The 113971-nt window shown below is 64.5% G+C and carries 105 protein-coding genes and 1 tRNA gene (2 of these 106 only partly in view); 53 read left to right on the top strand and 53 right to left on the bottom strand.

Going from position 1 to position 113971, the window contains the following annotated elements; genetic code table 11:
- The 4 genes in view from ACXYN8_RS09140 to ACXYN8_RS09125 are tightly spaced (at most 44 nt apart) and all read right to left on the bottom strand, a layout consistent with a single transcriptional unit that may run on beyond the window.
- Positions 1-672, bottom strand: partial view of a cytochrome P450 gene (locus tag ACXYN8_RS09140; RefSeq protein WP_458889122.1) — the beginning only. 729 nt of this gene lie to the left of the window's left edge; the window shows 672 of its 1401 coding nt (coding positions 1-672); the start codon lies at positions 670-672; its stop codon lies beyond the left edge, outside the window.
- Positions 673-716: 44 nt separating this feature from the next.
- Positions 717-1757, bottom strand: a complete 1041-nt coding sequence (gene hemH, locus ACXYN8_RS09135) for a ferrochelatase (protein WP_458889121.1) — start codon at positions 1755-1757, stop codon at positions 717-719.
- Positions 1754-4039 carry a xanthine dehydrogenase family protein molybdopterin-binding subunit gene (locus tag ACXYN8_RS09130; RefSeq protein ID WP_458889120.1) on the bottom strand — a complete coding sequence of 762 codons (2286 nt, stop codon included), beginning with the start codon at positions 4037-4039 and terminating at the stop codon, positions 1754-1756. Before ACXYN8_RS09130 ends, hemH begins: the two co-directional genes overlap by 4 nt.
- Position 4040: 1 nt before the next feature.
- Entirely contained in the window at positions 4041-5006 is a 966-nt protein-coding gene (locus tag ACXYN8_RS09125; protein ID WP_458889119.1) for an Mrp/NBP35 family ATP-binding protein, read from the bottom strand.
- A gap of 93 nt (positions 5007-5099) precedes the next feature.
- Between ACXYN8_RS09125 and hflK the strand changes: the two genes are divergently transcribed.
- From hflK to ACXYN8_RS09110, 3 genes are all read left to right on the top strand, one after another.
- On the top strand, positions 5100-6320 hold the full coding sequence (gene hflK / locus ACXYN8_RS09120; RefSeq protein WP_458889118.1) for a protease modulator HflK: 1221 nt from the start codon (positions 5100-5102) through the stop codon (positions 6318-6320).
- A gap of 2 nt (positions 6321-6322) precedes the next feature.
- Entirely contained in the window at positions 6323-7153 is an 831-nt protein-coding gene (gene hflC, locus ACXYN8_RS09115; RefSeq protein WP_458889117.1) for a protease modulator HflC, read from the top strand.
- A 112-nt stretch (positions 7154-7265) separates the two neighbouring features.
- Positions 7266-8786: a Do family serine endopeptidase gene (locus ACXYN8_RS09110; protein WP_458889589.1), complete on the top strand. Its 1521-nt coding sequence runs from the start codon at positions 7266-7268 to the stop codon at positions 8784-8786.
- 71 nt (positions 8787-8857) lie between these two features.
- Here ACXYN8_RS09110 and ACXYN8_RS09105 read toward each other — a convergent pair whose 3' ends face one another.
- The 5 genes from ACXYN8_RS09105 to ACXYN8_RS09085 all read right to left on the bottom strand — a co-directional run bounded on the left by ACXYN8_RS09105 (position 8858) and on the right by ACXYN8_RS09085 (position 13372).
- Positions 8858-11137 (bottom strand): transglycosylase domain-containing protein, encoded by a 2280-nt coding sequence (locus ACXYN8_RS09105; RefSeq protein ID WP_458889116.1) that lies wholly within the window; start codon positions 11135-11137, stop codon positions 8858-8860.
- A gap of 117 nt (positions 11138-11254) precedes the next feature.
- Positions 11255-11671, bottom strand: a complete 417-nt coding sequence (gene msrB, locus ACXYN8_RS09100) for a peptide-methionine (R)-S-oxide reductase MsrB (RefSeq protein WP_458889115.1) — start codon at positions 11669-11671, stop codon at positions 11255-11257.
- A gap of 49 nt (positions 11672-11720) precedes the next feature.
- Complete coding sequence (locus ACXYN8_RS09095) at positions 11721-12392, bottom strand: glutathione S-transferase family protein (RefSeq protein ID WP_458889114.1); 672 nt, start codon at positions 12390-12392, stop codon at positions 11721-11723.
- A 76-nt stretch (positions 12393-12468) separates the two neighbouring features.
- The gene (locus tag ACXYN8_RS09090) at positions 12469-12927 is read right to left on the bottom strand and encodes a hypothetical protein (RefSeq protein WP_458889113.1); all 459 of its coding nucleotides are present in this window, start codon (positions 12925-12927) and stop codon (positions 12469-12471) included.
- A 70-nt stretch (positions 12928-12997) separates the two neighbouring features.
- Entirely contained in the window at positions 12998-13372 is a 375-nt protein-coding gene (locus ACXYN8_RS09085) for a hypothetical protein (RefSeq protein WP_458889112.1), read from the bottom strand.
- A 91-nt stretch (positions 13373-13463) separates the two neighbouring features.
- On the opposite strand from ACXYN8_RS09085, the gene ACXYN8_RS09080 reads away from it, so the two are divergent.
- From ACXYN8_RS09080 to ACXYN8_RS09065, 4 genes are read left to right on the top strand one after another with little or no spacing between them, the layout of a single operon-like run.
- A complete protein-coding gene (locus ACXYN8_RS09080; RefSeq protein WP_458889111.1) occupies positions 13464-14570 on the top strand; it encodes an S-(hydroxymethyl)glutathione dehydrogenase/class III alcohol dehydrogenase in 1107 nt (368 codons plus the stop codon).
- A gap of 23 nt (positions 14571-14593) precedes the next feature.
- Positions 14594-14986 (top strand): VOC family protein, encoded by a 393-nt coding sequence (locus ACXYN8_RS09075; RefSeq protein ID WP_458889110.1) that lies wholly within the window; start codon positions 14594-14596, stop codon positions 14984-14986.
- Positions 14987-14996: 10 nt separating this feature from the next.
- Entirely contained in the window at positions 14997-15833 is an 837-nt protein-coding gene (gene fghA / locus ACXYN8_RS09070; protein WP_458889109.1) for an S-formylglutathione hydrolase, read from the top strand.
- 9 nt (positions 15834-15842) lie between these two features.
- Complete coding sequence (locus tag ACXYN8_RS09065) at positions 15843-16427, top strand: protein-methionine-sulfoxide reductase heme-binding subunit MsrQ (protein WP_458889108.1); 585 nt, start codon at positions 15843-15845, stop codon at positions 16425-16427.
- Here ACXYN8_RS09065 and ACXYN8_RS09060 read toward each other — a convergent pair.
- The 3 genes from ACXYN8_RS09060 to metX form a co-directional block, all read right to left on the bottom strand.
- Positions 16424-16933, bottom strand: coding sequence for a ComEA family DNA-binding protein (locus tag ACXYN8_RS09060; RefSeq protein WP_458889107.1), 510 nt, complete (start codon positions 16931-16933; stop codon positions 16424-16426). The genes ACXYN8_RS09065 and ACXYN8_RS09060 overlap by 4 nt on opposite strands.
- Before the next feature lie 73 nt (positions 16934-17006).
- Positions 17007-17645 (bottom strand): methionine biosynthesis protein MetW, encoded by a 639-nt coding sequence (gene metW / locus ACXYN8_RS09055; RefSeq protein WP_458889106.1) that lies wholly within the window; start codon positions 17643-17645, stop codon positions 17007-17009.
- Positions 17642-18751, bottom strand: coding sequence for a homoserine O-acetyltransferase MetX (metX, locus tag ACXYN8_RS09050; RefSeq protein ID WP_458889105.1), 1110 nt, complete (start codon positions 18749-18751; stop codon positions 17642-17644). The genes metW and metX overlap by 4 nt, the downstream gene beginning before the upstream one ends.
- An 82-nt stretch (positions 18752-18833) precedes the next feature.
- Between metX and hisC the strand changes: the two genes are divergently transcribed.
- Together hisC and ACXYN8_RS09040 are read left to right on the top strand one after the other, a co-directional pair.
- Positions 18834-19937 (top strand): histidinol-phosphate transaminase, encoded by a 1104-nt coding sequence (gene hisC, locus ACXYN8_RS09045; RefSeq protein ID WP_458889104.1) that lies wholly within the window; start codon positions 18834-18836, stop codon positions 19935-19937.
- Positions 19934-20845 (top strand): prephenate/arogenate dehydrogenase family protein, encoded by a 912-nt coding sequence (locus ACXYN8_RS09040; protein WP_458889103.1) that lies wholly within the window; start codon positions 19934-19936, stop codon positions 20843-20845. Before hisC ends, ACXYN8_RS09040 begins: the two co-directional genes overlap by 4 nt.
- Here ACXYN8_RS09040 and ACXYN8_RS09035 read toward each other — a convergent pair.
- From ACXYN8_RS09035 to ACXYN8_RS09020, 4 genes are all read right to left on the bottom strand, one after another.
- Positions 20842-21501 carry a DUF4259 domain-containing protein gene (locus tag ACXYN8_RS09035; protein ID WP_458889102.1) on the bottom strand — a complete coding sequence of 220 codons (660 nt, stop codon included), beginning with the start codon at positions 21499-21501 and terminating at the stop codon, positions 20842-20844. The two genes, ACXYN8_RS09040 and ACXYN8_RS09035, sit on opposite strands and share 4 nt — an antisense overlap.
- Before the next feature lie 92 nt (positions 21502-21593).
- Positions 21594-22298: a M23 family metallopeptidase gene (locus ACXYN8_RS09030; protein ID WP_458889101.1), complete on the bottom strand. Its 705-nt coding sequence runs from the start codon at positions 22296-22298 to the stop codon at positions 21594-21596.
- A 373-nt stretch (positions 22299-22671) separates the two neighbouring features.
- The gene (locus ACXYN8_RS09025) at positions 22672-23142 is read right to left on the bottom strand and encodes a peroxiredoxin (protein WP_458889100.1); all 471 of its coding nucleotides are present in this window, start codon (positions 23140-23142) and stop codon (positions 22672-22674) included.
- Positions 23139-25820: a bifunctional [glutamine synthetase] adenylyltransferase/[glutamine synthetase]-adenylyl-L-tyrosine phosphorylase gene (locus ACXYN8_RS09020; RefSeq protein WP_458889099.1), complete on the bottom strand. Its 2682-nt coding sequence runs from the start codon at positions 25818-25820 to the stop codon at positions 23139-23141. Before ACXYN8_RS09020 ends, ACXYN8_RS09025 begins: the two co-directional genes overlap by 4 nt.
- A gap of 112 nt (positions 25821-25932) precedes the next feature.
- Here ACXYN8_RS09020 and ACXYN8_RS09015 point away from each other — a divergent pair, with 112 nt between their 5' ends.
- Positions 25933-27642, top strand: a complete 1710-nt coding sequence (locus ACXYN8_RS09015; RefSeq protein ID WP_458889098.1) for a M28 family metallopeptidase — start codon at positions 25933-25935, stop codon at positions 27640-27642.
- Positions 27643-27682: 40 nt separating this feature from the next.
- Positions 27683-28678, top strand: a complete 996-nt coding sequence (locus ACXYN8_RS09010; protein WP_458889097.1) for an agmatine deiminase family protein — start codon at positions 27683-27685, stop codon at positions 28676-28678.
- Here the strand turns inward: ACXYN8_RS09010 and ACXYN8_RS09005 are convergent.
- Positions 28655-29536: a M48 family metalloprotease gene (locus tag ACXYN8_RS09005; RefSeq protein WP_458889096.1), complete on the bottom strand. Its 882-nt coding sequence runs from the start codon at positions 29534-29536 to the stop codon at positions 28655-28657. The genes ACXYN8_RS09010 and ACXYN8_RS09005 overlap by 24 nt on opposite strands.
- Positions 29537-29670: 134 nt before the next feature.
- Between ACXYN8_RS09005 and ACXYN8_RS09000 the strand changes: the two genes are divergently transcribed.
- Positions 29671-29799, top strand: a complete 129-nt coding sequence (locus ACXYN8_RS09000; RefSeq protein WP_458889095.1) for a hypothetical protein — start codon at positions 29671-29673, stop codon at positions 29797-29799.
- Between the two features lie 43 nt (positions 29800-29842).
- Here the strand turns inward: ACXYN8_RS09000 and ACXYN8_RS08995 are convergent, their stop codons facing one another.
- Together ACXYN8_RS08995 and thrS are read right to left on the bottom strand one after the other, a co-directional pair.
- Entirely contained in the window at positions 29843-30586 is a 744-nt protein-coding gene (locus ACXYN8_RS08995) for a TSUP family transporter (RefSeq protein ID WP_458889094.1), read from the bottom strand.
- A 6-nt stretch (positions 30587-30592) separates the two neighbouring features.
- Positions 30593-32605: a threonine--tRNA ligase gene (gene thrS / locus ACXYN8_RS08990; protein ID WP_458889093.1), complete on the bottom strand. Its 2013-nt coding sequence runs from the start codon at positions 32603-32605 to the stop codon at positions 30593-30595.
- A gap of 341 nt (positions 32606-32946) precedes the next feature.
- On the opposite strand from thrS, the gene ACXYN8_RS08985 reads away from it, so the two are divergent.
- Genes ACXYN8_RS08985 through ACXYN8_RS08975 form a run of 3 tightly spaced genes read left to right on the top strand, consistent with a single transcriptional unit; the run spans position 32947 to position 33922 of the window.
- On the top strand, positions 32947-33123 hold the full coding sequence (locus tag ACXYN8_RS08985; RefSeq protein ID WP_458889092.1) for a hypothetical protein: 177 nt from the start codon (positions 32947-32949) through the stop codon (positions 33121-33123).
- Positions 33120-33734, top strand: coding sequence for a hypothetical protein (locus tag ACXYN8_RS08980; RefSeq protein ID WP_458889091.1), 615 nt, complete (start codon positions 33120-33122; stop codon positions 33732-33734). Before ACXYN8_RS08985 ends, ACXYN8_RS08980 begins: the two co-directional genes overlap by 4 nt.
- The gene (locus ACXYN8_RS08975; RefSeq protein ID WP_458889090.1) at positions 33731-33922 is read left to right on the top strand and encodes a helix-turn-helix transcriptional regulator; all 192 of its coding nucleotides are present in this window, start codon (positions 33731-33733) and stop codon (positions 33920-33922) included. The genes ACXYN8_RS08980 and ACXYN8_RS08975 overlap by 4 nt, the downstream gene beginning before the upstream one ends.
- Positions 33923-33930: 8 nt before the next feature.
- On the opposite strand, the gene ACXYN8_RS08970 is transcribed toward ACXYN8_RS08975, so the two are convergent.
- The gene (locus ACXYN8_RS08970; protein ID WP_458889089.1) at positions 33931-35592 is read right to left on the bottom strand and encodes an alkaline phosphatase D family protein; all 1662 of its coding nucleotides are present in this window, start codon (positions 35590-35592) and stop codon (positions 33931-33933) included.
- A 93-nt stretch (positions 35593-35685) separates the two neighbouring features.
- Between ACXYN8_RS08970 and ACXYN8_RS08965 the strand changes: the two genes are divergently transcribed.
- The 4 genes from ACXYN8_RS08965 to ACXYN8_RS08950 all read left to right on the top strand — a co-directional run bounded on the left by ACXYN8_RS08965 (position 35686) and on the right by ACXYN8_RS08950 (position 43547).
- Positions 35686-36420: an alpha/beta hydrolase gene (locus ACXYN8_RS08965; protein ID WP_458889088.1), complete on the top strand. Its 735-nt coding sequence runs from the start codon at positions 35686-35688 to the stop codon at positions 36418-36420.
- Between the two features lie 4 nt (positions 36421-36424).
- The gene (locus tag ACXYN8_RS08960) at positions 36425-37408 is read left to right on the top strand and encodes an LLM class flavin-dependent oxidoreductase (protein WP_458889087.1); all 984 of its coding nucleotides are present in this window, start codon (positions 36425-36427) and stop codon (positions 37406-37408) included.
- Between the two features lie 115 nt (positions 37409-37523).
- Positions 37524-42269, top strand: a complete 4746-nt coding sequence (locus ACXYN8_RS08955) for an NAD-glutamate dehydrogenase (protein ID WP_458889086.1) — start codon at positions 37524-37526, stop codon at positions 42267-42269.
- A gap of 51 nt (positions 42270-42320) precedes the next feature.
- On the top strand, positions 42321-43547 hold the full coding sequence (locus ACXYN8_RS08950) for an NAD(P)/FAD-dependent oxidoreductase (protein ID WP_458889085.1): 1227 nt from the start codon (positions 42321-42323) through the stop codon (positions 43545-43547).
- Here the strand turns inward: ACXYN8_RS08950 and queG are convergent.
- Positions 43531-44592, bottom strand: a complete 1062-nt coding sequence (gene queG / locus ACXYN8_RS08945) for a tRNA epoxyqueuosine(34) reductase QueG (RefSeq protein ID WP_458889084.1) — start codon at positions 44590-44592, stop codon at positions 43531-43533. The two genes, ACXYN8_RS08950 and queG, sit on opposite strands and share 17 nt — an antisense overlap.
- A 44-nt stretch (positions 44593-44636) precedes the next feature.
- On the opposite strand from queG, the gene ACXYN8_RS08940 reads away from it, so the two are divergent.
- The 4 genes from ACXYN8_RS08940 to msrB (ACXYN8_RS08925) all read left to right on the top strand — a co-directional run bounded on the left by ACXYN8_RS08940 (position 44637) and on the right by msrB (ACXYN8_RS08925) (position 48893).
- Positions 44637-45641, top strand: a complete 1005-nt coding sequence (locus ACXYN8_RS08940; RefSeq protein ID WP_458889083.1) for an ABC transporter ATP-binding protein — start codon at positions 44637-44639, stop codon at positions 45639-45641.
- Positions 45638-46894 (top strand): ABC transporter permease, encoded by a 1257-nt coding sequence (locus ACXYN8_RS08935; RefSeq protein WP_458889082.1) that lies wholly within the window; start codon positions 45638-45640, stop codon positions 46892-46894. The genes ACXYN8_RS08940 and ACXYN8_RS08935 overlap by 4 nt, the downstream gene beginning before the upstream one ends.
- 107 nt (positions 46895-47001) lie before the next feature.
- Entirely contained in the window at positions 47002-48336 is a 1335-nt protein-coding gene (locus ACXYN8_RS08930; RefSeq protein ID WP_458889081.1) for a cytochrome P450, read from the top strand.
- A 59-nt stretch (positions 48337-48395) separates the two neighbouring features.
- Positions 48396-48893 carry a peptide-methionine (R)-S-oxide reductase MsrB gene (msrB, locus tag ACXYN8_RS08925; RefSeq protein WP_458889080.1) on the top strand — a complete coding sequence of 166 codons (498 nt, stop codon included), beginning with the start codon at positions 48396-48398 and terminating at the stop codon, positions 48891-48893.
- 298 nt (positions 48894-49191) lie between these two features.
- Here the strand turns inward: msrB (ACXYN8_RS08925) and ACXYN8_RS08920 are convergent.
- The 3 genes from ACXYN8_RS08920 to ACXYN8_RS08910 form a co-directional block, all read right to left on the bottom strand.
- Positions 49192-49276: transfer RNA gene (locus ACXYN8_RS08920), tRNA-Leu, on the bottom strand.
- A gap of 68 nt (positions 49277-49344) precedes the next feature.
- On the bottom strand, positions 49345-49623 hold the full coding sequence (locus ACXYN8_RS08915) for an integration host factor subunit beta (RefSeq protein ID WP_458889079.1): 279 nt from the start codon (positions 49621-49623) through the stop codon (positions 49345-49347).
- 171 nt (positions 49624-49794) lie between these two features.
- Positions 49795-50136: a GntR family transcriptional regulator gene (locus ACXYN8_RS08910; protein WP_458889078.1), complete on the bottom strand. Its 342-nt coding sequence runs from the start codon at positions 50134-50136 to the stop codon at positions 49795-49797.
- A gap of 207 nt (positions 50137-50343) precedes the next feature.
- Here ACXYN8_RS08910 and ACXYN8_RS08905 point away from each other — a divergent pair, with 207 nt between their 5' ends.
- From ACXYN8_RS08905 to ACXYN8_RS08885, 5 genes are all read left to right on the top strand, one after another.
- A complete protein-coding gene (locus ACXYN8_RS08905; RefSeq protein ID WP_458889077.1) occupies positions 50344-51978 on the top strand; it encodes a peptide MFS transporter in 1635 nt (544 codons plus the stop codon).
- A gap of 64 nt (positions 51979-52042) precedes the next feature.
- Positions 52043-53416: an amidohydrolase gene (locus ACXYN8_RS08900; RefSeq protein ID WP_458889076.1), complete on the top strand. Its 1374-nt coding sequence runs from the start codon at positions 52043-52045 to the stop codon at positions 53414-53416.
- On the top strand, positions 53413-54792 hold the full coding sequence (locus ACXYN8_RS08895; protein WP_458889075.1) for an amidohydrolase family protein: 1380 nt from the start codon (positions 53413-53415) through the stop codon (positions 54790-54792). Before ACXYN8_RS08900 ends, ACXYN8_RS08895 begins: the two co-directional genes overlap by 4 nt.
- On the top strand, positions 54789-55265 hold the full coding sequence (locus tag ACXYN8_RS08890) for an FKBP-type peptidyl-prolyl cis-trans isomerase (RefSeq protein WP_458889074.1): 477 nt from the start codon (positions 54789-54791) through the stop codon (positions 55263-55265). Before ACXYN8_RS08895 ends, ACXYN8_RS08890 begins: the two co-directional genes overlap by 4 nt.
- Before the next feature lie 85 nt (positions 55266-55350).
- Positions 55351-56025, top strand: a complete 675-nt coding sequence (locus ACXYN8_RS08885) for an NnrU family protein (RefSeq protein ID WP_458889073.1) — start codon at positions 55351-55353, stop codon at positions 56023-56025.
- On the opposite strand, the gene ACXYN8_RS08880 is transcribed toward ACXYN8_RS08885, so the two are convergent.
- The 4 genes from ACXYN8_RS08880 to msrA all read right to left on the bottom strand — a co-directional run bounded on the left by ACXYN8_RS08880 (position 56026) and on the right by msrA (position 60003).
- Positions 56026-56823, bottom strand: a complete 798-nt coding sequence (locus ACXYN8_RS08880) for a crotonase/enoyl-CoA hydratase family protein (RefSeq protein WP_458889072.1) — start codon at positions 56821-56823, stop codon at positions 56026-56028.
- Positions 56824-56846: 23 nt separating this feature from the next.
- Positions 56847-58769: a 1-deoxy-D-xylulose-5-phosphate synthase gene (gene dxs, locus ACXYN8_RS08875; protein WP_458889071.1), complete on the bottom strand. Its 1923-nt coding sequence runs from the start codon at positions 58767-58769 to the stop codon at positions 56847-56849.
- Positions 58770-58848: 79 nt separating this feature from the next.
- On the bottom strand, positions 58849-59328 hold the full coding sequence (locus ACXYN8_RS08870) for a Fur family transcriptional regulator (protein WP_458889070.1): 480 nt from the start codon (positions 59326-59328) through the stop codon (positions 58849-58851).
- A gap of 36 nt (positions 59329-59364) precedes the next feature.
- Positions 59365-60003, bottom strand: a complete 639-nt coding sequence (gene msrA / locus ACXYN8_RS08865) for a peptide-methionine (S)-S-oxide reductase MsrA (RefSeq protein WP_458889069.1) — start codon at positions 60001-60003, stop codon at positions 59365-59367.
- 285 nt (positions 60004-60288) lie between these two features.
- Between msrA and ACXYN8_RS08860 the strand changes: the two genes are divergently transcribed.
- Positions 60289-61461: an META domain-containing protein gene (locus ACXYN8_RS08860; RefSeq protein WP_458889068.1), complete on the top strand. Its 1173-nt coding sequence runs from the start codon at positions 60289-60291 to the stop codon at positions 61459-61461.
- Positions 61462-61470: 9 nt separating this feature from the next.
- Here ACXYN8_RS08860 and purH read toward each other — a convergent pair whose 3' ends face one another.
- From purH to rpe, 3 genes are read right to left on the bottom strand one after another with little or no spacing between them, the layout of a single operon-like run.
- Positions 61471-63057, bottom strand: coding sequence for a bifunctional phosphoribosylaminoimidazolecarboxamide formyltransferase/IMP cyclohydrolase (purH, locus tag ACXYN8_RS08855; RefSeq protein WP_458889067.1), 1587 nt, complete (start codon positions 63055-63057; stop codon positions 61471-61473).
- 7 nt (positions 63058-63064) lie between these two features.
- Positions 63065-64975, bottom strand: coding sequence for a heparinase II/III family protein (locus ACXYN8_RS08850; protein ID WP_458889066.1), 1911 nt, complete (start codon positions 64973-64975; stop codon positions 63065-63067).
- On the bottom strand, positions 64972-65634 hold the full coding sequence (rpe, locus tag ACXYN8_RS08845; protein WP_458889064.1) for a ribulose-phosphate 3-epimerase: 663 nt from the start codon (positions 65632-65634) through the stop codon (positions 64972-64974). The genes ACXYN8_RS08850 and rpe overlap by 4 nt, the downstream gene beginning before the upstream one ends.
- A 123-nt stretch (positions 65635-65757) precedes the next feature.
- Between rpe and ACXYN8_RS08840 the strand changes: the two genes are divergently transcribed.
- The 7 genes from ACXYN8_RS08840 (at position 65758) to ACXYN8_RS08810 (ending at position 71712) form a co-directional block, all read left to right on the top strand.
- A complete protein-coding gene (locus tag ACXYN8_RS08840) occupies positions 65758-66606 on the top strand; it encodes a phosphoenolpyruvate carboxykinase (ATP) (protein WP_458889063.1) in 849 nt (282 codons plus the stop codon).
- Positions 66603-66872, top strand: coding sequence for a PqqD family protein (locus tag ACXYN8_RS08835; RefSeq protein WP_458889062.1), 270 nt, complete (start codon positions 66603-66605; stop codon positions 66870-66872). The genes ACXYN8_RS08840 and ACXYN8_RS08835 overlap by 4 nt, the downstream gene beginning before the upstream one ends.
- The gene (locus ACXYN8_RS08830) at positions 66859-67290 is read left to right on the top strand and encodes a lasso peptide biosynthesis B2 protein (RefSeq protein ID WP_458889060.1); all 432 of its coding nucleotides are present in this window, start codon (positions 66859-66861) and stop codon (positions 67288-67290) included. The genes ACXYN8_RS08835 and ACXYN8_RS08830 overlap by 14 nt, the downstream gene beginning before the upstream one ends.
- Positions 67291-67359: 69 nt before the next feature.
- On the top strand, positions 67360-67500 hold the full coding sequence (locus ACXYN8_RS08825) for a hypothetical protein (protein ID WP_458889059.1): 141 nt from the start codon (positions 67360-67362) through the stop codon (positions 67498-67500).
- A 30-nt stretch (positions 67501-67530) separates the two neighbouring features.
- A complete protein-coding gene (locus tag ACXYN8_RS08820; RefSeq protein WP_458889058.1) occupies positions 67531-69417 on the top strand; it encodes an asparagine synthase-related protein in 1887 nt (628 codons plus the stop codon).
- Positions 69414-71093, top strand: coding sequence for an ATP-binding cassette domain-containing protein (locus ACXYN8_RS08815; RefSeq protein WP_458889057.1), 1680 nt, complete (start codon positions 69414-69416; stop codon positions 71091-71093). The genes ACXYN8_RS08820 and ACXYN8_RS08815 overlap by 4 nt, the downstream gene beginning before the upstream one ends.
- A 121-nt stretch (positions 71094-71214) precedes the next feature.
- Entirely contained in the window at positions 71215-71712 is a 498-nt protein-coding gene (locus ACXYN8_RS08810; protein WP_458889056.1) for a DUF2141 domain-containing protein, read from the top strand.
- Positions 71713-71739: 27 nt separating this feature from the next.
- Here the strand turns inward: ACXYN8_RS08810 and ACXYN8_RS08805 are convergent, their stop codons facing one another.
- From ACXYN8_RS08805 to ACXYN8_RS08795, 3 genes are read right to left on the bottom strand one after another with little or no spacing between them, the layout of a single operon-like run.
- On the bottom strand, positions 71740-72498 hold the full coding sequence (locus ACXYN8_RS08805; protein ID WP_458889055.1) for a nucleotidyltransferase family protein: 759 nt from the start codon (positions 72496-72498) through the stop codon (positions 71740-71742).
- Positions 72495-73391, bottom strand: coding sequence for a hypothetical protein (locus ACXYN8_RS08800; RefSeq protein WP_458889054.1), 897 nt, complete (start codon positions 73389-73391; stop codon positions 72495-72497). The genes ACXYN8_RS08805 and ACXYN8_RS08800 overlap by 4 nt, the downstream gene beginning before the upstream one ends.
- Complete coding sequence (locus ACXYN8_RS08795) at positions 73388-74419, bottom strand: diacylglycerol/lipid kinase family protein (RefSeq protein WP_458889053.1); 1032 nt, start codon at positions 74417-74419, stop codon at positions 73388-73390. The genes ACXYN8_RS08800 and ACXYN8_RS08795 overlap by 4 nt, the downstream gene beginning before the upstream one ends.
- A gap of 119 nt (positions 74420-74538) precedes the next feature.
- Here ACXYN8_RS08795 and ACXYN8_RS08790 point away from each other — a divergent pair, with 119 nt between their 5' ends.
- Together ACXYN8_RS08790 and ACXYN8_RS08785 are read left to right on the top strand one after the other, a co-directional pair.
- Positions 74539-75699, top strand: a complete 1161-nt coding sequence (locus ACXYN8_RS08790) for a CDP-alcohol phosphatidyltransferase family protein (RefSeq protein WP_458889052.1) — start codon at positions 74539-74541, stop codon at positions 75697-75699.
- On the top strand, positions 75696-76124 hold the full coding sequence (locus ACXYN8_RS08785; protein ID WP_458889051.1) for an HIT family protein: 429 nt from the start codon (positions 75696-75698) through the stop codon (positions 76122-76124). Before ACXYN8_RS08790 ends, ACXYN8_RS08785 begins: the two co-directional genes overlap by 4 nt.
- Here the strand turns inward: ACXYN8_RS08785 and ACXYN8_RS08780 are convergent.
- A complete protein-coding gene (locus tag ACXYN8_RS08780; RefSeq protein ID WP_458889050.1) occupies positions 76121-76870 on the bottom strand; it encodes a phosphocholine cytidylyltransferase family protein in 750 nt (249 codons plus the stop codon). The two genes, ACXYN8_RS08785 and ACXYN8_RS08780, sit on opposite strands and share 4 nt — an antisense overlap.
- Positions 76871-76977: 107 nt before the next feature.
- Between ACXYN8_RS08780 and ACXYN8_RS08775 the strand changes: the two genes are divergently transcribed.
- Positions 76978-78324: a lipopolysaccharide biosynthesis protein gene (locus ACXYN8_RS08775; protein WP_458889049.1), complete on the top strand. Its 1347-nt coding sequence runs from the start codon at positions 76978-76980 to the stop codon at positions 78322-78324.
- Entirely contained in the window at positions 78321-79523 is a 1203-nt protein-coding gene (locus ACXYN8_RS08770) for a M20 metallopeptidase family protein (RefSeq protein WP_458889048.1), read from the top strand. The genes ACXYN8_RS08775 and ACXYN8_RS08770 overlap by 4 nt, the downstream gene beginning before the upstream one ends.
- 114 nt (positions 79524-79637) lie before the next feature.
- On the opposite strand, the gene ACXYN8_RS08765 is transcribed toward ACXYN8_RS08770, so the two are convergent.
- A complete protein-coding gene (locus ACXYN8_RS08765; RefSeq protein ID WP_458889047.1) occupies positions 79638-79865 on the bottom strand; it encodes a hypothetical protein in 228 nt (75 codons plus the stop codon).
- A 252-nt stretch (positions 79866-80117) separates the two neighbouring features.
- On the opposite strand from ACXYN8_RS08765, the gene ACXYN8_RS08760 reads away from it, so the two are divergent.
- On the top strand, positions 80118-81020 hold the full coding sequence (locus tag ACXYN8_RS08760) for a M48 family metalloprotease (protein ID WP_458889046.1): 903 nt from the start codon (positions 80118-80120) through the stop codon (positions 81018-81020).
- A 30-nt stretch (positions 81021-81050) separates the two neighbouring features.
- Here ACXYN8_RS08760 and ACXYN8_RS08755 read toward each other — a convergent pair whose 3' ends face one another.
- The gene (locus tag ACXYN8_RS08755) at positions 81051-81428 is read right to left on the bottom strand and encodes a hypothetical protein (protein ID WP_458889045.1); all 378 of its coding nucleotides are present in this window, start codon (positions 81426-81428) and stop codon (positions 81051-81053) included.
- A 169-nt stretch (positions 81429-81597) separates the two neighbouring features.
- On the opposite strand from ACXYN8_RS08755, the gene ACXYN8_RS08750 reads away from it, so the two are divergent.
- Genes ACXYN8_RS08750 through ACXYN8_RS08720 form a run of 7 tightly spaced genes read left to right on the top strand, consistent with a single transcriptional unit; the run spans position 81598 to position 88199 of the window.
- Positions 81598-83040, top strand: a complete 1443-nt coding sequence (locus tag ACXYN8_RS08750; protein WP_458889044.1) for an O-antigen ligase family protein — start codon at positions 81598-81600, stop codon at positions 83038-83040.
- Between the two features lie 4 nt (positions 83041-83044).
- Complete coding sequence (locus tag ACXYN8_RS08745; protein ID WP_458889043.1) at positions 83045-84220, top strand: hypothetical protein; 1176 nt, start codon at positions 83045-83047, stop codon at positions 84218-84220.
- A gap of 47 nt (positions 84221-84267) precedes the next feature.
- The gene (gene rfbC / locus ACXYN8_RS08740; protein ID WP_458889042.1) at positions 84268-84837 is read left to right on the top strand and encodes a dTDP-4-dehydrorhamnose 3,5-epimerase; all 570 of its coding nucleotides are present in this window, start codon (positions 84268-84270) and stop codon (positions 84835-84837) included.
- The gene (gene rfbB, locus ACXYN8_RS08735; RefSeq protein WP_458889041.1) at positions 84834-85874 is read left to right on the top strand and encodes a dTDP-glucose 4,6-dehydratase; all 1041 of its coding nucleotides are present in this window, start codon (positions 84834-84836) and stop codon (positions 85872-85874) included. The genes rfbC and rfbB overlap by 4 nt, the downstream gene beginning before the upstream one ends.
- A gap of 13 nt (positions 85875-85887) precedes the next feature.
- Positions 85888-86751 carry a dTDP-4-dehydrorhamnose reductase gene (rfbD, locus tag ACXYN8_RS08730; RefSeq protein WP_458889040.1) on the top strand — a complete coding sequence of 288 codons (864 nt, stop codon included), beginning with the start codon at positions 85888-85890 and terminating at the stop codon, positions 86749-86751.
- Positions 86748-87638, top strand: coding sequence for a glucose-1-phosphate thymidylyltransferase RfbA (gene rfbA / locus ACXYN8_RS08725; RefSeq protein ID WP_458889039.1), 891 nt, complete (start codon positions 86748-86750; stop codon positions 87636-87638). Before rfbD ends, rfbA begins: the two co-directional genes overlap by 4 nt.
- A gap of 6 nt (positions 87639-87644) precedes the next feature.
- Positions 87645-88199 carry a sugar transferase gene (locus ACXYN8_RS08720; protein ID WP_458889038.1) on the top strand — a complete coding sequence of 185 codons (555 nt, stop codon included), beginning with the start codon at positions 87645-87647 and terminating at the stop codon, positions 88197-88199.
- A gap of 6 nt (positions 88200-88205) precedes the next feature.
- On the opposite strand, the gene ACXYN8_RS08715 is transcribed toward ACXYN8_RS08720, so the two are convergent.
- From ACXYN8_RS08715 to ACXYN8_RS08640, 16 genes are all read right to left on the bottom strand, one after another.
- Positions 88206-88790: an acyltransferase gene (locus ACXYN8_RS08715; protein ID WP_458889037.1), complete on the bottom strand. Its 585-nt coding sequence runs from the start codon at positions 88788-88790 to the stop codon at positions 88206-88208.
- The gene (locus ACXYN8_RS08710; RefSeq protein WP_458889036.1) at positions 88787-89743 is read right to left on the bottom strand and encodes a Gfo/Idh/MocA family protein; all 957 of its coding nucleotides are present in this window, start codon (positions 89741-89743) and stop codon (positions 88787-88789) included. The genes ACXYN8_RS08715 and ACXYN8_RS08710 overlap by 4 nt, the downstream gene beginning before the upstream one ends.
- Positions 89740-91050 (bottom strand): nucleotide sugar dehydrogenase, encoded by a 1311-nt coding sequence (locus ACXYN8_RS08705; protein ID WP_458889035.1) that lies wholly within the window; start codon positions 91048-91050, stop codon positions 89740-89742. The genes ACXYN8_RS08710 and ACXYN8_RS08705 overlap by 4 nt, the downstream gene beginning before the upstream one ends.
- Before the next feature lie 78 nt (positions 91051-91128).
- A complete protein-coding gene (locus ACXYN8_RS08700) occupies positions 91129-92094 on the bottom strand; it encodes an FkbM family methyltransferase (protein WP_458889034.1) in 966 nt (321 codons plus the stop codon).
- Positions 92095-92145: 51 nt separating this feature from the next.
- Positions 92146-92736 carry an acyltransferase gene (locus ACXYN8_RS08695; RefSeq protein WP_458889033.1) on the bottom strand — a complete coding sequence of 197 codons (591 nt, stop codon included), beginning with the start codon at positions 92734-92736 and terminating at the stop codon, positions 92146-92148.
- A complete protein-coding gene (locus ACXYN8_RS08690; protein ID WP_458889032.1) occupies positions 92733-94022 on the bottom strand; it encodes a glycosyltransferase in 1290 nt (429 codons plus the stop codon). The genes ACXYN8_RS08695 and ACXYN8_RS08690 overlap by 4 nt, the downstream gene beginning before the upstream one ends.
- A complete protein-coding gene (locus tag ACXYN8_RS08685; protein ID WP_458889031.1) occupies positions 94019-94939 on the bottom strand; it encodes a glycosyltransferase in 921 nt (306 codons plus the stop codon). Before ACXYN8_RS08685 ends, ACXYN8_RS08690 begins: the two co-directional genes overlap by 4 nt.
- Positions 94936-96054, bottom strand: a complete 1119-nt coding sequence (locus ACXYN8_RS08680; protein WP_458889030.1) for a hypothetical protein — start codon at positions 96052-96054, stop codon at positions 94936-94938. The genes ACXYN8_RS08685 and ACXYN8_RS08680 overlap by 4 nt, the downstream gene beginning before the upstream one ends.
- A gap of 13 nt (positions 96055-96067) precedes the next feature.
- Positions 96068-97198, bottom strand: coding sequence for a DegT/DnrJ/EryC1/StrS family aminotransferase (locus ACXYN8_RS08675; RefSeq protein ID WP_458889029.1), 1131 nt, complete (start codon positions 97196-97198; stop codon positions 96068-96070).
- A gap of 132 nt (positions 97199-97330) precedes the next feature.
- Entirely contained in the window at positions 97331-98566 is a 1236-nt protein-coding gene (locus ACXYN8_RS08670; RefSeq protein WP_458889028.1) for a hypothetical protein, read from the bottom strand.
- A gap of 5 nt (positions 98567-98571) precedes the next feature.
- Positions 98572-99819 carry a hypothetical protein gene (locus ACXYN8_RS08665; RefSeq protein ID WP_458889027.1) on the bottom strand — a complete coding sequence of 416 codons (1248 nt, stop codon included), beginning with the start codon at positions 99817-99819 and terminating at the stop codon, positions 98572-98574.
- On the bottom strand, positions 99816-100433 hold the full coding sequence (locus ACXYN8_RS08660; protein ID WP_458889026.1) for a hypothetical protein: 618 nt from the start codon (positions 100431-100433) through the stop codon (positions 99816-99818). The genes ACXYN8_RS08665 and ACXYN8_RS08660 overlap by 4 nt, the downstream gene beginning before the upstream one ends.
- A 128-nt stretch (positions 100434-100561) precedes the next feature.
- Positions 100562-101530 carry an NAD-dependent epimerase/dehydratase family protein gene (locus ACXYN8_RS08655; protein WP_458889025.1) on the bottom strand — a complete coding sequence of 323 codons (969 nt, stop codon included), beginning with the start codon at positions 101528-101530 and terminating at the stop codon, positions 100562-100564.
- Between the two features lie 27 nt (positions 101531-101557).
- Positions 101558-103741: a GumC family protein gene (locus ACXYN8_RS08650; RefSeq protein WP_458889024.1), complete on the bottom strand. Its 2184-nt coding sequence runs from the start codon at positions 103739-103741 to the stop codon at positions 101558-101560.
- Positions 103742-103777: 36 nt separating this feature from the next.
- Complete coding sequence (locus ACXYN8_RS08645; protein WP_458889023.1) at positions 103778-104386, bottom strand: polysaccharide biosynthesis/export family protein; 609 nt, start codon at positions 104384-104386, stop codon at positions 103778-103780.
- Between the two features lie 224 nt (positions 104387-104610).
- Positions 104611-106548, bottom strand: coding sequence for a polysaccharide biosynthesis protein (locus ACXYN8_RS08640; RefSeq protein ID WP_458889022.1), 1938 nt, complete (start codon positions 106546-106548; stop codon positions 104611-104613).
- Positions 106549-106778: 230 nt separating this feature from the next.
- Here ACXYN8_RS08640 and ACXYN8_RS08635 point away from each other — a divergent pair, with 230 nt between their 5' ends.
- From ACXYN8_RS08635 to ACXYN8_RS08615, 5 genes are all read left to right on the top strand, one after another.
- A complete protein-coding gene (locus ACXYN8_RS08635; RefSeq protein WP_458889021.1) occupies positions 106779-108314 on the top strand; it encodes an acetyl-CoA acetyltransferase in 1536 nt (511 codons plus the stop codon).
- A 70-nt stretch (positions 108315-108384) separates the two neighbouring features.
- Complete coding sequence (locus ACXYN8_RS08630) at positions 108385-108558, top strand: hypothetical protein (protein ID WP_458889020.1); 174 nt, start codon at positions 108385-108387, stop codon at positions 108556-108558.
- Between the two features lie 158 nt (positions 108559-108716).
- Positions 108717-109355, top strand: coding sequence for an ImuA family protein (locus tag ACXYN8_RS08625; RefSeq protein WP_458889019.1), 639 nt, complete (start codon positions 108717-108719; stop codon positions 109353-109355).
- Complete coding sequence (locus ACXYN8_RS08620) at positions 109243-110856, top strand: Y-family DNA polymerase (protein ID WP_458889018.1); 1614 nt, start codon at positions 109243-109245, stop codon at positions 110854-110856. The genes ACXYN8_RS08625 and ACXYN8_RS08620 overlap by 113 nt, the downstream gene beginning before the upstream one ends.
- A protein-coding gene (locus tag ACXYN8_RS08615) for an error-prone DNA polymerase (protein WP_458889017.1) crosses the window boundary here: on the top strand, positions 110856-113971 show its 5' portion. Its footprint extends 214 nt past the window's final position; the window shows 3116 of its 3330 coding nt (coding positions 1-3116); its start codon is at positions 110856-110858; the stop codon falls past the right edge of the window. The genes ACXYN8_RS08620 and ACXYN8_RS08615 overlap by 1 nt, the downstream gene beginning before the upstream one ends.

Below are 113971 nucleotides of genomic sequence, written 5' to 3'. Positions count from 1 at the left end.
GGCGCGGCCCTTCACGCCCTTGCGCATCAGGGTGAAAGGCAGCGGCGAGCGCACCGGCGCGACCGAGGCCTGCACCATGTCGACGAACGCCTGATTGATCCGGTCCGCTTCCGGCCCGAAAGGAATGCCGATGAAGCTTTCAGCCGCTAAGTCGAGCGTCAGCTGCTTGATCGCGGGATAGAAGCGCATCGGCTTTCCGCCCCAATCGGCCACTTCGCGCGCGATCCCGGCATTGAGCGATCCGGCATAGTGCCGCATCGGGCCGGGCTTGAACGCTATCGAAAGCGCGCGGCGATCGACGCGGTGATGGTCGAAATCCATCAGCATCAGTCCGCGCGGAAACAGCTGGTCGAGGATCGGGCCCCAGCCCTGCTCGCTGGAAAAGATTTTCTGCCGATCGAACAGCAGCAGTTCGTTGGCGTCCGCGCCGATCAGCGCGACCTGCCAGCCGCCAAACGCCTTGTTGCGATAGACCGTGCCGTAGGTTTCGACCATGCGGCGAGTAAATCCGTGCGGATCGGCCAGCATCCGGAACGTGTTGCCGACCACCGGCAAACCGCCCTCGCCCGGAATATGCGCCAGTTCCGCCTCGCCAATGATGTCGTCCATCCAGTGCTTCGGCCGCGCCGGTGCTGGAGCGTGTGGAGAGGCGGCGGGAGCGAGCGTGGCCATCGGGGTTGCCTTTCGAGCTGCGGCGTTACTTACCCCGGTGTAAGTTATTCGGGGGCGGGAATCCAGCCCGACAGTTCGCGCCGCACCATCGCGTCCAGCATCGCCATACCCGGCGCACTGTCGTTGAGGCACGCGAGCGCGGCGAAATGCGTGCCGCCTTCCTCGATGAACTGGTCGCGGCCCTGCATCGCCAGCTCTTCAAGTGTTTCCAGGCAATCCGCGGAGAAGCCGGGTGCGGCAATGGCAATGCGCTTCACCCCCTCGCCAGCCAGCCGCGCAATGGTGTCGTCGGTGGCAGGCTCCAGCCATTTCGCCCGGCCAAAGCGGGACTGGAACGTGGTCTCCAGCCGAAGGCCGGGGAAGCGCAGGGAAAGCCGTTCGCCCAGCAGTCTCGCTGTCTTGCGGCAATGACAATGGTAGGGATCGCCCAGTTCCAGCGTGCGCTGCGGCATCCCGTGGAAGCTCAGCAGCAGCACTTCCGGCGCAAAATCGAGCGCTTCGATCTGCGCGGCCACGTCCTCCTCCAGCGCGTCGATATAAGCCGGATCGTCATGGTAGGGCGGCAGCGTGCGTATGGTCGGCTGCCAGCGCATCGCACGCAAGGCATCGCCCAGCTTGTCCATCGCGGTTGCCGTGGTGGCGCCCGAATATTGCGGGTAGAGCGGTGCGAACAGGATACGCTCGCACCCTGCGTCCATCATCGCGGTCAGGCGCTCTGAAATGGAGGGGTTGCCGTAGCGCATGGCCCAGTCGACCCGCACGCCTTCGCCCAGTTGCGCCTGCAATGCTCTCGCTTGCCGCGCAGTGATCGCCGCGAGCGGAGAGCCCTCTTCGCTCCAGACCTGGCTGTAAGCGTGCGCGCTTTTCTTGGGCCGCGTGTTGAGGATGATGCCGCGCAGGATCGGCTGCCAGGCAATTGCCGGAATCTCAACCACCCGGCGGTCGGACAGGAATTCCGCCAGATAGCGTTTCACCGACTTGGCGTCGGGCGCGTCGGGTGTGCCGAGATTGACGAGCATCACGCCTACGCGACCGCTCTTTGCGGGGGGATGGTCAACGGGGAGTTGCTGTTTTTGCCAGGTCATGTCGCGCCTGCAAGTAAGGGCAGACGGCGAAGACGCAAGCCGGTGGCCGAATGCAAAGCGTTGGCGATGGCCGGCGCGGCCACGGTCATGCCGATCTCACCCGGATCGAAAGCGGGCGCATCGCTGTCCACGAAGCTCACCTCTATGTCAGGCGCTTCGGCAAGGCTCGGCAGGTTGAGATCGCGCAGGCGGCCCTCGTTCGGTAGGCCTTGGGTGTAGGTTACCGCCGAGCCTACGGCGAGCGACAGGCCGAACAGCAGCCCACCCTCGATTTGCTGGCGTGCAATGTCGAGATTGACGATCCGGCCGATATCGACCGCCGCGGTCAGCTTCTCGACCCGCAGCCCGCCCTCTCCCGCGCGGGCGGTGGCGACCAGAGCGATGCAGCCGCCGCTTTCGACGCTGCCCATCCGGTGGCAGGCAAGGCCCTGTCCGCTGCGGTCGACGCCGCCGTCCCATTCCGCCAGCCGCGCGGCGCGGCGCAGACATTCGAACAGACGCTTGTCGTCGCCGAGCAGGCCCAGCCGGAAGGACAGCGGCTCGCGACGAGCGCGCTGGGCGAGTTCGTCGATGAAGCATTCGGTGAAGAAGGCGGTGTATCCGTCGCTCCCCCCGCGCATCCGCGACAGGGGCACGCCGACATCGACGGAAATGTGATCGACCGCGACATTGGGTATGCCATAGGGCGGCATGGCGCCTTCGCAGACGAGCGGGTCGATCTGCCCGGCGACCTCGGCCTTGGCCGACGCGATCCCCCCGCCGGAGAAAAGCCGCCGCCCCATCTCCTTCATCGCGGGCGGCGCGGCGATGCGGGCGCGCCAATGGGTCGGCACGCCGCCGGCCTCCAGCTTGGCGGTGAGCAGGGCCGAACAAGGCTGGCGATGCAGCCCGGAAAGCTGTTCCTGCCAGCGCGACAATATGAGCTGGACCGGTCGGCCCGTTTCGCGCGCGATCAGCGCGGCGTGGACGATCTGGCGATGGTCGAGCCGCCGGTCGAAGCTGCCGCCTGCGGGCATGGGATAGAGCACGATGTTGCGTTCGCTCATCCCCAGCGCGTCGGAAACGGCGTTTCGCGCCTGCTCCGGCGCCTGCGAGGCGGCCCAGAGTTCCAGCCGTCCATCGGTAAGGCGCGCCGTGACGCTGGAGGTTTCGGGCGTCGCATGGACGGCTGGCTGCACGTCGTAGCGCAGCGCGATGTCGGTTCGATCGAAGCTGTCGTCCCCGTCTCCGCGCGTGGCGATGCGCGCGCCTTCGCCGCCGCGCACCGCCTCGTCGATCCGCGCTTCCATCGCCTCGCTGTCGAGCGGTCCGTCGACCGTGAATTGCGGCGTCATCGCCGATACCGCGCGTTCCGCGGTCCACCAGTCCCGCGCCACGGCCGCCAGCCAGTTGCCGCCGCGCACTATCCCTTCGACCCCGCGCAGGCCGACAATGGAAGGCTTGTCGAAATTGGCGAGGCGCGAGAGCGCGCCGTCCTGCTGCAACGGCCCATGACGGATCGCGGCATAGAGCATTCCGGGCAGCCGCACGTCGCCTGCAAACTGAAAAGTGCCGTCCACCTTGGCCGGCAGGTCCAGCCGCGGGAAGTCGAGGCTGGCCGCAGCATCGGAGCCCATCTCAGTCGGCACCTCGCGCGGGGGCGTGGGTTCGAGCGGAGGCGGATCGGGCGGATCGTAGCTTGCCGCTTCCACCGCCAGCTCACCGAAGCGAAAACGCTTCTCGCCGTGACGCACGAAGCCGTTGGCGACCTCGCATTCCTCCCACGCCACGTTCCAGCGGTCGGCAGCAGCCATGCACAGCATTGCCCGCGCCGCCGCCGCGGCCTCGCGTGCGGGCATTTCATAAGCGTCCAGCGTCGTGCCCGCCGCCGTCGCCATGAAGCGGCGATCCTCGGCGAAGCGCCGCACCGCGAAGTCGTCCGGCTCGTCCGCGAGATCGGCGAATACCGGTTCCCACAGGCTGGCCCATCGCGCGGCGAGCGCGGTGTTGGCATAAGCTCCGCTAACAGGCGCGGGCTGCGCGGCGACCTGCCGCCAGTCAGCGCCGAGTTCCTGCGCGACAAGTTGCGGGATCAGCGTCGTCACACCCTGCCCCATTTCGAGCTGCGGCACGGAGACGGTCACCACGCCGTCGCTGGCAATCGTCAGCCACGCTCCGAACGCTGCCTCGTTATCGTCGGGGGACAAGGGGGGCGCGAAGCTGCGCGGAAGGACGGCCCACGCGACTGCCAGACCGCCGCCTGCGGCAGCGCCCAGCAGAAGGCCGCGCCGCGTCAGCCGCATCTCAGGCGGGGTCCTTCGCCAGCCAGTCGGCCAGCTGCTTCGCGATGGAGACATAATGTTCCGCCATCTCGCCGCCGTCTGCCACCGGCTGCCCGGCATCGCTCGCTTGGCGGATCGACGGGGCGAGCGGAATCTGACCGAGCAACGGCAGGCCCAGCTTCTCGGCCTCGGCCGCAACCCCGCCCTTGCCGAAGGGGTCGCTCGTCTCGCCGCAATGCGGGCAGATATAGCCCGACATGTTCTCGACCATCCCGATGATCGGCACGTCGACCTGCGCGAACAATTGCATCGCCCTGCGCGCATCGATCAGTGCGAGATCCTGCGGGGTGGAGACGACCACCGCACCGTCCGGACGGAATTTCTGCACCATGGTGATCTGCACGTCGCCCGTACCCGGCGGCAAATCCATCAGCAGCAGTTCCGCCCCGCCCCAGTCGGCTTCCATCAGCTGCGTCAGTGCGCCCGCCGCCATCGGCCCCCGCCATGCGAGCGCCTTGTCCGCATCGACGAGGTGTCCCATCGAAAGCATGGGAATGCCCCCATGGCCGCGCACCGGGATGAGCTGCTTGTCCTTCGCATGCGGCTTCGCCCCTTCGCTCGCCAGCAGGCGCGGTTGGGAGGGGCCGTAGACATCGGCATCGACCACCCCGACCTTGTGGCCCATCGCGTGGAGAGCGACCGCGAGATTGGCCGTCAGCGTCGACTTGCCGACGCCGCCCTTGCCCGACGCGATGGCGACCACCCGGCGGCGCAATTTCTCGCCCATCACGGCCACGCGTACTTCGGACACATCGGGCGCGGCCGTCAGTGCCTGCCGGCAGGCATCTTCCAGCGCCGCGCGGCCGCTCGCATCCAGCCCGCTGCCGTCGAGCACCAGCGTTGCCACGCCCTCGCTTGCGCGCAGGGTCTGGACACGGCTCTGCAATTCTATGGGAAGAAGGCTCAGAAGGTCATTATCGCTCGACATCGCCGCCCTGCTAGCGAGCCGCGCGGCGAAAGGGCAGGCAAAATCGCCAATGGTCCCCCTGTTTTTGCCGAGAATCGTTCCTATAAGTGCCCCATGCAGATTCTTGGCGGGATTTACGATCGTATCGCGCTGGCCATGGCCGGCAAAAAGAACCCCTGGGGCGGAAGCTCGAGCGGAACGTCCGGTGACGGCGGAAAAGGCGACGGCGGCTCTTCGCCCGGCGAAAAGCCTGGCAAGGCCAGCGGGCCGCGCAATCCGTGGCTTCCCGGCGGTGGCAGCGGTTCGGGCAATCCGGACGAACCGCGCCGTTCCGCCAGCATCGACGACATCTTCAAGAACCGCGGCCCCGAAGGTCCGCGCCGCCGCGCCGGCGGTCCGGGCGGTCCGAACTTCCGCATTCCCACCGGTCCCGGCGGACGCAGCTGGTTCCCCTACGCCATTGGCGCGATCGTCGTCGTCGGGCTGCTCGCAAGCAGCGCGCACCTGATCGCGCCGAACGAGGAAGCCGTGGTCAAGCGGCTGGGCAATTACCATCGCACGCTCGATCCGGGCCTGAAGCTCTCCTTCCCCTGGCCGATTGAAACCGTCGACGTGGAAGACGTGCGCGGCGTTCGCGCGGTTCGCATTCCGGAAAACCAGCAGGCGACCAAGCTGATCCTGACGGGCGACCAGAACCTCGTCGATCTGAGCTACATCGTTCGCTGGAACATCAAGGATCTGGAAAACTTCAAGTTCCGGCTCGCCGAGCCGATCGAGACGGTCAACGAAGTGGCAGAGGCTGCCATGCGCGCCACGGTCGCGGAAAAGACGCTCGACGAGACGTTCTCGGGTCAGGGCCGTGCAGAGATCGAGCTTGCGGTGCGCGAGCGGATGCAGCGCACGCTCGACGCCTATCGTTCGGGCATCGACGTGCTCGGCGTGGAAATCGACAAGGCCGACCCACCGAGCGACGTGGTCGATGCCTTCCGCGATGTCTCCGTTGCCGAACAGAATGCCGATGCGGCGCGCAACCAGGCGCGCGGCTACGCCCAGCAGGTGCTCGCCCAGGCAGAGGGTGAGGCCCAGGCCTTCGACAAGGTGTACGAGGAATATCGCCTCGCGCCCGAAGTGACCCGTCGCCGCCTCTATTACGAGACCATGGAACGGGTGCTCAGCCAGACCGACAAGACCATCATCGAGACGGACGGGGTTACGCCCTACCTGCCGCTGCCCGAGGTTCGTCGCCGCGCGCAGCAGCCCGCCACGCCGCAGGTCACCACGCCGTCGCGCCCCGCAGCGCAATCGTCCTCGCAATCGCAGCAGGGAGGCCAGTGACCATGGAAAACGTCTGGAACACCCATCGCGCTTCCCTGATCGCCGTGATCGTGGCGCTTGTCATCTTCGCTTTCAGCGCCTTCATCGTGAACGAGGAAGACCAGGCCGTCGTCATCCGCACGGGTGAGCCGATCGGCACTGTCAACACGCCGGGCGGACGCACTGGTGCGGGCCTCTATCTGCGCGTGCCCTTCATCGACACCGTGCGCACGATCGAAAAGCGCGTCCTCGATCTCGAAATGACCGACGAGGAAGTGCTGTCGAACGACCAGCAGCGCCTGCTCGTCAACGCCTATGCGCGCTTCCGCATCGTCGACCCGGTTCGCATGGTCGAACGAGCGGGCACCACCGACGGCGTGCGCGTTGCGCTGGAGCCGATTCTCAATTCCGTGCTGCGGCAGGAACTCGGGCGTCGGACCTTTCAGGCGATGCTCACGGCGGAGCGTGGCTCTGCCCTCGCCAATGTCCGCGCCAATCTTGACCGGCAGGCCCGGCAATACGGTGCCGAAGTGATCGACGTGCAGATCAAGCGCACCGACCTTCCCGACGGCGCGCCGTTGCAATCGGCCTTCGCCCGGATGGAATCAGACCGCGAACGCGAAGCGCGCACGATCCGTGCCGCCGGACAGCGCGACGCCCGTATCATCCGCGCCGAAGCGGATGCCGATGCCGCGCGCACCTACGCCGAAAGCTTCGGTAAGGACCCCGGCTTCTACGATTTCTACCGCGCAATGCAGAGCTATGATTCGACCTTCAGCCAGGGCGAAGGCGAAAGCTCGATCATCATGTCGCCGGACAATGAATATCTGCGCCGTTTCCGCCAGCCCGGCTGATTGGACTGCGCTATTCAAAGCCGGTTCATTGCAATTGGCTGAATCGGGACGGGGGATGGATTCAAGCGCCGCATGACGGCGCCGAGAAAGGATCAAGAAGGACGTGAAAAAAGTGCGCTACGCATACGGATTTAGCTCTCTCCTCCTCGCTGGCGGTGCTGCGGTATCGCTGGTCACCGGATACCCCGCAGGGGCGCAGACCGCGCAGAACGACGCCCAGCAGATGCGCAACGTCGTGCCGCGTGCAGGCGCACCTTCCAGCTTTGCCGACCTGACGGCGCAATTGCAGCCGGCGGTGGTCAACATCTCCACCCGTCAGCGCATCACCGTGAACCAGAACAACCCGTTCGCGGGCACGCCCTTCGCCGACCTGTTCGGCAATCGCCGCGGCGGTCAGCCGACCACGCGCGAGGCACAGTCGCTCGGCTCGGGCTTCATCATTTCGGCGGACGGTTATGTCGTCACGAACAATCACGTCATCACGGCGGACGGTCGCGGTACGGTGGAGGAAATCACCGTCACCATGGCCGACGGGACGGAATATCCGGCGGAACTGATCGGCAACGATGCCGCATCCGATCTCGCGGTGCTCAAGATCAGCCCGCGCGGCGACCTTCCCTTCGTGCGCTTCGGCAATTCGCGCGAAGCGCGCGTCGGTGACTGGGTCATTGCAATCGGCAATCCCTTCGGCCTCGGCGGGACGGTGACCAGCGGGATCGTTTCCAGCGTGCTGCGGAACACCGGCGCGGGCGCCTACGACCGCTACCTCCAGACCGATGCCAGCATTAACCGCGGCAATTCGGGCGGACCGCTGTTCGACATGGAAGGCAATGTGATCGGCATCAACAATGCGATCTACTCGCCGACCGGCGGCAGCGTCGGCATCGGCTTCGCCATTCCGGCAGAGACGGCAGAGCCGATCGTCCAGCAGCTGATCGCGGGCGAGGAAATTCAGCGCGGTTACCTCGGCGTGCGGATCGGCCCGGTGACGGACGATCTCGCCAGCGCGCTCGGCATCGATGAAAACCGCGGCGAATTCATCCAGTCGGTAGAGCCCGATCAGGCCGCCGACCGCGGCGGGATCGAAGCGGGCGACGTCGTGCTTGCCATCGGCGGAGAGGACGTGACGCCCGATCAGACGCTGTCGTATCTCATTGCCAACGTTGCCCCCGGCACGCGCGTGCCGGTGACAGTGCTGCGTGACGGCCAGCGCCGCACGCTGAATGTGACCGTGGGCAAGCGCCCGACCGAAGAAGAGCTTGCTCGCAGCAACATGTTCGCGCCCGATCAGCCCGAGGACGATGCCGGCCCGAGCGGCAGCAGCGATGCCGCGGTCGAGGATTCGCTCGGCCTGCAGGTGATCGAGCTGACCCCGCAGATCGCGCGTCAGCTCGGCGCGGAACGCGATGCGACCGGCGTAGTCATTACCGCGGTGGATCCCAATGCGGATGCGGCGCAGAAGGGTCTGCAGCGTGGCGACATCATCCTGTCGGCGAACAACTCGGCAGTAACCAGCCCGGCGCAGCTGTCCTCACTGGTGGCTTCGGCCAAGAGCGGCGGGCGCGAGGCGGTGCTGCTGCGCATCCAGCGACGCGGCCAGCCCGCGGCTTACGTGCCGGTGCGTATCCGCTAGGCTCTTCCGACCGACACCAAAAGCCCCCGCTGCCTCTGGCAGTCGGGGGCTTTTTCTTTGGCGGCGTCGAACTAGCGCTGTTCGTTCGGATTGCTGGCCGGCTGGCGCGGCTGCTGCGGTCCGGGCTGCTGCGGCTGGCGCTGCCCACCCCGCGTCACTTCGGGCTGCGGGAAGCGAACACCCGGCGACGGCAGGGGATTGGAAGGGCTGCCCGGCGCCGGGCCGTTGCGGATCTCGCGCCCGATCGCCTGTTCCAGGAAATCCTCATTGGCGGCGGGAGAGGTCTGGTCCGGCCGCGACTGATCCTGGTCTCCTGCGCCCGGTTCCAGCGGGAACGGCTCCCCACGCGGACCCATCGGCCCCGCAGGCTCGATCAGATTGCCGTTCTCGTCGACGAAGTAATAATCCTCCGGGTCGCCGTAGAGGAACTCGTCATCCGGCTCCAACTGCCACTCCGGCAGTTTCAGATCGGTGTCGAACTTCTCGACCGGGCGATCCTTCACCGCATAGGTCATGTAGGCGGCGAAGGCACGCGCAGGCGCTGTACCGCCCTGCAAGCTGGCGACCTGCTTGTTGTCATCGCGGCCCATCCAGACCCCGGTCGTCACTCCGCTGGAGAAGCCGACGAAATAGCCGTCCTTGTTGGAACTGGTGGTCCCGGTCTTCCCGGCGACCGGCCGCCCGATCTGCGCTGCCCGGCCCGTGCCGGTGGCAACGGCGGTCTGCAACAGATCGGTGATACCCGCCGCGACGTAATCGGGCACCAGCTGGATGTCATTCCTGCGCTGGTGACGGAAAAGCTCCTCGCCATCGCTGGTGACGACCTTGATCACGCCATACGGCTCTACCGACCGCCCGCGCGCGGCTACTCCGGCGAAGGCGCGCGTCATGTCGATCAGGCGCACTTCGGAGGTTCCCAGCACCATCGAAGGATAAGTATCGATCGGCGTGGTAATGCCGAAACGCCGCGCCATGGCCGCGACAGAGCTGAAGCCGACCTCGTTTCCGAGCTGCGCTGCGACGGTGTTCTTGGAATAGGCAAACGCGCTGCGGAGGTCGATTTCGCCCGCGTAACTGCCGCCCGAATTGCGCGGGCTCCAGCCATCGATCGTCACCGGCTCGTCCACCACGCGATCGTCGGGCGTGTAACCCGCCTCCAGCGCGGCGAGATAGACGAACAGCTTCCACGACGAACCGGGCTGGCGCACGGCGTTGGTTGCGCGGTTGTAATTGCTGGTGACATAATCGAGCCCGCCGACCATCGCCAGGATTGCGCCATCGCGATCAAGGCTGACCAGCGCACCCTGCGCGCCCGATGGGGTGTTCGACTTGATCGCGGCCGTGGCCGCATTCTGCATCCCGATGTCGATCGTGGTCCACACCTCGATCGGCTCGTATCCGGTGTTGTCGGGCAACAGGATGTCGAGCTGCGGCAACACCCAGTCGGTAAAGTAGCGGACCGAGTTCTGCCCCTTCTCCTGTGAAAGTTTCACAGCCGATACGTCGACCTGCGCCAGATCGCTTGCGTCGAGAGCACCGTATTTGCGCATTTGCGCGAGCACGACGTTCGCGCGGCTGACGGCGCGGTTGACGTCGGCGGTCGGGCTGTAGCGGCTGGGCGCCTTGACCAGCCCGGCAATGATCGCGGCCTCCGCGGTGGAGAGGTCACGCGCCGAATGGCTGAAGAACTTCCGGCTCGCGCTGTCGATGCCGTAGGCGCCGCCGCCGAAATAGACCTTGTTGAGATACAGCTCGAGGATCTGTTCCTTGGAGAACTTCCATTCGAGCGCCAGCGCGAGAATGCCTTCGCGCAGCTTGCGGTCGAGCGAGCGATTGTTGTTGAGGAAGACGTTGCGCGCCAGCTGCTGCGTGATGGTGGACGTCGCGCCGATGCGATTGTCGCCGGTCGCCCAGACATAGATTGCGCGGCCAAGCCCCAGCACGTCGACACCGAAATGGGAATGGAAACGGCGATCCTCGACCGAGATCATCGCATCCTTCATCACCTGCGGGATCTCGTCGCTGGTCAGCCACTGCCCGTAACTCGGGCCGAGGGAAACGATCTGCGACCCGTCGCGGGCGCGCACGATGATGGTCTGCCCCTGGCGGCTGCTCTTGAGCATGGAATAGCTCGGCAGGTCGCGCGCAGCGAAGGCCACCGCCGTACCCAGCGCCAGCACGCCAAGAATGGCGGCAATCAGCCCGGTGAAGAACAGTCGGCGGAACCAGCGGGCAAAGAAGCCGCGTTCCTCACGCTTGCGCGCCCGGCGGGCGGAACGGCTTTCGGTGTCGCTCGCCCGCACGCGGTCGCGCGGCCGGGCGCGTGTCCCAACGCTGCGTTTGCGTGCCATGGGCTGCGATCAACCTCCCGTGCCGTCCCTTGTCGCGTGGGGGGCCTATGCCCCGCTGCGACGGCACTGGATAGGTCAATTGTAATGCGGAGTGAACGGGCGGGCGGTCAGCGACGCCTATTCATCCCCCGCCTTCTCCGCTGGTTCGAAATCGAGCGCCGCGGAATTGATGCAGTAACGCATCCCGCCCTGGTCGCTCGGCCCGTCGGGGAAGACGTGGCCGAGATGGCCGTGACAGTTGGAACACAGCACTTCGGTGCGGATCATGCCGTGCGAAACGTCGCGCCGCTCTTCCACCGCCTCGCCCTCGGCAGGCTTGGTGAAGGCGGGCCAGCCGCAGCCGCTGTTGTACTTGGCATCGCTGGTGAACAGCTCCTGCCCGCAGCCGGCGCAGAAGTATTCGCCCTCGGAATAGTTCTTGTCGTATTTCCCGGTGAAGGCCCGCTCCGTCCCGGCTTCGCGCAGAACGTGATACTGTTCCGGCGAAAGCTTTTCGCGCCATTCGGCTTCGGTCATGGTCCTGGAATCGGTCATTTTTGTCTCCTTGACGGAGATATGGTGACGACACCGCCGCTTCGCAAACCTACGCGTTGACGTCGGCGTAATGCCTTGGCGGCTGGATCACTTCCATCCGCTCCGACAACAAGGGCCGGAAGCTGGGGCGGCTCTTCATCGCGGCATACCAGTCCGCCGCCTGGTCATGCCCCGACCAGTCGATCCCGCCGAGATAGTCCGCGACCGAGATATGCGCCGCCGCCGCCAGATCGGCCAGGCTCATCTGCGCGCCCGCCAGCCAGCGGCGGTGATCGACGAGATAGTCGATGTAGTAGAGGTGTTCGTTGGCGAGGCGCATGGCATCGCGCAACTGGCCGCTGTCGGGCGACTGGCGATAGATCAGGCGCTTCTTCATCCGTTCGTTCAGCAGCGGGCCGGAAACGTCTTCGTAGAAATTCTCGTCGAACAGCGCGACCAGCCGCCGGATTTCCGCGCGGCCTGCGGCAGTGCCGTTGATCATTGCCGCGCCGTCGACCGTTTCCTCGAAATATTCGCAGATCGCGCGGCTATCGCACAGGGTCACACCCTTTTCCGGATCGTGCAGCACGGGCGTGCGGCCTGCCGGGTTCAACGCGAAGAATTCATCGCGCCCTTCCCACGGGTTCTCACGCCAGAGTTCATAGCCCACGCCCTTTTCGCTCAGCAGCAGGCGGACCTTGCGGCTGAAGGGGCAAAGCGGAAACTGGTGGAGGCGCCACATGGAGCGTCCTCATGCATGGTTTGCAGCGGAGCGTCCAGCCGCGGGGCGGGTGCGACGCGGATTATCCGGTGGGAAATCAGCCTTCGAATTCGTCGCAACTCCGGTCCGCGCGGTCGCGGGCATGGGCGACCGATGCTGCCATCTCCTCGCTCCACGCGCGTAGCACGGGCATCATCGCTTCAAGAGAACTTGCCATGCCGCTGGCTGCGTCCATCATCTGCGGCGTGCGCGCGGCGAGTTCGGCCGGCAGGTCCTGCGCGTCCGGGCCCGCAACGTCGCGAACGCGCGCGTCAGGGCCATAGCCGGTCGGCTCGCCGCCGGCACGCTCGACCGCTTCGGCCAGCGGGCCGATGGGCATGTCGAGCAGCACTTCGCCAAGGCTGCCGATCATCACGGCCATGGTGTCCTGAAACGCCGGGTCCGACATCTGCGCGATAACCGGCGCCAGATCGCTGTCTGGCTCGGCGTCCTGCGCAGCGGCGGGCATGGCAAGCACCGCGAGCGTGGCGGCAGTGGTCAGGGCGATGGCACGCATGGCTAGACTCCGGCAGTTCGGACAGGTGACGAAAGCCTAGCTCTTTCGCCCTGAGTCTGCGGTGAACGGATCAGAGACCGGATTCGTCCAGCAATCGCAGGCAAGTCGGCATCATCGCCTCGCGCGCTTCGATTCCTTCGCTGGTGATTTCGATCAGCGTATCGAAGGACAGGCGCCGCGCCTGTTCCTGGGTAAGGGAGCGTTTTTCCATCAGCGCTGCCGTGTTCCGGACGAAAAACTCGCGCCCACGCGTTTGCATCGCAGGATACTCCGCCGCTCGCGGATCGCCGCGCGCCTGCCCTTCGGCAATCATGCCGAAGGCAACGCCGCAGCGCAAAGCCAGGCGTTCCGCCGGTTCGAGCTGCGCCAGCCCGACCGGCGCTTCCTGCGCGGCAAGCGCAGCCGGGGAAAGCAGAAGGACGGACGCGAGGAACGATCTGAACATGGCCCGCCCCTAAACCGGACCGCATGAACCGCAAGCAACTTGCAGCCGCCCGCCCCCTTCCCTACGCCGCTTGGCAAAGGAGATATCAGCCATGAAGACCCGCGCCGCCGTCGCATTCGAGGCAAAACAACCGCTCGAAATCGTCGAGCTGGATCTGGAAGGCCCCAAGGCGGGCGAAGTGCTGGTCGAAATCATGGCGACGGGAATCTGCCACACCGACGCTTACACGCTCGACGGACTGGACAGCGAAGGCCTGTTCCCCAGCGTGCTCGGCCATGAAGGTGCAGGGATCGTTCGCGAAGTCGGCGCAGGGGTGACCTCGGTCGTGCCGGGCGACCACGTCATCCCGCTCTACACGCCGGAATGCCGCCAGTGCAAAATGTGCCTCAGCGGCAAGACCAACCTGTGCAGCGCGATCCGCGAAACGCAGGGCAAGGGGCTGATGCCTGACGGGACCAGCCGCTTCTCCTACAAGGGGGAGACGATCTACCACTACATGGGCTGCTCGACCTTCTCCAACTTCACCGTCCTGCCCGAAATCGCGGTCGCAAAGATTCGCGAGGACGCGCCGTTCCAGACCAGCTGTTACATCGGCTGCGGCGTAACCACGGGTGTCGGCGCGGTGACCAACACGGCGAAGGTCCAGGTCGGCGACAATGTGGTGGTATTCGGCCTCGGCGGCATCGGCCTCAACGTCATCCAGGGTGCCAGGCTGGCAGGGGCCGATCGTATCGTCGGCGTCGACATCAACGACGACAAGGAGGAATGGGGCCGCAGGTTCGGCATGACCGACTTCGTGAACCCGAAGAAGGTCGGCAACGTCGTCGAAACGCTGGTCAACATGCTCGACGGCGGGGCGGACTATTCCTTCGACTGTACCGGCAACACCGACGTGATGCGCCAGGCGCTGGAATGCTGCCACAAGGGATGGGGCACTTCGATCATTATCGGGGTGGCCGAGGCCGGCAAGACGATCGAAACCCGCCCCTTCCAGCTCGTCACCGGGCGCAACTGGCGCGGCACGGCGTTCGGCGGGGCCAAGGGCCGCACCGACGTGCCCAAGATCGTCGACTGGTACATGGACGGCAAGATCCAGATCGATCCGATGATCACCCATGTCCTAACGCTCGACGAAATCAACAAGGGCTTCGACCTGATGCACGCGGGCGAGAGCATTCGCAGCGTCGTGGTCTACTGAGAATAACAAAGGAGAGAGTGCAAATGATCAATCACGTCATGATTGGCACCAACGACATCGACAAGTCGAAAGCGTTTTATGAGAAAGTTCTCGGCGTGCTCGGCGTGCGCGGCGGGATCGACAACACTTCGCCCAGCGGACACCGGCGCGTGATGTTCATCCACGAAGGCAACGTCTTCATGCTGAGCCAGCCGATCGACGATGGCGAAGCGACCTGCGCCAACGGCATGACCATCGGCTTCAAGTGCAACTCGCTCGAACAGGTGAAGGAACTTCACGATGTCGCCGTCGCCAATGGCGGCACCAGCATCGAAGACCCGCCGGGTCCGCGCACCGGCGCCATGGGCACGATGAACCTCAGCTATTTCCGCGATCTCGACGGTCACAAGATTTGCGGCATCCACCGCGAAGCCTGATCGGGGACTGATGGAACAGCTGTCGCAGAACATGGCACATGGGGGGCAACAATACGTCTGCTCCCACGCCTCCACCCAAACCGGGACGGAGATGACGTTCTCCGTCTTCGTGCCTCCGCATGAAGACGGCACGCGCCTACCTGTGCTGTGGTACCTGTCGGGTCTCACCTGCACTCATGCCAACGTCACCGAGAAGGGCGAATATCGTCAGGCCTGTGCCGAACATGGCGTGATCTTCGTCGCGCCCGACACCAGCCCCCGCGGAGATGGCGTACCCGATGGTGCGGACGAATACGACTTCGGCAAGGGCGCAGGCTTCTACGTCGATGCAACGCAGGAACCATGGGCGGCGAACTATCGCATGCGCAGCTATATCGAGCGCGAATTGCCGGACCTCGTCGCCGCGAACTTTCCCGTCGACATGACGCGGCAGGGCATCACGGGTCATTCCATGGGCGGGCACGGCGCGCTGACGATCGCGCTTCGCGATCCCTCCCGCTTTCGCTCGGTCAGCGCCTTCGCGCCGATCGTCGCGCCCGGCGAAGTTCCGTGGGGGCACAAGGCGCTCGGCCGTTACCTGGGAGAAAACCGCGCGACATGGCGTGAGCATGACGCTGTCGCTCTGATCGAAGACGGTGCGCGCCTCGACAATCTGCTGATCGACCAGGGAACGTCCGACAACTTCCTCGAAGAACAGCTGCAGACGCATCGTCTTACGCAAGCCTGCGAGGCTGCGGGAATGAACGCGACCATCCGGATGCAGGACGGCTATGACCATTCCTATTATTTCATCTCGACCTTCATGGCAGAGCACGTCGCCTGGCACGCGGAGCGATTGAGGGGCTGAGACGAGACGATGCCCGCATCACGATTGCTGCTGTGGGCCGCGCTCGCCGCGCCGGGCTTCTGGATCGTCGGGCGCTGGACGCTGACGCCCGATGCCTACGGCTACGGCCATGCGATCGGTGACAGCGGAGATCTTGCCGCTTGGTTGCTGATGGCGACGCTGGCGGTAACGCCTTTGCGACTGCTGTTTCGCAAGTCTCGCTGGACTGGGTGGCTGCTGAAGCGGCGACGCGATCTTGGCGTCGCCAGCTTCGCTTACGCTGCCGGGCACACGATCATCTATCTCTGGAAGAAAGCTTCGTTCGAAGCGGCGTTCGCCGAGCTATCGGAGAGTTATCTAATTGCCGGCTGGCTGGCGCTCGCCATCTTCGCGCCGTTGGCGATCACGTCCAACGACGCATCGATGCGGTGGTTGCGGCGCAGGTGGAAGACGCTTCACCGGCTGGTCTACCCGGCCGCCGTGCTGACGTTCCTGCACTGGATCTGGTCTGCGTTCGACCCGACAACGGCTTGGATACACGCCGGCATCCTGGCCGCAATCGAAGGGCTGCGCCTTGCGCTGCAATACCGGCAGCGCAAGGCGCGAACCAGTTAGAGCGTCACGTACTGCCGGAAGCGGGCAACTTCGGCTTCATCGACATACTTGCCGATCTCGCGGTCGAATTCCGCCATGTCTGCATAGGGGCGATATTCCTCGAACTCATGCACCATCTTCGGCGTCATGCCTGGGATCAGCTCGATATCTTCCTTGGTCGCGGTGTTGAGGTTGACCGGCACGAACACACCCGCGCGCACGGCAGCCGCCTCTTCCTCACCCAGCGTGTCCATCAGCGTCGCGTTGAACGCGGTTGCGCTTTCGTAAGGACGGCCGGCGATCACGGCATCGGCCAGTTCCGCCGTCATCCCAGTAGCTGCAGCAAGTTCCTCTGCGGTCGCGGTGTTGGGATCAAGCACGCTGGTTTCGGTTGCGGCAGTCGTGGTGTCCGCACCAGCATCGGCCTCGGCCACGGCGGTTTCGTCGGTGGTGGTGTCTGCACCACCACAGGCGGTCAGGGCCAGCGCGGAAGCGGAAAGCGCGGCGGAAAGAACGATTTTACGCATCGGGGGGATCCTTCTTATTGATAAGGATTTGCATTAGCGGGAGACAAGGCGCGGCGAAAGGCTCAGCGCGGAATTATGCTCCGCTCACTTCGAACAGCGCATATTCGGCGCGCCAGTTCCCGCCGCGCTCCGCAATCCGGCGATCCCCTGCGAAATACCACCGCCGTTCGACGCGCGCCCTTTTCAGCTCCACCAACGACAGGAAATCGGACACCGTGAGATGGTGGATATTCTGCGTTTCGAACCAGCTCACCGGCAGATGTCGCGTGACTGGCATCCGCCCCTTGATCAGCAAGTCGCGCCGCATCCGCCAGTGGGCGAAATTGGGAAAGCTGACATAGGCCGTGCGCCCGACGCGCAGCAATTGGTCCAGCATCAGGTCGGGCCGCGCGGCGGTTTGCAGCGTCTGGCTGAGCACCGCGACATCGAAAGCCTTGTCGGGATAGTCGGCAAGGTCGCGGTCCGCATCGCCCTGCACCACGCTCAGGCCTTGGCTGACGCAGCGCTCCACGCTGTCGCCGTCGATCTCGATCCCGCGCACGTCGCAGCCCCGCTCCCCCAGCGCGAGCATCAGCGCACCATCGCCGCACCCGATGTCGAGCACCCGGCTGCCCGGTGCGACGTTCTGCGCGATCACCGCGAGATCAGGGCGCAGGCTCACACTGGGCTGAGGGCCTCTGCGATGAGTGAGGTTGGAGGCCGGCTCGCTCATCCCAGGAACCCCCCAATCACGCGATCCAGCGCCGGGACGTCGAGCAGGAAGCTGTCGTGGCCGTAAGGCGCGGAAAGTTCCACGAAGCTGACTGGCAAGGCCGCAGCGTTCAGCGCATGGACGACGTGGCGGCTTTCCGCCGTGGGATAGAGCCAGTCGCTGTCGAAGCTGACGAGGCAGAAGCGCGCGCTCGACCCGGCGAAGGCGTCGGCCAGCTTGCCGCCGTGCTCCTCGGCAAGGTCGAAATAATCCATCGCGCGCGTGATGTAGAGATAGCTGTTGGCATCGAACCGCTGCGTGAAGCCACTCCCCTGATAGCGCAAATAGCTCTCGACCTGAAAATCGGCATCGAAGCCGAAGGTCTTTTCCTCCCGGTCCTGAAGGCGGCGGCCGAATTTGGCGGTCAGCCCTTCTTCCGACAGATAGGTGATATGCGCCGCCATGCGCGCCACGGACAGGCCGGCATCGGGCCGCCGCTCGGCCGCGTAGTAATCGCCCCCCTGCCAGTCCGGATCGGCCATGATCGCCTGCCGACCGACCTCGTGAAAGGCGATGTTCTGCGCGGAATGGCGCGCCGTCGTCGCGATGGCGAGCACTCGCTCCGCCCGGTCGGGGAAGTTGGCCGCAAGGCTCAGCGCCTGCATCCCGCCCATGGAACCGCCGACCACGGCATAGAGCCGCTCGATCGCCATCACATCCAGCATGGAGACCGCGGCGCGAACCATGTCGCGGATGGTAATGACGGGGAAATTCATCGCGTAGGGTGAGCCGTCCGGTCCATCGCTGGCCGGACCGGTCGAACCCATGCAGCTGCCGATCACATTGGCGCAGATGACGTAGAATCGGTCGGTATCGATGGGCTTGCCGGGGCCGACCATCCGTTCCCACCAGCCCGGCTTGCCGGTCACGGGATGCGTGCTGGCGACGTACTGGTCCCCGGTCAGCGCGTGGCAGATCAGTATTGCATTGTCCCTGGCCGCCGTCAGTTCGCCGTAGGTCTCGTAAGCCATGCGAACGCCGTGCAGGCTCTGCCCGCTGTCGAGCGGGAGCGGCTGCGGCAGGGTCAATGCGCGCGGGGCGGAGAGATGGGCTGCGGCGGAGTTCATCGGCGGCGGGGATTGGGCGAGCGCGGGTGCGGTGTCAATCGATTGGCAATCGGCGCGCGATGCGGTTATGCGCCCATGCGCCATGACCGAACGGCCTCAACCGAAACCCTGGATCGCCGCGATCCACGCCTACGTGCCCGGCCGCGCGCACGGGAAGGACGGGCGCGAGCTGATCAAGCTCTCCGCAAACGAGAACCCGCTCGGCACCAGCGCAGCGGCGCTGAAGGCGCGGCGCGATGCCGTTGTCGCGCCGGACCGCTATCCTGACCCGGACGCACGCGAATTGCGCGAAGCGATCGGTGCGCTGCACGCGATCGACCACGCACGGATCGTCTGCGGCACGGGGTCGGACGAACTGCTCAATTTGGCCGCACAGGCCTATGCCGGGCCGGGCGACGAAGTCCTGTTCTCGCGCTATTCCTTCTCGGTTTACGACATCGCTGCACGCCGCTGCGGAGCCACGCCTGTCGAAGCGGAGGATGACGACTTCGCCATGGATGTCGACGCGCTGCTCGGCGCGGTTACCGAACGGACGCGAGTCGTCTTCCTCGCCAATCCGAACAATCCGACCGGCAGCTATTTGCCACGCGCTGAGGTTGCGCGGCTCCATGCCGGATTGCCGGGGGACGTCCTTCTGGTGATCGACAACGCCTACATCGAATATGTCGCGCCCGGCGAAGGCGATGGCGCGTTCGACCTCGCGGCCGCGCACGACAACGTGCTGGTGACGCGGACCTTCTCCAAGATCTACGGCCTGGCCGGTGAACGGATCGGTTGGGCCACCGGCGCGCCCGATCTGGTGGCCAGCCTCAACCGCATTCGCGGACCGTTCAACGTCACGAATAGCGGGCAAAGCGCGGCACTTGCGGGCGTGAAGGATCAGGACTTCGTCGAGCAGAGCCGTTTGCACAATGCCGCCGAACTGGCGCGCTTGCGCGAGGCTATCGATGCGCTTGGCAACTACGGCTTGCGCGCCTTGCCGAGCAGCGCGAACTTCCTGCTGGTCGAGTTCACCGGAGCCTTGCGCGCGGAAGCGGCGCTGAACGGCCTTGCCGATGCAGGTTATGCGGTGCGTCACATGAAGCTCGGCAGGCTTGCCGATTGCCTGCGTATCACCATCGGCACGCGCGAGGATATGGACGCTATCTCAGCGACTCTGCGCGATCTGACAGAGACGGCGCGATGAGCTTTCAACGTGTCGCGATCATCGGGCTTGGCCTGCTGGGCGGCTCGATCGGCCTTGCCCTGCGCGAAAAGGCTCAGCAGGTCGCGACGACCGGCTTCGATCTCGACGCAAGCACCCGCGCGCGGGCGGCCGAGCGCGGGCTTGTCGGCACCGTGGCCGACACTGCCGCCGATGCCGTGCGCGACGCACAGCTGGTAATCCTGTGCGTTCCCGTCGGCGCCATGCCTGCCGCCGCCGAGGCCATTGCACCCCATTTGCCCGAGGAATGCGTCGTCAGCGACGTCGGCTCCTCCAAGCAATCGGTGGCCGAGGCATTGGCCAGGGAGCTTCCCGGCGTCACCATCATTCCCGCCCACCCCGTCGCCGGGACCGAGCAGAGCGGCCCGGACGCAGGCTTCGCCTCCTTGTTCGAGCGGCGCTGGTGCATCCTGACCCCGCCCGCAGACGCGCCTGAGCAAAACCTCGCGGCCCTGTCGGAACTATGGGAGACGCTCGGCGCCAAGGTGGAGATCATGGACGCCGCGCACCACGATCTCGTGCTCGCCATCACCAGTCACTTGCCGCACCTCATCGCCTTCACCATCGTCGGCACCGCCAGCGATCTGGAGGACGTGACTCGCAGCGAGGTCATCAAGTATTCCGCCGGTGGCTTCCGTGACTTCACCCGCATCGCGGCGAGCGACCCGACCATGTGGCGCGACGTGTTCCTGTCGAACAAGGACGCCGTGCTCGAGATGTTGCAGGTTTTCAGCGAGGATCTGACCGCCTTGCAACGCGCCATCCGCCGCGACGACGGCGATGCGCTGTTCGACCTCTTCAGCCGCACCCGCGCCATCCGTCGCTCGATCATCGAGGAAGGGCAGGACGACGCACGGCCCGATTTCGGCCGCGCGGATCACGAGGGCTAGTCCTCTTCGGCCTCGCGCCGCGCGCGCATCCGGTCGAGCATTTCGTCGTCGAAATCCCAGTGTTGGATGATGTGGCGCGGATGCAGTGCCGCATTGAGGCAGGTAAGGTGCGCCCAGCCGCCCAGCTTCATCGAGGAAATCTCGTCTTCCGACACGGTGATGTCGAATTGCGTGAACGCGCCCTCGCCCATTTCCTCGCCGCAGAAGGAGCAGGGTGAGCGATTGACTGCCGGACCGGGTTTCGTCGGCGGGTATTTGGCGAGCTGTCGCGCCGTTACCGGCGCATTGAGGCGCTGCATCAGATCGGTGACCGCGCGGTTCCAGTCGCCCGACCCTTCCTCTGCCCAGAGGTCCACCAGCTCGCTACGCGAGATGACGGCGGAGAGATGATCGCGCACTGTGTCGATCAGTTCGCCCGATGGCTCAGGAAAATCCTTAAGGGTCGCTGCCAGTTCTTCGGGCAGGTCGGCAAGGGGGTTGCCCTGCAACGCTGCCACACATTCGGCAACGACGATGATCGCGCTTGCTTGGTCGGCGTCGATCTCGTCCTCGCTCGCTATCGAGAGCGGCGCTTCGAGATCGCCGGGTACCTCTATCGAGTCGGCGAAGTCCAGCGCCGCATCATTGTCGAAAGAGCCTGCGCCCCATGCTCCCATCGCTCGGCCCCTTTGCACAAACGAGAAGGGCGACGGTTTCCCGTCGCCCCCGCTCAGACACCCTCTCCCGATGTCCGAAAGTAATGTATCTTTTATCCGCCCAGGCCGTCGTGACCGATGGCAACCGCCATGCGGCCAACCGGCGAAGCGTCGTTGATATAGTCCGCGGGGTTCATTGCCCGGCCGTCTACCCGCACTTCGTAGTGCAGGTGCGGACCGGTGGAGCGACCCGTCGAGCCCACGTAACCAATGATGTCGCCCTTCCTCACCTGCTCGCCTTCGGAGACGATGATGCGCGAAAGATGGGCGAAGCGCGTCTGGATGTCGGCGCCATGTTCGATCGAGACGAACTGACCGTAGCTGGAGAACCAGTTGGCGCGGCTCACCATGCCGTCTGCGGTAGCGTAGATCGGCGTGCCGGTCGGCGCTGCCAGATCGACGCCCTTGTGATCGCGGCGACCACCGAGAACCGGATGAGTGCGCGAGCCGTAGCTGCTCGACATGCGGGCGTTTTCCAGCGGATTGCCCGACGGGATCGAAATGGAGGTGGTCGGAACGGCGGCGATACCGCCACGCTTGCGTTCGATCTGTTCCCAGCTGGAAAAGATGCGGCGGAATTCCTCGTCGCTCTGGCCCAGCGGAGTGGCGGCGACGGCACCCGACTGCTTGATCGGGGCGGTGACTTCGGCGCTGTTGGAAGCATTTGCCATGGCCGGGTTGGCCGCGGTGAGAGTGACGGCAGCTGCGCCGATGGCGAACAGCTTGCCTGCTGATTTCTTGAAGAAATTGGCGATCACGTACCCGTCCTTATCTTCCGGCAGACCCTTGCCGGCACCAGCCCGAAAGCTGGAGTGAAATTTTTTAGAGACTGATCGGAACCCCCCGGCCGTCTCGTGCATTCGTAGCTATGACCCGAAAATCTTGAGGCGCAACCAACGGCGGCTGGCTTCACGGCCAACCGCCTGCCGAACGCGGTGAGTCGTTGAAATGACGCATTCCAACGTGTCATTGACCTCGATCAAAGGTTAATTTCATTTAAGAAATGGCGGAATTCAGCGGTTTTTTGAATGCCGGACCGAAAGGCGCAGCCTTACCGCAGCCTGTTTATCGGCCCGCTTGCCCCCGCAAACCATCTTACCGCGAACGCGGTCAAGGTTCCGAATCGCCAGATCAGAGCGATTGCGCGTGCTGGAGGACGTCGTGCGCATGGTCCTTTACCCGGACGCGGTTCCAGACCTGTGCGACCTTTCCTTCGGCATCGAGCAGCAACGTGGTGCGGACTATGCCCATGTAGGTGCGGCCGTAATTCGTCTTCTCCGTCCAAATACCGAGCGCATCGGACAAGCCCCCAGTTTCCGCATCCGTGGCGAGCGGCGTCGCCAGATCGTGCTTAGCGATGAAGTTGCGGTGCTTCTGCGGCGAGTCCTTGCTGATGCCGAGCAGCTTGACGCCCGCCTTGTCGAACTCCGGCTTCAACGCGGTGAAATCGAGCGCTTCGGTCGTGCAGCCCGGCGTGTTGTCCTTGGGGTAGAAGAACAGCACGACAGGCGCGCCAGCGAAGTCGGACGGGCGCACGGTGCCGCCATCGGGTGTTTCCATCGCGATATCGGGAATCGTGTCTCCGACCTGCACTTCGCTCATTGCGTCATCTCCAGTTGCTCGCCGAACGTTCCGGTCCAGCACTCGGCCACGGCGTGGCGCGCCTCGTCGAACCGCTTTTGCAGTTTGGAAAAGTCGCCGCAACCGCAGGCGCGCGCCAGCGCGGCCTGCGCGGCTTCGTCCGGCACCTCCCCGCGCGGAGCGAGCAGGCGGGCTGCCACCAGCAAGCGGGTCATCAGCTCATGCGCCGCGAGGACATCTGGCGACACCAGCCCCGCACGCTCGAGCCCCGCCAGGGCAACGTGAAGGTCCGGCGAAAAGGCCGTCCGCTCGCGCAATTGCAGGAAGTGGACGAGGAACTCGCAATCGACCAGCCCGCCACGCGAAAGCTTTGCGTCGAGCGGACCGGAGGCCTTTTTGTGCGCCGCCATTTCAGCCCGCATCTTCAGGACATCGCGCCGCAAGACATCAGGCTCCCGGTCCTGCTGCAGGATTTCGTCGATCAGCTGCTGCAACCGGGCGCGGCCTTCGGGCGAACCATGCAGGGGTCTCGCACGCGTCAGTGCCATATGCTCCCACGTCCATGCATCTTCGCGCTGGTAGCGTGCAAACGCATCGAGACTGCTCGCCAGCGGACCCTGATTGCCCTGCGGCCTCAGGCGCGTGTCGACTTCGTAGAGCGCACCCTCCGCCGTCGGAACGCTGAGCGCCGCTGTCACGCGCTGCGCCAGCCTGTTGTAATAGCGCGTGGCGCCCATTTCTCGCTCGCCGGTCGATTCGGCGCCCGGCGGAGCATCGAACAGGTAGATCAGGTCAAGATCGCTCGCATGGGTCAGCACCCCGCCGCCGAGCCGCCCCAGCCCCAGCACCAGCAGTTCGCCGTCAGCGATGATGCCATGCGCTTCAGCGAACTCCCGCTCCGCCGCCTCTGCCGCCACGACAATGGCAGCTTCCGCGATGCGCGAGAGACCGCGCGCGATGTCGAGAGGGTCCTGCGCGCCTTCGATCAGCTGCACCCCGGCAAGGAACCGCAGCTCACCGACGATGCGGCGGATGGCATCGAGTTGCGGTTCGTATTCCATCGTCCCGCCGCCAGCCAGCCGCTTCGCGATTGCCTCCACCGGACCGGGCAGGTCGAAGGCGCTGCGATCGATCAGCGGGTCGAGCAGAGCGGGCCGACGGGCCAGCTCCTCGGCAAGCGGCGGAGCCAGGACCAGCACCTGGACCAGTTGATCGAGCAGCGCGGGTCGGGCTTCGAGCAAGCGGAACAGGTTGACCGCGCTCGGCAGCGCGGAAAGCAGGCTCTCGAACCGCGTAAAGGCTTGCGCGGCGTCGCTCGACCGGCCGAGGGCTGCGAACAGGTCCGGTGCAACCGCATCGAAAGCGGCACGCGATGTGTCCGACCTCAGCGCACGGATCCGACCGTCGAACCACCCGTCGACGCGTTTCGCGGTTGCGGCACCATCGTCGAAGCCGGCGCAGCCGAGCCGATCCTGCCAGTCGCCGCCGCCAGACTGCGAAGGGCTGTCGTCCGCGATCAGAGCATCGAACTCGCGGCCCACACCCTCGCAGATGCAGCGGACTTCTTCGACCAGTGCCGCGCCATCCGGCCAGCCACCAAGCGCGGCCACGTTTTCAAGCGCGGCGGCATCGCGCGGCAGGCTGTGGGTCTGCTGGTCGCTGACCATCTGCAAACGGTGCTCGATCGCGCGCAGCCGGTCGTAGCTGTCGCCGAGCATGGTCGCAGTATCCGCCGGGACGATCCTGGCGTCCGCCAGCGCATCCAGTGCCGCGCGCGTCCCACGCACCCGCAGCGCCGGATTGCGCCCGCCGTGAATCAGCTGGTGGGTCTGGGCAAAGAATTCGACCTCGCGGATTCCGCCGCGGCCCTTCTTCACGTCGAAGCCCGGCCCCGGATCTCGCGGGCCGGCATAGGCGGAGCGGATGCGCGCGGTAAGCCGCCGGATGTCGTCGAGCGCGTTGAAATCCAGGCTGCGCCGCCAGACGAACGGCGTGATCGACGCGAGAAAGTCCTCCCCCGCGCCGATATCTCCGGCACAGGCGCGCGCGCGAATGAATGCAGCCCGTTCCCACGCCAGCGCGCTGCTTTCGTAGTGGCTGAGCGCCGCGTCGAAGCTGATTGCCAGCGGCGTGACCTCGCTTGCCGGGCGCAGTCGCAGGTCGACCCGGAAGACATAGCCGTCCTCCGTCACCTGGCCCAGAGTTTCGACCACGCGGCGGGCCACGCGCTGCGCCGCTTCGCCCGGCTCGTCACGCTCGCGCCGGGGCAGACGTTGCGGGTCGTAGAGAAGGATCGGATCGATGTCCGACGAGTAATTGAGTTCGCCCGCACCGTGCTTCCCCAGCGCAAGACCTGTGAAGCCGGTCGGTTCGCTGTCCGGCGCGCGGTTCAGGATAGCCTCCGCAATCGCCGCATCCAGCGCCTCGTCCGCGAAGCGAGACAGCGTGCCGATCACCATTGCGAGGTCGAACGCCCCGCCCAGATCGCCCACGCCGAGCGCCGTAGCCAGCGCCAACCGCCGACGTCGCAGCGCGACGCGCACCGACATGCCATCGCCCGCCTTTTCCGCCCAGGCCAGCGCGCCCGCGCCGTCCCCCGCCGCCAGCAATTGCGCGAGGTCCGGCTGACGCTCCAGCGCGCGCGAGAGAAAAGGCGAATGCGCGTCAGCGCGGCGCAGGGCATCGGTCCAGTCGGCCATCGCCCAACCTCCTGCCCGCACCGCCCCTGCCACGCAAGCATGGGCCTTGCGCCTGCGCGTTCTGCCTGCGACACACGCGCCCATCGAAAACCCTGAACGGGACGAGGACTTCATGAAAAAACTCATTCTGGCCGCCTGCGCGACACTGACGCTCGCCGCCTGCGACGCGGCGGGCATCTCCGCCTCAGACACCAGCGCCGACAGCGCGCTCGACATTCCCGAAGTCGCTAACGGCGTGCTCGACGAAGAGACGATGAAGCGCGTGACCGAACGGCTTTCCTCCGACGAGTTCGAAGGCCGCGCGCCGGGCACCGCGGGCGAAGAAAAGACCGTCGCCTATCTCATCGAACAGTTCGAGCAGGCGGGCCTTCAGCCCGGCAATAACGGCAGCTGGGTGCAGGACGTGCCGCTGGTGGAAATCACCGGCAAGGATTACGCCCCGCTGACGATCGCGGGCAAGAACGTCGCGCCGATGGAATTTGCCTTCGCCAAGGATTGGGTTGGCGTCAGCTATCGCGAAGAAGCCGCGACCAGCCTAGAGAACAGCGAACTGGTCTTCGTCGGCTACGGCATCAACGCGCCGGAGAAGGGCTGGAACGACTACGAAGGCCTGGACATGGCCGGGAAGACGGCGGTCATCCTCATCAACGATCCGGACTTCGGGGCGGAAACGCTCGAAGGCGACTTCGGCGGCAAGGCGATGACCTATTACGGCCGCTGGACCTACAAATACGAAGAAGCCGGGCGTCAGGGCGCGGCGGGCGCGATCATTATCCACGACACCGCCCCTGCCGCTTACGGCTGGAACGTGGTCGAAAGCAGCTGGTCCGGCCCGCAAGCCTATGCCGAGCGCGGCGCGAATGCTCCGCAGATGACGCAGATGAACGGCTGGGTTCAGAAAACGGCAGCCGAGCGGATCATGCAGGCCGCGGGCAAGGACCTTGCCACTCTCTCTGCCGATGCGAAGAAGAAGGGGTTCAAGGCGGTTCCGCTGGGGCTGACCGCCAGCACCAACTTTGCCAACGACATCCGCAAGTTCGCATCCAAGAACGTCATCGGCATGCTTCCTGGAACGGAGCGCAAGGACGAATACGTCATGCACACCGCACACTGGGACCATCTTGGTCGCTGCACCCCGGCGGCCGATGGCGATGACATCTGCAACGGTGCCGTCGACAATGCTACGGGCACGGCGGCGCTGGTCGCGCTGGCACAAGCCCATGCCAAGGCGGGAGCTGCCAAGCGCAGCCTCGTTTTCCTTGCTGTAACCGCGGAAGAATCGGGTCTGCTGGGCGCCGATTACTACGCCGCGAACCCCGTCTTCCCGCTCAACAAGACCGTCGGCGGGATCAATATGGACGCCTTCCAGGTTGCCGGTCCGGCCAAGGACGTGACCGTGGTCGGTCCGGGCAAGTCGCAGCTCGACAAATTCCTCGACGCGGCGCTGACCTCGGAAGACCGCGTGGCGACCGCCAACCCCTCGCCTGAGGCAGGCTACTACTACCGTTCCGACCACTTCGCCTTCGCGAAGCGTGGCGTGCCGATGCTGTATATCGATGGGGGCGAAGACCTGATCGAAGGCGGCACCGAAGCCGGTGCGGCCGTCGCGGCAGACTATACCGAAAACCGCTATCACGGGCCGAAGGACGAATATAATCCGGACTGGGACTGGTCCGGCGTGATGAGCGACCTGGCGCTGTTCTACCGCATCGGCCGGATGTTGGGCGACAGCACGAGCTGGCCAAACTGGAACGAAGGCGACGAGTTCAAGGCGACCCGCGACGAAGATTGCGCGGGCGAAGGCGCTGGCTGCGCCGTCTGACCGCACCTTGCCCGGTAACGAAGAAGACGAGAGCCGACCCATGCCCTTACTGATGCCCCCGGAATGGGCGCCGCAGGACTGGCTGTGGGTCGGCTTTCCGCATGACGAGCGCGAATGGCCTGGGTTCCTTGGCCTCGCGCAGGAACAGATCGCAGCCTTCGCCAATGCAGTGGCGGGGAGCGGACAGGAGGTTCGCCTGCTGGTCCGTGACGACGCCAGCGAAGCGCGGGCGCGCGAGCTGATCTCTGATGCCGTGACGTTGGAGCGGCGCGTCTATGGCGACATCTGGCTGCGCGACACCGGCCCGCTGGTCGTCGCGGACACGAAGGGCAACCGCGCCGCGCGTCGCTTCGGCTTCAACGGCTGGGGCGGCAAATTCCTGATGGAAGGCGACCAGACCGTCGGGGCGCAGCTCGCCCGCGATGCCGGCCTTACGCTGGAAACGTCGGACTGGATTCTTGAAGGCGGCGCCATCGACGGGGACGGCACCGGGCTGGTCGTGACGACCGAGCAGTGCCTGCTCAACCCCAACCGCAATCCGCAAATGAGCCGCGACGAAATCGAAGCGGGCCTGCACGACGCGCTCGGCTTCAAGAAGGTGCTGTGGCTGGGCGACGGGCTTCGCAACGACCATACCGACGGCCATGTCGACAACCTCGCGCGCTTTGTCGCACCGGGCGAACTGGCGTTGCCCGTGCCCGCCTCAGCCGACGATCCAAACGCCGCAATCTACGCTGATGCCAGGACGCGGGCGCAGCACTTCGGCCTTGTCATTCGCGACGTGCCCTCGCCCGGTCTCGTCCAGCGCGATGCGGATGCAGAACCAGCGAGCTACATGAATTTCGCCATCACCAGCCGCCTCGTCGTGGTGCCGACATACGGCACGGTCAACGACGCGGACGGGGTCGCGGCTATTGCGGATTGCTTTCCCGACCGGGACACCGTGGGCCTGCCGGCCGATGCCGTGCTCGCAGGCGGCGGCAGTTTCCACTGCGCCAGCCAGCAGATGCCTTCAGCGGCGGCGGTGCGGGTCTAGGGCGGAGGGAGCGCGCGACAGGTCGGCGCGGGGCGCATCGATCTGCTCGGTGTCCGCCATGGCCGAGAGCGCGGCAATCCGCTTTTCCGTGGCCGGGTGGGTGGAGAACAGGTCCGACATTCCGATGGGCACGATGTAAAGCTGCGCCGCTGCCGGATTGCGCTGCGCGGCAGGGTTGGGAATGCGCTGCGCCGCGCCGCTGATCTTGTGCAGAGCCGAAGCCAGCGCCGCGGGATTGCCGGAAATCTCCGCCCCCGCCCGGTCCGCGCCGTATTCCCGCGTGCGGCTGATCGCCATCTGCACGATCATCGCGGCAAACGGTGCCAGCAGGACCGCACCGATCATGGCAATCGGGTTGCCGTTCTGCCGGTCCCCGAAGAACAGCCCGAAATTGGCGATCATCGAAATCGCGCCGGCAATCGTTGCGACCATGGTCATGATCAGCGTGTCGCGATTGCGAACGTGGCCAAGTTCATGCGCCATCACGGCAGCGACCTCGTCCTCGTCCAGCATGTGCATCAATCCGGTGGTCGCAGCGACCGCGGCATTTTCCGGGTTGCGACCCGTCGCAAAGGCGTTCGGGTTGGGATTCTCGACGATGTAGACCCGCGGCATGGGCATAGCCGCGTTGCGCGCCAGCCGGGTGACGATGCGGTGCAACGGATGGCCATCGCCCACCTCGGTCGCATTGTGCATCTTCAAGACGATCTTGTCGGCGTTCCAGTAGGTGAAGATGTTCATCCCGAACGCGACGACCAGCGCCAGCATCGCGCCGCCGCGCCCGCCGATCATGAAACCCAGCCCCATGAACAAAGCGGTCATCGCCGCCAGCAGCATGGTGGTCTTGAGGCCGTTCATCGTCGAAATCTCCGTCTGATCTTGTCCCGGTAATATGGGATTTCCCCATTCTGGCTGCAAGCACCCGACCGCCCGCTGAACGAGGTCGGGCGATGTTTACGATTTGTTAAATCTCTGGGAGGAAAACGGCTGTCATGGCTCAGGCTCTCACTCTCCGCGCGAACCGCTTCGTCACTCCCGACCCGGCGGAATTTCTGCGCACGGTTATGGTCTATGCCAGCGGACTGGCGCTGATCCTCGCCGGCCCCGCGCTGGTTCTCTAGCGCTTTCGGCTAAGCGCCAGCCACGGGATCTAATCCGCACGGATCAGATCAGCCGCACCAGCGCCGCGATCGCTGCGCCTCCCAGCACCAGACCCACGATGCTGCGCCACGTCGGATCGGCCACCCGCCCCGACGCGCGATTGCCAAGGGCATTGCCGATCAGCACCGCAGGGAACAGGCAGGCCGCCAGCAGCGCAACCGACAGGTCGAGCACGCCGGTTACGGCTCCGCTCGCCAAGGGAGCGAGCGGCGCGATGGTGAAGATCAGCATCATGCTGGCCTTGGCGGTTTCGCGCGGGATGTCCCGACCGACATAGTACGGCACCACCGGTGGTCCCGGCATTCCGGCGTATCCCGTCATCAGCCCGCTCACCACGCCGACGCCACCCGTCGTGATTGCACCGGGGGTGGTTGCCGGTCGACGGGGAAGCATGACGGCCAGGAACGCGGAAAAGGCGATCAGCGCGATAACAAGCCGCGCGACCGCGGGCGATGTCTGTGCAAGCGCAAGGAACCCCAGCGGCGCGGTTGCCAGCACTACGGCGGAGATTATCCACGCCGAACGCTCCGCCCCGCGCACCAGCCTGCGGATTTCCGACAGGCCGATGAACACGGACAGGAAATTCGCCAGCAGCACGGCCTGCAAGGGCGTCAGCGCAAGGGCCAGGATCGGCACGAGCAGGATTGCCATGCCAAACCCGGTCAGTCCGCGGATGAAGGCGGAAAACAGGGCCGCCAGAAGCGCCGCTAGGATTTGCCAGGGCGCGAAGCCCGCCAGCAGGTCCAAGGCGCTTTAGCCGCGAAGGTCCGGCGGCGTGCCTTCGCGCGTCAGCATGGCGATGGCATCGTCAAGGCTCATCACCTCCTGCTGCTGTTCGCCCAGCGTACGGACGGCGACCGTACCCTCTTCGGCTTCGCGCTTGCCGACCACCAGCAGGTGCGGAACCTTGGCGAGGCTGTGCTCGCGCACCTTGTAGTTGATCTTCTCGTTCCGGAGGTCGCTTTCGACGCGGATGCCCGCAGCTTCCAGCCGGGCGACGGCTTCCTTCGCATAGTCGTCCGCATCGGAGACAATCGTCGCCACCACAGCCTGCACCGGTGCAAGCCACACCGGCAGGCGACCGGCGAAGTGTTCGATAAGGATACCGATGAAGCGTTCGTAAGAGCCGAAGATCGCGCGGTGGAGCATCACCGGGCGATGCTTCTCGCCGTCCTCGCCAACGTAGCTGGCATCCAGACGCTCCGGCAACACGCGATCGCCCTGGATCGTGCCCACCTGCCAGGTACGTCCGATCGCATCGGTCAGATGCCATTCCAGCTTGGGGGCGTAGAAAGCGCCTTCGCCTTCCAGCTCTTCCCAGCCGAACTCCTCGTTCATCATGCCCGCTTCTTTGACAGCGTCGCGCAATTCCTGCTCGGCCTTGTCCCAGTCCGCATCGGAGCCGAGGCGCTTTTCCGGGCGCAGAGCCAGCTTGATCGCGAAGCTGAAGCCGAAATCCTTGTAGACTTCCGCTGCGAGGCGACAGAAGGCCCGGACTTCCTCGACCACCTGCGCTTCCGTGCAGAAGATATGCGCATCGTCCTGCGTGAACTGGCGCACGCGCATGAGTCCGTGCAGCGCGCCATGCGGTTCATTGCGGTGGCAGCAGCCCATTTCGCCCAGCCGGATCGGCAGGTCGCGGTAGCTGGTGATGCCCTGCTTGAAGACCAGAACGTGCGCCGGGCAGTTCATCGGCTTGATCGCCATCCACTCGGCATCCCTGGCGACGCTGGGGTGCGACCCGGCACCGCTGTCGTCGACATCGGGCACCATGTCGGGGACGGCAAACATGTTTTCGGCATATTTGCCCCAGTGGCCGGACTGCTCCCACTGGCGCACGTCCATCAGCTGCGGCGTCTTGATTTCGCGATAGCCGCTACCGTCCATCTTGCGGCGCATATAGGCCTCCAGCTCGCGCCAGATGCGGTAGCCCTTGGGATGCCAGAAGACGCTGCCGTGCGCTTCTTCCTGGAGGTGGAACAGGTCCATCTCGCGGCCCAGCTTGCGGTGGTCGCGCTTGGCGGCTTCCTCAAGCCGGTGGAGGTGGGCGTTCAATTGCTTCTTGTTGAGCCAACCGGTGCCGTAGATACGCGTCAGCTGTGCATTGCGCTGGTCCCCGCGCCAGTAGGCACCCGCGACGCGCATCAGCTTGAAGGCATCAGGGTCGAGCTTGCCGGTGCTGGCGAGGTGCGGGCCGCGGCACATGTCGAGCCAGTCTTCGCCCGACCAGTAAACCGTCAGTTCCTCGCCTTCGGGCAGTTCCTGCGCCCATTCGGCCTTGAAGGTCTCGCCTTCGGCCGTCCACTTGTCGATCAGCTGCTGGCGGGTCCACACCTCGCGCCGCAGCGGCTTGTCGGCGCGGATGATCTCGCGCATCTTTTCCTCGATCGCGGGCAGATCGTCCATGCCGAATGGCTCGCGGCTGGCGGGCGCCATCACGTCGTAATAGAAGCCGTCGTCGGTCGAGGGGCCGAACGTGATCTGCGTGCCGGGCCACAAGGCCTGCACCGCTTCGGCCAGGATGTGCGCGTAATCGTGCCGCGCGAGTTCGAGCGCGTCTTCCTCGTCCCGGCTGGTTACGAGAGCGAGCTGGGCGTCCGTTTCGAACGGGCGATTGATGTCGCGCAGTTCGCCATCCACCCGCGCGGCGATGGCTGCCTTGGCAAGGCCCGGTCCGATCGCCGCGGCGACATCGGCAGGGGTGCTCCCCCGCTCCATCTCGCGCACCGATCCGTCGGGCAGGCTGATCTTGAGCAGTTCCGTCATCGTCATTCCCATTCGCGTCTGGCGCGCGCCTTAGGACATGGCATGGCGCACCGGAAGAGCGGTGTGGTGATTATTGCCGATTTCGGGAGGAACACCGCGCCGCCCGAAACCGGGTGGCGGTGGCTGCGACTAACGCGCGAACGACCGCCCCCGGATATCCGAGGTGGTAGTGATCGCCGTGGTGGTCACGAGCTTTTCCATGCGGGCATCATAGCCTTGCGGGATTGCGAAGTCACTAACGGACCAGACGGAAAGGTTACCAGACTTTGTGTAAGGCTTGGTTGACAAAAGAGCGAATCGGTGACAAGTAGTCTTTACATTATAGCAAGGGAGCTTTTCCAATGACTCGTATCCAGCAATCTCTCCTCTGGGCTGTCGCCATTCTTGTCGTCGCGCTCGTTTCCAAACTGAACGATCTGAACGGATCGGTCAGCTTCGCACTCGTGATGGGCCTGACGGCGGCGGCATGGGCGTCGATCAACCGTGGCGGTTCGGCTTGCGGAAAGCGCGTTTCGTGACCGAAGCGTCCCTCGACCGCCCCGGCCTGTTCGGCAGGCCCGCGACCTGGGGCATCTCGCTGTTCCTCAGCTTCGGCCTGATCGCCTTGCTGCGGATCTCGGGGGCAATCGAGCCGCCAGTCGGTTTTATCCTGATGGCAGTCGCCATGATGCAGATGATCCCGCTGGTGCGCACGACCATGGCGCGGCAGCGCGCCACGGGATACGCCAGCCCCGCAATCGTGCGCTACAATCGCCGCTTCCTGTTCGCGAGCTTCGGCTACATGATCGGGCTCGGCCTTGCCGTGACGATCAACGATCGCGTCGAGCTGGGCCAGGGCGAGACAATCCTGATCGCGCTCCTGCCTATTGTGCCAATCTTCGGCATGATCTGGACCATGGCGCGCTACATCATGGAAGAGCAGGACGAATACCTGCGCCACCGCGCGGTCATGGCCAGCCTGTTCGGCCTGGGCGTGGTGCTGACGTTCGGCACGTTCTGGGGCTTCCTCGAGACCTTCGGCGTGGTGCCGCATATCTGGGCCTGGTGGACCTTCCCCGCTTGGGCCATGGGCATGGGGCTGGCGCAGTGCGGAATGTCGATCCGCAACCGGCTGGGGTCGGACACATGAAGAACCGACTGAAAGTCCTGCGCGCGGAGCGGGACTGGAGCCAGCAGGATCTCGCCCAGCGGCTGGAGGTCAGCCGCCAGAGCGTGAATGCGATAGAGACTGGGAAATACGATCCATCGCTTCCCCTCGCCTTTCGCATCGCAACCCTGTTCGACGCCCGGATAGAGGAGATTTTCTCCCCCGAATGATGACGCCCTCAGGCGGGCAGCAGGCTGCGCTGCCCGACCGGGGCGCTGATGCGGTGCGTACCGGCCAGCCGCGTGCTGCGCTGGCGCACCGTATTCAGGAAGCGAAACTCGCTCACTGCCACATCCGGCGTCAGCGTCACCGCCATGTAGCCGCGGCGCGAGGTGTCGGCCCACATCAGTTGCCGGTTGCGTTCCACCGCCTTGCGTTCGAAATCGGCAGGCGCGATCCACGGCAGCGAGTTCTCGACGCCCGGCGACGTGACTGAATGCCCGGCGAATTCCACCGCCGCCAATTCACCTTCGATATCGAGCGAGCCGGCCCAGGCATTGTGGCTGTCACCTGCCAAGCTGATCATGTTCGCATCGGCATTCAAAGCGGCCCGCAGAAGGCGGTCGCGCGCGGCGGGATAGCCATCCCAGGCATCCATGTTGAAAGGCAGCCCAACCCCGCTTGCCGCAGCGGCCGCGCGAATGCGCTGGCGCACGTATTCCGGCTGCGCATCGGTCAGCCCGTCGGCAACGTCTTTCGGCAGGGCCAGCGACATCATGATCGTTTGCTGGGCGAACACCTGCCATGTCGTCCCCGACCCGCGGGAGCGCTTCAGATCGTCGAACAGCCAGCGCTCCTGCGTTTCGCCCATCATCTGCCGGGCCGGATCGCGCCATACGCCGTCCTTGAAAGCGGTGAGCGCCGCCTGGATCTGCGCTGCATCCCCGGCTCGCAGCGCGGCAGCCATATCCGGCTGCTCGTCCCGCCCTGTCAGGCGGGTCTCGACACGGTAGATCGTGGCGAGATCGCCTATTTCGTAGGATGTCCAAGGATCGTCCGACACCGGCATCCATTCGCGATAGGCCTTGCTGGCGGCGGCCTTGCGCACGTCCCAGCTTCCTTCGCTTTCCGGCTGGTGGTTCTGTGCCCCGCCCTTCCAGCTGTCGTTGGTGCTTTCGTGATCGTCCCAGCCGGAGATCATCGGATACATCTGGTGGAGGCGCTGAAGGTCGGGATCGCTGCGATAGGCGGCATAGCGCAGGCGATAATCGGTCAGCGCGACGGTTTCCCTTGCGGGATCGATGAGGCGACCCGCGACGGTCTGGTCGTCCGTGGGGTAATTGCCCGGCTGATATTCGTAGATGTAATCGCCAAGGTGCAGCACGCAGTCGAAAGCGTTGCTCTCAGCCGCGTGGGCGTAGGCATTGAACCAGCCGAACCCGAGGTTGGAGCAGCTGAAGACCGCCATTTTCCATTCCGCCACCGGCCCTTCGGGCAAGGTGCGGGTGCGGCCCACTGGCGACTGGGTGCCGTCGGGCGCGACGAAGCGGAAATAGTACCAGCTGTCCGCCTTCAGATCGGTCACGACCGCCTTGGCACAGCAATCGTTCGCCGGACTTGCGGTCACCGTCTGCCCGCGGGTGTGCGAGAAGAAGTCGAGTGTTTCGCTGACTTCCACTTCCAGCTGCGTGTCCCGATCCGCGAGATACCTCGTCCACAGCAGCACGCTGTTCGCGCGCGGTTCCCCGCTCGCAACGCCATGGGTGAAGCCGCGCTGGCCGACGACCCGCGCCGAAAGCGGTGTCGCCGCGATGGCGGAACCGAGGATCGACGCGCGCAGAAGCGAGCGGCGATCGACCTGCACATGGGAGACGGGATTCGCGGGCGGATCGTTTTTCATGGGCAAGGCCTAGGCCGCATTCGCGTCGCTTTGAAGTCACCGATTGCGCGCGCACCTTGAGACGCCGCGCCGCAATGGCCATGTTGCCCGTGAATGAGCGACACGCGATTCATCGAGTTACCCGGCGGCGCGCGCATCGCGCATCGCTTCGTCGAAGGCAGCGGCCCGGTGTTGGTGTTCCTGCCCGGCTATATGTCGGACATGCAAGGCGGCAAGGCCACCGCAGTGTTCGAGCGTGCGCGGGAGAGCGGCCGCGCCTGCTTGCTGCTCGACTATTCCGGCTGCGGTGCGAGCAGCGGCGACTTCGCCGAGGGCACGCTTTCGCTCTGGCGGGACGAAGTGCTGGCACTGATAAAAGCAACGCTGGGACGTCGCCCGGTGGTGCTGATCGGCTCTTCCATGGGCGGCTGGCTGATGCTGCTGATCGGCCTGGCGCTGGGCAAGCAGGTGGCTGGCTGCGTCGGCATCGCCGCCGCGCCGGACTTTACCGATTGGGGCTATGACGAGGGCCAGAAAACCCGGCTCGAAGCGGGCGAGACGATATTCGAGGATAGCGATTACGGCTACGACCCCATGCCGACCCATGCGAAATTCTGGGCGGACGGGCAGGCCAACCGACTGCTCGATAGCCCGATCCCGCTCACCTGCCCGGTGCGGCTCATCCACGGACAGCGCGACGCCGACGTGCCCTGGGAAACTTCGCTTCGCCTCGCCAACGCGCTCACCAGCGAGGACGTGTGCCTCACGCTGGTGAAGCAGGGCGACCACCGGCTGTCGCGCGATGAGGATATCGCGCTGCTGCTCCAGACCATTCAGGATTTAGGCTGATAAAATGACAGACCTCTCGGTACTCGATCTCGTCCCGGTGCGCGAAGGCGGCAGCGTGGGCGAGGCCATGAACGATGCGACCCAGCTTGCGAAGGCTGCCGAAGCGAACGGTTACAAACGCTTCTGGGTGGCGGAACATCACGCGATGGACGGCATTGCCGGCGGCGCGACCAGCGTCGTTCTGGCGCATATCGGCAACGCCACCAGCAGCATCCGCATCGGGTCGGGCGGCATCATGCTGCCCAACCATTCCCCGTTCCAGATCGCCGAGCAATTCGGCACGCTCGCCGCCCTGTTTCCGGGCCGCATCGACCTGGGGCTGGGCCGTGCGCCGGGGGCCGGGCCGGAACTGCAACGCGCGCTGCGCAAGAACCTGCATCAGGCGGCGGAATATTTCCCGCAGGACGTGGTGGAGCTGCGTGCCTTGCTGACCGGCGACATCGACCTGCAGGTGAAGGCGACGCCGGGCCACGGTTCCGACGTCGAGATGTGGATCCTGGGCTCCAGCCTGTTCGGCGCGCAGCTCGCTGCCAAGCTCGGCCTGCCCTATGCCTTTGCCAGCCACTTCGCGCCCGATCACCTCGACACCGCGCTCGAAATCTACCGCCGCGACTTCCAGCCGAGCGAGGCTCTCGACCGCCCGCACGCGATGGCCGCGATGACGGTGGTCTGCGCCGATACAGACGAGGAGGCGCGTTATCTCGCCTCCTCGCTCGAACAGAGCTTCGTGCGGCTCCGCAGCGGCTCGCCGGGCAAGCTTCCGCCGCCAGTGCGCGATTATCGCGACACCCTGCCCGTTCCGGCGAGGGCGATGCTCGAACACCTCGGTCAGGCCCGCGCCGTCGGCTCTCCAGAGACCGTGCGTTCCGCCATCGCAGCCTTCGCCGCGCGGACGCAGGCGGACGAGATAATCGTCGCCGGGGCCACATACGACCCGGCAGCGCGCGAACGCTCCCTCGCCCTGACGCAAGAGGCTCTCGCCGCGTAAGGCTGCGCTTGAAGCACGCGGCGCAGACCAGTATCGCGTGAAACGAATTGTCGGCCCGGCGCAACAATCAAACACCCCCGTTTGATCCCGCCGGACCCCGGATCGAGAGGATGGCATGGCGATCACGGCCAAGCGCAAGAAGGCTTCACCCAAGACCAAGTCCAACGCCGGCGGGCACAGCTGCGACCCCAAGCTGGTCAAGCCGCTGACCGCGCATCTCGACGATGCGACGCTGCCGGGCGAAGCGGATTTCGACCCCGCCACACGCAGGACGGTGGCGGAATTCATCCTCGGCACGGCGTGCGAACGCAAGGCGGACGAAGCCACGATCGCGATCGAGACATCCAGCGATGGCGACACCCATCGCTTCACCCGCATCGCCATCGTCAATGACGACATGCCCTTTTTGGTCGATTCGGTCGCGGCACTCATTTCGCAGTCGGGCCTCGTCATTGACCGCCTGCTCCACCCGGTCATTCCCGTCGTGCGGGACGAAGCCGGCAAGCTGACCGGTCTGGCCCCGCGCAAGGGCGCGGCGGCAGACACGCCGCGCGAATCGATGATCTATATCGAAACGGCGCGCGTCGATGCGAAGCAGCGGCGTAGCCTCGGCGCAAACCTTCGCAAGGTGCTGGCGGATGTGCGCGCCGCGGTGAAGGATTGGGAAAAGCTGCAGGCCGCCATGCTGGCCGACGCCGGGCGCATCGAAGACAGCGAGGGCGCAGACCTGTTGCGCTGGCTGAACGACGGAATGCTGACCCAGTTGGGCCACATCACGCATTACCGCGATGGCAGCGAATCCGACCGCCTCGGCATTTGCCGCAAGAGCACGCGCGATCCGATGTCGGACCAGTCCTACGACCGCGCGTTCGAGTGGTTCGAGGAGCGGGCCGGAGACGACACCGCGCGGTCGCTGCTAGCGATCAAGGCGAATCATATCTCGAACGTCCACCGCCGCGTTCCGCTCGACCTGTTCATCGTGCCCATCTTCGAAGGCGCAAAGGTTACCGCGCTGTCGATCCATGCAGGCGTCTGGACCAGCGCCGCGCTCAGCGCCCCGTCGGACAAGGTGCCGCGTATGCGTGCGCAGGTCGCGGGCATGATGGAGGAATTCGGCTTCGATCCGAAGGGGCACGCCGGAAAAGGCCTGACCCACGCGCTCACGAACCTGCCGCACGATCTGGTGATCGGCCTTGCCGACCACGACGTGCGCCGGATCGCGACGGCGATGATGGGCCTCGTCGACCGCCCGCGCCCGCGCCTCGCGCTGGTCGAGGCACCGCTATCGCGGCACTTGTTCGCCTTCGTCTGGCTGCCGCGCGACATCATTTCCACCCGCACCCGCCTGCGCGTCATCCAGATGCTGGAAGATGCGATCGGCGCGAAGGTGATGGACTGGAGCCTCCAGGTCGAAGGCGGTTTGCTCGCCACGCTGCGCTTCGTCATGGACATTCGCGACATCGAGACCGTCCCGGATGAACGCGCGTTGGAAGAACAGTTGCAGAAAAGCTTGCGCGGCTGGGGCGAAGCTGTCTCGCACGAGCTTGCCGAACACGAAGACCCGGCCCGCGCCGCGACGCTTGCCGCACGCTATGCCGAGGCATTCCCGCAGTCCTACCGCGACGACTACGGCGCCGCCGAAGCCGCGACCGACATTCGCCGCCTGCGCGCCTTGCCAACGCACGAATCTGGCCGTCCCAGCCGCGACGCGCGTCTCTACCGCCTGCCGAGCGACAATGGCTCGCAATTGCGGCTCAAGATCTACCAGCTGCGCGGATCGCTGCCGCTGTCGGATGCTGTGCCCGCGCTCGAAAACTTCGGCTTCCGCGTCGATGCCGAGATACCGACATTGCTGGAGGACGGCGCGCTTGGCGCGATCCACGACTTCACGCTCGGCCTGTTGCCGGGCGACGATGGCGATGCGATTCTCGAACGGGCCGACGCAATCGAACGTGCGATTGCGGAAGTGCTGAACGGTCAGTCGGAAGACGACGTTTTCAATCGCCTCGTGGTCAGCACCGCGCTCTCGGCGGACGATGCGAACCTGTTGCGCGCCTTCTACCGTTACCTGCGGCAGGCTGGCGTCAGCTTCACCATCTACACCGTCGTCGATGCGTTGCGCGGTGCACCAGCCGTCACCCGTGCGCTGGTCGCGCTGTTCGCGGCGCGCAACGACCCCGCCTTTGTGGGCGACCGCGCGGAACGCGCAGCCGAACTCGACGCCGACATCCGCAGTGGCCTTGCCAAGGTGCAGGCGATCAACGACGACCGACTGTTGCGTATCTACCAGGCGGTGATCAAGGCGGTTCTGCGGACCAATTTCTACTCCCCTGCAGGGGAAGACGCGCTGGCGTTCAAGATCGATTCCGCCCTCGTCCCCGGTCTGCCCCGTCCCGTTCCGTGGCGGGAAATCTTCGTCTATTCGCAGCGGGTCGAAGGCATCCACCTGCGCAGCGGCCCGGTCGCTCGCGGGGGTCTGCGCTGGTCGAGCCGCCGCGACGACTTCCGTACCGAAATTCTCGGCCTGATGAAGGCGCAGCGGGTCAAGAACGCGGTCATCGTGCCCACCGGCGCGAAGGGCGGCTTCTATCCCAAGCAATTGCCCGACCCGGTCACTGACCGCGATGGATGGGCGGCCGAGGGCAAGGAAAGCTACAAGCTGTTCATTCGCACCCTGCTGTCGGTCACCGACAACATCGTGAAGGACAAGGTCGTCCATCCCGACAGCGTTGTCGTGCATGACGGCGAAGATCCGTATTTCGTGGTCGCCGCGGACAAGGGCACGGCCACCTTCTCCGACACGGCCAATGCTATCGCACAGGAACGCGACTTCTGGCTGGACGATGCCTTCGCCAGCGGCGGCTCCAACGGTTACGACCACAAGGCGATGGGCATCACCGCGCGCGGCGCGTGGATATCCGTCCAGCGGCATTTCCGGGAGATGGGTGTCGACGTCCAGAAGGATCCGGTCCGCGTGGTAGGCTGCGGCGATATGTCGGGCGACGTTTTCGGCAACGGCATGTTGCTGTCGAAAGCCATCCAGCTGATCGCCGCCTTTGACCACCGTCACATCTTCATCGATCCCAATCCCGATCCGGCGAAAAGCTGGAAGGAACGCCAGCGGCTGTTCCAGCTCGATCGTTCGAGTTGGGAGGATTACGACAGCAAGCTGATCAGCCGCGGCGGCGGGGTCTTCGCCCGCTCGCTCAAGTCGATCAAGCTGACCGCCGCCATGCGCGAGGCGCTGGGCACCGATGTCGAGGAAACCGATCCCGACACGCTGATCCGGCTGATCCTCGGCGCGCCCATCGAACTGATCTGGTTCGGGGGCATCGGCACCTACATCAAGTCCTCGCGCGAAAGCCACGCAGAGGTCGGCGACCCGACCAATGACGGGCTGCGCATCGATGCGCGCGACCTCAAGGCGAAGGTGATCGGCGAAGGCGCGAACCTCGGCATAACGCAGGCGGGCCGCATCGAGTTCGCGATGGAAGGCGGGCGGATCAACACCGACTTCATCGACAATTCGGCCGGCGTCGATTGCTCGGACAACGAGGTCAACATCAAGATCGCGTTGCAGGCCGCGCGGCAGGCCAGCAAGCTGACCGAACGCGCGCGCAACACGCTGCTCGCCGACATGACCGACGAGGTGGCAGAACTGGTCCTTGACGACAATCGTCACCAGGCGCTCGCCCTTTCGGTTGCCGAAGCGGGCGGCGTGAAGTCAGCCGAGTCGCACTTGCGGCTGATCGAGCTGCTGGAGGATCGCGACGCGCTGGACCGGAAGACCGAAGGTCTGGCCGACGGCGAGACCCTGAGCCGCCGCGTCAACGAGGGTGCCGGCCTGACCCGGCCCGAACTCGCTGTGCTGCTTTCCACCGCTAAGCTGGTCATCCAGGATGCGATCGAAGCGAGCGCCCTGCCCGACGATCCGGCGACCAACGATATGCTGGTGGCGGCTTTCCCGCAGCCGATGCGCGACAAGTTTCGCAAGCAGATCGAAAATCACCGCCTGCGCCGCGAACTGGTCGCGACCAAGCTTTCCAATCGCATCATCAACCGGCTGGGCCTGATTCACCCGTTCGAGCTGGCGGAAGAAGAAGGCGCGAGCCTCGCGCAGATTGCCGCCGCCTTCGTCGCGACGAGCGAACTGCTCGGACTCGACGAGGTGTGGGACGGGCTGGAGCATACCGCCATGCCCGAAGACGCACGAATCATGCTGATCGACCGTGCGGCCGCCGCGACCAGTTCGCACATGGCCGATATGCTGCGGACCTTCGGCGGGACCGACAAGCCTTCCGTCATCGTGCGTCAGTTGCGCCGCGGCGTGACCGAGCTTGCCGGATCGACCGACGAGCTGCTCTCCGCCGAGGCGCGCAAGCAGTCGCAGGCGCTCCATGCGACCTTCACCGACGAAGGTGCCCCTGCCAAGGCCGCTGCCAGCGTCGCGCACCTGTTCGACATGGACGGATCGATCGGGCTGTCGCACCTTGCGCAGGACATCAAGACACCGGGCAAGAAGCTGACCGAGGCGTTCATTGCGCTCGGCACCACCTTGGGCCTCGACTGGGCGCAGCAGACGGCGGAGCGCATGGCGCCTTCCGATCCGTGGGAACGCCTGCTGGTCAACGGCCTGTCGCGCGACTTCCAGCAGATGCGGTTGCAGTTCCTGCGCCGGATCGCTTCGGACAAGAAATCGCGCCAGCCGCTGACCACGCGGGTCGAGGCATGGGCCGACGCGAACGAAGCCGCCGTGCGCCAGTTCCGCAAGCTGGTCGCGCGCGCGCAGGCAAAGCCACCGGTGACGCCCGCGATCATGGCGCAGGTCGCCAGCCAGGCGCGCAATTTGCTGGCACGCTGAGGGGTACGGCGATCTTGACCTGTGCAGCCAAACCACGCCACGGACGGGGCCATGGAACACGCTGACGTTCTCATCGTAGGCACGGGCCACGGCGGCGCGCAGGCGGCCATCGCGCTGCGACAAGCCGGGTTCGAAGGTTCGATCCTGATGGTCGGGCGCGATCGCTATCCGCCCTACGAACGCCCGCCGCTGTCGAAGGAATACCTCGCCCGCGACAAGCCGTTCGAGCGGATAATGATTCGGCCAGAGACCTTCTGGGCGGACAAGGGCGTGACGCTGCGGCTGGGCACGATGGTCACGGCCATCGACGCCGCCGCGCACGAGGCCACGCTGTCGGACGGCTCGCAAGTGTCCTATTCGAAGCTCATCTGGGCGGCTGGCGGCGATCCGCGACGGCTCAGCTGCGACGGGGCGGAATTCGACAACGTCTATTCAGTGCGCGACCGCGCCCATGTCGATGCGATCATGGCCGAACTCGATGCCGGCGCGAAACGCGCGGTGGTAATCGGCGGCGGTTACATAGGTCTCGAAGCGGCGGCCGTGCTTCGCAAGCTCGGATGCGAAGTCACGCTGGTGGAAGCCCTGCCGAGGGTATTGGCGCGCGTCGCGGGGGAGGACCTGTCGCAGTTCTATCAGGACGAGCATCGGCGACAGGGCGTGGATGTCCGGCTGGAAACCGGCGTCAGTAAGATCGAAGGTTCCGCCATGCGCGCGAACGTGGTGGTGCTCGACAACGGAGAAAGCCTGCCGTGCGACTTCGTCATCGTGGGCATCGGCATCGTGCCTTCCGTCGGGCCGCTGATCGCGGCGGGCGCATCGGGTGCCAACGGCGTGGACGTGGACGAGTTCTGCCGCACCGTGCTCGACGATATCTACGCGATCGGCGACTGCGCGGCGCACGCCAATCCCTTTGCCGACGGGGCGGTGATCCGGCTGGAATCCGTCCAGAATGCCCACGACATGGCCAACACCGCCGCGCGTGCCATTGCCGCCGAGAAGCAACCCTACCGCGCGCTGCCGTGGTTCTGGTCAAACCAGTACGACATAAAATTGCAGACCGCCGGGCTGTCCATCGATCACGACCAGACGGTATTGCGCGGCGACCCTGCCTCGCGCAGCTTTTCGGTCGTGTATCTGAAGGAAGGCCGGGTCATCGCACTCGACTGCGTCAATGCGATGAAGGACTACGTACAGGGCCGCAAGATGGTGGAAGCGAATGTCTTTCCCGATGTCGAGGCGCTTGCGGACGCCAGCACGCAGCTCAAGGAATTGATGTAAGCTCCCCCGCCGCCCACTGCGCTGCCTCGGCCACGGCAGGATCGTCATCGTCTTGCAGCGCGCGGACCTGATCCAGCAGCTTCGCCTCCCCGCTGTTGCCAGCTGCAATCAGGCAATTGCGCACGAAGCGATTGCGTCCGATCCGCTTGATTGGCGAACCTGAGAACAGAGCCCGGAACCCCGCATCGTCCAGCGCCAGAAAGTCCGCCAGCCGCGGCGCGACCAGTTCGGCGCGGGGGGCGAAGTTCTTGTGCCGCGCTGCGGCACTGGCGAACTTATTCCAGGGGCACACGGCAAGGCAATCGTCGCAGCCGTAGATGCGATTGCCGATCGCCTTGCGGAATTCGTGCGGGATGGGGCCGTGGTGTTCGATGGTGAGGTAGGAAATGCAGCGGCGCGCATCGAGCTGGTAGGGCTGCGGGAAGGCATCGGTCGGGCAAGCTGTCTGGCAGGCGTTGCAATTGCCGCAGCGGTCAGCGTGTTCTTTGTCCGGGGCGAAGGGAATCGTCGAGTAGATCGCACCCAGGAACAGCCAGCTGCCATGCGCCCGGCTGACGAGATTGGTGTGCTTGCCCTGCCAGCCAATCCCAGCCGCCTGCCCCAGCGGCTTTTCCATCACTGGCGCCGTGTCGACGAAGACCCTCAGCTCGCTTTGCGGCGCCTGCTCCACCAGCCAGCGCGCCAGCCGCTTCAGCGCCTTTTTGACCGTGTCGTGATAATCGCGCCCCTGCGCGTAGACGGAGATTCGCGCCCGCTCTCCTTCATCTGCCAGGGCGAGCGGGTCGTGTCCCGGCGCGTAACTCATGCCCAGCGCGATGACGCTTCGCGCGTCGGGCCACATGGACTGGGGCCCGCGCCGTATTTCTGCGCGGCTTTCCATCCATTCCATGCTGCCGTGATGCCCCGCCTCCAGCCAGCGTTCCAGCCGCGCGGTTCGCACCGGGTCGTCCGCTGCCGACGCGAAGCCGATGGAGACGAAGCCTTCGTCCCGCGCACGCGCGATCAGCTGCTGCCTGAGCCCATCGGTTTGCGCAGAATTAACCAACTTCGCTGTTGCTCCCGTTCATACCGCAGGGTTACTCGGGCGGTATGCATAGCGAGTTAGGCCAGCCGCCCCTGCCGGGCAATGCCGTGGGGGAGGAACGCCCGCTCGCCGTCGAGGCACGCGGTCTCGTCAAGACGTTCGAAGGCACGCTGGCGGTTGACGGGGTGGACCTGTCGATCCCGGAAGGCTCGATCTACGGGGTCCTCGGACCGAACGGCGCGGGCAAGACGACGACGCTTCGCATGGTGCTCGGCATTATCGAGCCGGACAGCGGCACCCGCCGCGTGCTCGGCCATGCCAATCCGCACAATATCGCGCGGCAGATCGGGTACCTTCCCGAAGAGCGCGGGCTTTATCCGGCGATGAAGACCTACGAAGCGATTGCCTTCATGGGCGCTTTGCGCGGCTTGCCGCTGGCCGAAGGGCGAGAACGCGGCAAGGAGTTGCTTGAACGCCAGGGGCTCGGCCATGCGATGGAACGGACCATTCGCCAGCTGTCGAAGGGCATGGCGCAGACCGTCCAGTTGCTCGGCACACTGGTCCACCGTCCGCGTCTGGTGGTGCTGGACGAGCCGTTCAGCGGTCTCGATGCGATCAACCAGGGCAAGCTGGAAGTGCTGATCCGTGATCTCGCGGCGGCGGGCACGACGGTGATCTTCTCCACCCATGTCATCAGCCATGCCGAACGTTTGTGCGAAGGGATCGCCATCATCGCAGGCGGCAAGGTCCCCTTCGCCGGTTCCGTCGATGTCGCACGCGACCGTATCCCGGCGCAGGTCCAGCTTGAAACGCGCGCCGGCGATGGCGTCTGGCGCAGCGCCCTGCCGGACAGCGCGAAGCACGGCGCGAAATCGGGCGGCGGCCATTTCTGGCAGTTCGATTTGCCGGACAGCGGCGTGGAACCGCTGTTGCGTGCGCTGGTCGAAGGTGATGCAGGCATCCTCTCGCTCTCGATCGAACGGGCCGGCCTGCATGATGCCTTCGTCGCCATCGCCGGCGAGGCGGCAGCGGCGGAAATGGGCCGCGGGAACGAAGGAGACGCGGCATGAGCGCAGAGCGTCTCTCGATGTTGCAGGCCGCGATGGTGGTCGCCCGGCGCGATTTCATCGCCATCCTGTTCAGCCGCAGCTTCCTGTTCTTCCTGCTCGGCCCGCTGTTTCCTGCCATCGTCTTCCTGATGTCGGGCGGACTGGGCGCGGTGGCCGCCGACAGCGCCAACGACACCCGTATCGCCCTGCAAATGCCGAGCGAGGACATCGCGAAGATCCGCGTCGCGCATGAAAAGATCGAAGCGGAACTTGGCGCGCGCCGGGTGCCGCATTTCTACATCTTCGATCCGGGCGAAGGCGCGGACCCGATCGATACCGACGCCATGCTGGCCGACCCCAGCGGCAAATACGGGGCCACGTTGACCGGCACGCTGGACGAACCGGTGCTGACCGGCACGAACGAGCGGCTGGACGCCTGGCGCGGTCTCGTCGCCATGCACCTCGCGCTGGCGCGCGGCGGCGGGGACGTTTCCTACCCCGCGCTGGAAACGCAGACCCGATCGTTCAGCGGAGCGTCCCAACGCGACAGCCGCAAGAGCACCGCGCAGCTATCGATGACGCTGCTGTTCCTGCTGATGATGCTGCTTGCCGGCATGGTTCTTTCCAACCTCGTCGAGGAGAAGGCCAACAAGATCATCGAAATCCTCGCTGCTGCCCTTCCGATGGACGCGGTCTTCCTAGGCAAGCTGTTCGCTATGCTCGCGGTTTCGCTGGTCGGCATCGCGGTGTGGTTCGCCGCCGTGGGGGTCTATATCGGCGTCTTCGGAGAGTTCGGCGGGGTCAGGCAGACCCTGATGGGCCTGCCGGAACCGGGCGTCGGCTGGCCGATGTTCTGCATCTTCTTCGTCGTCTATTTCAGCATGGGCTACCTGTTGATCGGGTCGATCTTCCTTGCCATCGGCGCGCTCGCCAGCACCGTGCGCGAGGTACAGACGCTGTCCATGCCCGTGACCATGCTGCAGCTTTTCATATTCTTCTTCGCCAGCTTCGCCCTGGTCGACGGAGCGCGATTGTTCGAGATGATCGCGATTCTCTTCCCGCTGAGCTCGCCCTTCGCGATGACGGCCCGCGCAGCGCAGGAAGCAAGCCTGTGGCCGCACGCGCTTGCCCTGCTCTACCAGACGCTCTGGGTCGCGCTGTTCATCCGTTGGGGGTCCGGCCTGTTCAAGCGCCGCGTCATGCACTCCGGCCCGCCGGGTGCGAAACGGCGGCGTTTCTGGCAACGCCGGGCCAAGGCACCCGAACCGGCGTAGTGTTCCGGTTGCAGGACGAAACCGGCTTTTGACATTGCTGTAAATAAGATACGCTCTCTCCCTGAATTCGCCGAAAAGAGCGAATCTGCGATTAGGAGAGAGACGACATGGCAAGCTTGGCCGACGCCCCGCAACAATGGCGCACTTCGCCTACCGCCGCCGAGGCGCTGGAGGAATTCTTCCGCGACAACCCCGATGCGCGGCCGGTCCATACGCAGAAATGGGACGTCTCCCGCAGCGATATCTACGTCGAGGATCGCTGGCAGCCGATCTTTGCCGAAATGCGCGAAACCGCGCCAATCAACAAGATCACCGGCTCCCCTTTCGGCGATTACTGGAACATCACCAGTCACAAGGCGATTCAGCACGTCGAGGCCCTGCCGGAGCTTTATTCATCGAGCTGGGAACATGGCGGCATCACGATCAGCGATCCCGACTGGGATGCGCTGGCCAACACGCCGGAAGAGGATCGCTTCCAGCTGCCCATGTTCATCGCCATGGACCGGCCCAAGCACACCGGTCAGCGGCGCACCGTCGCCCCCGCCTTCACTCCTGCCGAAATGAAGCGGCTGGAAGATGAAATCCGGATGCGGACCGGCGAACTGCTCGACACGCTGCCCGAAGGCGAAGTGTTCGACTGGGTCGACAAGGTCTCGATCGAACTTACCACCGGAATGCTCGCCATCCTGTTCGACTTCCCCTGGAATGACCGCAGGCTGCTGACGTTCTGGTCGGATTGGTCGGGCGACACCGAGCTGTCGCTCGCCCGCCCGCTCGACGAATTTCGCCGCAGCATCCTCTACGAGATGGGCGCCTACTTCCAGCAGCTGTGGGGCGAACGTGCGAACAAGGAACCGGGGCCGGACCTCATTTCCATGATGATCCATTCTCCGGCCATGAACCAGATGAGCCCGCAGGAATTCATGGGCAATCTGGTGCTGCTGATCGTCGGCGGAAACGACACTACGCGCAACACGATGAGCGGCATCATCCACGCGCTCGACAAGTTCCCCGACCAGCGCAAGCTGTTCGAAACGCAGCCGGAGCTGATCCCCAACGCGGTGCAGGAATGCATCCGTTACCAGACGCCGCTGGCGCATATGCGCCGCACGGCGAGCGAGGATGCGGATCTGTTCGGACACGAGATCAAGGCGGGCGACAAGCTGATCCTGTGGTATCTTTCCGCCAACCGCGACGCAGAAGTGTTCGACAATCCGGACAAGCTCGACATCACGCGCGAGAATGCGCGGCGTCACTTGGCCTTCGGTTACGGCATCCATCGCTGCGTCGGCGCAAGACTGGCCGAGTTGCAGCTGCGCATCCTGCTGGAGGAAATGCACAAGCGCCGGATGCGCGTCCACGTGGCGGGCGACGTCAAGCGGGTCCAGGCAAACTTCGTGCATGGCTTCCGCAAGCTCGAAGTCGAGGTGACACGCTTCTGACCGTTCTGCCGAGGTAAATGCGGGCCTTGCTACATGATCGGGCGAAGGAGATCGCAATCATGACCCAGTCCACGCCAAATCGCCGCAGCCTGCTCGGCTGGATGGCGGCCGGTGCATCGGCCGTGGTTCTGTCGGCCTGCGGGTCCGACAGGGCGGAGGCAAAGAGCTTTCGCGTTGCCCACAGCGAGGACGAATGGCGCAGGCGGCTGACCGCGCAGGAGTTCAAGGTGCTGCGCGAGGAATCGACCGAGCGGCCCTATTCCTCCGCACTGAACGACAACAAGCGCGCGGGCACCTATGTTTGCGCCGGGTGCGGCAATGCCCTTTATTCGAGCAAGACCAAGTTCGAAAGCGGCACCGGCTGGCCGAGCTTCTGGGCCCCGATCGACAATGGCGCCGTCGGCACCAGCCGCGACTTCAAGATCGGCTATCCGCGCACGGAAGTGCATTGTGCAGATTGCGGCGGACATCTGGGCCACATCTTCAACGATGGCCCGAAACCGACCGGAAAACGGCACTGCATCAACGGCGTGGCCATGGATTTTCGGCCCGCCTAACTTGTTGCCTCTCAGCCCTAGGGAATAGCCCCTAATCGCTTTTAGCCGGGTTTTAGGGAAAAGCCTTCATCTTCCATGCTATCAGGAGAAACGCTTTCTCCGGCTACGGAACGGCATGCCCAAAAGAAAGGGCGCTCGGCACAACCGGAGTGACCTAGCGGTCATTCGGTAAAGCCTTAGCGCCCCCTACCCCGCGACGGGGTATGCTGTTCCTTTAGCCGTCAATTCCTAATGAGGCATTAAGGACGCGACGCAGCAACACCCTAGCGACTGGAAATCTGACGGCATTGGCGTGGGCTGGTACGGGCGGCGGGACTCGAACCCGCACGAGCAAAGCTCAGGGGATTTTAAGTCCCCGGCGTCTACCATTCCGCCACGCCCGCATTTGAGTGAAGCCTAGCGGCGGTCCGCAGCCGCATCAATGCAGGCGATGGTGCCGGATGGCGCGCGTTCACCCATTCAGGCGTTCGCGCATTTCCTTGCCGGGCTTGAAGAAAGGCACGCGCTTTGCGGGCACTTCGACCGCGTCGCCCGTGCGCGGATTGCGGCCCTGCCGGGCGTCGCGTTCGCGCGTGGAGAAAGCGCCGAAACCACGCAGCTCGACCCGACCGCCTTCGGAAAGGCGCGTTGCGATTTCGTCGAAAAAGGTCTGGACCACTTGTTCGACCTCTTCGGCGGAGAGGTCCGGATTGTCAGTTGCCAAAGACTGCACAAGTTCAGATCTGATCATCAAGTCACTCCGCCTGGCCCGCGGGCCCCGTCCCGAAAACTCCGGAATCGATGACCGATCAGCCATCCACCGGAACGCTCAAACCCTTGATTCCATGTAGTGGCAGAAACTGGCAGGCGAGACAATCGTCATGGCTTGATAAATATTAATATCAGCGCAGCTCTGTTGCCTTCAACCCAGCTCGAAAAGATTGGCTGCATCGATTCCCAGACGCTCCATCTTGCGCTGGATTTCGGGCCACTCGGTTTTCAGGAACCGCTCGCGCTCCTTTTCGCGCAGGGCCTCTTTCGCGCCGCGCACGACATACATGCCGACACCGCGCTGCACTTCGACAAGCCCATCGGTCTGGAACTGCTGGTATGCCTTAGCGACGGTCAGCGGATTGGCGCCCTGCTCCGCCGCATAGGCGCGCACAGACGGGAGCATGGCCCCTTCTTCATACTCGCCTTCGATGATGGCGGCCGCGATCTGGTCGCGCAACTTCAGGTAGACGGGTTTGTTGTCTTGTTTCATTGTCATTCCCGCGCGGACGCCGACCCGGCGCCAGGTGCATCACTGACATAATACAGCGCGTCAGGCAAGGATTGGTTCCCGCCGGCAACGGCGCGCGCCACGTGACAAGTTGCGTGTGAAACTATGGCTTCACATGGGCAAATCAGGCGTTAGGGTGCGCGCTTTGCGCTTTATGCGTCAACAATACATGCGCTCGGGGAGCACTAAATGAAGGATATGGGACTTTGGAACGAGGGTGACTGGGTCGCGGCAATCGCGCTGGTCATTCTTACCGCGTTTCTGGCCGTAGGCGGGATGATCGCCGCGAGCCGTAAGGAAGAGGCATTCGGACATCCGAAGGGCCTCTACATGCTGTTCTTCGCCGAAATGTGGGAGCGGTTCTCCTTTTACGGGATGCGCGCTCTGCTGATCCTGTATCTTACTCAGCACTGGCTGTTCAGCGACGGCGAATCCAACGTAATCTACGGCGCTTACGGTTCGATGGTCTACATCATGCCGGTGCTCGGCGGCTGGCTGGCCGACCGCTACCTCGGACAGCGCAAAGCCGTTCTTTTTGGCGGTGTTCTGCTGACATTGGGCCATATTGCCATGGCGGTGGAAGGCGATGGCGGTCAGACCGACCCGGCCATCAATGTCTTTTGGCTGGCGCTGGCATTGATCATCGTCGGCTCCGGTTTTCTGAAAGCCAACATCTCCGTGATGGTCGGGCAACTATATCGTCTCACCGACACGCGCCGCGATGCGGCCTACACCATCTTCTACATGGGAATTAACGTCGGTGCCGCAGCCGGCACGATCCTCGCCGGTTATCTGGGCCAGACGGTCGGCTGGTCCTACGGCTTCGGTGCCGCAGGTATCGGCATGTTTGCCGGCCTCGTGGTCTTCGTGCTCGGCAAGAATGTGCTTCGCGGTGCTGGCGAGCCGCCCGAACTGCTGGCCAAGGGCAAGGAAATGCTCATCTACGCTACCGGCGTTGGTGCGGTTGCAGTGATGTGGCTTCTGATCCAGTATCGCGACGTGATCCAGTCGCTGCTGATCGTTTCGGGCGTCAGCTTGCTCGGCTACGTACTCTACCAAGCCTTCAAGCTGCCGAAGGAACCGCGCGAGCGGATCTTCGCCATCCTGTTCCTGATAGCTCTAAACCCGCTGTTCTGGGGTCTTTTCGAACAGGCAGGCGGCAGTCTCAACCTCTACACTACGCGCTTCGTCGAGATCGGCGATGTGCCGTCCTCGCTGTTCCAAGCGATCAACCCGATCTACATCATCATCTTCGCGCCGGTCTTCGCCGCGTTGTGGCAGTGGCTCGGCAATCGCAACCTTGAACCGTCGGCCCCAGCCAAGTTCGCGCTGGCGCTGTTCCAAGTGGGCGCGGGCTTCCTCGTGTTCGCGTGGGGCGCGACAAGCGTCGGCATGGAAGTAATGACGCCGGTATTGTTCGTCTTCCTGATCTACCTCCTGCACACGACGGGCGAACTTTGCCTGTCGCCCGTGGGACTGAGCGCGATGAACCGGCTAGCGCCGAGCTTCATGGCCAGCCTGATCATGGGCGCCTGGTTCTACATGACGGCGGTAGGTAACTTTGTCGGCGGCAAGATCGGTGAAGCAACCGGTGGCGAAAGCGGCGAAATGTCGAAGGAGCTTACGCTCTCGATCTACCAGCAGATCGGCTGGGTCGCGATTGCGGTCGGCGCCGTCGTGCTGCTTCTCTCGCCCATCGTGAAGAAGTGGATGCACCTCGACACTCTGACCGACGACAATGTCGGCGACGACCTGCTCGGTCAGGGAGAAGGGCCGGGCGAACCGCAGGCGGCCGGGGTCCACCCCGCGACGCGCGCCGACTGACACCAATGAATATCGAAGGGCGCGGCGCAATCCGCGCCCTTTTCCTTTTGCAACAGGAAAACCAATGATCCGGATGACGACGATCGCGCTGGCCGGCCTCGCGCTGAGTGCCTGCGCCACCACCAGTGACGGCAAGAACACGGCCACCACCGGCACCGCCATGACGGCCGATGAGCGCGCGCCCTATGCCTCCACCTATCGCCCCTACCCCGGTCGACCGACAGCGGTGATCGGCGCGACGATCTACGACGGCGCGGGCGGCCGGATCGACAACGGCACGGTGCTGTTCCGCGACGGCAAGATCGTTCAGGTGGGCGATTCCACGCTCTCGACGGAAGGGTACGACCGGATCGACGGCGGCGGGATGTTCGTGACGCCCGGCGTTATCGACATCCACTCGCACCTCGGCGATTATCCGAGTCCCTCGGTCGACGCGCATTCCGACGGCAATGAAGCGACCAGCCCGACCACTCCCGATGTCTGGGCGGAACATTCCGTCTGGCCGCAGGACCCCGGCTTCAGCCGAGCGCTGGCCAATGGCGGGGTCACCAGCCTGCAGATCCTGCCGGGCTCGGCCAACCTCGTCGGCGGACGCTCTGTTACGCTGAAGAACGTGCCCAGCCGGACAGTGCAGGGCATGAAGTTCCCCGGCGCGCCCTATGGCATGAAGATGGCCTGCGGCGAGAACCCCAAGCGCGTTTACGGCAGCCGCGGGCAGAAGCCTTCCACCCGCATGGGCAATTTCGCGGTCAATCGCCAGAACTGGCTCGACGCGCGCGAATGGGCGGCGGGCGACCGCAAGGATCGCGACCTCGCCAAGGAAACGATGGCAGGCGTGCTCGACGGGGAAATCCTGGTCCACAACCATTGCTACCGCGCCGACGAGATGGCGCTGGTGCTCGATATGGCGCGGGAAATGGGCTACAAGGTCTCGACCTTCCACCACGCGGTAGAAAGCTACAAGATCGGCGACCTGCTGCGCGATGCGGAGGTCTGCTCCGCCGTGTGGGCGGACTGGTACGGCTTCAAGATGGAAGCCTACGACGCGATCCCGGAAAATGCGGCGCTGATCCACAATTCCGGCGCCTGCGTGGTCATTCACTCGGACGATGAAAACGGCATCCAGCGGCTCAACCAGGAAGCCGCCAAGGCGCAGGCAGACGGCCGCCGCATGGGCATCGACATTCCCGACGCCGAAGTGGTCGAATGGTTCACTCTCAATGCCGCGCGCGCCATGGGCATCGCCGACATGACGGGCAGCCTGGAAGCAGGAAAGATGGCCGATGTCGTGCTGTGGAACGGCGATCCGCTGTCGATCTATTCGCGCCCGCAAATGGTCTGGGTCGATGGTGCCCTGATGTACGACGCTAACGACCGCAGCCGCCGCCCGGTCAGCGATTTCGAGCTAGGCCAGCCCGGCGAAGGAGACGTGAAATGACGCGCCCCGCACGCACCCTTGCAATCACTCTTGCCGCAGCCGCCGGCGCCATCGCCGCGCCGCTTGCCGCGCAGGACATCGCCATCACCAATGCCACCGTCGTTACCGGCGACGGCAGCGACCCGGTTGAAGGCGGCACGGTCGTCGTTCGGGGTGGCCGCGTGGTCGCCGCCGGGGCGGGCGTCTCCGTTCCTGCCGGAATGCAGGCGGTCGACGGCACCGGCCTGTGGGTCACGCCCGGCCTGTTCGCATCCAACACGTTCCTGGGCATCTACGATGTGGAAGCGGTGGAAGACAGCAACGACGTATCCGCCGGGGGATCGCCCTTCGGCGCGGCGCTCGACGTATCGCCGATCGTCAATCCGGCCTCGCAGGACATTCTCTACAGCCGCGCAGGCGGCGTAACCCGTGCGGGCGTGATGCCGCAGGCGGGATCGACGATCTTTGCCGGTCAGGGCGCGATCATCGATCTGGGGTCCGACCGGGACGCAGTGATGCGCCCGCGGGCCTTCCAGTTCGTCGAGCTGGGCGAACGTGGCGCGCGGCTCGCAGGCGGCAGCCGGACCAGCGCCCACGCGCTGCTCCGCAATGCCTTGTCCGAAGCCCGCCGCTATGGCGATGACCCCGCACTCACCGGCACCAGCCGGACGCGCGATGTCCGCACGGGCGACGATCTTCCCATCGACCCCCGCCTGACCGGTCGCGCGGAACGCGACAGCGACGTGTTGCTCACCCGCTTCGATGCTGCCGCACTGGTGCCCGTGGTGAACGGAAGCCAGAAGCTCTACGTCACCGCGCACCGCGCATCGGACATCACCGCCGTGCTGGCGCTGAAGGACGAATTTCCGCGCCTCGACATCGTGCTGGTCGGAGTGACCGAGGGCTGGATGGTGGCCGACGCGATTGCCGCCGCGGGCGTTCCCGTCATCACCGCCGCGCTCAATGACCTGCCGGCCAGCTTCGAACGGCTCGGCGCAACGCAGAGCAATGTTGGTCGGATGGTCGATGCGGGCGTGACCGTGGCGATCGGGATGTACGAATCGAGCGGCGATCATCCACGCAATCTGCCGCAGCAGGCCGGAAACATGGTCGCGCTGAACAAGATGCCGGGCGCGAGCGGGCTGACCTGGGGCGAGGCGTTCGCTGCCATATCCTCCGTGCCAGCGCGCATCGCAGGCATGAATGCGGGCACGCTGAGCGCCGGGTCACTCGGCGACGTCGTGGTGTGGGACGGCGATCCGCTGGAAGTCTCGAGCGCGCCGGTGCGTGTCTTCATCGATGGCGTCGAACAACCCATGCGCGATCACCAGACGCAATTGCGGACGCGCTATCGCGATCTCGATGAAAGCCAGATGCCGAAGGCCTACGTACGATGAGGAGCGCTCTCGCACTGGCAGCAGCGCTGTTCGCGACGCCTGCCGCCGCGCAGGACGCTGCGCCCGACCGTTCGCAGGACGCGGCGTGGCACAACGGGCAGCAGGCGGCACTCGCCGCGCTCTCGCCCGCTGACGGCTGGCAATTCATCGAGGGTGGCCTGCGGTGGCGGCGCATACAGGGTGACGGCGTTGGACCGAAGCCGTCGGTGGCCGATACGGTGACGGTGCATTACGCCGGAAAGTTGACCGACGGGACGCAGTTCGACAGCTCCTACGACCGGGGCGAGCCTGCGACCTTCCCGCTCGGCCGGCTGGTCGAGGCCTGGCAGCTTGCCATCCCGCAAATGACGGTCGGCGACAAGATCGAACTCGCCGCACCGGCGGACCTTGCTTACGGGCCGCAGGGAAAGGGTCCGATCCCCGGCAACGCGACGCTGTTCTTCACCGTCGAATTGCTGGACATCGCAGACTAGACTAGGTTTCAGTTGAAAACTGACTTGCGCGGGTGGTCGCGCGTGATAGTCTGTGCCCGACGCGAACCGCTACGGGAGGCTCCGCATGATAGACAGTTTCGCTCCTTTGGTGGCGGCATGCGTTGCCTTTGTCGGCACGCATTTTGCCCTGTCGCATCCCTTCCGTGCACCGCTGGTCAGGCTGCTTGGCAATAATGGCTTCCTGCTCGTCTATTCGCTCGTAGCCTTCGGCACGCTTGGCTGGATGGCGGTCGAGTTTCGACGACTCTCCGCGCCCGATCTGGGCGGAACGGGCGATATCGGCTGGGCGGTATCCAGCGTTCTGACGCTGGTCGCGCTGGTCCTGTTCCTGGGATCCTTGCGCGGCAATCCTGCCCTCCCCGCGCCAGATGCGCAGATCGCTGCCACGAAGGAACCGCGCGGCGTCTTTCGCGTGACGCGGCATCCGATGATGTGGGGCTTCTCCCTTTGGGCGCTGGCCCATGTCGTGATGTGGTGGAGCTGGCGGACCAATATCGTCGCGCTGACGATCCTCGTCCTCGCGCTGGTCGGCGCTCATTTGCAGGACCGCAAGAAGGCGGTGCTCATAGGCGAGGCCTGGCGCGGATGGGAAGCGAAGACGAGCTACTGGCCGCGCTGGGGCGCGCTGTTTTCGGCGGGCTGGGTGCTGTGGTTGGTCGCGACTGTAGCGTGGCTCGCGATTACCTACGGCCATATCCACGCAGCGGGCGCACCCGCCGGACTGTGGCGCTGGCTCTGACTATTCGCCCCTGAATTGCGGCGCTCGCTTTTCAAGTAGCGCTGCGACACCCTCCATGTGATCCTGCGTCGAATGCATGAGCGCCTGGGCGTTCGCGGCCATTTCCAGCGCCGCATCGTAACTGGTCGAGCGCCCCTGCCGCATGAGGTTTTTCGCCTGACGCAGGGCGTGCGGCGGCATGGCCGCGACTTTCGCGGCGAGCGCATTCGCTTCGGCCATCAGCGCATCGGCAGCAATCACGCGGCTGATCAATCCCCACTCGAGCGCCGTCGCTGCGTCGATCACGTCGCCGGTGTAGAACAGTTCCGCCGCGCGCGCTTCGCCGATGATGCGCGGCAGAATCCACGTTCCACCGTCGCCGGGAATGATGCCGAGCTTGAGGAAAGTGACACCGAACTTCGCCTTGTCGCTCGCGATTCGCATATCGGCGAGACAGGCGAGATCGCAGCCCAGCCCGATCGCCGGTCCGTTGACCGCCGCAATCAGCGGCACGCGTAGACCGTAAAGCGCGCGCAGCACCTTGTGGATGTTGTTGCGGTAACCATCGGCAATCTCGGGCGCGCTGCCGCCGAAGGCTCCTGTCCTGTCGCGCATCGCCTTGACGTCGCCGCCAGCGCTGAACGCCCGCCCCGCCCCGGTCAGGATCACGCAACGCACTTCCATGTCGGCGTTGATCGCATCGCAGGCCGCCGCGAACTCGTCCCCGTCCCCGGTCACGCCGAGCGGGTTCATGCTGTCCGGCCGGTTGAGCGTAAGGGTGGTGACGTGATCGGCCGACTGAACGGTAAGAAGCGGCATGGTCGGCTCCAAGGGGCTGCGGGCTAAGCCCTCGCCTCCTCGACGCCTGCGCTGTTGTGCCGCAGGGCCTTGAGCACCGTCTCGACGATCTGCGGGGCGTTGAGCCCTGCCTCGTCATACTGCTTGGCGGGGTCGTCCTGATCCTGGAACACATCGGGCAGGCGCAGGGTGCGGACCTTCAGCCCCGCGTCGGTCAGGCCTTCGTCGCTGGCGAAAGTCAGCACGTGGGCACCGAGACCGCCGATGGCGCCTTCTTCCACCGTCACCACGACCTCGTGCGTCCGCATGAGCTTCTCGATCATCGCGGTGTCGAGCGGCTTGGCGAAGCGCATGTCTGCGACGGTGGTGGAAAGCCCCTTGGCTTCCAGCTGGTCGGCAGCCTTCTTCGCTTCTTCCAGCCGCGCGCCGAGCGAAAGGATCGCCACCTTCGTGCCTTCGCGCACGATGCGTCCCTTGCCGATTTCAAGCTTCTCGAGTTTCTCGGGAATGCCCACGCCCGTCCCGGCACCGCGCGGGTAGCGGAAGGCGATGGGGCCATCGTCGTACTCGACCGCGGTGTAGGTCATGTGCGCCAGCTCCGCCTCGTCGGCGGCGGCCATGACGACCATGTTGGGCAGGGTCGCGAGATAGGTAATGTCGAAACTGCCCGCGTGGGTGCAGCCGTCGGCCCCGACCAAACCGGCGCGGTCTATGGCAAAGCGCACCGGCAGGTTCTGAATGGCCACGTCATGGACCACTTGGTCGTAGGCCCGCTGAAGGAACGTCGAATAGATCGCGGCAAAGGGGCGCATACCCTGCGCGGCAAGCCCGGCAGCGAAGGTCACGCCGTGCTGTTCCGCAATGCCCACGTCGAAGCTCTTGTCGGGGTGCGCCTTCGCGAATTTGTCGACACCCGTGCCGCTCGGCATGGCAGCAGTGATGGCGCAGATGCGCGGATCGTCATTCGCCAGCTTGGCCAGCGTCTCGCCGAACACGTTCTGATAGGCGGGCGGGCCGCCGGCGGACTTCTTCTGTTCGCCGGTCACGACATCGAACTTCGCGACGCCGTGATACTTGTCCGCGCTGTTTTCCGCCGGGGCGTATCCCTTGCCCTTCTTGGTGACGACGTGGATCAGAACCGGCCCCTGTTCGCTGTCGCGCACATTTTCGAGCACCGGGATGAGGTGTTCCAGATTGTGGCCGTCGATCGGACCGACGTAATAGAAGCCCAGTTCCTCGAACAGCGTACCGCCGGTCACCATGCCGCGCGCAAATTCCTCCGCCTTCTCCAGCCCGGAGAACACGCGGCGCGAAAGCTTGCGGGAGATACGCTTCGCGAGGCTGCGCAGGCCGAGATACTCGCTCGAAGAAACCATGCGCGCGAGATAGGCCGACAGGCCACCCACCGGCGGCGCGATCGACATATCGTTGTCGTTGAGGATCACCACCAGGCGATTGCCCGCCTGTTCGGCGTTGTTCATCGCTTCGTAGGCCATGCCGGCGCTCATCGCGCCGTCACCGATCACCGCGATGCCGCGCCCCGGCTTGTCCTGCATCTTGTTCGCCATGGCAAAGCCGAGCGCTGCCGAAATCGACGTCGAACTGTGTGCCGCGCCGAACGGATCGTATTCGCTCTCCGCCCGCTTGGTGAAGCCGCTGAGACCACCGCCCTGTCGCAGAGTGCGGATGCGGTCGCGCCGCCCGGTGAGGATCTTGTGCGGATAGCACTGGTGGCCGACGTCCCAGATGAGCTTGTCGTCGGGCGTGTTGAACACGTAATGGATCGCCACCGTCAGTTCGACGACGCCGAGGCCAGAACCGAGGTGCCCGCCCGACGTGCTGACCGCCGAGATCATTTCCGCGCGAAGCTCGTCCGCCAGCTGGCGCAGCTGGTCAGGCTTCAGCGCGCGCAAATCAGCGGGATAGTCGACTGTGTCGAGCAGCGGCGTATCGGGGCGATCACTCATGGAATCAGGCTTTACACCGCGAAATCTGTGCTGTCGATGAACGCTTCATCGACGGAAAAGCACGGTCTGGCGCTGCTGTCTAGCTGGCGCAATCCTGACACAGGCCCCGTAGCTCGACCACCGGTCGTACGTCGGCAAAGCCCGCCTCGCTGCCCACTTCACGCAACGCGCCGGTCAGGCGGTCGTCGTCGAGGTGCCGAGCCTTGCCGCAGTCGTCGCAGATCAGGAAAATGCAGTCGTGGCGACAGCCGGGGTGGCTGTTGACCAGATAGGCGTTGGCGCTTTCGATCTTGTTGGCGAGATTGGTCCGCACGAACAGGTCGAGGATGCGATAGACGCTGTTCGCAGCGACTCGCTTGCCCCGCGCTGCCGACACTTCGTCGGCGATGTCGTAGGCGCTGGTCGGGCGGTCGTGTTTGGCGAGCACTCTGAACACCGTATCGCGCAGGCCCGTCCACTGCTCACCCGAATGCGTCAGCGATTCGCGCGCGGCGTCGATCAGGTCGGCGCCCGAATGCTCGGAATGGTCGTGGCGGTGATGTGCTGTCTGGCTGGCCATGCCGGGTCATATAGGCGCGCACCGCCCATGCGGCAATCAGCCGGGCTGGAAGCGCGAGGAATACCAGGACGGATACAGCTTGGAGAGCGCCTGCACCTTGGGCTTGTCCCAGCGCTGGATGTAACCGTGGCTGGGGTTCTTCTTCATGAAGTCCTGATGGTAGGTTTCCGCCGGATAGAACGCCTGTGCCCGCTCGATCTTCGCCACGATCGGACGCTTCCAAACCCCAGAGGACTTCATTTGCGAGAGGTAGGACGCAGCCACGCGGCGTTGCTCGGCGCTCGTCGGGATGATGGCGGTGCGATACTGCGCGCCGGTATCGGGGCCCTGCCGGTTCAATTGCGTCGGATCGGCGCCGACGGAGAAAAATATCCGCAGCAATTCGTCGTAACGGATGACCCTGGGGTCGTAGGTGATCTTCACCGCTTCGGCATGACCGGTCACGCCGCTCGAGACGAGCTTGTAGTTCGCCTGCCGCTCCGTACCGCCGTGGTAGCCCGATACGGCACTCTTGACGCCTTTCACGTGACTGAAAACGCCTTCAATGCCCCAGAAACACCCTCCGGCAAAAATCGCGGTCTTCAGCCCGTCTTCGCGGGCGATGATCTTCGCAGCAGGCGCGGCGACGGCCTGTTCGGCAGCGGTGGCCGGCTGGCTGCAAGCGGCGGCAAGCAATGTCAGGGGAAGCAGCGCACCCGCGAGCGCACCGCCGAAACGGCGCCTCAGGCCACCTGCGGGACGATGTGATAGGCCATGACCAGCGCCGTCACGCCGAAGCCCGTCAGGAACGACATCGTGAATTCGCGGCTGAATATCTGCATGGCACGTCTTTCTTATATCTATCATCTTCTGTGCCCTTTCTATCGAACCGGACTTACGAGATCGTGAACTCTCCGGTTGCTTCGCGTTCATCATGATCTCTAGCGCGGAACCGCCGGTAAGCATTCACGTTTTTCGGAAATGAAAGCCCCCATCGCCGTTCTGGCAACTCTACTGTCCGTATCCTGCACAACGGCTGAAGCGCCGGTTGAGGCAGGCGGCGAGGTCGTTTCGGACGAAACTGTCGATTCGCCCCGCGATGACGGCACCTACCTGGCGAGGATCGATCCGCTCGGCGGAAACTGGAGAGTGATGAGCATCGGTGATTTGCAGGCCGGCGCCTACGAATCGTGGGTCAACTTTGCCGAGGGCGGCTTCCTCAACCACGGCGGGCGCTGCGGCGGCGGTGCGCCGGCGTTCTACCAAATCGATGGTGAGAAAATCGTCTTCTCGCGCTTCGAGACTCCACAATATGGGAAGTGCGAAGAGCCGAATGGCGTCGCGTTCGACCGGGCGCTGACCGCTCTGATCGACCGGGCGACCATCTGGCAAAAGCCGAACGCGGAAACGCTCGTCCTGACAGCCGCAGACGGGACACGCGCAGTGTTGACCAAGCCGCCTGTGCTTCGGCCTGACATAAATGGTCGCTGGCAGATGGTCAGCATCGGTGGCGAACCCTTTCCGGCCACCATGACAATCGGCAACGACTGGATGTTGGCCCACGCGGATTGCAACTCGATTTCCTTCGACTTCGCGGTGCCGGAGCCCGGCAAGATCGTCGTAAAGGACTGGATCCAGACCGCGATGGGCTGCGGAAAGGAGCGCGAGGCGCGCGATACGAAACTGGCCCGTTCGGTGAGCGCTGCGACATCATACAGCATCGACGATGAGCAGCGGCTCGTTTTCGGCGGGCCGCAATCGATTATTCTTCGCCGCCCCGCCCCGGCAGGTACGAGCCTTGCCGGAGACTACGAGCATTGTGGCAACACGACGCTGGGAGCGTATCACGCGGGCCCTGTCACCATGCGCATCGCCAGCGATACGATGACTGATAACGCGGGCTGCACGTCGCGATACATTGCCGATGGACCGGAGCTTTCCCTGGCGCTTGGCGACGAAGCGGCCTGCAAGCAGACCGCCCCACCCTATCGCCCGCGCGAACCAATCGAAATCGGCGGGGAGTATTCACCCTTGGCGCTCGCGACGCCCGACGGCTGGGGCTTTACCGAGGACGGCGTCCTGAAACTGCGGACCTCGCGCGGACTGCTGAACCTGTGTCGCAAAGGCGCGCCGCGACCTTTCGGCAGCGGCTGATCCGGAGCCCTAGTGGCGGAAGTGGCGCATTCCGGTGAAGACCATGGCGAGGCCATGTTCGTCTGCAGCCGCGATTACTTCCTCGTCGCGGATCGAACCGCCCGGCTGGATAACTGCCGTCGCGCCAGCTTCCGCCGCGGCGAGCAGACCGTCGGCGAAGGGGAAGAATGCGTCCGAAGCCACCGCGCTGCCGACTGTGCGCGGCGCGTCCCAGCCGTAAGTTTCCGCCGCTTCGCGCGCCTTGATCGCGGCAATGCGCGCGCTGTCGCGTCGGTTCATCTGCCCCGCGCCTATGCCCGCGGTCGCGCCGTCCTTGGCGTAAACGATGGCGTTGGATTTGACGTGCCGCGCGACTGTCCATGCGAACAGGCAGTCCTTCAGTTCCTGCTCGGTCGGTTCGCGCTTCGTGACGATCTTGAGGTCGTCTGCGGTCACCGCGCCATTGTCGCGGTCCTGAACCAGGATGCCGCCAGCGATGATCGCAAGCGTCTGACCCGGCCGACGCGGATCCGGCAGGCCATCGGTCAGCAGCAGGCGCAGGTTCTTCTTCTTCGCGAAAGCGGCGCGCGCCGCCGCATCAGCGCCCGGTGCGACCACGACTTCGGTGAAGATTTCGCAGATCGCTTCCGCCGTCGGCCCGTCGAGCGGGCGATTGACCGCCACGATCCCGCCAAAGGCCGACACGCTGTCGCATTCCAGCGCGTCCTGCCACGCTTTCAACAAAGTGCCACCCTGCGCGACACCGCAGGGGTTGGCGTGCTTGACGATCACCACCGCGGGATCCTGCCCGGCAAACTCCGCACACAGTTCCAGCGCGGCGTTCGCGTCGTTGTAATTGTTGTAGCTGAGCTCCTTGCCCTGCACCTGTTCCGCCTGCGGCAGTCCGGTCGTGTGCGGACCGCCGGGCAGATAGAGCGCCGCGTCCTGGTGCGGGTTCTCGCCGTAGCGGAGCGTACCGGACAGCACGCGCGTCATGCTCACGCGCTCGGGGAATTTCTGACCCTGGTCGGCATAGGCGAACCACTGCCCGATCATGCTGTCGTAGGCGGCGGTCGCAGCGAAGGCCTTGGCAGCCATGCGGCGGCGGAACTCGAGACTGGTCGCACAGCCGCTCGCCAGCTCTTCGGTCAGCGTCGCGTAGTCGGCGGGGTCGGTCACGATGGTGACGTAGTGGTGGTTCTTCGCGGCGGAGCGCACCATGCTCGGTCCGCCGATGTCGATGTTCTCGATTACCTCGTCGCGGTCCGCCCCGCGCGCGACGGTCGCTTCAAACGGGTAGAGATTGACGACCACGAGGTCGATCGCGCCGATGGCGTGTTCTTCCATCGCGGCGGCATGTTCGGCATTGTCGCGCACCGCCAGCAGGCCGCCGTGAACCATCGGGTGCAGCGTCTTGACCCGCCCGTCCATCATCTCCGGAAAGCCGGTGAGGTCGGACACGTCGCGCACTTCCAGCCCGGCATCGCGCAGCGCCTTGGCCGTGCCGCCGGTCGACACCAGCTCCACACCGAGGTCGGCCAGCGTCTGCCCCAGCTCCACCAAGCCGGTCTTGTCGGACACCGAGAGCAGCGCCCGTTTGATCGTCACATCCGCCATCGCGGTATCATCCCATTTTCTTGAAGAGCCACGCGAAGCTGCCGCCGCTGCGCGGGGCCATGCCGTGGACTACCAATTGCTGGATCGGGTGCGGACGGCCGTTGCCATCCGCCCAGAGGCTTTCCTCGATCGACAGTTCCCCGCCGAAATCCTTTGCCGCCACGCGGAACATCCAGAAGCTGCCATCTGGCAGAGCAAGGCCCGCGCCCTGCTTGTCATCGGTCAGGCGCAGTTCGATGCCGCGCGCGATGTGGAAACGGATCGCGAAGCCGATCTTGCCCCGCCGCCCACGCTTGCCCGAAGGTGTGAGCAGATCCTCGCCGCGCAGTTCCGTGCCGTCGTCCCGCATGATCAGGATGCGGCGGTGGACCAGATTGTGCCGGCTGGCGTAGCCATCGTGGCTCGCTTCGAGCCGGGTCGCCTTGCCGCCGTTCTTGCCATCGAGTTCCAGCGTGCGACGGTCGATCTCGACCTCGCCGACGCCCTTGCCGAGCTTGCCCTTGATGAGGACGGAGGTCGAATTGGCATCATCCAGCACCAGCGTCGAATGCGCCGCGCTGGCGCGCAGCCCCTGCTCGATTCGCGCCGGTATCTGCCCGCCCGCCAGACCGGCCCCACCGCAATTCACGACGATGCGCTGTCCCTTGTGCGACATCTCGAACGCCAGCGTGGAGGCACAGCCATTGCGGGTATGGCGCGCCAGCGGCGGCGGCGCGGCATCGAATTGCAGGACGCTGCCCCCGCCCGACACGCGCTGGTAACCCCACTGCCGCACATCCTTGAGCGGGCGGGTGCGCACCGCGCTCGCTTCGATCAGTCTGGCGACCTTGTCTGCCGAGACACCGCCCCCGCCCTGCCAGCTGCCGAGCGAGCCGTCGCTATGCGTCAGCGCCAGCAGCGGCGGCACGAGGAAGCCCAGCATCGCGGTGATCGCGGCGGGCGGGTCGCGGTCCATCGCGCGGTAGCAGGCAGCAAGTTCGGTCAGCAGCGCGATGGCTTCCATCTGGCCGAGCGGGCTGCGCGACAGCAGGCCGCCGTCGTCACCGACAAGATCGCCCAGGGCCCGCAGCAGGCCCGCCTCGCCGAACAGGCGACGCGGCTTGCCATCGGGCAGCAGCAGTCCGGCGGCGATGATCGCGCACCAGCCAGCAACTTCGTCAAGCCGGTCATCTGCCTTGCCGACATTGCGATCGAGCCAGCGCGCGGTCGTACTGACGCTTTTGAGAGTGCGCGTCAGCAGGCGCTTGTCCTTTCCGGACAAGAGCAGCGGAGCGTAAATCAGCCAATTGAGCAGGCGGTGGCCGGTGTGCCCGACCTGCCAGGCCACACCCTTGCCCGCCGCTTCGTTGGCGTCGAGCCATGCGGTGAGGATACGGGCAGCGGTCGGCGCGCCCTGTTCGCGCGGGCCGCTGGCGGCAAGATCGCGCAACCACCCGAAACCGTGCACCGCGCGCTCCACCGGCGGCGTCAGGTGCGCGATCGGGGTGAAATCCATCTGCGCGATAGGCGTCTTCACGCCGTTGATGAGGAAGTGACCGGACCGCAGCGCCATGCCGCGGCTGCGCTCACCCGGCAGACGGCTTTCCACCGTGGCCAGCAGACGCAAGGTTGCAGGCTTGCCGAAGGGCGAAGCGAGGCTCGATCCCGGCACGCCCATGCGATAGGCGAAACGCAGCAGCCGCTCCCCCGGCGAAATCGCCGGCGGGCTGAAATCGCTAAGCACCAGCGCACGGCCCGGCTCGATGATTTCGCCCGGAAGATGTGCAGCGGGTGCGGGTTTCGGCTCGTCGCGGGCGGTCTTCACCAGCGGCTCGTCCTGGTCACCCAGCGGGAGCGCCAGAACCGCATCGGCATCGTCGGAGGAGGCGTGAGCCGCGCGTGAATCGATCCTGCCATCCAGCGCAGCCTCGCCCATCATCCGGCCCCTTTCAAGAGCGCGATGTTGCGCGCGTAATGATCCGGTCCGCCCTTGAAGCTGGCCGAACCTGCAACCAGCACGTCGGCCCCGGCCTCTATGCAGAGCGGCGCCGTTTCGGCATCGACGCCGCCATCAACCTCAAGCCGGATGTCGCGGCCAGAAGCGTCGATTTTCTCGCGAATGCGGCGAACCTTGTCGAGCTGGCTGGGAATGAACTTCTGCCCGCCGAAGCCCGGATTGACGCTCATCACCAGAACCAGGTCGATCATGTCGATCAGGTAATCGAGCGTGTCTATCGGGGTGGAAGGATTGAACACCACGCCCGCCTGCTTGCCCAGCCCCTTGATCGCCTGCACGGTGCGGTGAACGTGCGGTCCGGCTTCGGGGTGGACGGTGATGACGTCCGCACCAGCATCGGCGAAGGCTTCCAGATAGGCGTCAACCGGCGAAATCATGAGGTGCACGTCGAACGGCTTGTCGCTGTGCGGTCGCAGGGCCTTCACCACCGCAGGACCGATCGTGATGTTGGGAACGTAATGGCCGTCCATCACGTCGATATGGATCCAGTCCGCCCCCGCCGCGTCGATCGCGCGCACTTCCTCGCCCAATTTCGCGAAATCGGCGGACAGAATCGAGGGCGAGATCAGAGGAATGGTCATATGTGTCGTGAGGTGGAGTAGGCACCACATATGGGGGCGACAAGCGGGCGGGCGGCTGTTTTCCACACGCCACCGCCCCCATGCCCCATTGCGGTGCAATTCGCGCCGTTTTAGCGCATCAAAATGAATGTCCCTGCGCAACTGGACGGCCTCGAACGCGAGTTGCGACTGCAACGGGTCGAATCGCTGCAGCCGTTCGGCTTTGCCGTCGTGCCGCCGGGACTCAACGAACTGCGTGGTGACGAACTGGTCCTCAGCACCTTGTCCGGGCTCACCTTCGGCTACCGCAAGGGCGACGGCGTAAGGATGGCAGCCTCTGGAGCTCTGCCACCCGACGATCGCGACGTGGAGCTTTGGTTGCACGGGTCAATCCGGAACGCGGTCGCAGCGATCCATGGCCTCATTCCCATCCACGCATCGGCCATTGCGACGCCCGGTGGCGTGATCGCCATCGCCGGGCCGAGCGGCAGCGGCAAGTCGACCACCGCAATGATGCTGGCTGGTAAGGAGGCTGAGTGGTTCGCGGACGATACACTCCTTCTCGATCCTCACACGCGCATGTGCCTGCCCGGTCGGCGTCAATGGAAACTGGATACGGACGCAATGGCGATGGTCGGCGCGCGCGCGAACGGACCCCCGCTGGCAATCGACGACAAGTTTCGCGGGATGCCGCCCGGCGGCGGGGTTCAGCCGGCTATGCGCCTTGCGGAGATCGTCTTGCTCGAAAAGGGGGGCGCAACCGCCTTGCATCCCGTCTCCGCCGGGCAGGCGGCAGCGGGATTGCTGGCGGATAGCGATCGCTGGCACCTTTATGCGCGCGCGCTAGAAAGTGACGCGGCCGGCGTGCTCGGCTTTTTCGCCCGGCTTTGCGCAAATGTCGGCTGTCATCGTCTAATTCGCGGCCCTCGTGGAAACGCGGCTGCGATACGCAACGCCGTCAGACCGCTTCTGGAAGGACACCTCCCCGCATGATCCGCACTCCGCGAAAACCCGACGGCCAGTTTGTCGACACCGAGATGGGTGGGGAGACGATCGTGCTTCATCTGCAAAGCGGTGAGTTCTTTTCTCTAACCGACACCGCAGCCGCGTGCTGGCGCCTGATCGATGGGACACACAGCGAAGCGGCGATCTGCGCGCAGTTGGGCGATACCCACGCTGCCGACACCACATCGATTGCTGGAGACATCCGCATATTCCTCGATCAGCTGGAAGAGGCCGGCCTGATTGCCTTCGACTAAACTCTGGACGCGTCGTTTGCTGACCGGGCGCGCAATGCTCGCACTGGTCGGCAACGGCCTTCGCGTGCGGCTGCTGCCCTTCGCCCGCTGGCGTTCGCGCTACAGGAACTTGGACGACGAAATGTCGCCGCCCGCGCTTTCGGACGCTCAGGCCGTGACGGCGCACGACCTTGCCAGGATCGTCGAGCGGGCGTCCCTGCGGCTTCCTTATTCGCCCAAATGTCTGGCGCAGGCACTCGCGCTGGGGCGCTTGCTGGAACGGGAGCGCATTGCCCATCGCATCGTCATCGCCGCGCGGCCGGGCGGATCGCGTCGGCCCGACAAGCTGCATGCCTGGCTCGAAGCAGGCAGCAACACGCTTATTGGCGACCTGCCCGGTCCGTGGATCGTCGTCACCCGCCTCGTGCCGCTGTCGTAAGGGAATTTGCCTATAGGCGGGCGTGCCTCTATAGCGAAATCTTCGCACTTCGACGGCACAGATGGGGCCATGACCGAAAATCAGACCGAACAGCCGAAACCCTGGATCAAGCCGGAACTCAAGCGGATCGGCAAGATGAAGGACGTGGCAGGCGCAAACGCCTCGGGCGTGCAGGGAAGTATTCTGCGGCGACCCAACGGCGCGTCCTGATTCTTTCGTCCGCAACGGGCTGACCGGCAGGTGTTCGCCCTTCTTTCGACATTCGATCAAGCTACGCGCAAGCGCCTGCGGGACGGTTTCGATCCGTTCGACCGATATGCGTTGGACGAGCGGGCGACGGCGCACGGCTGCGTGTTCCACGCCAGCCTGGCGCACGGATTGACAAGCTCCAGCCCGGTTCATGTGGGCGAGGACGGCAGCATCTGCGTCTTCGACGGCTGGCTCGACAATCTGGCCGACCTCGCGAACTCCCTCAACTGCGAACCGAAGTCGTCGGCGCTGGTCTATCGCGGCGCCGTCCAGCGCTGGGGGCTTCGCGCCGAGGAGCATATCCTCGGCAAGTTTGCAGCAGCGATCCTTTATCCGGACGGATCCATGCGCCTATCGCGCAGCACTATCGAAGCGCGGCCATTGTCGTTTGCGCGGACCGGCGATGCAAACATGGCAGCATCGCTTCCGCGCCTGTTGCTGGCGGCGGGGCTGCCCGCGAACCTGTCGGCGCGCGGCATTGCCGACGCGCTGTACCTGAATGTCGCGAGCGGAAACGGCTGGTACGAAGGAAGCTGGCGGCTCGATCCCGGCGATGTGGTGGAACTCGCGCCCGACGGCGAGTTCCGGCGGCACCGCAATGCCGTGCCGATAATCCGTCCTGTCCCGAAGGGCACGGAAGACGAGTGGGTAGCGGAGGCCGACCGTTTGCTGCGCGAAGCGACGGGCGCCGCGCTGGACGGTGCGAGCAGGCCCGGCATACTGCTATCCGGCGGCCTTGATTCATCGAACCTCGCCGCGCGGGCGGTCGACGCGCTCCCGCAGAGCGAGCGATTGCCCACCTTCACCTTCCTGCCCGCATCCGACTGGCAGGGGGAAGCACCGCCGCGTCAATATGCCAGCGAACGCGCGAAGGTGGAGGGTTTCTGCGCCAGCCACGCTGCGCTCGTCCCGACTTTCGTGGCCAGCGATACGCGAGCGCTGGATGCGGATTGGGATGCCGTTTTCGCGGCCATTGGTTGCGCGCCGCCGGGGCTCGTCAATGTCGGCCCCTATCACGGCCTTTTCGCGGCAGCGCGCGATGCTGGCTGCGACCTGCTGCTCAGCGCGGAGGCAGGAAACCTGTCGATCAGCATCGCGGGAGAATGGGCTGCGGCGGAATATCTGCGGAACGGCAGATTGCGGCAGTCCTGGTCTGCGACCCAGCAGGGCGAAGCGCCGTCAATTCGCAAGTGGCTGCGCCACGCAGTGGCGGCGCAATTGCCCGATCGTGCCTGGCGCATATGGCAGCAGATCAAGGGCAACCGTGCAACGTCAGCCCAGGATCGCATCGCGCCCATCAGTATCGAAGCGCGCGAAAGCCATGATTTGCGAAGCCGCGCGATCGCCGGGGGAAGCTATCACCTGCGCCAGTTCCCCGCTTCGCGCGCGGCGTGGCTGGCGGACAACTTCCGTCGCGGCGACATGGGCGCGGGCGAAGTCGAGCTGGCCTTCGAGCAGATCTACGGCATCCGCCAGCGCGACGTTTGCGCCTATCGTCCTCTGGTCGAATTCTGCCTCTCTCTGCCAACGCGGATGTTCGTCACTGACGGAGAGGACAGGCGGCTTGCCCGCGCGCTGGGACGCGGCATGATGCCGGAGGAGCAGAGGCTCGACCGGCGCGTCGGCGCGCATCAGCCCGACTGGCATCACCGCCTGACGCCGCTTATCCCGCAATGGCAGGATGAATTTGCCGCCATGTCGGCACGCAAGGAATTGCGCGCGCTGTTCGATTTTGACGAGATCGCCGCCCGTATCGGCGACTGGCCCGCGAGCGAGAGACAGGACGACGAGGCGCTTTACCGCTATGCCATGGGCGTGCCGATTGCGATGATGACCATGCGTTTCGTGCGCCGCGTGCAGGGATGGAATACGCCGTGACGCAGTCCTTGCGCGCAGATTGGAACCTGATGCGCGAGCTTGCGGGTACGCACCTGTTGCTGGCCAATTTTGCGCTCATGCTGCTGGTCGGACTGACCGAGGGCATCGGGTTGCTGCTGCTCGTCCCCCTGCTCGGCTTGCTCGCTTCAGACAGCGGGATAGGCATTCCCGGCTTCGCCCCACTCCCGGTCGCACCCAAAATGCTGCTGGCCGGGTTCGTCGTCATCGTAACGCTTCGCGCACTCGCGCAATACTGGCGCCAGCAGACCGCGCTGGAGGTAGAGGTACGGATCGTCGACGGCCTGCGCCGCCGGGCGGTCGGGGCTTTGCTTCATGCCAAATGGCGCTTCCTCGTCGATCAGCGTCTCAGCGACGCTCGTGCCTTGCTGTTGAGCGACATTGCCCGCTTCGGCGACGCGCTCGAAAGTGCGCTGCTGGCGTTGGCGCTCGGCATCAACATCACCGTGCTGCTGGCTGCCGCTGCTCTGCTCCAGCCAGCGCTGTGCCTGGCCGCCCTGCTGACAGGGGCGATGGTGCTGACCCTTTACCGCGGTCTGCGCCGATCCGCGCGCCAGTCCGGCGAGGCGTTCAGCGGCAAGGTGCGAGCGACATTCCACCTTCTCGAAAGCCGCCTCGATCTGCTGCGCCTGATCAAGCAACACGCCATGCAGGACCGCGTCGATAGCGAAATTGCCGAAGCCTTCGCTAATCTGCGCCAAGACCAGCGCACTATCCTGCGCGCCGCTGGCAGGGCGCGGGTGCTGTTTCACGCGCTCGCCGCTGCCGCGCTTGCCGCGCTGGCGTGGCTGGCCACGACACGGCTCGGCGTCGCCCCGATCGTACTGGTGCCCCTCGTCGCGCTGCTGGGTCGCGCGCTGCTCTTGACGAGCGCTTTGCAGGATGCCTGGCACGAGGCAGCGCACCATTGGCCCGCGTTGCAGCAGCTCCGCACGATGACCAACGCCGCGCGCGCCGCTGCCGAACCTTCGAGCGCTGAACGCAAGGTGCCGCGGGTACGGGAATCCATTGCCTTGGAGGGCGTCCGCTTCGCCTATGCCGATGGCTCTTCCCTGCTCGACGGTATCGGTCTGGACCTTCCGAAGGGCAGTATCGTCGCGCTCACCGGAGCATCGGGCGTGGGCAAGTCCACGCTGGCGGACATTCTCGCTGGGTTGATCGAGCCCGATGAGGGCGCGGTGCTGGTCGATGGCCAACCGCTCGACGGCGGGCAGATGCTCGCATGGCGGCGCTCGGTTGCCTATGTCGCGCAGGATGCGGTCCTGTTCGATGGGCAAGTGGCGGACAACCTGCGCTGGCCCCATCCCACGGCACAGCGCGCCGAGATGACCGCGGCCTTGCAACGCGCTGGAGCGGGGTTCGTCTTCGAAAGCGAAGGCGGACTGGAACGCAGGACCGGGGAACGTGGGCGGCTCTTGTCGGGCGGCGAACGCCAGCGCATCGCCCTTGCTCGGGCGCTGCTGGCCGAACCAGACCTGTTGATCCTGGACGAGGCAACCAACGCGCTGGATGCGGAGACGGAAAAGTCCGTGGCAAACACGCTCACGGCATTGCGCGGACAGTGCACCGTGCTCGTCATCGCCCACCGCGGTGCGCTGACCGCCCTTGCCGACAGGGTTTACGCGCTGGAGCAAGGGAAGCTCTCGCTTCTGACCTGAAGGCGAGGCGCATCGCAAATTCAGTCACTATTCAGCGCAAGAAAACTACAAGCGCACGCAAGGATATGGGGGTCCGGCCTGAAAGGCCTCCCCATGCACAGGACAATTTCGAGGGCAGCTTATGACCAAGGCATCCATTCTGACGGCAGCGGCCGCTTCGCTCGCGCTCGGCGGCGCGTTGCTGGCCACTCCCGCGATGGCGCAGTATCGTAACAAGATCGGCAACGACCTCTCGCAATGCGCGGCGGGCAAGGGTCCGGCGGTGCGCGTCACCGTGTCGGGCATCAAGTCGTCCAGCGGCAAACTGCGCGTGCAGAGTTATCGCGCGAACGGGTCCGAATGGCTCGAATCGGGCCGTTGGCTCAACCGCATCGAAGTGCCGGCCCGCGCTGGCACGATGACCTTTTGCATGCCCGTGCCGACCAGCGGTTCCTACGGTATCGCCGTACGCCACGATGTGAACGGCAATGGCGACACAGACCTTCGTTCCGACGGCGGCGGGATGTCGAACAATCCCAGCATCAGCGTCTTCAACCTCGGCAAGCCGAGCTACAAGAAGACCGCGTTCAATGTCGGGCCGGGCGTGTCGCGCATCGCGATCCAGATGAAATACATGTGATCGCACTGGCCCGGACGGGACGCGGGGTCACAGCGTCCGGGATGCCAGCAGCCGCGCGGTTGCCAGATCCGCGACCGAGTCGACGTCGATCGCCGCGCGGCCATTTTCCATCGCCACGAGCTTCGATGTCACGCCGAGCCTCTTGCCGAGCCGCGCAATCGCCTCCGCCAGAGTGAGGCGACCGCGCCAGTAATCCCACAGCGTCGACAAGCCGAGCCGCCGGGCGATGCGCCAAGGGCGCTTGCGGTCGGCTTCGACCTCGCGCCATGCCGAAATGGCGTTCTGCGCATCCGGGCGCGCGAGCAGGAACAGGTTGCAGCCCGACCACTCGCCGTCGGCGAACCGCAGCCAGGTCCGCCGTGCGCCGGGCAGCGCGGCTTCGACCGCCTCGCGCCGCGCCAAGCCCACCGCGACATCGGTGCCGGTTCCGGCATCGCGCACGAACTGGCGCACCCAGTCGGCCTCCAGCAGCGCGTGGTCGGCAGTCGTTACCAGCAGCGGCGCGCCCATCTGTGCGAAGACCCGTGCGACGCTGTCGCTCGGCCCGGCAGCCGGGGGTAGCACGTCTGCGCCCAGCCGCTGTGCCTCGGCAATGACTGCGGGATCGTTTGCCGATACCACCACCCGCGCAATTCCGGCCGCGCAAAGGGCGGCGTGGACGCGGGCCAGAGAGCTGCGCCCTTCGACCAGCGCTAGCGATTTGTGCGGCACGCCTTCCGCTTCGGCCACCGGGTCGGGCGCACCCGGTCGCGAACCGGCGAGGATAAGGGCAGAGAGTTCGCTCACCGCGCGGCTTTCGCCCGCCACACGCGCCACAACACGCCGGGCGCGGCGAGGATCGGGTGACGCTCGCGCCACGGGGTCAGTTCGACGGCCACGCCCGTATGACGCTCCACCTTCCAGGCAGCGTAGCGGGCCGCGCCGTCGAAGGTCGTGCTCGCCTTGACCAGCCGCGCGATGTTGAGCGGCTTGCCCAGCCGCCGCCGGCTTTTCCACCAGCGCAGGATTCCCGCGCGACTGTGCGCCGGCATCGCGGGTCGCAGAAGCGGACCCGACCGCGCCACGGCAATGTCCTGAGCCTCCAGCGCGAGCGGCAACAGCCCGTCGAAATGGTTGGCATTGAAGGACAGGATGGAATCCTCGCGTCCCGGCTTCTCGACGCGGAATTCGGCGCGGTACGTTTCGCGGAACAGCGCGCGCCAGTAATCGCCTGCCGTACCCTCCTCCGGGCCCAGTGCGACTGCCAGCCGCGCGGCGGTGCGGGCCGCTTCGCCGACAGCGGCTCGTACCCGGCTGGCGGCGGCATCGTCTCGCTTCCAGACGAGCGCGCTCGGCTGCACGAAACGTGCCCAGATCGTAGTGTCGCGGCTTTCGCCGGAGGCTGCCGAAGTGAATTTAGCGAGCGACATCGTCGCGATCTTGGCGCGCAACGTGATGCCGGAATGGTCCCATTCCCGGTAGCTGACGAGCGGCCAGATGCGGCTTTCCGGCGGGCCGTCGGTCAGGACGTAGAAATCGAGCACGCCCTCCAATTCGCCGGTGCGCAGGTTCGATCCGTAGAACAGCACCGCCAGCGCATCGTCCCGCTCGCTGGCAAGCTGCCGCGCGAAATCCTGCGCCGGTTCTGCGACCGGGGCGGCAAGAGCCTGTGCGATGCGTTGGTCGAGCCTGCTGCTCACGGCGTCACGAAGCGCAGGCGCGGCCCCTGGGCGACGACATATTTGCCCGGGGGGAACGCCTCGCCATCGATGATGAACGGCGTTTCGGTCGCGATGGTGAATTCCTCCGCCCATTTGCGGTGGACGCCGTGCCTGCGCACCCAATTGCCGTGCCAGCCGAAGGCGAGCAGCGGCAGCGATAGCAGGAGGCGGCGGCGGGGTTCGTCCATCACGGCAATCCGCAGCCCCTCGCGAAGGTTGGCAAACGGTTTCAGGTCGATCGGGAAGCGTTCGAGCGTCGATGCAAGCAGGAAATAGCGCCGCGACCGGTCGCCGCGACCGGCATGGGGCAGTCGCTCGCCATCCGGCTCCAGCACCACATCCATGCGGCTGCCACGGCGATAGGGGCTGGCCTTCGTGCCGAAAAAGGTCCGCAGCGCGATCCAGATCGCCGATACCGCCACGACCACCGAATTGAATGCGCCCCAGCGGTGCGCGGTCTGCCCGGCCTCGGTCGCCTTGGCGAAGGCACCCGCCCCCATGATGAAACCCTGCACCAGTCCCGAACGCCCGTCCGCCGGGCGGATGGCGAGCGGATTGCGCTCGATCCGGCCGCCGGTCTCGATCGCGTCGAGCGCGTCGCCGAGACTCCAATTGCGTGGCATCCCCAGATCGACCGTCAGCGCGTTGGTCTTGCCCGACGGCAGCACCAGCAGCCGCGGCCAGTTCGCGCCGAATATCGGCGCTCCGGCGGTCAGCACATCGCGGATCGTGCCGTCTCCGCCATCGATGACGAGATAATGCACGCCCCGCCGCGCGAAATCCGCAAGCACTTCGGGAATGGCGTCGCGATTGGCAGGCTCGGCCAGAACAACGTTGCTGCGGTCGGCGATCTGCGCGTCGCGCGCCTTGTTGCGATAGCTGCGGGGATTGCGCAGGATTCCGACGAGGCGATCGGCCTTGACCGGCTGCACCGGCGCGCGCGCAATGGGCGCAGCGGCGCGTTCTTCCTGCGGCAAGTCCTGAAACTGGTAGATCGACCGGCTCATGCCGAACCGCCTAGCGCCAGCCGCGCGCCGAATCACGCGCTTTCAGCGCTCCACGGTCCGTCCCGGGGCGAAACCAGCGGCGTTGCGCGGCCCGGTGCATCGCACTAAGCGCGTAGACCATGAGCGCTTCCAGCATTTCCGCGAGCCAGCCGGTTGCCAGTCTGAGCACCGTGGGCGAAAATCCCGTGCGGCTTTGGGGACTGACCATGGCGGAACGCAACCGCCGCATGGCCAACGCCTCGCAATTGCGGGTGATCGACGGCGAAAGCGAAGGGGCGGTGATCCTGTCGAATGCGGGCTTCGCCTACGACCCGGCGTGGCTGCGCCATATCGTCGATCAGCCGGGCATGGTGCTGACGAGCCGCGGCGTGCCTGCGCTGGCGCACGCGCCGAACCGTGCAGCGGCCAAGCGTCTGCGCGAGGCGATGCTGGCGAACGCCCCCCTCGACGCGGCTGACGGGCTGAACGTCGTGGCGATGGAAGATAATCCGACCATCGTGAACAAGTCCCTGCGAAAGCGCGAAACTCCGTTCCTTACGGCGCTCGAACCAGGCAGCGTGCGAGCCATCGAACGGGCGAGCTATTTCGGTGCCTACAAAGGCGTCACGGACATATTGACCAAGTACCTCTGGCCGGAATGGGCGCTGGTACTCACCCGTATTGCCGCGCGCATCGGCATGACGCCGAACATGGTGACCGCCATCGGTGCGGCGATGTGTCTGGCAGCGACGTTCGCCTTTGCATGGGGACACTACTGGGCCGGTCTGGCGATGGGGCTGGTGTTCATGGTGCTCGACACCGTGGATGGAAAGCTGGCGCGTTGCACCATCACCTCCAGCTGGTGGGGCAATATCTTCGACCACGGCATCGACCTCGTCCACCCGCCCTTTTGGTGGTGGTTCTGGGCGACCGGCCTCGCCGCGTGGAACCTCGAATACGACAGCACGACCTTCTGGCTGGTGCAGGGCGCCATACAGGGCGGTTACATCGTCCAGCGCCTGATCGAAGGCGTGTTCATGCGGCGCAATTCGATGATGCACATCCACGTGTGGCGGCGCTTCGACAGCCAGTTCCGCCTCATCACCGCGCGGCGCAATCCCAATATGGTCATCCTGTTCGTGTCGCTGCTTTTTGCCCGCCCCGACCTCGGCCTGATCGTCGTGGCGATCTGGACCGTGCTGTCGCTAGTGGTTCACTCGGTGCAATTGGTTCAGGCGGAAATCGCCCGCGCCAGGAAGGGCGCACCGCTCACCAGCTGGCTGGCAGGAGACGCTGCATGAATGATACTATCGCGAAATTCGGCCATCCCGCCACGCTTTTGAAGGAGTTCAATCACTGGGTGGTCCTGCTGCGCCCGGCCCAGCCGACGCTCGGCAGTCTCGTGCTGGCAGCCAAGTCCGATGCCGAGGCCTTTTCCGAACTTCCCGCCGAAGCGCACGCGGAGCTTTCCGTAGTCAGCACCGCCATCGAAAACGCGCTTCGGCAGTTCACCGGCTATGCCAAGCTCAATTACCTGATGCTGATGATGGTCGACCCGCACGTCCATTTCCACGTCCTGCCGCGCTACGAAGGTGCACGCGAATGGAGCGACAAGGAATTCGTCGACGTGGGCTGGCCCAAGGTACCGGACCTCGGCCATGCCGTCTCGCTGAGCGACGAAGACATTGCCGGGCTGGTTGCCGAACTCAAGCCGCTGTTGGCCTAGCGGGCGGACATCCAGCGGTCGGTCAGCGCGGTCGCAATCTCGATATCGTTGAGGAAATCGACCTCGGCCCAGTCCATCCCTTCGATGGAGACGGTGCCGACCTTGCCGGTATCGGCAATCTGGTCGATCACCTTCAGGTACCAGTGCTCCACCCCCTCGCGCGTGCGCATGGCGTGACGCACGGCTTCGCGGAATAGCTCCGGCCCCTCGCCCCGGAACGCCAGGAAACCGATCGATTCCGCATTGCTCTGGTCCGCCGTCAGCGTCTTTCCGATGTTCAGAAGTCTACCGTCTTCGTCCCGTTCGACCTTCATGTCGTCGCTGTCGTACGCGGATTTGACGTCGACGGTGACGGCTATCGGCCAGTCACCCCCACCCTGCTGCACCTTCCGCACGATATCCTCCGACACCAGTGTGTCGCCATTCAGGATGAGGAAGTCCTGCATCATCTTCTCGCGCACGATCCAGCAGGAGCCGAGATTGTCGGCCACCTTGTAGAACGGGTTGAAGTGGCACTCGACAGTGACACGGGGGTCGCGGTGCGCGCTGAGCAGATCCTCCACCTGATCCGTCTGGAATCCGGTCACCACGTCGATATGCTTCACCCCGCCGCGCGCCAGCATCTCGATCTGCCATTCGATCAGCGTGCGGCCCGAAAACTCGATCAGGCACTTGGGGTTTTCGGCGGTGAGTGGCAGCAAGCGCGAGCCCTGCCCGGCGCTGAGGAGAATTGCATGTTCGATCATGCAAACCGCCTTTAGGTCCGGAAGCGGGGCGCCGCAACGTTGCACGATGGCACGGGCCGCTCTCGCCATGCTTGCGCGGCATCACCCGCTCGTCCAAAGCACACGCAATGGCCGCCAAGGTTTCCCGACGAAAACAACCCGAGACCCTGCTCGGCCGGATGTTCTCCAACCTCGCCTGGCTGGCGGGCGGCAAGGGTTTCGGCGCGGTCTGTTCGCTGGTCTATCTGGCGATCCTGACCCGGTCGCTCGGCCTCAAGGAGTTCGGCCATTTCTCGCTGATCTTCGGAACCAGCCAGGCGCTGATTGCCCTTACCGGCTTCGACACTTGGCGCACGGTCGTGAAATATGGGGCTGAGCACGTCCATAAGCAGAACTGGGGCGCACTGGGCAGGCTTGGCACACTGGCGGGCCTGCTCGATGCCATCGGCGCGATGATCGGCTGCGTGATTGCCTATGTGGCCATCTACCAGTTCGGCGACGTGCTGGATCTGAACCCGCAACTGGTCGATACCGCTTTCTGGTTCAACGTCGCCGCGCTGTGGGCGCTGGTTTCGGCCCCCACCGGCATCGTGCGCGCGCTCGACCGGTTCGACATGGCGATTTATGTCGAGGCGATCGTGCCGATCGGGCGGCTCGCGGCAGCAGCCGCGATCTGGCTGACCGGTCCCAGCCTCGGCAAATTCCTCATCGCCTGGGCAGTGATCGACTTGCTGGAAGCGGCGATCTACTGGGCAATGGCGAAATACCTCTGTCCTGACGCCGTTCGCCTTTCTTACCTGCGCGACGTCCGCACCACCTTGCAGGAGAACGAGGGTGTCGTCCGCTTCTTCGGTATCACCTATGCCAGCGCGACTCTCAACGCCGCGTTCAAGCACGGTCCGCTGCTCGCCGTCGGCTATTTCGTGGGCACCAAGGCGGCGGGCCTCTACCGCCTCGCACAGCAACTGGCGCAGGGCCTTGGCAAGCTCTCCACTCTCCTGACCCGCGCGGTCTATACGGAAATCGCGCGGGCGCGCGTTTCCTCCGACGTGCATGAGTTCCGCAAGCTCGCGATCCAGACCACGCGAATTGCCGGGGCCGCCGGCGCTGTGGTGGTCGCGGCCGTGGTGGCGGGCGGCGGCTACCTCATGGAACTGCTCGGTGGCGAGGACTTCCGCGGCGGCTACATCATCCTGATCCCGCTGACGCTTGCTGCCAGTTTCGAACTCGCAAGCGTCGCATTCGAACCGGTGCTCCACGCGACGGGCCGCGCGCGCTATTCGCTGCTGGCGCGCCTTGTCGCCGTTGTCGCCTTGTTCGCCATGCTGCTGCTCACGACGGGCGGCGGCGTCAGCGCGGCAGCGTGGTCTGTGTCATTCGGCGCGGCAGTGGGTTACCTTGCCCTCGGCACTCTCGCCTGGTGGACCTTGCGGCAGATGGAGGCCGGAACGATCGATCAGAAGGACACGGCATGAACGACAACACGCTGCTCGAACGCGCGCAAGCGCTTGGCGACCGGCTGACGAGCCTGCGGCGCGCCATCCATGCCGAGCCGGAAACCGGGCTGCACACGCCGATGACCATGGCCAAGGTGCGCGAAGAACTCGCCGACCTGCCGCTCGAATGGCGCGAAGGACCCTCCACCACCGGACAGGTCGCGGTGCTGAAGGGCGGTTCGGCAGGTCGCAGGGTGCTGCTGCGCGGCGACATGGACGCGCTGGAAATGGACGAGCACACCGGTCTCGACTTCGCATCCACCATCCCCGGCAGGATGCACGCCTGTGGCCATGACGCGCATACCGCCATGCTCGCGGGTGCGGCACGCATCCTGTGGGAGCGGAAGGAGGAACTGGCCGGCGAGGTGCTCCTGATGTTCCAGCCGGGCGAGGAAGGCTATCACGGCGCGCGATTCATGCTCGACGACGGATTGATGACTCCCTTGCCGGACGCGGCCTTTGCTCTTCACGTCATGCCGCGCGCGAAATTCGGCATGGTCACCTGCCGTCCCGGCCCGATGATGGCGGCAGCGGACCAGCTGACCATCGTGGTGGAAGGGCGCGGCGGCCATGCTTCCATGCCGCACGACACGGCCGACCCGGTGCCCGTTGCCTGCGAAATCGTGACCGCCCTTCAATCCGCTGTGACGCGGCGCTTCAATGCCGCGAGCGCCGTGGTGGTGACCGTATCGCAGATCAACGCGGGCACAGCCTACAACGTCGTTCCCGACAACGTGACCATGCGCGGAACGATCCGGACGCTATCGCGCGAACACCGCGAGCGCGCTCGCAATGAGGTGCGCGCAGTGGCCGAAGGCATCGCCAAGGCGCACGGACAACACGCGACCGTCACGATCGAGGAAGGCTTCCCCGTCACCATCAACGACCCGCGCGCCGTCGCATTGGGCAAGGCCGTGACGCACGAGCTTTTCGGTCGGGAAATGTGGGAGGATCTCGACGCGCCTATCATGGGCGCCGAAGATTTCGCCTATGTGCTGGAGAAGGCCCCGGGGGCAATGATCTTCCTCGGCGTGGCAGAGGACGGCGCCGACTGGACCAATTGTTGCGGCATCCATTCCAGCCGCATGATGCTGGACGAAAGAGCCATGCCGCGCGGGGCAGCGTTGCTGGCAGGCTGCGCAACCCGTTTTCTTCGGGAAGGGTTCTCCAGCCTTTGAACACGTTCCGATGATGACCGCTACCGGCCAATTACCGGCCAATAAAAAAGCCCCGCGTCACCGGAGTGACACGGGGCTTTTTGAATTGTATTGCCCGAAGAAACGGGCCCCATACTACGGCGAGTAGGGAAATTCGTCTTCGTCATCGCTCGAAACGGCGATGATCACGATTGCAGCAGCAACCGCAAGAATGATCGGGAGCAGGGTGCTACCGAAAAGATTTTCGCTGTCTTCGATCTGTGCGCCAGCGCGGGCGGCATCAGCCTGGACAGGTGCAGCCTGGGCGATGGTCGAACCGGCCATCAAGCTGGCAGCGGCAATGGTCATAACAGTCTTACGCATTCCGGCCTCATTTCCGTTTGTATTGTTGCGATTCTTCAAACTCGTGCCGACACTTACGGGATGGCCCCATAGGCGTCAACCGCCATTATCCCATTTACAGAACTGTTTAACGCCATTCATCCTGTATACGGCGCGGATATTTCAAATGACGCGCAATGGTGAAAAACCCGTTAATTCATAGTGGTTCCCACAACCCGCAAAGTTGCCATCCCGATGTTCCAATTGCTTCCATTTCCGAGCAAACTGCGCCCCATGCACTGCGTCGTGACGCTTGCACTCGCTGCGCTCGCTACACCGGTCTCTGCGGCGTCTCCGGACGACATCTCACGGCAGGACCAGCGACTGCTCGACCTCTCCGACCGCATGCTGATCGCCAGCGCGAACCGGTGCGAGGAAACGATGCCGAACATCGGGCTGATCATGCACAGCCGGGACCAGTATGCAGCGTCTTCTGAGGAATATCGCGAGCGCGCTTTCCCTCCCGAACGGCCGCTGGCTGTCCTGGCGGTCGGCGACCCGTCCCCATCGCGGTCTGCCGGCATTGCGCCGGGCGCTTGGCTTACCGGGATCGGCTCATGGCGCACGGAGACGTCGAGCAGTGACGAACGGCAGCTGCGCCTGCGGGCGTTCGATGCGCTCGCATCGCTACCTGCGGAGGAGTACGTGGTGTTGCACATGGCAAGCTCTGCTGGCCTGAGCGATGTGGCGATACCCGCACGTCCCGCCTGCCGCATCCTGGTCGAACAGGTGCCCGGCAGCAGGCGGTTCGCGCGTTCGGACGGATCGATCATACAGATATCGTCGAAGCTTCTGGAAGAGGTCGACGATAGCCAGCTCGCCGTCATTCTCGCTCACGAACTCGCGCACGCCGTCCTCCAGCACAGGGAAAGGCTCGACGAAGCCGACGTCAAGAAAGGGCTGCTCGGTGAATTCGGCAAGAGTGCGCGTCTGGCGCGCGAAGCCGAAATCGAAGCCGATCGCCTGAGCGTGCACCTGCTGGCCGATGCAGGGCTCGATCCCTCCGCTGGCCCCCAGTTCTGGCGGTCCAGTGTGGGCAAGAGCATCTCCGGCGGCCTGTTGCGAAGCCGGATCTACCCCTCGGCAAAGGGGCGTGCCGAACTGATGGAGGCGGAAATCGCGTCAGCCGGTCGCTAGCCCCGGCAGTTTCGGCGCACCGGCTGTCTCCTATTGAGGCTCGTCGTCGGGTAGCGGAACTTCCGGCGGATTGCGCCACCGGGGTGCGGCAAACACGGTGGGACAGGCAAGCACGATCAGACTGATCAGCGCGGGCGTCAGGAACGTCAGCCAGATATCCTGGAACAGATCGGCTTTCAGATAGTCCGGCGCTTGTTCGTACCCGCCCCAGCGCCAGAAATCGTTTATCTCGTTCACGCACTCGGCGCAGAACAGGATGAACCACGGCCAGAAACTCAGCACCGAACGGCGCAATATGGCTGCTGCCAGAAGGAAGATGGCCAGACCCACAAGTACGTGCGCTGCATCGCGGCTAATGCCGAGATCCATGACCATGGTCGTCTTTGAATCACTCCAGAATGCGGTCATGTCACTTCTTCAGGTTTGGATCGTCAACGCTGGACCGGGCCAAGCCGCGCTGCTAGTGGCGCGCCTCCTTATCGCCGGTTCGTTTCGGCTCCCGCTACGATCGACTTAAACGATGGCACGAACACATAATAGTCGGCGCTCAAGGATTGAAGCGTCTCGCAAATTCAGCTTGAGCGATCTGGCTCGCGCGTCGACGACGCCGGTCGGTCTTTCGGTCGGCCTGGTGGTGCTGTGCTTCCTGTTCGGGGGCGGATCGCGCGCTGACATTCTCTCGCTGATGTGGCTGCGCCCAGCCGCGGTCCTGTTGCTCGGCGCCGGACTCCTGACGCTCCGCCGGGAGCATTTGTCGAGATACCCCGCCCTTTTCACGCTGCTTGGGGCGGTCTGGGCGCTGGCGGTCCTGCATCTCCTGCCGCTGCCGCCGTCGCTCTGGCAAGCCCTGCCCGGTCGCGACATCATCGTGCGGATCGATGATCTCGCGGGTATCGAGAACGTGTGGCGGCCCTTGTCGATGCATCCGGAGGGTAGCTGGAATGGGTTGTGGGCGCTCGTCATCCCGACGGCAGCGCTGGTGCTTGCAGCCCAGCTGGATGCTCGCGCGCAGCGTACGCTCCTTCTCGTCGTGCTGATCCTCGGCGCGATCAGTATTACGCTGGCCGCTGCGCAGTTCGCCGGCGGTACTTCGTCGGGCGCATACTTCTATCGCATCACCAATCGCGGAGCTCCTCCCGGCCTGTTTGCAAACCGCAATCATCAGGCCGTCTTCCTTGCATCACTTTTCCCCCTGCTGGCGGCATGGTGGCGCATGAGCCGGTCGGAGCAGCGCGATCATCCCCCCAGGTCGTTCGACCGGCAAACGGTGATCGCGCTGGCAGCAGGGCTCGCGGTGGTTCCGCTGATTCTCGTCACCGGCTCGCGCGCGGGTCTGGTCGCCTCCCTCGTCGGCTTTTTCGGGGTCCTGTGGATTACCGGTCTTCCGGCAAAACCGACGCCGGTGAAGCGCTCGTCGAAATCGAAGTTCAGCCAGGTTTCGCGCTACGCCCCTATGGCGATCATCGGCCTTGGTGTTGTCCTTCTGGCCACCGTGACCGTCACCCTGGGCCGCGGCACGGCATTCGACCGCCTGTTCGGCGATGCCATCTCCGGAGACATGAGGGCCGACATCACGCCGATCGTGTGGGGCCTTGCCCAAGACTATGGTCCGTGGGGCTCGGGCATCGGATCGATCGTCCCGGTATTCCGTATGCACGAACCGGAAGCCATGCTGGCCCCTGCCTACCTCAACCATGTCCACAACGACTATCTCGAGATCGCGCTGACTGCCGGCATACCCGGCGTATTGCTCGTCGCGGCAGCGATCGTGGCCGTGGGCCTTGCCGCCTATCGACTGGTCAGAAGGCGACAGGAAAGCAGCCGCGCATCGCAGGGTGGAGAGCGCTCTCTGGCCAAGGCGGGACTGACGATCATCGTGATCATGCTGATTGCGTCCGCAGCCGACTATCCGCTTCGCACTCCGGCGCTTTCGTGCCTGCTGATGTTCGCGTGCGTGTGGCTCTGGCGCGGCGGAAACAGAGAGACCTCCGCCACTCATATCTCGCGTTCGGGGGATTAACGCCATGTCGCGCATCACTGTCCGAAGCGTTATTATTTCGCTTGTCGCACTCGTCGTGGCCGGATTTGCCTTTCACGATGCCGCGTGGGGCTACTTCACCAAGGTGGAGAAATCTTCCGCCCCGACATTCGTGCAGATCGACCCGGCCTATCAGCTGGAAGCACGCGCGCAGGGCATCGACCCGGTTGCGCCTTCGCTTTCCGACGCCGATCAGATCGCCTCCCTGGCCCAGTTGGTGCTTCGACGCGACCCGCTCGATGCCGACGCGATCCGCTTGCTCGGTCTGGCGCGTGCCGGAGGGGGCGCCGCGCTTCCGCCGGAATATCTCGAGCTTGCCCAGACGGTTTCGCGGCGCGATCTGCAAACCCAGCTCGGCCTGCTGGCACTGGCGGTGCAGAAGAATGATCACGTTCAGGCTGTCGCGCATCTCGACCGTGCGCTGGCGGTGCGACCGCGCGTTCTCAACCAGATCGCGCCCTATCTGGTTGCGATCCTGGGCGATCCGGATGGGCGCGAGGCGATGTCCGCTTATGTCGAGCGACCGTGGTTCGATGACTTCGTGAAGCTGGCGGCCCCCACGACCGACGCGCCGCAGAACTTGGCGCGGGCCTTGCTGGAAAAGCCTGCCGTGGTCGCGCAACTCGATCGTCCGTCGATGGTGCGACTGATCGACAGTACGGCCCGCCGCGGATATTATACCGAAGCTCGCGCCCTCGCCAGCAGGCTCGGCCTGCAGGACGAAGCGTTGCAATCGTTCGAGTTCTCCAACGAGACCGTCAACGATGCTTTCAAGCCGCTGACCTGGGATTTCAAGCGCACGCCCGAGGTCGAGGCCATCCTCTCCACGCGCGGATATGCGGAGATCACCCTGTTCTCCGACCAGCAATCGCTGGCGCTGGAGCGCATGACGACCTATCCCGCAGGCACGCGCAAGTTCTCCATTGGCGCCGAGCAATCCGGCGGCGTCGAACCGCGAGGGGAGTGGCGCCTGTCCTGCATTCGCGATGGGAAGCCCGTCATGGCGGCGAACTATCTGTTCGCCATTGGCCGGTCCGACAACACCAGCGACATCGAAATGGCAATCCCGGCGAACTGCGCCACGCAGCTGTGGTCACTATGGCTGCGGGATGATAGCCGGGACCCAGCCGCCATACGGTTCTGGATCAGTCAGCGGGGCTAGTCTCCGGCACCGGCACATTTGCCCATCTGCCTCACGAGGTCGAAACATTGCAGATCACGCAAACCAGCATCCCCGATGTAAAGCTCATCGTGCCGCGCAAGTTCGGCGACGACCGTGGCTATTTCTTCGAGTCATACAACGCTAGGACCGCAAACGATCAAGGCATCCAGATCGTGTTCGTGCAGGACAATCAGTCCTACTCCGCGGCCAAGGGCACGGTGCGCGGGCTTCATTTCCAATCGCCCCCGCACGCGCAGGACAAGCTGGTTCGCTGCACCCGTGGCTCGATCTTCGACGTCGCGGTGGACGTACGACGCGGTTCGCCGACCTACGGGCACTGGGTCGGGGAAACCCTGTCGGCTGAAAACCTGCACCAGTTGCTGGTCCCCAAGGGTTTCCTTCACGGTTTCATGACCCTGGAGGAGGATTGCGAAGTCCAGTACAAATGCTCGGACGTTTACGCACCCGAATGCGATGGAGCGGTCAGTTTCGACGATCCTGACATCGGGATCGCATGGCCTCTCGATCCAGCCGACGCTACGCTGTCGCAGAAGGACGCGGGAGCGCCCAGCTTCGCCGAATTCCAGTCACCTTTCAGTCTCAAGGACAATTCATGAAAATCCTCGTCACCGGAGGCGCCGGCTTCATCGGCTCGGCAGTCATCCGCCAGGCGATTGCCGACGGTCACACTGTCATCAATCTCGACAAGCTGACCTACGCGGCCTGTCTCGACAATCTCGCCGATGTTCAGGACGATGCGAACTACACGCTGGTCGAAGCCGACATCTGCGATCGCTCGGCTGTCCAGCAGATCTTTTCCGAACATCGCCCCGACGCGGTGATGCATCTCGCAGCCGAATCCCACGTCGACAGGTCGATCGACGGTCCGGGCGCGTTCATGGAAACCAACGTGATGGGCACGTTCCACCTGCTGGAGGCCGCGCGCGAGTTCTGGCAGTCGTCGGGCAAGCCGGAAGGCTTCCGCTTCCATCATATCTCGACGGACGAGGTCTACGGCACATTGGGCGCCGAGGGCCTTTTTCGCGAGGATACGCCCTACTCGCCAAACTCGCCGTATTCGGCCTCGAAGGCGTCGAGCGACCATCTCGTTCGCGCCTGGAGCGAGACTTACGGCCTGCCTGTGGTGGTCACCAATTGCTCAAACAATTACGGCCCCTACCAATTCCCTGAAAAGCTCATTCCGGTCGTCATTCTGAACGCGATCGGCGGGCGCGATATCCCCGTTTACGGCAAGGGCGAGAACGTTCGCGACTGGCTCTACGTCGATGATCATGCCTCCGCGCTGCTGCATGTCCTGCATAACGGGAAGAACGGCCGGACCTACAATATCGGCGGCAATTCCGAAGCCCGCAACATCGATATCGTCACCAGGATCTGCGCGATCTTGGACGAATTGCGCCCGGGCGAAGCGCCTTATTCCGACCAGATCGTATACGTCACGGATCGCCCCGGCCATGACCTGCGCTATGCCATCGACGCGAGCCGTATTCGCGACGAGCTGGGCTGGGAACCGACCGTCGGCCTCGACGAAGGGCTGCGCCGAACCGTGCACTGGTATCTCGACAATGAAGCGTGGTGGACTGCGCTGCAGAATCGCGACGGGGTCGGCAAGCGACTGGGCGCGAAGGGCTGAAGCGGCGCAGGCGATGAAAGTCCTTCTGTTCGGCAAGGATGGCATGGTGGGCCGCGCCTTCCAGCGGCTGGCTTCGGAATCCGGCGTCACGCTGGAGGCCTATGGCCGTGCGGAAGCTGACTTCGCTCAGCCGGAACTGTGTGCCGAGCTGGTCAGCCGCTCGGATGCAGACGTCGTCGTGATCGCGGCAGCCTACACGGCAGTCGATCGGGCGGAGGACGAGCGGGAAGCCGCTGTCGTCATCAATGGCGAAACCCCCGGCGCCATTGCGGAGGCCGCCGCGCGGCGCGACGTGCCCGTGGTCCACATCTCCACCGACTATGTTTTCAATGCGGGGCACGATCAACCTCTTCAGCCCGGCGATCCCGTCGACCCCGTGAACGCCTATGGAGCTTCCAAGCTGGCTGGCGAGGAAGCCGTCCGCGCTGCCGGAGGGCCACACGCCATCTTCCGCACCAGCTGGGTTTTTTCCGCCGACGGACAGAACTTCGTGAAGACCATGCTGCGGCTCGGCGCGGAGCGGACGGAACTGAACGTCGTGGGCGATCAGATCGGTGGGCCGACCAGCGCCCGACGCGTGGCCGATGCCTGTCTTGCAGCGGCAAAAGCCCTGCTCGCGGACCCGGCGAAGAGCGGCACCTATCACTACGCAGGAGAACCGGCGGTCAGCTGGGCCGACTTCGCGCGGGACATCTTCGCCCTGTCGGGTCTCGACGTGAAGGTTGTCGACATTCCCACCAGCGCCTATCCGACCCCGGCAAAGCGGCCGGCGAACTCGCGTCTCGACAGCACCAAGGCACACGCCGTCTTCGGATTGGCTGTTGCCGACTGGAAGCGCGATCTGGCTGAAACAATACGGGAATTGCAATCGAAATGAGTGTTGCGCGTAAAGGGATCGTGCTGGCCGGCGGCTCCGGCACGCGGCTGTATCCGATCACGATGGCAGTCTCGAAGCAGCTGCTTCCGATCTACGACAAGCCGATGATCTATTACCCGATCTCGGTGTTGATGATGGCTGGCACGCGCGAGATCGCGATCATCACCACGCCGGAAGATCAGGACCAGTTCAAACGGCTGCTGGGCGATGGCAGCCAGTGGGGTGTCGAGTTTACCTACATCGTCCAGCCATCGCCCGACGGCCTGGCGCAGGCTTATATCCTCGCGGAAGAATTCCTCGCGGGCGCGCCTTCAGTGATGGTGCTGGGCGACAACATCTTTTTCGGCAACGACCTGCAGAAACTGCTGAAATCCGCATCGGCGCAAACCGATCGGGCGAGCGTCTTCGGCTATCACGTCGCCGACCCGCATCGCTACGGCATCGTCGGCATGGCCGAGGACGGCCGGGTCAACCAGATCATCGAAAAGCCCGCCGATCCCCCGTCGAACTACGCGGTCACCGGGCTGTACTTCCTCGATGGAACCGCACCGGAAAGGGCCAGGAGCGTCCAGCCTTCGCCCCGCGGCGAACTGGAGATCACCACGCTTCTCGAAACCTATCTGGTGGAAGACAGGCTCGACGTGAAGCTGATGGGCCGCGGGTTCGCCTGGCTCGATACCGGCACCCATGCCAGCCTGCTCGACGCCGGGAACTTCGTGCGCACGCTCGAGCAACGGCAGGGCCTGCAAAGCGGATGCCTCGAGGAGATCGCCTTCGGAGCAAACTGGATCGATCGGGATCAGATGCGCGAGCGCGCCGAACTGTTCGCGAAGACGGACTACGGCGCCTATCTCGCCCGCCTTCTGGATCAGCGACCGACCGCCTGAATATCGATGAAGAGAGCTTTCGACCTTCTGGCGGCACTGGTTCTCCTGCTGCCCACGCTGTTTCTGATGGCGGTGCTGGCGCCGCTGATCCGGCTAGACAGCCCCGGCTCGCCGATCTTCCGGCAGACCCGCGTCGGCCGGAACGAAGTGCCCTTCACTCTCGTCAAGTTCCGCACCATGCGGACCGACACCGGCGACAGGCCGTCGCACGAGGTCGGCGCGGCGTCGATGACGCGGATGGGCCCCTTCCTGCGCAAGACGAAGATAGATGAACTGCCGCAGGTCCTTGCGGTGCTGAGCGGTGCCATGAGCTTCGTCGGGCCGCGGCCCTGCCTGCCGTCGCAGATGGAACTGATCGAGGCGCGACGCGAACAGGACGCCTTTTCCGTGCGGCCCGGTATCACCGGCCTTGCCCAGATTGACGGTTTGGACATGTCGCAGCCGCGCAAGCTGGCACTTGTCGATGGTGAATATGTGCGCCGGCGCACGATGGCGCTCGACCTGTCGATCTTCGTCCGTACGGCGCTGGGCAAGGGGCGCGGGGACGCTGCGCGGAAGTAGGCGCCGCTACTCGGCTGCCGACGATGTTACCCGTCCATTGCTGAGCGTATAGGTTTTCCCGCTGGATTCGCAGGTATGGGTGGCCTCGCCATCTAGCGGAAGCGGCAGACGCTCGCCCGCCTCGTCCACCCAGCCGATCTGCGAAGCCGGCACACCGGCGACCACGGCGAAATCGGGGACGTCCCTGGTCACCACGGCACCGGCACCGACCAGCGCATAGCGGCCTATCGTGGTGCCGCACACGATCGTGCAGTTCGCACCCAGCGACGCGCCGCGCCGGACGAGGGTCTTGCGATACTCGTCCTTACGCTCGATCAGCGCGCGTGGATTGATGACGTTGGTAAAAACCATGCTGGGGCCACAGAAGACCCCGTCCTCCAGCGTGACATCGTCATAGACCGAAACGTTGTTCTGGATCTTGCAGCCATCGCCGATGGTCACGCGGTTGGCGACATAGACGTTCTGCCCCAGCGAGACTCGCTCCCCCAGCGTCGCGCCAGCGCTAACGTGGGTGAAATGCCAGATCTTCGAACCATCGCCGATCGTTGCGCCATCGTCGACGACCGCGGTGCCGTGCACGAAATGGGTCACGACCGGGCCGCTACCAGCGGGTGAACCTCGCCCTTGCCGAGTTCGATGGAGGCGTTGCGAATGCCCTCCACTGTCTCCACTGCGACGCGGGACGCATCGAGGCCGAACCCGCGCCCGGCAATGATTTCCTCGTAGCTGCGCGTATGCAGATCGGTGAAGCCGTCCGAGAATTCGATATCCTCGCCCGCTGCCGTGATCGCGCGGAAAGTCCGCTTGCCCTTGGCCCGCTCCTCCGCCGGCACGTCATCGACGTCGAGCGACAGGAACCAGCGCACACGCGCCTTTTCGAATTCGAGATAGCCAGCGGACTTCGTCGGCTCGGCCAGATGGACCACGCTGTGCTGCAGATCGCCGTAGACGAAATTGAGCATGTCGAAGAAGTGCACGCCGATATTGGTCGCGATGCCGCCCGACTTGTCGACCGCGCCCTTCCAGCTGCGCAGATACCATTTCCCGCGCGAGGTGATGTAGGTGAGGTCGACATCGTCCTTCGTGCCGCTTTGCTTCGCCGCGACCCTTTCGCGCAGGGCGATGATCGCCGGGTGCAAGCGCAATTGCAGGATCGTGTTGGCGCGCCGACCGGTTTCCGCCTCGACGCGTAAAAGCTCGTCGATTTCGCTGGCGCGCAGGACCAGCGGCTTTTCACAGATGGCATCGCTGCCGCGCTGAAGCGCAAACTGGATATGCGGATTGTGCAAGTGGTTCGGGGACGCGATCGAAATGTAATCGATATCGCCACCGGCCCTTGTCTGCGCCTGCAGATAGGCGGCAAATTCCTCGAACTCGGTAAAGAACTCGGCTTCCGGAAAATGGCTGTCGATGACGCCCACAGAATCGTTCTTGTCGAACGCCGCGACGAGTTCGGAGCCGGTGTCCTTGATGGCGATCATGTGACGCGGGGCGATGTAGCCAGCGGCCCCGATCAGGCCGAAACGCTTGGGTGCAATCGTCATGCGCGGATAACCTTTTCGTTGGTGTCGCGATACACGCCGCGGCTGTCGATGATCAGCTTCGCGTTGTCGGCGATCATCTTGTAGTCGAATTTCTCGTGATCCGTCGCCACGATCACGCAGTCGAATCCGGCGATCGTCGCTGCGTCGAGCGCGACGGATTGCAGGTCGAACTGATGTTCGCGCATCGTCGGAAATACGGGAACATGCGGATCGGAGTAGGCGACGTCGGCTCCGCGCTTGCGCAGGATTTCCATGATCTCGACCGAAGGGGATTCGCGCATGTCGTCGACGTTCCGCTTGTACGCGATACCCAGGACGAGCGTCTTTGCACCCTTCAGCGGTTTGCCCTGATCGTTGAGGCCTTCCATCACCTTGCCGACGACATATTCCGGCATGGCCTGGTTGATCTCTCCGGACAGCTCGATGAAGCGGGTGTGCAGACCGAACTCGCGCGCCTTCCACGTCAGGTAGAAGGGGTCGATCGGAATGCAATGGCCGCCAAGGCCCGGCCCCGGATAATAGGCGGTGAAGCCGAAAGGCTTGGTGGCCGCGGCCTCGATCACCTCGAAGATGTCGATGTCCATGGCGTCGGCCACGATCTTCATCTCGTTCACCAGGCCGATATTGACCGCCCGGTGGATATTCTCGAGAAGCTTGGTCATCTCCGCCGCCTTGGTCGAGCTGACCGGCACCACCTGTTCGATAGCGGGGGCATAAAGCGCCCTGCCTACTTCGAGACAGTCTGAGGTATGGCCGCCCACGATCTTGGGGATCGAGTGTGTGCTGAAGTGCAGGTTGCCCGGATCTTCGCGCTCAGGCGAATAGACGCAGAAGATGTTCTCCCCGATCGTCAGTCCGGTCGACGTGATCCGCGGGACGATCTCTTCTTCCGTGGTGCCCGGATAGGTCGTGCTTTCCAGCGAAACGATCTGGCCGGCCCGCAGATAAGGGACGATCGCATCGCAGGTGCTGACGACGTAGGACAGGTCCGGCTCGCGATACTTGTTCAGCGGCGTGGGCACGCAAATGATAAGCGCGTCGGCCTGCGCCGTCTGCGCGAAATCGGTGGTGCAACGGAACCCGCGTTCATTGGCACTGGCCACTTCCTCATCAGAGATATGCTCGATCGAGGAGTGTCCCTCGTTCAGTTCCGCGGTCTTCTTCTCATCGATGTCGAAGCCGAGGACCTTGAAGCCGATCTCCGAAAATCTCAGCGCAAGCGGCTGGCCCACGTAACCGAGCCCCAGAATACCGATAACCGCGTCTTTCGATGCGAATTTCGAGATAAGTTCAGCTGTGTTTGTCAATTTCGTATCCGATTGCTTGCTTTGGCAGCCGTCTGGCTCGCTATTGTTACATGGGTTCGCAATGGCGCCGCCGGCGCATCAGCCTTGCGCGAAGGGGACCTTGTCTTCCAGCCACGCGATGACGAAATCGCCCGACGTTACCATGACCCGATAGCCGTGTTCTTCCAGAGAACGCGCGAGCATGATCGAGCGGGGCTGACCATCCTTCGCATACCAGCCTGGCATGATGATACGATGCGGGAAATCGCTGCGATCCATATGCGATAACGCTTCGATCGCTTCGACCTCGGCTCCGTTGACGGTGAGGGTGACCAGGTCCGCAGGCTTGCCCGCCTCCTTCGTCAGCTCCAACAGCGACAAGGTCGGGATCGTGATCGTGCCATCCGAATGCACCACGTCGTCGTGGAAGGAATTGGCCTGGCGGGACGAAACCTGGATCGCCTTGGTTCCCTTTTCCGACCATATCCCGGCGTGGTGCAGGCTGACATTGTCGATTCCGTTGCGGTCAAGATTGTGCGCCGCGACCGCGCGGTTCGCGGGGATCGCTTCGACCGCGATCACCTTACCAGTGGCGCCGACCTTGCGAGCCGTCCGAACCGTGCCATGGCCGTAGAAGCACCCGATGTCGAAGACGGTCCAGCCTTGCGCGATTTCGAATTGCGATCGCAGGAATGCCTTTTGCGGTTCGGTAAGCGCGGGATCGAGTTGCGGCAGGTCCTTGTGCTGCAAGTGGAAGCTGCGCTTCTGGCCATCCGCGTACGGCATTTCCATGGTCGGCACATCGGTGTGCGGATACCTGTACCGTACGACGGCATCGGTCAGCGCCTTGGCATAGGAGCGGTCGAGGCCTTTTTCCTCGCATATCCGACCAAGGATCCGCCTTTCGTTTTCACGCGCAGGATCGCTGGTGATGATGACGCCATCGTCGAGCGTGATTTCGCGGTAGGAGAGGCCGTCGATCTCCACCTCGCGGTGGTCTGCGACGGAAAGGGACTGCGCTTCGCTGCGGATAGCATGCAACTGATCCGAGAACAGGGCATCCACGATAAAGTCGGGGCAGCTTTTCCAAAAGATCGATCTCGCACTCATCGCCGATCAATCCCGCGTTTGGCTTTTGTCATGTGTGTATAATTTCCCGCTGACGCCGCCGTAGCGGCCGTCCTTTTCCAATTGTTCGTAATGAACGCGGTCGCGTTCGGATATTTTTACCGGAGCTGCCGCACCGACGATCGATAGCGCAGGTATCTCTCCATGCACGACTGTGCCGGCACCGATAATCACACCTTCGCCGATGCGCGCTCCGGGGAGAATGATGGCCTCGGCTCCGATCCAGCAGTTCTTGCCGATCGAAACCGGCCTCGCGATGTTTTCCTGATCGTATGGCAATGCGGTGCCGCGATGGTTGTGATTGCGCGTGTAGATCGTCGTTCCCTTGCCGAAATGGCAGTTGTCGCCGATCGTCAGCCCGCCCTCGCAGACCCAGTAGGCACCGAAGTTTACGTGCACATTGCTGCCGAGGTGGAGTTTTTCGGGATGCATTATCCGCGACGAGCCGTGAAAAACGACATCCCTGGCCTCGGGACTGCCCCTGAGGGCGTGGGATGTCACCAGCCTGCCGGTCACTTTACCGAGCACCACCTGCACGAAACGCATCGCGAGATAGGAAAGGCGCAGTAAGGAACTCATTTGCGCTTATCCCCTCGATCGCGACGTGATGCGATGCAATCGGCGTAGATGCTCGCCAGCCTGCCGCAGTTGTTCGTGATGGCGAAAGCGTCGCTCGCAACGTCTGCGATGTGATCGGGCGAACCGTCCTTCATCGCAATCAGTTCGTTCAACTGTGCTGCCGTAATATTCATCGGGTCGTCGTAACTGATACCGACCCGATGCTCTACCGCGAAACGCGCTGCGCCTTCGCACACGCTGTTGATAATCACGGGCAATCCGGCGAACAGATATTCGGCGGTCTTCGTCGCGAAAACGCCCTTGGCGACATCGTGCTCTTCCGGAGTGGACGGGTCGAAATATGATAGCAGGCCCACGTCGCAGTGACGCATCATCGCAACTGTCTGGGTCGGGCTGTCGGCTTGGGCGAAATGCACGCGATCGGCCAGATGTGCGAAACCGGAGGATGCCAGATCGCTCCGGAGCCGATCATGCGGGGTGCGCGTGATGACGAGCAATTGCGCATTCTCGCGATGCCGCGCGATGGCGTCGAAGAGACTCCAGAGGTTGCGCGGATGATGCCAACCATCTGAGTCGAGGTATCCGCAGTAGCAGAACACGGGCCCTTCCGGCATCTTCGGTGGCAAGCTCTGCTCGACCTCTCCTTCCGGTCGCGAGACATTCAGGTGGATGAGATGGACATTCGCTTTCCCTTCCGAACGGGCACGGAAAGTGTCGCACAGCGGCTGGGATACCGCGGTCACGGCATCGCTTTCAATCAGCAGACGGCGTTCGGTCGCGCGCCAGAAAAGGTCGTCCGGGCTGCCCGGCTCCCACCGCTCCTTGAGCAGCCCCTCGCCCGGCATGTCGCTGCGTGTGTCGAACACGATGGCAAAATCGTGCCGCGAGCGCGCGCGCCATTCGTGCGCGGCATAGGTGGCGAGATAGGATCGGCAGTGAACGACATCGGGCCGCAGTTTGTCGATCAATGCCGCCATGCGCCGGGTATGAAACCAGTTGAACAGGCCGAGTTCGCGCCGGGTCGGATGAACGCCGACAGGTGGCACCGGAAGATAGCGCCGAAGAAAGTTTCCCGGCCCGAGGATCCGCTCGATCTTCCGCAGCCCGGCAGGAAAACGCCACTTCTCACGCACGAGGCCGCTGTGGATCAGCGGCAATCCAGCCAGCAGCCCAGTCCACGAGACGGCGTCCTGCGCCCGCATCTCGGCCGCGACGTTGACCAGCTGTCCGCCATAGACGCTCGAAAGCCGCGGCACCTCGCCCCACGAAACGTAGAGAACTCTCACGGCAGCCCCTTGCGCATCGCGAGATAGTCATGAGCCAGGGCAAGCGCAGCAACCACGCCCTGGGTCGGCTTGCGACGCAGTTTCCAGAAAGGAACTGCCAGCCGCACCAGGCGGCCGATCGTCGGGCGCTTGAGATAATCCGCCGGAAGCCCCGTCGCGCCGACCAGCCCTGCCAGCAGACGCGCCTGGCCGATGTACCATCCGTTGCGGATCTTGGCCCACCGGTCGCGCCTGGCTGCCGCGCTCGAAGCCGCACCCAGCACATTGGAATCGTGCTGGCGGTACCGCATCAGCGGGGCGTCATCGATCGTCCATCCGTAGCCGTTAGACCGCGCCCAGCAGTAGACGAACCAGTCATGAAGGGCGACCTGCGAAAGCCGCTCGGCCGGTGCCGCACGCAAATCCGCCTGTATGCGAAGTGCCATGGCGGCCGGAAAGACGAAGGTGCACCCCGGACCGGCGGATTCGAAGTGGTGATCGTAGCGCCGCTGCGGCTGCGCCTTGTCGATCAGCAGTTCGCGACCATCCTCCCAGAAAGCCGTCACGCTGGACGAATAGCCTCCGGCCACGGATTGGGCGAGATGGGCCGCCGCGGTTGCCAGCTTGGTTGGCAACCAGATGTCGTCCTGATCGCAAAACGCGACGTAGTCGAAACCGGAAATCCCTGTATCTCGCAGAAGGCCGAGGAAATTCTGCCCCGCCCCGCCGGCCTTGCGCTGCGTCACAGTGACGGGCCGATCAGCCGCCCAGCGATCCAGAATTGCGAGCGTGCCGTCCGCGGAACCATCGTCGTTGACGAAAATCTGCACCTCCACCCCATCCTGCGCGAACAGGCTGTCCAGTTGCTCGTCGAGCCAGCGCGCGCCGTTATAGGTCGCCAGCAGCACGGCAATCTTTGGAACGGTGCGGGACGTCATAGCTGGTGGATCGTGTGCGACATGATCAGGTAGATGATCGAGCTGACCACGCAGTACATCGTGTAGGCGGCCCGATGCTCTCGCGGGACGAGCCGGACGAAAAGCATGGGGAAAATGAACACGTAATACCGGAACGTCGCGATGGTCGGGATGGCCTGATAGATTACCAGCATCGACGCCAGCAGGGCGATGAGATCGTCCACCAGCGGCTTCTTGTCTTCAACCTTCAGGAAGCGCTTGATGCCGTAGACATAGGAGAGCACGTAATCGATGCCGTAGCCGAACACGGCCGACAATCCGCCCAGATAGACGAACGACCCGCCGAGCAGAGCGATATTTACCAGGAAATTGTCACGATAGCGATCGTTCGCCGACACGACCCCCTCGAACTCGAAGGCCCCTGTGCCGAGGAGGAGATCGAACACCGACTGGATCGTCGGGCCCAGAAAGGCAAACGCGAGAATGAATACGAGCACCCCGAGCACGAGGAGCGTCCGGCTGAAACCGATGGCCTCTCGAATGACGAGGAACAGGGCAAGGCCGATGAAGCTCCGGTCTATCGGCAGCAGCAGCACCGATATGATCAGAGCAGTGGTTCGCCGACCGCCGAAGGCCAGCACCACACCGATATACAGCGAAACGATGTGGAACACGACCTGGTTGTTGATCGATGTCAGATAGAACATCGAGGCAGGCCAGATGATGCTGTAAAGGTAAATCCTGGCCCGATCGCCGCGCAACAATATGCACGCAATTGCCGACAGCAGGATGATGATCGCGCCGTTGATCGCTTTCAGGGCCGCGTAGCAACTGTCTCCCGACAGGAGCTTCACCGACAGCTTGTTGCTGCCGAACGATGCCCGCGGATCCAGCGAATACGCAACGGTGCACGACTGCCCTTGAAGGTAGTCGACGATCTTCAGGTAGATGTTGTCGGTATTGTAGAGGGTCGAGATCTTGTACGCTTCATCTGGCCAGTTCAGCGCGGGATAGAACAGCGAGAAGGCGAAGGTGAAGATTACGAAACACGCCCACAGATAAGGCGTCGCGATGCGCCTGCGCGCTTCGTCCTGCGCTTTATCGCGCCGCTGAATTGGAAGTGTTGCTGCCTGCACCGCTGAATGACCGCTAGTTTGCGGTTGCCTGTCGAACCGAAGCGATGATGCGATCCTGAACCGATGGGTCGAGGTAGGGGTGCATCGGCAGGCTGAAGACGTTCGCGCTCAGCGCCTCGCTCACAGAAAGCCCTTCCGGATCGCGCGGGAAATGCGCGTAGGCTTGCTGCTGATGAAGAGGCTTGGGATAGTAGACCGCGGTCGGGATCCCGTCGTCCTGCAGGGTCTGCATGATCGCCTCGCGATGCTGCCCATCGCGGCAGGTTAGCGTGTACTGCGCCCAGATCGATCGGCTGTCTTGTGACACTTGCGGAACGTCGATCACATCACGCAAAGCTTCGTTGTAACGCGCGGCGACCGTGTTCCGGGCGACGATCTCACTTTCGAAGATGCTCAGCTTCTCAAGCAGGATGGCGGCCTGGATGGTGTCCAGCCGACTGTTCATTCCGATACGGGCATTTTCGTATTTGTGGGCGCCCTTGCCGTGGATCCGCAGGCTCTCGACTAAGCTTGCCAAGCCGGCATCCGTGGTGAGAACCGCGCCGCCATCGCCATAGCAGCCGAGGGGCTTGGCGGGGAAGAACGATGCGGTGGTGATCTTGCAGACAGCTGCCCCGGACAAGCCGTTGTACTGGCAGCCCAGCCCCTGCGCCGAATCCGACATGACCCACAATCCCCGCTCTGCCACGGCGGCGTGGATTGCATCGTAGTCGGCTGCGGCGCCGAAAAGATCGACTGCGATCACCCCCACCACTCTCAGTTCGTCGAGATCGGCTGAGGCGAGCGTCCGCGCCAGGCTGGCAGGGCAAATGTTGAAGCTGTGCCGGTCGACATCGACGAATACCGGCGTTGCCCCGACCAAAGCGACGGCTTCTGCCGTGGCCGCGAAGGTGAAGGAGGGGCAAAGCACGGCGTCGCCCGGCCCCACATTCAGCGCCATGAGGGCAAGCTGAAGAGCATCGGTGCCATTCGCGCAGCTGATGACATGCTCGACCCCGACAAAGCGCGCCAGCGCCTGTTCGAATTCGACCACTTCCGGCCCGCTGATGAAATTGCCGTCCGAAAGCACCTTGGCGATTCGCCGATCGACGCCATCGCGGATGCGCGCCATTTGCGCTTCGAGGTCGATGAAGGGGATAGTCAAGGGTTCAGGCTCCGAGCAAACCGGGATTGCCAGGCCGTTGTTTCGGGACCCGGCCCGGAACGTGATAGGCAATACACAGGGCGCGCCCTAGCGCCTCGATAAGACAGGGTAAACAGCGCTGTGATGAACGCGTCACGTTGCAAGCGCTTCGCGCCGCCTGATCCGCCAGTCGCAAAACAGCCAGAAGCTTGCGTAGGAGACAAGATTGAGGACCGCGAACACGGACGCGTAATCCACGCCGAGCGTCGAACCCAAGACCAGATAGACCACCACCGCGCGCGCCGCGAACAGGACGAACAACTCGTTCTCCACTCGCGCAACATCCCCGACATTTCCTATCGGCGCGAAACTCGCCTGGAATACGATGGCGCAGGCAATCGGAATGGCGAGCACCGGATCAGCGACCAGGTCGATCCAGGGCGCGATAACCAACACACTTGCCGCCACCACGATCGCCGCAATGGCGACGAACGCGAGTGCGCGGCGGGTCGTCTGGCGCATCTTGCTGCGGATCAAACGCGCTCCGTCACCGCGGTCGACATCGTATCCGATGATGTCGGCCAGAAACATCTGTCCGAACACCGTCGTGGCGAAAGTGGCCAGCGGGCCGAAAAGCTTGAGGAGAAAGCCAAAATCAGCCGCATAGGCGCTGGTCTGCGTCGACACGCACAAGATTACCGGAATGTTGGCGGCAAAGGTGTTCACAAAGATCGTCAGCGTTCGCATGGCGGACCTTTGCGCCAGCGGCAGAGCGTGATCTCTCGATACCGTACCCGGAACGCTGCGCGCTCGCCAAGCCTGCGCGAGAAGCCACAAACCGCTTGGCACTAGGTTCGCCAGTGCGAAGCCCAACACGACGCTTTCGAAAGGCAGATTCAAGAACACCGCGACAGCCGCGGCGCAGACGGAGAGAAACTGCGCTCCTCTTATCAAAAGGAGCATGCCCAGCCGCTGCTGCTGCACCAGCATGAATTGCCCGATCGCCTGCCATGCCAGCGCCAGAGCATAGAGCGCGCCCCAGAGCGGCAGCGGATACCCTGCAATCCTCACCAGGGATGTCAGAGCGTAGGCCGCAAGGCTGACGACGAAGACCGAAAGCAACACCGGCAGCACGATGCCGAGGCGGGTGAAGACCTTCTGTGCATGGTACAGCAGGACCTCCAGCCGCCACGTGGCGACCGCGCCGAGGATCGAAGCCACACCGATTACGAGCACAAGCTGGGCAAAATCCTCGTCGGCAAAACGCAGCTTTGCCGCGAGCAAAAAGGCCAGCGTGCCGAACTGGCTCATGGCAAGCGCCAGACCGAGCGGAAGCGCACGGCCGCGCCTCAGGCGTGCAATGCGCTCCACGATTTTGGACCCGGCCATCCGGATTATGCCCGCACGCCCAGCGCGCGGATTGCCGATACGAATGCGCCTTCACAGTCGGGCGCAAGATGACCCTTGAGGCCGAACTCGGAAACGAACCCGCCCCCTTCGTAACCGCCCTCGTCGCTTTGAGCTTTGGTTGGCAGGTAGCCGAAAACGCCGTCGAGGCAGCCGGTCGACAGGACCGTCTTGCCCGCGAACACCCCTGCGACCACGTTCCGATAGGCATGGGATACTTCGGCACCGCAGCAGAAGATTGCGACGTCGCCCAGATCGACAAAGGCGAGGTGCGTCTCGCTTTCCACATCGTCGGACAGCATGAACGGCGTTGTCGGAACGCTGCTTCGCGTGACGCGCGCATCGTCATACAGTGCGACAGTTCGCGCCTCCGATACCGCTTTGGACGCGCTTTTGCGAAGGGCGTCGGCCAGTTCGGCGAACCGCTGCGCGGACACTCGACCGAAGCCCGCGATGCCGAGGTGCCGCAGCAGGTTTCGCGGCGACCAGAAAGGCGTCACATTGGCATGACGGATATCGCCGCAGAAGCCGGGAAGAAACAGCACGGGAAGGTCGGCAATCCCGTGCACCTCGCGCAGCCTGTCGCGCACGACGGCCGGGAAATCGGCGTCGAGAGCAAGCGGGTCGGGCGCGGAGGTCGGATGACACGGCCAGCTCCATACGGCGGCCCGGACTTCGCCAGCTTCGTCCGCCAGTGTGAGGATTTCGACCGCGTGGGACACCGCGACTGCCCGGTTCGGCGCCATTTGCACGCCGTATCGCATGGCGCGGGGGTTGAAAGCCTTCCGCCTGCGGTAGATGTTCTGCGTGCACTCGGATTGCCCCAATTGGGCCGAAGCGGCACTGAATAAGGGCTTCGAAAGCAGCTCCTTGAGGTGCTTGCCGAGCAATTCAGCGACTGAATCAATATAGTCCGGGGCAACAGGACCGAGCGCTGGCTTCCCCGCATCAAGCCCCGGCGCCGTATGGGTGTGCGAAGCGACAAGGGCGACGTCGCCGGCGGGCAGTTTCGCCAGTTCGGCTACTTCGCTTGCCAGGGCATTCGTCGCATAGAGCGCATCGATCGCGATGAGCGCAAAATACCCTCCGCCCGATTTCCCAAGCAGAATGATGTTCGCTTCCAGCTTCCGGTCAGAGGATGAGCGGGAGGGTTGCGATCCGCGTCGACTGTAACCCTGTAGAGCGGTCTGCCCGACCAGTGCCGGCAATCTGACGCTGGCGGCGGCAAATCTCACGTATTGCGCCCCAGCACACGTTTTTCGACCGCGTCCGCAAAGAGCGAGGCTGTGAAGCGCGCCGAGGACAGCGGATTGGTCCGCCGCGAAGCATTGGCAACCTCGGCAAAGGTCGCCAGTGCGGCTTCGCGGTCGCCGCTCGCACCGATCCGCGCCCACATCTGTTCGAAGCCTGCTGCCGGGGTCTCGATGTCGATAGTGATGCTTTCCCTGCCCTCGAGAAAATCGACAATATTCGCCTGAGCAACCGCGACCATGTCGCGAGCGATGTTCATCTCGTCGCGGAATTTTCCGATCTGGAGAATGTTTTCTGCGTATCCGCGGATAATGCTTTTGCGATGGGGCCATCGGCGGTTGTACGATCGCGCGATCTTTTCATCGTCTCGGGTAAGATGGATTACCAGGTCGCCATCGGCGATCTCTCGTGAAAGCGCACCGAGCATCCAGCACAGGCGCGTGTCGGCTTCGATATGATTGTCAGGCTGACGGACCCGCTCCATCCCCAAGGCACCTTCTTTCGATTCATGCCCTGTCGTGAAATTCTCGATATGTCGGCACGCTTCGATAAAGGTCTTCGACCCGACGCGGCCAACGGACAGCACGAATACTCTCATCGCAAACTCCGGAGGCGAAATGTTGGCAGAGGGGGCCACCCAATCGGCTGGATCGAACTAACCATCGGTATAAGGTCAGACAACCGCCAGGAACTCATTTGTAGCGTTGGCTCGTTTTTTGACAGTACTTACGACGGATTTCTTCTGTCACCGAGATGGAGGCGGCTGAAATTTTCGCAGAAGGGAGGGGTCCATCCCAACGTTTCCTGCGCCCGCGCTCCGTCGATCAGATAATCATCCAAAAGAAGCGACGCGAGCCGCCCAGAAACTTTCTCTAAAATAACTCTGAGCAAGCTGACCGGAACAGGAAAAAGAATTGCTTTTTTCCTGTCAGCGACAGCTAGATTGAGCACCAATTGCCTCGTCGAGAGTGGAAAGCCGTCTGATACGTCGAAGGTTTCGCCCTCCGCGTGCGGACTTTCAATGCAGGCAATCAGAAAATCACAAAGAACGTCGAGGGATACGAAGTCCACACGATTGTGGGAAACTGATGCTAACGGTAGTGGCACGTTCCAATCGACAAATTTCTGGAGCAAACCAATACTTCCGCCTGCATTTCGGCGCAGAACTGGCGGGGGCCTTATTATTGTCAGCGCGCATTTGAGGTCGCGCGATTTTAGATATTCTTCGCAGGCGAGCTTTCCACGTGCGTAAGCTGTCGAAGGAACTTGATCATCGTCAGTCTTGTCAGGTTTTCCGGTATCGTAAATCAACGATGTCGACACAAAGATTAGTTGACCGACACCTGCAGTATCCGCCGCATCCGCAACCAGCTCAGCGCAACGCAGATTGCGAGACGTCCATTCCTCTTCGGACCCATGACGTTGGTGTGACGAGATCCCAGCGAGGTGAACGATGCAATCAATCGGTGCCACGCTGGAAAAGTCCAGCGCACTGGTATTCGATGCTGTCAAATCCCCAGTAATCAAGACTGGGAATTCCGGTCTAATTCGGGTCCGCTCCGACCGAACGCCCTGTATCGGCATCAGCCCTCGGTTCGCGAGCAATTTCACCAATCGTGTGCCGATAGCGCCATTAGCGCCGGTAACAAGCACCCTTTTTGGCGCGCTCCGCGAAACCTTGTCGGAAGAATTCATTGCTGCAAACCGACAGACTTTGAGCAATCAAATTGCTTTTTCAGCCGCAGCGTCGGGACCATAACCATAACCATAGCCGTACCCATAACCGTAGCCGGCTTGCTGCTGATGCAATTTGGTCAACACAAGACCGAATATACGAGCCTGAACAGACTGAAGACGAGCAAGCGAGGCCTTGATACCGCGAACAGCGACACCTTCTGCCTCGGCGACGAAGATGCAGCCTTCGACTGCGCTGCTAAGCAAGGGGGCATCGGCCAGACCCAAAATCGGTGGCGCATCGATAACGACATGATCGTACGTATCGAGCAGTGACCGGACAAGCACCTTCATTTTGTCGCTACTGAGAAGCTCGGCAGCACTGGGCGGCGTAGGACCAGAGGTCAGCATGTCGAGGTTCTGAATTCCGCTATTGTGGATCAGTTCACTCAAATTATTTGAACCCGCGAGAATATTGCTGAGTCCCCGATTATTCTCCACATCGAGAAACTCATGGATCGACGGGTAACGCATATCCGCATCGATGAGGAGGACCTTCTTGCCGGTGCGCCCCAAGACCGTCGCGAGCGCGAGGCTGGTTGTGCTCTTTCCTTCCGCAGGCCGCGTGCTGGTAACAAGAAAAGAACGTGGCACGCCGTGTGAGGTCGAGAAGGCGAGGTTGGAACGGACGCTGAGGTACGCTTCGGATAGCGTCGACTTCGCGTCCCGCAGGTCCGCCACGGCATCGCCATCCTCGATATCCGGCACACTGCCGAGGAAGGGGATGCGCAGGTCGCGCTTGACCTGATTGGGATCGCGCAGCCCCTCGTCGATCTGTTCCTTGGCAAAAATGGCGCCAGCGCCGACCAGAAGGCCGCCGAACAGAGCGATCGCCAGGTTCAGCGGCAGGTTCGGAGAGGAGGGCTCGTTGGGAACCTCCGCCGTGTCGACGATGGCGATGTTGTTCGCACCCACGCCGGCAACGCCAATTTCCTTGAAGCGCTGAAGCAGCGCATCGTAAAGTTCGCGGTTCGTATCCGCGTCACGCTGGTAGATGTTGTACTGGATATTGTCGCGGTTCTCCACGTCCAGTTCACGCTTCAGCCGGTCGACTTCATTGCGAAGGTCCTGCTCGCGCAGACGCGCTTCGCGAAGGCCAGAACTGCGGGCCGCGCTCACGCGGCGCTCTTCCTGAGCGATACTGCCGTCGAGCGCGCGGATCTGTTCCTGCAGCGCACGGGCAGCGGGGTAGCCGGGCTCGAACTGGACCATCAGCTTTGCGTATTCCGCCTGCGCTTCGGCGCGGCGCTGGCGCAGCTGGGTGATGGCCGTGTTGTCCAGCGATTGCTGGCTCGTTCCGCCCGTACGGGCCTGGCTTTCCGCCAGAATACGATCCGCCGTCGCTTCTGCCAGCGCAGTATTCGCCGCTTCAAGATCGGACGCGACCAGGGTCCGCCCATTCTGCGTGCGACCTTCTGCGTTCTGCGTCTGGCCAAGACTCACAATGTTCTTGTCCGATGCATAATTCACCACGTTGCGTTCGGATTCTTCCAGCCGCGAACGCAGGCCTGCCAGGCGTTCCTCGAGGAAATTGCGCGCATCGATCGTCGAAGCGAAGCGGCGATCCATGCTCGCTTCGATGAACTGTTCGGACCATGTGTTGGCGATGCGCGTGGCCAGCGTCGGGTTTGTCGAAGTGTATTCGACGTCGACCAGCGACGAGCCGCGAATAGGTGTGATCTCCACGTGCTCGAGCAGGATATCGACGACCTTCTCCTCGGCCCGGCGCCGCGCGGAGGATCGCTGTCCTTCCGCACCTTCACCCAGCGCTTCGGAACCGCCGGCATCCTCGGCCATGAAGGTCTCGTTCTCGACCAGTCGCAACTGGCGGGCCACCCGCTCAGCCAAGGAACGCGCCTCCAGCAGCGAGTACTGCGTCTGGTAGAATTCCTGGTCGAGCCCCGTATCGGCGGACTCCACGCTCTCCACCTGAGTCACGTTCTGCTGCTGGCGACTGATCTCCAGCCGCGCGACGGCCGTATATTCGGGCGTCATGAGCAAGGTGACGACCAGCCCAAGAATCGCAGCGATCACCAGAGCGCCGATGGCAATCCAGCGATTGCGGACGACCGCATACCAGTATTGCAGCAGCACGGGCGGCGCGAGGATGCTGCCATCCTGCGTTTCACTCACGTAGCCGACCGGCACGTCCTTGTCGGTCTGATCAAGCATGGAAGTTCTTGTCCGAGTTCATGAGCCGCAGAATCATCAGTTGCGCAAGGCCACGATGAGCGGGGAGGTGAGCAATGGTGCGACCTGCAACAGGTCCCTGAAAAGACGCCTTGCCTGCGAATCGCCGACGATGACGACATCGTTCGCGAAGATTTCAGGATCGGCGTAGTTGCCGCGCCGGATTGCCTTGAGATTGTAGAGCGCCGCATAGCGTTGCCCGTCGACCGTGCGGAAAACGACCACGTCGTCGAGCTTGGCAAATTCCGAAGTGCCCTGTGCAGTCGCAACCGCGCGCATCAAGGTCATCCGGCCGACGACGGGGTAGAGACCTGGCCGACCGACCTGCCCGTCCACCGTTACGACCTGGCTGACGGTTTCCTTCAGGTTGACCGTCACCTGCGGATCACGGACGTAGGCGGCGCGCAAGCGGGCCTCGATCTCGTTTTCCAGCTCGGCCGGGGTCTTGCCCGAAGCGTCGATCGTGCCCACCAGCGGGAAAGACAGGCGCCCGCCAACATCGGCCTGAACTTCGCGCTGGCTGAGTTCCTCGATGCCGAAGACATCGATCACCAGCTTGTCGAAGGGACCGATCAGATAGGGCCGGTTTTCCTGAAGGATATCAGTGGACGACGGCTCGGGCAGCACGTCGCTGTCGACTGCCGCAACACTGGGCCCGCCAATAGGCTGAGGTTTGCCGGCGCAGGCCGACAACACACTTGCCAGGGCAAGAAATGCGAGCAATCTCAACAATATTCTCCGGTGGTCATATCAGTCACCAGCTCCCCCTAGATTTTGCGGATGCAAAGTCCAAGCACTTAGTGACTGTGAAAAAACGAAGCGGGCTGGCGAGCCCGGGCAGGAAAGGCGCTTTATCCTGCAAGATTGTCGCCCCGATGAACGAACTCGTCGACCAGCTGCGAGAGCACGCCGATAACGCCGGCATCGGTATCGGTTTCGCGCAATCCCGCGATGATGCCCAGGACGCCGGGCTGAAAGTCCTCATGCGCTTTCATCACTCGCGGGTGGACGGTCTTTTCGGCATCGGCCCCGATCAGCAGTTCCTCGTAGAGCTTCTCGCCGGGACGCAGCCCGACTTCCCGGATCTCGATGTCGCCGTCAGGATGGCCTTCATCGCGGACCGTGAGACCGGAGAGTTGCACCATGGTTCGTGCGAGCTCGGCGATGCGGACGGGCTTGCCCATGTCGAGCAGGAAGACCTCCCCGCCCTTCGCCAGGCCAGCAGCCTGAATGACGAGGTTCGCCGCTTCGGGAATGGTCATGAAGTAGCGCGTGATGCGCTTGTCGGTCAGCGTGATCGGACCGCCGGCGGCAATCTGGCTGCGGAACAGCGGGACGACCGACCCGCTCGATCCCAGCACGTTCCCGAAGCGAACCATGGAGAAACGCGTTCCGGTCTTCATCGCGGCGTGGGCCTGCACGACCTGTTCCGCCACGCGCTTGCTCGCGCCCATGACGTTGGTCGGGCGCACCGCCTTGTCGGTGCTGATCAGGATGAAATCGCGCACGTCGGAGGCTTTCGCCGCGTCGACCACTTCGAACGTGCCGAGGACGTTGTTGCGCACGCCTTCGACCGGATTGGCTTCCACCAGCGGCACGTGCTTGTAAGCGGCTGCGTGATAGACCGTGTCGAAGCCGAATTCGGCAAACACCCGGCGCACCCGTTCCCGGTCGGTGACGGAGCCGAGACGCGGCACGATCGCGACGGTCTGGTCAAGTTCCTGCGCCAGCGCCAGAAGCTCCCGCTCGATAGCGTAAAGCGCGAATTCGCTCTGCTCGAACAAGACCAGGCGCTTGGCGCCGATCTGCACGATCTGGCGGCACAGTTCACTGCCGATGGAGCCGCCCGCGCCGGTGACCAGCACCGACTTGCCCACGATTGTGCGGCCCAGCAGCAGCTCGTTCGGCGTCACCGGATCGCGGCCCAGCAGATCCTCGATGCGGATTTCCTGCAAGTCGGTGACCGAAACCTTGCCGTCGACCAGATGGGTCATGTTCGGAAGCGTCTGGACGTGGACGTGCAGCCCCTGAAGCCCGTCGATGATCGCCCGGCGCCGCTTGCGCGAAACGCTCGGCAGGGCGAGCAGCACGGTGTCCACCGCTCCATCCGCAATGACCTCGCGCACCATGGAGCTGTGGCGCACGATCGTCCCGTCCAGCGTCTGCCGGTCGAGGCGCTTGTCGTCGTCGACGAAACCCACCAGCGCGAAGCCGGGGTCGTAACGCAGCGATAGTGCCAGTTGCTGGCCCGCGCTGCCCGCCCCGTAGATCAGCACCCGCTTGCGTCCGCCGGCGTGGCGGTGCGCGCCGAGCAGGTCGATCAGCACGTGGCGCGCCACCAGCCGCGCCGCGGCGGCAAAGCCGAAGAACAGGATCGGCTGGATGAAGGCGACCGTGCGCGGCACGCCGGGCACCCCGATGATCATGAAGATGGCCAGCATCGGCAGCGCGTAGATCGCGATCGCCGAGGCAAGCAGCATGATGGTGCGCCCGCCCGAGAAGCGGAAGATCGTGCCATACGCGCCCGACCAATAGAAGATCGGGAGGAACATCGGCACCGCGACGGCGGCGAAGATCAGCGGAGGTTCGACCGGGAAGGACAGCGCCCCTACCCGCAGCGAGAAAGCGATCAGCACGGCGGCAATGCACAGCGCGATATCGACGGCGATCACCATCGCGCGCTTCTGCCGCCGTTCCAGTTTCAGCAGGCGCGCAAATCCGCCCAGCACCGCCGATGCCGCTTTATGGCGCCAGTTCTCGGGCTCTTTGTCGGTCGCTGCCGCCGTCATTTCAACCCTTCGGTCGCTCTGCCACGAGGTGCCCAAGCCCTTGTCGACATTAGTGAATTCAACTGACCGGCCGCAGCTGCCGGGCAATGCGGACGCGCTTTGCCCAAACTGGTTAGCATTGCAAGCCTTGCAACGCCACATCAGCAAGTCTGCCGTGCGCTCGATCAGGACGGGCGTGACATTGTGGCCACTCTGGGCGATGCCCGCGGTCTCAGGAGGACGCCCGGACCATGCCCGCACCAGCCGACAATACCCCCGTCATCATCGCTGTGGGACAAGCCTCGGAACGGCTGGGAGACGGCGGCTATCGCGCGCTTTCGCCGATGGACCTCGCCGGTCAGGCGCTGGCGGCGGCGATTGCGGATGCGAAGGCGCGCGGCAATCTCGCCGGTGCGATCGATACCTTGTGTTCCATCCGTCAGTTCGAGAATTCGACCCCGCGCTCCGTTCCGCCCTTCGGCATGGCCGACAATCCGCCGCGCGCCATCGCAAGGCGGGTTGGCGCCAACCCGGCCCGCGCAATTCTGGAAGTCACCGGCGGACAAGGCCCGCAGGCGATGCTGGGCGAGTTGGCGACGGAGATTGCGGAGGGGCGCTCCGAATGCGCAGCGATAGTCGGAGCGGAAGCGATGTCGAGCGTGCTGACGCTGCTCGAGGCAGGCGAGACGCCCGACTGGTCCGAAACGGTCGGCGGCAGCCTTGAGGATCGCGGTTACGCTATCGACGACATGTTCGAGCGTGCACTCGTCAAGCACGGGGCGGGCGCGCCCATCCCTGCATACGCCATGTTCGACAACGCGCGCCGTGCGCGTCTCGGCCAGACGCTGGAGGAGTATCGCCACGCCATCGGCACGTTGTTCGCACCGTTCACGCACGTGGCCGCCGCCAATCCTCATGCCGCCGCGCCCGTCCAGCGTAGCGTTGAGGAACTGGCCAGAGTGACGGACCGCAACCGCATCGTCGCGGAACCCTACACCCGCATGACCGTCGCGCGCGATAAAGTGAACCAGGCCGCTGCCATCGTACTCGCCTCTGTCGCGCAGGCAAGAGCGCTTGGCGTGCCGGAGGAACGCTGGGTGTATGTTCACGCCGCCACCACGGGCAAGGAACTGCCCGTTCTCGCCCGGCCCGATCTGGCAAGGAGCCCGGCTTCCATCGCGTCGGTCGAGGCGGCATTGGAAATCGCAGGTAAGTCTATCGCGCAGATCGACGCGATCGACTTCTACAGCTGTTTCGCCATTCCGGTGTTCAACCAGCTCGATCATTTCGGGCTAGCGGTGGACGACCCGCGCGGCTTCACTCTGACCGGCGGGCTGCCTTTCTTCGGCGCGGCGGGGAACGATTATTCGGCCCACGCCATCGCCGAGGCGGTCCAGCGTGCCCGCAGCGCGCCCGGCAGCTTCGCATTGGTCGGCGCGAATGGTGGGGTGATGAGCAAATATGCGACGGGCATTTATTCGACCATGCCAGCCGAATGGAATGGGCGAGGCCGCACGAGGGCTTTGTCGCAGGCGGAAGATCGCGTTGCGGTGGCGAGGGATTTCGCCGGACAGGCGGTGGTGGAGACCTACACGCTGATGCCTGGCAGGGGCGGCGATATTGCCGTCGTGATCGGTCGCAACGATGCGGGCGAAAGAGTGATTGCCAATGCCGATCTCGGCCATGGCGCGACCCGTGCATCGATCGAAAGCGGCGAACCGTTCGGCGCCCGGATGATGATCCGGCAGATCGCGCCGGAACAGTTCGCGGCCCGCATCGCGTCGTGATCGAACCGCTCTCGACTGACATTTGTAAGGCACGGGAACCGCAAGGCTTTTCGCGCGATTTCTCCCGCGCATGGAACAGTTCCGGTTCATCTCCAAAGATCGCAAGGGGAAGTGGTACGACCGCCTGACCCTGGCCCAGCAACACGCGGCGAAAGCCGGAGTAGGCTTCCTCGACGGGAGCGGAAATTTCGTCGCCTATCGCGGCACGATCCTCGAAATCCGGCACAAGACGGTGAGCCGGTAAGCCTTCGATTCTGCACCATTGAACCGGAAGCGGAAATAGAACAAAATGGGAACATAGTGATTCGACCGATTCTCTCGATGGTTCCCGACCCTTGCCCCAGTACCACTACCCGTGCCGCCCCCTTCCCGCCTGCTCCGCCAACCTTGCAGGAGGTGTTCGTGCCGGCGGGCGACGGGGCTGCGACGGGCTTCGCGCTGTCGCAGATCGCGGCCGGGCAAGCGATGCGCGGTGCGGGGCAGCAGAACGCGACCGCGTTGTGGGTGCAGGATCGCCGCGTGCTGAAGGATGCCGGACGCCCCTACCCCCACGGCCTGCCCGAACTCGGTCGCACCGGCCTGCTGCACCTTGTCGCGCGCGATGCGGGGGAGGCGCTGTGCGCGATGGAGGAAGGGCTGCACTGCCCCTCGCTGGCGGCAGTGATCGGGGAACTGCACGGCGATCCGCGCGCGCTCGACTTTACTGCCACGCGGCGGCTGGCGGTCGCGGCGGAGCGTTATGGCGTGCCGGTGTTCCTGCTGCGCTGCGGGGGCCATGCCGATCTCAGCGGCGCGAGACGGCGCTGGCGGGTGGCCAGCCGCCCTTCGCCCGCACATCCGCACGATCCCGAAGCGCCGGGCGCGCCGACATGGTCGCTCGAACTGTTCCGCGCACGCGACATGCGCCCCGGCACGTGGGAGGCGAGCTATGACCGCGCGGCGCATCGTCTCGATCTGGTTTCCCCGGCTGGCGATGGAACGCTGGCACCGGCAGCAGGCGGCGCAGAACCCGCACCGGCCTTCGCCCGCCGCTACGGCTGAAGAAGCGCCACCCGCACCAACACCCCCGCCGCTCGCACTCGCGTCGGAAAATGCCCACGGCACGGTGATCGACGCAGTCGACGCCGCCGCGCGGGCGAGCGGCATCCACCCCGGCCAGAAGCTGACCGACGCACGCGCGATCTGCCCCGAACTGGTGATCGAGCCCTCCGATCCGGCAGGCGACGCGGCATGGCTCGAACGGATCGCCCGCTGGTCCCAGCGCTGGAGCCCGTGGAGCGCGGTGGACGGGGCGGACGGCCTGCTGCTCGACAGCACCGGGGCGGCGCATCTGTTCGGTGGGGAAACCGCCCTGCTGGCGGAAATGCAGCGCAGCTTCACGGAGATGGGCCTGACCGCGCGCACGGCAATGGCGCCCACCATCGGGGGGGCATGGGCGCTGGCCCGCCATGCCGCAAACAACCGCATCGTGGTGACACCCGACACGCTCGACGCCGCGCTCGCCCCGCTGCCGGTGGCGGCGCTGCGTATTGCAGAGGATGACGCGCTGGCGCTCAAGCGGCTGGGCTTCAAGAGCATCGGTGCGCTCGCCCGCGTGCCCACCCGCGCGCTTGCCCGCCGGTTTCGCACTGCAAAGCAGGGAGGCGTCGGGGCGCTCACCCGGCTGGGGCAGGCACGCGGCACGGTGGAGGAGGTCGTCGCCCCGCTGGTGGCGCGCGAGGTTTACCGTGCGCAGGCGCGCGTGATGGACCCGGTCCGCCACACCGCCATCCTCGCGCCGATCCTCGCCGACCTTGCCGGGGACCTGTGCGCGCAGCTCGAAGTCGCGCATCGGGGCCTGCGCCGCCTGCGGTTCGAAGCGTTCCGCGTCGACGGCCATGTCGCGATGCTGGTCGCGGCGACCGCTGCCCCGGTGCGCGAGCCCGCCCATGTCGCGCGGCTCTTCGCCGAACAGCTGGAGACGCTGGAGGCAGGGTTCGGCTTCGATGCCTTTGCGCTCACCGCCCTGTGGCACGAGGTGATGGACGCGCAGCAGGCAAGCCTCACCGAAAGCGAGCCAGAGGGGCTATCGCTGTCGCACCTGATCGACCGGCTGTGCGCGCGCACGGGCGCCCACGGCGTGCTGCGCCCTGCCCCGCACGCCAGCCATATTCCGGAACGCGCGATCACCTGGCACCCGGCGTTAGAGGCTATTGAGGGCAATGCCGCGCTCGACACCTCGCTGGCCGCCACGCTCGGCACTCTGCCCGAACGCCCCGTGCGCCTGTTCGACCGGCCCGAACAGATCGCGGTGATCTACGCCACACCCGAAGGCCCGCCGCGCCGCTTCCGCTGGCGCCGCCGCCTGCACGACGTGATCCGGGTGGAGGGGCCGGAACGCATCGCGCCCGAATGGTGGCGGGAGAAATCCGCCGTGCGGCTGCGCGACTATTACCGCATCGAGGATGCCGAGGGGCGGCGTTACTGGATCTATCGCAACGGCGTGGTCGACGATGGCCGCGGCGGCCCGCCCGCATGGTTCATGCACGGGCTGTTCGCCTGATGCCGGAGGCCCCGCTCACGCCGGAAAAGCGCACGTTGCAGCGGATCGCCGGCAGCGGCTTCGCGCCCAATCCGCGCGCTCCTTATGTCGAACTGGGCGTTGCGAGCTGCTTTTCCTTCCTGCGCGGCGCATCCGACGCGGTCGACCTGGTGCTGGCCGCGCTGGGTCATGGCTATGATGCGCTAGGGATCGCCGATGCCAACACCATGGCGGGCATCGTGCGCCTCCATGCAGAGGCGAAGACGGCGCAACTGCGTCCGGTGATCGGCTGCCGGCTGGAACTGATCGAGGGGCACGCCTTCCTTGCCTACCCGACAGACCGCGCTGCCTACGGGCGGCTGTGCACCCTGCTTTCGCAAGGCAAGATGCAGACCGCCGACGGCAAGTGGCAGGACAAGGGCGAGTGCCACCTGACCCTGCCGATGCTGGCGAGCCATGCCGACGGCGTGCAACTGATCGCGCTGCCGGGTGGGGACGTTTCCGCTTTCGCTGCCGATCTGCCCATGCTCGCCGCCGCGCTGCCGACCATGCGCCATATCGCCGCCAGCTACCTCTACCGCGGCAACGACCGCGCGCGCATCGCCCGGCTGGACGAGCTGGCGACGGCGCATGGCCTTGCCATCCTCGCCACCAACGACGTGCATTACCACGCGGCGGAGCGTCGCCCGTTGCAGGACGTGATGACCTGCATCCGCGAGAAGACGACGATGGATCGCGCGGGCTATCTCCTTCACGCCAATGCGGAACGGCACCTGAAAAGCCCCGCCGAGATGCAGCGCCTGTTCGCCCGGTGGCCGCACGCCATTGCCGCCACGCGCGCGGTTGCGGATGCCTGCAACTTCTCGCTCGACGAATTGCGCTACGAATACCCCGAAGAAACCGTCCCCACCGGCGAAACGCCGCAGCATTACCTCGAACGCGTGGCGTGGGAAGGCGCGGCCCATCGCTACCCTCAGGGCGTGCCGCAAAAGGTCCGCGACCTCGTGACGCGCGAGCTGGCGATGATCGCAAAGCTCGACATCGCGCGCTATTTCCTCACCATCAAGGACGTGATCGACTTCGCGCGCGGGTGCGATCCGCCGATCCTGTGCCAGGGGCGCGGGTCCGCCGCCAACAGCGCGGTGTGCTTCTGCCTTGGCATCACCTCGGTCGATCCGTCCGAGGTCGAACTGCTTTTCGAACGCTTTATCTCAGAGGAGCGGCGCGAGCCGCCCGACATCGACGTCGATTTCGAACACGAGCGGCGCGAGGAAGTGATCCAGTACATCTACGCCCGTTATGGCCGCCAGCGCGCGGGCCTGTGTGCCACCGTGATCCACTACCGCCCGCGCTCCGCCATTCGCGAGGTCGGCAAGGCGATGGGCCTGTCCGAAGACGTAACCAGCGCGCTCGCCCGCACGGTGTGGGGCAGTTGGGGCAGTTCGGTGGACGAGGCGAAGACCGAAGAGGCCGGGCTCGACCTTGCCGATCCGTACCTGCGCCGCGTGATCATGCTGGCGGACCAGATGATCGGAATGCCGCGCCACCTCTCGCAGCACGTCGGCGGCTTCATCCTCACCAACGGCCCGCTGGTGGAAAGCGTGCCGATCGGCAACGGCGCCATGCCCGAACGCAGCTTCATCGAGTGGGACAAGGACGATATCGACGCGCTCGGCATCATGAAGATCGACGTGCTGGCGCTGGGGATGCTGACGTGCATCCGTAAAGCCTTCGACCTGATCGACGCGCATCACGGCAAGCGCTTCACCCTCGCCACCGTCCCGCGCGAGGATCCGGCGGTCTACGACATGCTCTGCCGCGCCGACAGCATCGGCGTGTTCCAGGTGGAAAGCCGCGCGCAGATGAACATGCTGCCGCGCCTGCGCCCGCGCTGCTATTACGACCTCGTCATCGAAGTCGCCATCGTGCGGCCCGGCCCGATCCAGGGCGACATGGTGCACCCCTACCTCAAGCGGCGGCAGGGGCGCGAGAAGGCGGAGTACCCCTCCCCCGGCCCGCAGCACGATCCCGACGAGCTGAAGAAGATCCTCTCGCGCACCATGGGCGTGCCGATCTTCCAGGAACAGGCGATGAAGATCGCCATCGTCGCAGCCGAGTTCACTCCGGCGGAAGCCAACCAGCTGCGAAAGGCGATGGCGACCTTCCGTTCCAAGGGCCTCGTTTCCGAACACAAGGAACGGATGGTGGAGCGCATGGTCGCGCGCGGATACGACCGCGATTTCGCCGCGCGCTGCTTCAGCCAGATCGAAGGGTTCGGCGAATACGGCTTCCCCGAAAGCCACGCCGCCAGCTTCGCGCACCTCGTCTACGTGTCGAGCTGGATCAAGTGTCACTACCCCGACGCCTTCTGCGCGGCGCTGCTCAACTCGCAGCCGATGGGCTTCTACGCGCCCGCCCAGATCGTGCGCGACGCGCGCGAACACGGGGTCGAAGTGCGCGCGCCTGACGTGAATTATTCGGATTGGGACAATCTGCTGGAACCGGCCGGAATGGGCGACGGGCCGGCACGATGGGCGGTGCGGCTGGGTTTTCGCCAGATCAACGGATTTGCCGTGCAGGATGCCGCCGCGCTGTTGCATCACCGCATCGCGCCCTATGCCGATGTCGAGGATCTGCGCGCGCGCAGCCGCATCCCCGTCGCCACCGTGCGCAAGCTGGCAGAGGCGGACGGGTTCCGCAGCACCGGGCTGGACCGGCGGCAGGCGCTGTGGGATGCGCGTGCGCTGAAGCAGGCGCCCGACCTGCCACTGTTCAGTTTTGCCGAGGCGCGCGACGAGGGGGCTGAACTTGCCGATGTCGACCTGCCGCAGATGCCGGTATGCGAACACGTGGTGGCCGATTACCAGACCATGCGCCTGTCGCTGAAGGCGCATCCCATGTCTTTCCTGCGCGACAATTACGCCGCGCGCGGCTTCACCCGATCCGCCGATTTGCGCGACCTGAAGTTCAACGCGCCCGTCCGCGCCGCAGGCGTGGTGCTGATCCGCCAGCGGCCGGGCAGCGCCAAGGGAGTGTGCTTCATCACGCTGGAGGACGAAAGCGGGGTCGCCAACCTCGTCATCTGGCCCGACGTGATGGCGCGCTTCCGCAAGGTCATCATGTCCGCGAGGCTGAT

This window comes from Altererythrobacter sp. CAU 1778, assembly GCF_054482795.1.
This window is presented reverse-complemented; position numbering and strand designations above follow the sequence as displayed.

Excerpts from the sequence above, each read along its gene's own strand:
- hemH (WP_458889121.1), bottom strand. The coding sequence starts at position 1,757 with ATGACCTGGCAAAAACAGCAACTCCCCGTTGACCATCCCCCCGCAAAG.
- ACXYN8_RS09130 (WP_458889120.1), bottom strand. The coding sequence starts at position 4,039 with ATGCGGCTGACGCGGCGCGGCCTTCTGCTGGGCGCTGCCGCAGGCGGC.
- ACXYN8_RS09125 (WP_458889119.1), bottom strand. The coding sequence starts at position 5,006 with ATGTCGAGCGATAATGACCTTCTGAGCCTTCTTCCCATAGAATTGCAG.
- hflK (WP_458889118.1), top strand. The coding sequence starts at position 5,100 with ATGCAGATTCTTGGCGGGATTTACGATCGTATCGCGCTGGCCATGGCC.
- hflC (WP_458889117.1), top strand. The coding sequence starts at position 6,323 with ATGGAAAACGTCTGGAACACCCATCGCGCTTCCCTGATCGCCGTGATC.
- ACXYN8_RS09105 (WP_458889116.1), bottom strand. The coding sequence starts at position 11,137 with ATGGCACGCAAACGCAGCGTTGGGACACGCGCCCGGCCGCGCGACCGC.
- msrB (WP_458889115.1), bottom strand. The coding sequence starts at position 11,671 with ATGACCGATTCCAGGACCATGACCGAAGCCGAATGGCGCGAAAAGCTT.
- ACXYN8_RS09095 (WP_458889114.1), bottom strand. The coding sequence starts at position 12,392 with ATGTGGCGCCTCCACCAGTTTCCGCTTTGCCCCTTCAGCCGCAAGGTC.
- ACXYN8_RS09090 (WP_458889113.1), bottom strand. The coding sequence starts at position 12,927 with ATGCGTGCCATCGCCCTGACCACTGCCGCCACGCTCGCGGTGCTTGCC.
- ACXYN8_RS09085 (WP_458889112.1), bottom strand. The coding sequence starts at position 13,372 with ATGTTCAGATCGTTCCTCGCGTCCGTCCTTCTGCTTTCCCCGGCTGCG.
- ACXYN8_RS09080 (WP_458889111.1), top strand. The coding sequence starts at position 13,464 with ATGAAGACCCGCGCCGCCGTCGCATTCGAGGCAAAACAACCGCTCGAA.
- ACXYN8_RS09075 (WP_458889110.1), top strand. The coding sequence starts at position 14,594 with ATGATCAATCACGTCATGATTGGCACCAACGACATCGACAAGTCGAAA.
- fghA (WP_458889109.1), top strand. The coding sequence starts at position 14,997 with ATGGAACAGCTGTCGCAGAACATGGCACATGGGGGGCAACAATACGTC.
- ACXYN8_RS09065 (WP_458889108.1), top strand. The coding sequence starts at position 15,843 with ATGCCCGCATCACGATTGCTGCTGTGGGCCGCGCTCGCCGCGCCGGGC.
- ACXYN8_RS09060 (WP_458889107.1), bottom strand. The coding sequence starts at position 16,933 with ATGCGTAAAATCGTTCTTTCCGCCGCGCTTTCCGCTTCCGCGCTGGCC.
- metW (WP_458889106.1), bottom strand. The coding sequence starts at position 17,645 with ATGAGCGAGCCGGCCTCCAACCTCACTCATCGCAGAGGCCCTCAGCCC.
- metX (WP_458889105.1), bottom strand. The coding sequence starts at position 18,751 with ATGAACTCCGCCGCAGCCCATCTCTCCGCCCCGCGCGCATTGACCCTG.
- hisC (WP_458889104.1), top strand. The coding sequence starts at position 18,834 with ATGACCGAACGGCCTCAACCGAAACCCTGGATCGCCGCGATCCACGCC.
- ACXYN8_RS09040 (WP_458889103.1), top strand. The coding sequence starts at position 19,934 with ATGAGCTTTCAACGTGTCGCGATCATCGGGCTTGGCCTGCTGGGCGGC.
- ACXYN8_RS09035 (WP_458889102.1), bottom strand. The coding sequence starts at position 21,501 with ATGGGAGCATGGGGCGCAGGCTCTTTCGACAATGATGCGGCGCTGGAC.
- ACXYN8_RS09025 (WP_458889100.1), bottom strand. The coding sequence starts at position 23,142 with ATGAGCGAAGTGCAGGTCGGAGACACGATTCCCGATATCGCGATGGAA.
- ACXYN8_RS09020 (WP_458889099.1), bottom strand. The coding sequence starts at position 25,820 with ATGGCCGACTGGACCGATGCCCTGCGCCGCGCTGACGCGCATTCGCCT.
- ACXYN8_RS09015 (WP_458889098.1), top strand. The coding sequence starts at position 25,933 with ATGAAAAAACTCATTCTGGCCGCCTGCGCGACACTGACGCTCGCCGCC.
- ACXYN8_RS09010 (WP_458889097.1), top strand. The coding sequence starts at position 27,683 with ATGCCCTTACTGATGCCCCCGGAATGGGCGCCGCAGGACTGGCTGTGG.
- ACXYN8_RS09005 (WP_458889096.1), bottom strand. The coding sequence starts at position 29,536 with ATGAACGGCCTCAAGACCACCATGCTGCTGGCGGCGATGACCGCTTTG.
- ACXYN8_RS09000 (WP_458889095.1), top strand. The coding sequence starts at position 29,671 with ATGGCTCAGGCTCTCACTCTCCGCGCGAACCGCTTCGTCACTCCCGAC.
- thrS (WP_458889093.1), bottom strand. The coding sequence starts at position 32,605 with ATGACGGAACTGCTCAAGATCAGCCTGCCCGACGGATCGGTGCGCGAG.
- ACXYN8_RS08985 (WP_458889092.1), top strand. The coding sequence starts at position 32,947 with ATGACTCGTATCCAGCAATCTCTCCTCTGGGCTGTCGCCATTCTTGTC.
- ACXYN8_RS08975 (WP_458889090.1), top strand. The coding sequence starts at position 33,731 with ATGAAGAACCGACTGAAAGTCCTGCGCGCGGAGCGGGACTGGAGCCAG.
- ACXYN8_RS08970 (WP_458889089.1), bottom strand. The coding sequence starts at position 35,592 with ATGAAAAACGATCCGCCCGCGAATCCCGTCTCCCATGTGCAGGTCGAT.
- ACXYN8_RS08965 (WP_458889088.1), top strand. The coding sequence starts at position 35,686 with ATGAGCGACACGCGATTCATCGAGTTACCCGGCGGCGCGCGCATCGCG.
- ACXYN8_RS08960 (WP_458889087.1), top strand. The coding sequence starts at position 36,425 with ATGACAGACCTCTCGGTACTCGATCTCGTCCCGGTGCGCGAAGGCGGC.
- ACXYN8_RS08955 (WP_458889086.1), top strand. The coding sequence starts at position 37,524 with ATGGCGATCACGGCCAAGCGCAAGAAGGCTTCACCCAAGACCAAGTCC.
- ACXYN8_RS08950 (WP_458889085.1), top strand. The coding sequence starts at position 42,321 with ATGGAACACGCTGACGTTCTCATCGTAGGCACGGGCCACGGCGGCGCG.
- ACXYN8_RS08940 (WP_458889083.1), top strand. The coding sequence starts at position 44,637 with ATGCATAGCGAGTTAGGCCAGCCGCCCCTGCCGGGCAATGCCGTGGGG.
- ACXYN8_RS08935 (WP_458889082.1), top strand. The coding sequence starts at position 45,638 with ATGAGCGCAGAGCGTCTCTCGATGTTGCAGGCCGCGATGGTGGTCGCC.
- ACXYN8_RS08930 (WP_458889081.1), top strand. The coding sequence starts at position 47,002 with ATGGCAAGCTTGGCCGACGCCCCGCAACAATGGCGCACTTCGCCTACC.
- msrB (WP_458889080.1), top strand. The coding sequence starts at position 48,396 with ATGACCCAGTCCACGCCAAATCGCCGCAGCCTGCTCGGCTGGATGGCG.
- ACXYN8_RS08915 (WP_458889079.1), bottom strand. The coding sequence starts at position 49,623 with ATGATCAGATCTGAACTTGTGCAGTCTTTGGCAACTGACAATCCGGAC.
- ACXYN8_RS08910 (WP_458889078.1), bottom strand. The coding sequence starts at position 50,136 with ATGAAACAAGACAACAAACCCGTCTACCTGAAGTTGCGCGACCAGATC.
- ACXYN8_RS08905 (WP_458889077.1), top strand. The coding sequence starts at position 50,344 with ATGAAGGATATGGGACTTTGGAACGAGGGTGACTGGGTCGCGGCAATC.
- ACXYN8_RS08900 (WP_458889076.1), top strand. The coding sequence starts at position 52,043 with ATGATCCGGATGACGACGATCGCGCTGGCCGGCCTCGCGCTGAGTGCC.
- ACXYN8_RS08895 (WP_458889075.1), top strand. The coding sequence starts at position 53,413 with ATGACGCGCCCCGCACGCACCCTTGCAATCACTCTTGCCGCAGCCGCC.
- ACXYN8_RS08890 (WP_458889074.1), top strand. The coding sequence starts at position 54,789 with ATGAGGAGCGCTCTCGCACTGGCAGCAGCGCTGTTCGCGACGCCTGCC.
- ACXYN8_RS08885 (WP_458889073.1), top strand. The coding sequence starts at position 55,351 with ATGATAGACAGTTTCGCTCCTTTGGTGGCGGCATGCGTTGCCTTTGTC.
- ACXYN8_RS08880 (WP_458889072.1), bottom strand. The coding sequence starts at position 56,823 with ATGCCGCTTCTTACCGTTCAGTCGGCCGATCACGTCACCACCCTTACG.
- dxs (WP_458889071.1), bottom strand. The coding sequence starts at position 58,769 with ATGAGTGATCGCCCCGATACGCCGCTGCTCGACACAGTCGACTATCCC.
- ACXYN8_RS08870 (WP_458889070.1), bottom strand. The coding sequence starts at position 59,328 with ATGGCCAGCCAGACAGCACATCACCGCCACGACCATTCCGAGCATTCG.
- ACXYN8_RS08860 (WP_458889068.1), top strand. The coding sequence starts at position 60,289 with ATGAAAGCCCCCATCGCCGTTCTGGCAACTCTACTGTCCGTATCCTGC.
- purH (WP_458889067.1), bottom strand. The coding sequence starts at position 63,057 with ATGGCGGATGTGACGATCAAACGGGCGCTGCTCTCGGTGTCCGACAAG.
- ACXYN8_RS08850 (WP_458889066.1), bottom strand. The coding sequence starts at position 64,975 with ATGATGGGCGAGGCTGCGCTGGATGGCAGGATCGATTCACGCGCGGCT.
- rpe (WP_458889064.1), bottom strand. The coding sequence starts at position 65,634 with ATGACCATTCCTCTGATCTCGCCCTCGATTCTGTCCGCCGATTTCGCG.
- ACXYN8_RS08840 (WP_458889063.1), top strand. The coding sequence starts at position 65,758 with ATGAATGTCCCTGCGCAACTGGACGGCCTCGAACGCGAGTTGCGACTG.
- ACXYN8_RS08835 (WP_458889062.1), top strand. The coding sequence starts at position 66,603 with ATGATCCGCACTCCGCGAAAACCCGACGGCCAGTTTGTCGACACCGAG.
- ACXYN8_RS08825 (WP_458889059.1), top strand. The coding sequence starts at position 67,360 with ATGACCGAAAATCAGACCGAACAGCCGAAACCCTGGATCAAGCCGGAA.
- ACXYN8_RS08810 (WP_458889056.1), top strand. The coding sequence starts at position 71,215 with ATGACCAAGGCATCCATTCTGACGGCAGCGGCCGCTTCGCTCGCGCTC.
- ACXYN8_RS08795 (WP_458889053.1), bottom strand. The coding sequence starts at position 74,419 with ATGAGCCGGTCGATCTACCAGTTTCAGGACTTGCCGCAGGAAGAACGC.
- ACXYN8_RS08790 (WP_458889052.1), top strand. The coding sequence starts at position 74,539 with ATGAGCGCTTCCAGCATTTCCGCGAGCCAGCCGGTTGCCAGTCTGAGC.
- ACXYN8_RS08785 (WP_458889051.1), top strand. The coding sequence starts at position 75,696 with ATGAATGATACTATCGCGAAATTCGGCCATCCCGCCACGCTTTTGAAG.
- ACXYN8_RS08780 (WP_458889050.1), bottom strand. The coding sequence starts at position 76,870 with ATGATCGAACATGCAATTCTCCTCAGCGCCGGGCAGGGCTCGCGCTTG.
- ACXYN8_RS08775 (WP_458889049.1), top strand. The coding sequence starts at position 76,978 with ATGGCCGCCAAGGTTTCCCGACGAAAACAACCCGAGACCCTGCTCGGC.
- ACXYN8_RS08770 (WP_458889048.1), top strand. The coding sequence starts at position 78,321 with ATGAACGACAACACGCTGCTCGAACGCGCGCAAGCGCTTGGCGACCGG.
- ACXYN8_RS08765 (WP_458889047.1), bottom strand. The coding sequence starts at position 79,865 with ATGCGTAAGACTGTTATGACCATTGCCGCTGCCAGCTTGATGGCCGGT.
- ACXYN8_RS08760 (WP_458889046.1), top strand. The coding sequence starts at position 80,118 with ATGCACTGCGTCGTGACGCTTGCACTCGCTGCGCTCGCTACACCGGTC.
- ACXYN8_RS08755 (WP_458889045.1), bottom strand. The coding sequence starts at position 81,428 with ATGACCGCATTCTGGAGTGATTCAAAGACGACCATGGTCATGGATCTC.
- ACXYN8_RS08745 (WP_458889043.1), top strand. The coding sequence starts at position 83,045 with ATGTCGCGCATCACTGTCCGAAGCGTTATTATTTCGCTTGTCGCACTC.
- rfbB (WP_458889041.1), top strand. The coding sequence starts at position 84,834 with ATGAAAATCCTCGTCACCGGAGGCGCCGGCTTCATCGGCTCGGCAGTC.
- rfbD (WP_458889040.1), top strand. The coding sequence starts at position 85,888 with ATGAAAGTCCTTCTGTTCGGCAAGGATGGCATGGTGGGCCGCGCCTTC.
- rfbA (WP_458889039.1), top strand. The coding sequence starts at position 86,748 with ATGAGTGTTGCGCGTAAAGGGATCGTGCTGGCCGGCGGCTCCGGCACG.
- ACXYN8_RS08720 (WP_458889038.1), top strand. The coding sequence starts at position 87,645 with ATGAAGAGAGCTTTCGACCTTCTGGCGGCACTGGTTCTCCTGCTGCCC.
- ACXYN8_RS08710 (WP_458889036.1), bottom strand. The coding sequence starts at position 89,743 with ATGACGATTGCACCCAAGCGTTTCGGCCTGATCGGGGCCGCTGGCTAC.
- ACXYN8_RS08695 (WP_458889033.1), bottom strand. The coding sequence starts at position 92,736 with ATGAGTTCCTTACTGCGCCTTTCCTATCTCGCGATGCGTTTCGTGCAG.
- ACXYN8_RS08685 (WP_458889031.1), bottom strand. The coding sequence starts at position 94,939 with ATGACGTCCCGCACCGTTCCAAAGATTGCCGTGCTGCTGGCGACCTAT.
- ACXYN8_RS08670 (WP_458889028.1), bottom strand. The coding sequence starts at position 98,566 with ATGGCCGGGTCCAAAATCGTGGAGCGCATTGCACGCCTGAGGCGCGGC.
- ACXYN8_RS08660 (WP_458889026.1), bottom strand. The coding sequence starts at position 100,433 with ATGAGAGTATTCGTGCTGTCCGTTGGCCGCGTCGGGTCGAAGACCTTT.
- ACXYN8_RS08655 (WP_458889025.1), bottom strand. The coding sequence starts at position 101,530 with ATGAATTCTTCCGACAAGGTTTCGCGGAGCGCGCCAAAAAGGGTGCTT.
- ACXYN8_RS08650 (WP_458889024.1), bottom strand. The coding sequence starts at position 103,741 with ATGCTTGATCAGACCGACAAGGACGTGCCGGTCGGCTACGTGAGTGAA.
- ACXYN8_RS08640 (WP_458889022.1), bottom strand. The coding sequence starts at position 106,548 with ATGACGGCGGCAGCGACCGACAAAGAGCCCGAGAACTGGCGCCATAAA.
- ACXYN8_RS08635 (WP_458889021.1), top strand. The coding sequence starts at position 106,779 with ATGCCCGCACCAGCCGACAATACCCCCGTCATCATCGCTGTGGGACAA.
- ACXYN8_RS08630 (WP_458889020.1), top strand. The coding sequence starts at position 108,385 with ATGGAACAGTTCCGGTTCATCTCCAAAGATCGCAAGGGGAAGTGGTAC.
- ACXYN8_RS08620 (WP_458889018.1), top strand. The coding sequence starts at position 109,243 with ATGACCGCGCGGCGCATCGTCTCGATCTGGTTTCCCCGGCTGGCGATG.